This is a genomic window from Blautia sp. DFI.6.71 (genome assembly GCF_020593585.1).
In the GTDB taxonomy this organism is placed as follows: Bacteria; Bacillota; Clostridia; order Lachnospirales; family Lachnospiraceae; genus Blautia_A; species Blautia_A wexlerae.
Window position 1 is genome coordinate 1 of record NZ_JAJDMJ010000013.1, and the last position, 84,100, is coordinate 84,100.

Annotated in this window: 81 protein-coding genes, 3 pseudogenes, 1 riboswitch and 1 other annotated feature; of the genes and pseudogenes, 77 read left to right on the forward strand and 7 right to left on the reverse strand. The window is 40.7% G+C overall.

Annotation, left to right across the window (positions count from 1 at the left end; translation table 11 throughout):
- Window positions 1-247 precede the first annotated feature (247 nt).
- The 8 genes and pseudogenes from LJE12_RS07640 to LJE12_RS20570 form a co-directional block, all read left to right on the forward strand.
- Window positions 248-736, forward strand: coding sequence for a DUF2798 domain-containing protein (locus tag LJE12_RS07640; RefSeq protein ID WP_227226566.1), 489 nt, complete (start codon window positions 248-250; stop codon window positions 734-736).
- A gap of 202 nt (window positions 737-938) precedes the next feature.
- Window positions 939-1,937, forward strand: coding sequence for a sulfate ABC transporter substrate-binding protein (locus LJE12_RS07645; RefSeq protein ID WP_227226565.1), 999 nt, complete (start codon window positions 939-941; stop codon window positions 1,935-1,937).
- A 70-nt stretch (window positions 1,938-2,007) separates the two neighbouring features.
- Window positions 2,008-2,844: a sulfate ABC transporter permease subunit CysT gene (gene cysT / locus LJE12_RS07650; RefSeq protein ID WP_227219147.1), complete on the forward strand. Its 837-nt coding sequence runs from the start codon at window positions 2,008-2,010 to the stop codon at window positions 2,842-2,844.
- Window positions 2,844-3,668, forward strand: coding sequence for a sulfate ABC transporter permease subunit CysW (gene cysW, locus LJE12_RS07655; protein WP_025580838.1), 825 nt, complete (start codon window positions 2,844-2,846; stop codon window positions 3,666-3,668). The genes cysT and cysW overlap by 1 nt, the downstream gene beginning before the upstream one ends.
- A gap of 1 nt (window position 3,669) precedes the next feature.
- Window positions 3,670-4,728, forward strand: coding sequence for a sulfate/molybdate ABC transporter ATP-binding protein (locus LJE12_RS07660; RefSeq protein WP_195383121.1), 1,059 nt, complete (start codon window positions 3,670-3,672; stop codon window positions 4,726-4,728).
- Window positions 4,729-4,839: 111 nt separating this feature from the next.
- Window positions 4,840-6,585 carry an adenylyl-sulfate reductase subunit alpha gene (locus LJE12_RS07665; RefSeq protein WP_173720717.1) on the forward strand — a complete coding sequence of 582 codons (1,746 nt, stop codon included), beginning with the start codon at window positions 4,840-4,842 and terminating at the stop codon, window positions 6,583-6,585.
- On the forward strand, window positions 6,582-6,896 hold the full coding sequence (locus LJE12_RS07670; protein WP_055059734.1) for a 4Fe-4S dicluster domain-containing protein: 315 nt from the start codon (window positions 6,582-6,584) through the stop codon (window positions 6,894-6,896). Before LJE12_RS07665 ends, LJE12_RS07670 begins: the two co-directional genes overlap by 4 nt.
- Before the next feature lie 57 nt (window positions 6,897-6,953).
- A pseudogene (locus tag LJE12_RS20570) lies at window positions 6,954-7,040 on the forward strand (DUF6783 domain-containing protein); the annotation flags it as partial.
- Here LJE12_RS20570 and LJE12_RS20575 read toward each other — a convergent pair.
- A pseudogene (locus LJE12_RS20575) lies at window positions 7,008-7,127 on the reverse strand (DUF6783 domain-containing protein); the annotation flags it as partial. The pseudogenes LJE12_RS20570 and LJE12_RS20575 sit on opposite strands and share 33 nt — an antisense overlap.
- Window positions 7,128-7,145: 18 nt before the next feature.
- Between LJE12_RS20575 and cysD the strand changes: the two are divergent.
- The 5 genes from cysD (at window position 7,146) to LJE12_RS07695 (ending at window position 13,223) form a co-directional block, all read left to right on the forward strand.
- Complete coding sequence (cysD, locus tag LJE12_RS07675) at window positions 7,146-8,045, forward strand: sulfate adenylyltransferase subunit CysD (RefSeq protein WP_026649863.1); 900 nt, start codon at window positions 7,146-7,148, stop codon at window positions 8,043-8,045.
- A 1-nt stretch (window position 8,046) separates the two neighbouring features.
- Window positions 8,047-9,687 (forward strand): sulfate adenylyltransferase subunit 1, encoded by a 1,641-nt coding sequence (locus LJE12_RS07680; protein WP_070100657.1) that lies wholly within the window; start codon window positions 8,047-8,049, stop codon window positions 9,685-9,687.
- Between the two features lie 669 nt (window positions 9,688-10,356).
- Complete coding sequence (locus tag LJE12_RS07685; protein ID WP_008705184.1) at window positions 10,357-10,611, forward strand: hypothetical protein; 255 nt, start codon at window positions 10,357-10,359, stop codon at window positions 10,609-10,611.
- Between the two features lie 18 nt (window positions 10,612-10,629).
- Complete coding sequence (locus LJE12_RS07690; protein ID WP_118566383.1) at window positions 10,630-11,481, forward strand: SGNH/GDSL hydrolase family protein; 852 nt, start codon at window positions 10,630-10,632, stop codon at window positions 11,479-11,481.
- Between the two features lie 224 nt (window positions 11,482-11,705).
- A complete protein-coding gene (locus LJE12_RS07695; RefSeq protein ID WP_055053925.1) occupies window positions 11,706-13,223 on the forward strand; it encodes a 4Fe-4S dicluster domain-containing protein in 1,518 nt (505 codons plus the stop codon).
- 268 nt (window positions 13,224-13,491) lie between these two features.
- On the opposite strand, the gene LJE12_RS07700 is transcribed toward LJE12_RS07695, so the two are convergent.
- A complete protein-coding gene (locus LJE12_RS07700; RefSeq protein ID WP_195278122.1) occupies window positions 13,492-14,592 on the reverse strand; it encodes an FAD:protein FMN transferase in 1,101 nt (366 codons plus the stop codon).
- Window positions 14,593-14,782: 190 nt separating this feature from the next.
- On the opposite strand from LJE12_RS07700, the gene LJE12_RS07705 reads away from it, so the two are divergent.
- From LJE12_RS07705 to LJE12_RS07750, 10 genes are all read left to right on the forward strand, one after another.
- The gene (locus LJE12_RS07705; protein WP_008705180.1) at window positions 14,783-14,965 is read left to right on the forward strand and encodes a DUF6472 family protein; all 183 of its coding nucleotides are present in this window, start codon (window positions 14,783-14,785) and stop codon (window positions 14,963-14,965) included.
- 47 nt (window positions 14,966-15,012) lie between these two features.
- A complete protein-coding gene (gene upp / locus LJE12_RS07710; protein WP_055053923.1) occupies window positions 15,013-15,642 on the forward strand; it encodes a uracil phosphoribosyltransferase in 630 nt (209 codons plus the stop codon).
- A 424-nt stretch (window positions 15,643-16,066) separates the two neighbouring features.
- Window positions 16,067-16,209, forward strand: a sequence feature (ribosomal protein L10 leader region).
- Window positions 16,210-16,250: 41 nt separating this feature from the next.
- Entirely contained in the window at window positions 16,251-16,754 is a 504-nt protein-coding gene (gene rplJ, locus LJE12_RS07715) for a 50S ribosomal protein L10 (RefSeq protein ID WP_025580230.1), read from the forward strand.
- Between the two features lie 110 nt (window positions 16,755-16,864).
- Window positions 16,865-17,236, forward strand: coding sequence for a 50S ribosomal protein L7/L12 (gene rplL, locus LJE12_RS07720; RefSeq protein WP_008705176.1), 372 nt, complete (start codon window positions 16,865-16,867; stop codon window positions 17,234-17,236).
- Between the two features lie 87 nt (window positions 17,237-17,323).
- The gene (locus tag LJE12_RS07725) at window positions 17,324-19,414 is read left to right on the forward strand and encodes a right-handed parallel beta-helix repeat-containing protein (protein WP_055059740.1); all 2,091 of its coding nucleotides are present in this window, start codon (window positions 17,324-17,326) and stop codon (window positions 19,412-19,414) included.
- Between the two features lie 209 nt (window positions 19,415-19,623).
- Window positions 19,624-23,484, forward strand: coding sequence for a DNA-directed RNA polymerase subunit beta (rpoB, locus tag LJE12_RS07730; protein ID WP_008705171.1), 3,861 nt, complete (start codon window positions 19,624-19,626; stop codon window positions 23,482-23,484).
- A 17-nt stretch (window positions 23,485-23,501) separates the two neighbouring features.
- Complete coding sequence (gene rpoC, locus LJE12_RS07735) at window positions 23,502-27,248, forward strand: DNA-directed RNA polymerase subunit beta' (RefSeq protein WP_227292140.1); 3,747 nt, start codon at window positions 23,502-23,504, stop codon at window positions 27,246-27,248.
- Between the two features lie 364 nt (window positions 27,249-27,612).
- Window positions 27,613-29,520: a serine/threonine-protein kinase gene (locus LJE12_RS07740; protein WP_227292141.1), complete on the forward strand. Its 1,908-nt coding sequence runs from the start codon at window positions 27,613-27,615 to the stop codon at window positions 29,518-29,520.
- A complete protein-coding gene (locus LJE12_RS07745) occupies window positions 29,501-30,319 on the forward strand; it encodes a PP2C family protein-serine/threonine phosphatase (protein WP_118585943.1) in 819 nt (272 codons plus the stop codon). Before LJE12_RS07740 ends, LJE12_RS07745 begins: the two co-directional genes overlap by 20 nt.
- Before the next feature lie 13 nt (window positions 30,320-30,332).
- Entirely contained in the window at window positions 30,333-31,562 is a 1,230-nt protein-coding gene (locus LJE12_RS07750; RefSeq protein WP_025580222.1) for a hypothetical protein, read from the forward strand.
- Window positions 31,563-31,814: 252 nt separating this feature from the next.
- On the opposite strand, the gene LJE12_RS07755 is transcribed toward LJE12_RS07750, so the two are convergent.
- Both LJE12_RS07755 and LJE12_RS07760 read right to left on the reverse strand, forming a co-directional pair.
- Window positions 31,815-32,915 carry a serine hydrolase gene (locus LJE12_RS07755; RefSeq protein WP_227226562.1) on the reverse strand — a complete coding sequence of 367 codons (1,101 nt, stop codon included), beginning with the start codon at window positions 32,913-32,915 and terminating at the stop codon, window positions 31,815-31,817.
- A gap of 113 nt (window positions 32,916-33,028) precedes the next feature.
- Window positions 33,029-34,042: an N-acetylmuramoyl-L-alanine amidase gene (locus tag LJE12_RS07760; RefSeq protein ID WP_227292142.1), complete on the reverse strand. Its 1,014-nt coding sequence runs from the start codon at window positions 34,040-34,042 to the stop codon at window positions 33,029-33,031.
- A 782-nt stretch (window positions 34,043-34,824) separates the two neighbouring features.
- Here LJE12_RS07760 and rpsL point away from each other — a divergent pair.
- The 4 genes from rpsL to tuf all read left to right on the forward strand — a co-directional run bounded on the left by rpsL (window position 34,825) and on the right by tuf (window position 39,541).
- Window positions 34,825-35,241, forward strand: coding sequence for a 30S ribosomal protein S12 (gene rpsL / locus LJE12_RS07765; protein ID WP_008705161.1), 417 nt, complete (start codon window positions 34,825-34,827; stop codon window positions 35,239-35,241).
- 224 nt (window positions 35,242-35,465) lie between these two features.
- Window positions 35,466-35,936, forward strand: a complete 471-nt coding sequence (rpsG, locus tag LJE12_RS07770) for a 30S ribosomal protein S7 (RefSeq protein ID WP_020993199.1) — start codon at window positions 35,466-35,468, stop codon at window positions 35,934-35,936.
- 17 nt (window positions 35,937-35,953) lie between these two features.
- Window positions 35,954-38,074, forward strand: a complete 2,121-nt coding sequence (gene fusA / locus LJE12_RS07775) for an elongation factor G (RefSeq protein WP_082419248.1) — start codon at window positions 35,954-35,956, stop codon at window positions 38,072-38,074.
- A 273-nt stretch (window positions 38,075-38,347) separates the two neighbouring features.
- Window positions 38,348-39,541: an elongation factor Tu gene (tuf, locus tag LJE12_RS07780; RefSeq protein WP_019163091.1), complete on the forward strand. Its 1,194-nt coding sequence runs from the start codon at window positions 38,348-38,350 to the stop codon at window positions 39,539-39,541.
- 213 nt (window positions 39,542-39,754) lie between these two features.
- Here the strand turns inward: tuf and LJE12_RS07785 are convergent, their stop codons facing one another.
- A complete protein-coding gene (locus LJE12_RS07785) occupies window positions 39,755-40,369 on the reverse strand; it encodes a helix-turn-helix domain-containing protein (RefSeq protein ID WP_227097291.1) in 615 nt (204 codons plus the stop codon).
- 159 nt (window positions 40,370-40,528) lie between these two features.
- On the opposite strand from LJE12_RS07785, the gene LJE12_RS07790 reads away from it, so the two are divergent.
- The 29 genes and pseudogenes from LJE12_RS07790 to LJE12_RS07930 all read left to right on the forward strand — a co-directional run bounded on the left by LJE12_RS07790 (window position 40,529) and on the right by LJE12_RS07930 (window position 63,799).
- Window positions 40,529-40,723 (forward strand): hypothetical protein, encoded by a 195-nt coding sequence (locus LJE12_RS07790; protein ID WP_055053915.1) that lies wholly within the window; start codon window positions 40,529-40,531, stop codon window positions 40,721-40,723.
- A gap of 15 nt (window positions 40,724-40,738) precedes the next feature.
- Window positions 40,739-41,956: a site-specific integrase gene (locus LJE12_RS07795; protein ID WP_227226561.1), complete on the forward strand. Its 1,218-nt coding sequence runs from the start codon at window positions 40,739-40,741 to the stop codon at window positions 41,954-41,956.
- Window positions 41,928-42,929: an AAA family ATPase gene (locus LJE12_RS07800; protein WP_227226560.1), complete on the forward strand. Its 1,002-nt coding sequence runs from the start codon at window positions 41,928-41,930 to the stop codon at window positions 42,927-42,929. Before LJE12_RS07795 ends, LJE12_RS07800 begins: the two co-directional genes overlap by 29 nt.
- A 115-nt stretch (window positions 42,930-43,044) precedes the next feature.
- On the forward strand, window positions 43,045-43,278 hold the full coding sequence (locus LJE12_RS07805; RefSeq protein ID WP_330412578.1) for a complexin-2: 234 nt from the start codon (window positions 43,045-43,047) through the stop codon (window positions 43,276-43,278).
- 150 nt (window positions 43,279-43,428) lie between these two features.
- Window positions 43,429-43,656, forward strand: a complete 228-nt coding sequence (locus LJE12_RS07810) for a DUF5348 domain-containing protein (RefSeq protein WP_119240293.1) — start codon at window positions 43,429-43,431, stop codon at window positions 43,654-43,656.
- 197 nt (window positions 43,657-43,853) lie between these two features.
- On the forward strand, window positions 43,854-45,272 hold the full coding sequence (locus LJE12_RS07815) for a plasmid recombination protein (RefSeq protein ID WP_227226559.1): 1,419 nt from the start codon (window positions 43,854-43,856) through the stop codon (window positions 45,270-45,272).
- A gap of 3 nt (window positions 45,273-45,275) precedes the next feature.
- Complete coding sequence (locus LJE12_RS07820; protein WP_227226558.1) at window positions 45,276-45,650, forward strand: TnpV protein; 375 nt, start codon at window positions 45,276-45,278, stop codon at window positions 45,648-45,650.
- A gap of 241 nt (window positions 45,651-45,891) precedes the next feature.
- Entirely contained in the window at window positions 45,892-46,308 is a 417-nt protein-coding gene (locus tag LJE12_RS07825; protein ID WP_227226557.1) for a YjdF family protein, read from the forward strand.
- A gap of 201 nt (window positions 46,309-46,509) precedes the next feature.
- Window positions 46,510-46,743 carry a hypothetical protein gene (locus LJE12_RS07830; RefSeq protein ID WP_227226556.1) on the forward strand — a complete coding sequence of 78 codons (234 nt, stop codon included), beginning with the start codon at window positions 46,510-46,512 and terminating at the stop codon, window positions 46,741-46,743.
- A 42-nt stretch (window positions 46,744-46,785) separates the two neighbouring features.
- Window positions 46,786-47,025, forward strand: coding sequence for a hypothetical protein (locus LJE12_RS07835; RefSeq protein WP_117659484.1), 240 nt, complete (start codon window positions 46,786-46,788; stop codon window positions 47,023-47,025).
- Complete coding sequence (locus LJE12_RS07840; protein WP_227226555.1) at window positions 47,018-47,386, forward strand: hypothetical protein; 369 nt, start codon at window positions 47,018-47,020, stop codon at window positions 47,384-47,386. Before LJE12_RS07835 ends, LJE12_RS07840 begins: the two co-directional genes overlap by 8 nt.
- Window positions 47,387-47,442: 56 nt before the next feature.
- Entirely contained in the window at window positions 47,443-47,820 is a 378-nt protein-coding gene (locus LJE12_RS07845) for an SdpI family protein (protein ID WP_003864540.1), read from the forward strand.
- Window positions 47,821-47,856: 36 nt separating this feature from the next.
- Entirely contained in the window at window positions 47,857-48,171 is a 315-nt protein-coding gene (locus tag LJE12_RS07850; RefSeq protein ID WP_227226554.1) for a DUF3784 domain-containing protein, read from the forward strand.
- Window positions 48,172-48,321: 150 nt separating this feature from the next.
- A pseudogene (locus tag LJE12_RS07855) lies at window positions 48,322-48,465 on the forward strand (helix-turn-helix domain-containing protein); the annotation flags it as partial.
- A gap of 72 nt (window positions 48,466-48,537) precedes the next feature.
- A complete protein-coding gene (locus tag LJE12_RS07860) occupies window positions 48,538-49,278 on the forward strand; it encodes a putative signal transducing protein (RefSeq protein ID WP_227292144.1) in 741 nt (246 codons plus the stop codon).
- Window positions 49,279-49,664: 386 nt separating this feature from the next.
- The gene (locus tag LJE12_RS07865) at window positions 49,665-50,276 is read left to right on the forward strand and encodes a MerR family transcriptional regulator (protein WP_055058319.1); all 612 of its coding nucleotides are present in this window, start codon (window positions 49,665-49,667) and stop codon (window positions 50,274-50,276) included.
- Window positions 50,277-50,389: 113 nt separating this feature from the next.
- Window positions 50,390-51,145: an ABC transporter ATP-binding protein gene (locus LJE12_RS07870; protein WP_025580143.1), complete on the forward strand. Its 756-nt coding sequence runs from the start codon at window positions 50,390-50,392 to the stop codon at window positions 51,143-51,145.
- Window positions 51,111-52,382 carry a hypothetical protein gene (locus LJE12_RS07875; RefSeq protein ID WP_118572146.1) on the forward strand — a complete coding sequence of 424 codons (1,272 nt, stop codon included), beginning with the start codon at window positions 51,111-51,113 and terminating at the stop codon, window positions 52,380-52,382. The genes LJE12_RS07870 and LJE12_RS07875 overlap by 35 nt, the downstream gene beginning before the upstream one ends.
- A gap of 472 nt (window positions 52,383-52,854) precedes the next feature.
- Complete coding sequence (locus LJE12_RS07880; RefSeq protein WP_025580146.1) at window positions 52,855-53,520, forward strand: energy-coupled thiamine transporter ThiT; 666 nt, start codon at window positions 52,855-52,857, stop codon at window positions 53,518-53,520.
- An 84-nt stretch (window positions 53,521-53,604) separates the two neighbouring features.
- Entirely contained in the window at window positions 53,605-54,066 is a 462-nt protein-coding gene (locus LJE12_RS07885) for an NUDIX hydrolase (protein ID WP_118759269.1), read from the forward strand.
- 84 nt (window positions 54,067-54,150) lie between these two features.
- Complete coding sequence (crcB, locus tag LJE12_RS07890; RefSeq protein ID WP_118759270.1) at window positions 54,151-54,516, forward strand: fluoride efflux transporter CrcB; 366 nt, start codon at window positions 54,151-54,153, stop codon at window positions 54,514-54,516.
- Window positions 54,517-54,524: 8 nt separating this feature from the next.
- Window positions 54,525-54,809, forward strand: a complete 285-nt coding sequence (locus LJE12_RS07895) for a Wadjet anti-phage system protein JetD domain-containing protein (RefSeq protein ID WP_227226552.1) — start codon at window positions 54,525-54,527, stop codon at window positions 54,807-54,809.
- A gap of 507 nt (window positions 54,810-55,316) precedes the next feature.
- Window positions 55,317-56,246 carry a calcium/sodium antiporter gene (locus tag LJE12_RS07900; protein WP_416386356.1) on the forward strand — a complete coding sequence of 310 codons (930 nt, stop codon included), beginning with the start codon at window positions 55,317-55,319 and terminating at the stop codon, window positions 56,244-56,246.
- A gap of 76 nt (window positions 56,247-56,322) precedes the next feature.
- The gene (locus tag LJE12_RS07905; RefSeq protein ID WP_173681735.1) at window positions 56,323-56,943 is read left to right on the forward strand and encodes a DUF3786 domain-containing protein; all 621 of its coding nucleotides are present in this window, start codon (window positions 56,323-56,325) and stop codon (window positions 56,941-56,943) included.
- Window positions 56,944-57,062: 119 nt separating this feature from the next.
- Window positions 57,063-57,395, forward strand: a complete 333-nt coding sequence (locus LJE12_RS07910) for a hypothetical protein (protein ID WP_055153076.1) — start codon at window positions 57,063-57,065, stop codon at window positions 57,393-57,395.
- A 294-nt stretch (window positions 57,396-57,689) separates the two neighbouring features.
- Entirely contained in the window at window positions 57,690-58,313 is a 624-nt protein-coding gene (locus LJE12_RS07915; RefSeq protein WP_025580240.1) for a DUF6088 family protein, read from the forward strand.
- Entirely contained in the window at window positions 58,300-59,214 is a 915-nt protein-coding gene (locus tag LJE12_RS07920; protein WP_055153078.1) for a nucleotidyl transferase AbiEii/AbiGii toxin family protein, read from the forward strand. The genes LJE12_RS07915 and LJE12_RS07920 overlap by 14 nt, the downstream gene beginning before the upstream one ends.
- 230 nt (window positions 59,215-59,444) lie before the next feature.
- A riboswitch (cyclic di-GMP riboswitch) is annotated at window positions 59,445-59,520 on the forward strand.
- 216 nt (window positions 59,521-59,736) lie between these two features.
- Window positions 59,737-61,515 carry an ABC transporter substrate-binding protein gene (locus tag LJE12_RS07925; protein WP_118633792.1) on the forward strand — a complete coding sequence of 593 codons (1,779 nt, stop codon included), beginning with the start codon at window positions 59,737-59,739 and terminating at the stop codon, window positions 61,513-61,515.
- Between the two features lie 13 nt (window positions 61,516-61,528).
- Window positions 61,529-63,799 carry an ATP-binding protein gene (locus LJE12_RS07930; protein ID WP_227226551.1) on the forward strand — a complete coding sequence of 757 codons (2,271 nt, stop codon included), beginning with the start codon at window positions 61,529-61,531 and terminating at the stop codon, window positions 63,797-63,799.
- Here LJE12_RS07930 and LJE12_RS07935 read toward each other — a convergent pair.
- Window positions 63,786-64,004: a hypothetical protein gene (locus tag LJE12_RS07935; RefSeq protein WP_227226550.1), complete on the reverse strand. Its 219-nt coding sequence runs from the start codon at window positions 64,002-64,004 to the stop codon at window positions 63,786-63,788. The genes LJE12_RS07930 and LJE12_RS07935 overlap by 14 nt on opposite strands.
- Window positions 64,005-64,121: 117 nt before the next feature.
- On the opposite strand from LJE12_RS07935, the gene LJE12_RS07940 reads away from it, so the two are divergent.
- From LJE12_RS07940 to LJE12_RS07995, 13 genes are all read left to right on the forward strand, one after another.
- Entirely contained in the window at window positions 64,122-65,054 is a 933-nt protein-coding gene (locus LJE12_RS07940; protein WP_173699808.1) for a MarR family transcriptional regulator, read from the forward strand.
- The gene (locus tag LJE12_RS07945; protein ID WP_119245901.1) at window positions 65,054-65,821 is read left to right on the forward strand and encodes a hypothetical protein; all 768 of its coding nucleotides are present in this window, start codon (window positions 65,054-65,056) and stop codon (window positions 65,819-65,821) included. The genes LJE12_RS07940 and LJE12_RS07945 overlap by 1 nt, the downstream gene beginning before the upstream one ends.
- Before the next feature lie 250 nt (window positions 65,822-66,071).
- A complete protein-coding gene (locus tag LJE12_RS20580; RefSeq protein ID WP_320055398.1) occupies window positions 66,072-66,611 on the forward strand; it encodes an AAA family ATPase in 540 nt (179 codons plus the stop codon).
- Window positions 66,509-67,024, forward strand: coding sequence for a PD-(D/E)XK nuclease domain-containing protein (locus LJE12_RS20265; RefSeq protein WP_319017521.1), 516 nt, complete (start codon window positions 66,509-66,511; stop codon window positions 67,022-67,024). The genes LJE12_RS20580 and LJE12_RS20265 overlap by 103 nt, the downstream gene beginning before the upstream one ends.
- Before the next feature lie 237 nt (window positions 67,025-67,261).
- On the forward strand, window positions 67,262-67,558 hold the full coding sequence (locus tag LJE12_RS07955; RefSeq protein WP_118574699.1) for a lipoprotein: 297 nt from the start codon (window positions 67,262-67,264) through the stop codon (window positions 67,556-67,558).
- A 21-nt stretch (window positions 67,559-67,579) separates the two neighbouring features.
- On the forward strand, window positions 67,580-68,089 hold the full coding sequence (locus tag LJE12_RS07960; protein WP_118574697.1) for an RNA polymerase sigma factor: 510 nt from the start codon (window positions 67,580-67,582) through the stop codon (window positions 68,087-68,089).
- Between the two features lies 1 nt (window position 68,090).
- On the forward strand, window positions 68,091-68,744 hold the full coding sequence (locus LJE12_RS07965; RefSeq protein WP_008705116.1) for a zf-HC2 domain-containing protein: 654 nt from the start codon (window positions 68,091-68,093) through the stop codon (window positions 68,742-68,744).
- Window positions 68,745-68,932: 188 nt separating this feature from the next.
- Window positions 68,933-69,787, forward strand: a complete 855-nt coding sequence (locus LJE12_RS07970; RefSeq protein WP_008705115.1) for a YitT family protein — start codon at window positions 68,933-68,935, stop codon at window positions 69,785-69,787.
- A gap of 90 nt (window positions 69,788-69,877) precedes the next feature.
- Complete coding sequence (locus LJE12_RS07975; RefSeq protein ID WP_062808148.1) at window positions 69,878-71,191, forward strand: Na+/H+ antiporter NhaC family protein; 1,314 nt, start codon at window positions 69,878-69,880, stop codon at window positions 71,189-71,191.
- A gap of 153 nt (window positions 71,192-71,344) precedes the next feature.
- The gene (locus LJE12_RS07980; protein WP_173720797.1) at window positions 71,345-71,986 is read left to right on the forward strand and encodes a MerR family transcriptional regulator; all 642 of its coding nucleotides are present in this window, start codon (window positions 71,345-71,347) and stop codon (window positions 71,984-71,986) included.
- On the forward strand, window positions 71,967-72,284 hold the full coding sequence (locus LJE12_RS07985) for a YbjQ family protein (RefSeq protein WP_019163048.1): 318 nt from the start codon (window positions 71,967-71,969) through the stop codon (window positions 72,282-72,284). Before LJE12_RS07980 ends, LJE12_RS07985 begins: the two co-directional genes overlap by 20 nt.
- Before the next feature lie 88 nt (window positions 72,285-72,372).
- Window positions 72,373-72,708: a hypothetical protein gene (locus LJE12_RS07990; RefSeq protein WP_019163047.1), complete on the forward strand. Its 336-nt coding sequence runs from the start codon at window positions 72,373-72,375 to the stop codon at window positions 72,706-72,708.
- A 57-nt stretch (window positions 72,709-72,765) separates the two neighbouring features.
- Window positions 72,766-73,194 (forward strand): SseB family protein, encoded by a 429-nt coding sequence (locus LJE12_RS07995; protein WP_144137349.1) that lies wholly within the window; start codon window positions 72,766-72,768, stop codon window positions 73,192-73,194.
- Between the two features lie 23 nt (window positions 73,195-73,217).
- On the opposite strand, the gene LJE12_RS08000 is transcribed toward LJE12_RS07995, so the two are convergent.
- Window positions 73,218-74,585, reverse strand: a complete 1,368-nt coding sequence (locus LJE12_RS08000) for an MATE family efflux transporter (RefSeq protein WP_227226549.1) — start codon at window positions 74,583-74,585, stop codon at window positions 73,218-73,220.
- A gap of 358 nt (window positions 74,586-74,943) precedes the next feature.
- Here LJE12_RS08000 and LJE12_RS08005 point away from each other — a divergent pair, with 358 nt between their 5' ends.
- From LJE12_RS08005 to LJE12_RS08040, 8 genes are all read left to right on the forward strand, one after another.
- The gene (locus LJE12_RS08005) at window positions 74,944-75,402 is read left to right on the forward strand and encodes a ferritin-like domain-containing protein (RefSeq protein ID WP_019163044.1); all 459 of its coding nucleotides are present in this window, start codon (window positions 74,944-74,946) and stop codon (window positions 75,400-75,402) included.
- A 213-nt stretch (window positions 75,403-75,615) separates the two neighbouring features.
- On the forward strand, window positions 75,616-76,668 hold the full coding sequence (locus LJE12_RS08010) for a LacI family DNA-binding transcriptional regulator (RefSeq protein ID WP_227226548.1): 1,053 nt from the start codon (window positions 75,616-75,618) through the stop codon (window positions 76,666-76,668).
- 353 nt (window positions 76,669-77,021) lie between these two features.
- The gene (locus LJE12_RS08015; protein ID WP_227226547.1) at window positions 77,022-78,671 is read left to right on the forward strand and encodes a glycoside hydrolase family 32 protein; all 1,650 of its coding nucleotides are present in this window, start codon (window positions 77,022-77,024) and stop codon (window positions 78,669-78,671) included.
- 548 nt (window positions 78,672-79,219) lie between these two features.
- Window positions 79,220-80,536 (forward strand): ABC transporter substrate-binding protein, encoded by a 1,317-nt coding sequence (locus LJE12_RS08020; RefSeq protein WP_227226546.1) that lies wholly within the window; start codon window positions 79,220-79,222, stop codon window positions 80,534-80,536.
- Window positions 80,537-80,613: 77 nt separating this feature from the next.
- Window positions 80,614-81,510, forward strand: coding sequence for a carbohydrate ABC transporter permease (locus LJE12_RS08025; protein ID WP_055154193.1), 897 nt, complete (start codon window positions 80,614-80,616; stop codon window positions 81,508-81,510).
- 13 nt (window positions 81,511-81,523) lie between these two features.
- On the forward strand, window positions 81,524-82,375 hold the full coding sequence (locus LJE12_RS08030; RefSeq protein ID WP_227226545.1) for a carbohydrate ABC transporter permease: 852 nt from the start codon (window positions 81,524-81,526) through the stop codon (window positions 82,373-82,375).
- Window positions 82,376-82,857: 482 nt separating this feature from the next.
- The gene (locus tag LJE12_RS20585; RefSeq protein WP_255610793.1) at window positions 82,858-83,076 is read left to right on the forward strand and encodes a hypothetical protein; all 219 of its coding nucleotides are present in this window, start codon (window positions 82,858-82,860) and stop codon (window positions 83,074-83,076) included.
- Window positions 83,077-83,403: 327 nt separating this feature from the next.
- Window positions 83,404-84,100: transposase (locus LJE12_RS08040; protein ID WP_227292143.1), on the forward strand; the 697-nt coding region annotated here is incomplete at its 3' end.

Consider the following 84,100-nt stretch of genomic DNA (forward strand, 5'->3'; position numbering starts at 1 on the left):
ATTTTGGCATATTCATGCCAAAACACCTCGCGGGACAGTGGTGTGTGAACAGTAACCTTTGTTCCCTGATTCACACTGCAGGTACTGAAAAAATCCTTGACTTTTTTTAAAACAGTCCGTATAATAACCAACGGTAAATTTAAGAAACAGATATTTGGTATTATTGGAAACGGTACATCCTCCTGGATGGTTATGAACAACACAAATCTCTAATTGATGTTATTCATACTATCTAAGGAGGATTTTTATGCCTAAAAACAAGTTTCAGGAAGTTATTTTTACGATTATCATGGTGTTTGTAATGGTTTATGCCATGATCTGCTACAACATTGTACTGAACACAGGGACAATGACAAATGAGACATTTCTGTTAGCTTTTCATGAATTAACATTCATGGGACCGATTGCATTTATTCTTGATTTCTTTATCATCGGTGGTCTTGCAAAGAAGATTGCATTTGGTGTTGTGGATATGAGAAGAGATAATCCGTTCCACCTTGTACTTGCAATCTCAGCAGTATCCGTTGCATTTATGTGTCCATGTATGAGCTTTGCGGCAACTGTGCTGATCAAACATGCATCGGCAAGTCAGATCATTCCCACATGGCTCCAGACAACAGCAATGAACTTTCCGATGGCATTCTTCTGGCAGATCTTTTATGCCGGACCATTCGTAAGATTTATTTTCGGAAAGCTTTTTCCGGAGAAAGAAAAGGCAGCAGCTTCTGCCGAATAAAAAATATGTAATTTTGACTGCAGCATTCTGTATTTCAGGATGCTGCTTTTTTTGTGTTCTTATCTACACAACATAAATTGTACTTATTTTAATACACTATTGACAAATTCTGTCATTTCTTGTAATATCATATAAAACATATCGAATAACTATGAAAAGTAGAGAATGCAAAAAACTACTGGTACCTTAAAGGAGATGAAACATGATCAGAAAATTATTTGCCTTTGGTCTTGCAGTTGTACTGGCACTGATGCCGGTACAGGCTTTTGGAAAAACGGTGTCTATCACTAATGTTTCCTATGATCCTACCAGAGAGATGTTTGAACAGTATAATAAAATATTTGAAGACCACTGGAAGGAGAAGACCGGGGATGATGTGGAAGTGATACAGTCCCATGGTGGTTCAGGGAAACAGGCACTTGAGGTAGCCAATGGTCTGGATGCAGATGTGGTAACCCTGGCACTGGAATATGATATTGAGTCTATTGAAAACGCAGGGCTGATCAAGGCAGGATGGAAAGATAAATTTGACAATGACAGTTCTCCTTATACATCCACTATCGTATTTCTGGTGAAGAAAGGAAATCCCAGGGATATCAAAGACTGGGACGATCTGACGAAAAAAGGAGTGGGAGTAGTAACACCAAATCCGAAAACCTCCGGCGGTGCCAGATGGAACTACATGGCAGCGTGGGCTTACGCAGATAAAAAGTATGGTGGCGATGAAGCGCAGATGAAGGAATTTATTAAGAAACTTTACCGGAATGTGGTGGTTCTTGACTCAGGCGCAAGAGGTGCAACGACCTCTTTCGTGGAGAACGGACAAGGAGATGTGCTGGTTGCGTGGGAAAATGAAGCTTATCTATCCATGCGGGATTATCCGGATGAGTATAAGATTGTTACTCCAAGCGTAAGTATTCTGGCACAGCCTTCTGTGGCGGTGGTAGATGAAGTGGTGGATTACAGAGATACAAGAGATGTGGCAACTGAGTATTTGAATTATCTGTATTCCGACAAAGCACAGGAGATCGCAGCAGAGAATTATTTCCGCCCCACTAATGAGAAAATCCTGAAGAAGCACAGTGATACGTTTGATCTGAATATAAATCTGGCAAATATCAGTGATTATGGCGGATGGGATAAAGTGCAGGAGAAATATTTCACAGATGGCGGAATCTTCGATCAGATTTATGAGAGATAAAGGAAGACAAGATGAAGCAAGAGCATAAGCACAGACAGAATATATGAGGCAGGAGAGGTGGTAATTGATTATGAAAAAAAGAAATAAACCGGTGATTCCAGGGTTTGGGCTCTCCATGGGAATTACCATTTCCATATTGAGTCTGGTAGTTCTGATCCCCCTGGCAAGCCTGGTGGTCTACACAGCGAAGCTGAGTTTTAAAGATTTTATCGAAACCATCACAAGGGCCAGAGTGCTGGCATCCTTTTATACCAGTTTTGTATGTGCTTTTGCAGCAGCAGTAATAAATGGAATTATGGGAACTATTCTTGCGTGGGTGCTTGTGAAATATGATTTTCCGGGCAAGAGACTTATGGATGGGGTGATCGAACTTCCCTTTGCTCTTCCCACAGCGGTAGCAGGTATTGCACTGACATCCCTGACCTCAGATTCAGGAATTGTCGGCAGCTTTTTTGCAGGATTCGGTATCAAGATCGCATACACAAGAATAGGTATTACAGTGGCTATGATATTTGTAGGAATACCGTTCGTTGTGCGAAGTGTACAGCCGGTTCTGGAAAAGATGGATAATTCTTACAGCGAGGCAGCAGGAGTGCTGGGAGCAAAGAAAACAACTATCTTCTGGAAGGTCATTTTTCCGGAACTGAAGCCCGCGATCTTTGCGGGAACCGGACTTGCGTTCGGAAGATGTCTGGGTGAATATGGAAGTGTTGTATTTATCGCAGGAAATAAACCCTATTATACAGAAATCACACCGCTGGTTATTATGTCAGAGCTTCAGGAATTTGATTATTCAAGTGCAACGGCAATCGCACTTGTGATGTTGGCAGTTTCATTTTTTATTCTGTTCCTTAACAGTATGATACAGCAGAGAAATGCAAGAATTTTAAGAGGAGGAAATGCCTGATGGACAACAATGAAAAGACTTCGGAGAAAATTACAAAATGTCTGCTTGTCGGGATCAGTGTTCTGTTTCTGGCAGTCATGCTCCTTCTTCCTCTGATCACTGTGATCACAGAAGCATTGCGGAGCGGATGGAAGGTCTATGCAGCTGCAGTGACAGATGAGTACACCATCAAAGCACTTCTTCTTACAGTGAAGGCAACACTCTTTGCAGTTGTTTTTAACACTGTTTTTGGTGTTTTTGCAGCCTGGGCACTGACGAAGTTTCAGTTCAGGGGTAAAAAGCTTCTCACTACCCTGATCGATCTTCCGGTTACTATTTCCCCTGTTATTGCAGGTTTGATCTTTCTTCTGATTTTCGGACGACAGAGTCCTGTTTACTTTTTTCTCATGAAGTTAGGGATGAAAGTTGTATTCTCTGTACCGGGAATCATTATTGCAACTGTATTTGTAACCTTTCCTTTTATTTCCAGAGAACTGATTCCGGTTCTGGAAGCAGAAGGAAGCGATGAGGAGGAAGCGGCAGCCCTGATGGGAGCAGGTGGATGGACCATTTTCTGGAAGATCACATTCCCTCATATCAAATGGGCATTACTGTATGGAGTTGTGCTCTGTACGGCAAGAGCAATGGGAGAGTTTGGAGCGGTATCTGTACTTTCCGGACATTTAAGAGGAAAGACCAATACACTTCCTCTTCATGTAGAGATTTTGTTTAATGAGTTTCAGTATGTTCCGGCGTTTGCCGTATCTTCGCTGCTTGTGATCATGGCAGTTATCATTCTGGTAGTCAGAAGCCTGATTGAATATAAAGGAAAGAAGGAAGCCTGATATGTATGTAGAGTTAAAAAATATCAATAAGACATATGGTTCTTACCAGGCATCAAGGAATGTGAATTTCGGAATTGAGAAAGGTAAACTGATTGGTCTGCTGGGACCAAGCGGAAGCGGAAAAACAACTATTCTTCGAATGATCGCAGGCCTGGAAACCCCGGACAGCGGAGAGGTCATTATTGATGGAAAAGTGGTAAATGATGTTCCGTCCAGTCAGCGTGGGATTGGATTTGTATTTCAGAATTATGCGTTGTTTCGCTATATGACAGTTTATGACAACGTTGCATTTGGTTTGAAGGTTCAGAAGGCTGATAAGAAGAAAATTGATGCCAGAGTCAGAGAGCTGATCAAACTGGTGGGGCTGGAAGGACTGGAAAAAAGATATCCAAGCCAGTTATCTGGCGGCCAGAGGCAAAGGGTGGCATTTGCCAGAGCCCTTGCTCCAAATCCCCAGGTGCTGCTTCTGGATGAGCCCTTTGCAGCCATTGATGCAAAAATCCGTCAGGAACTGCGAAGCTGGTTAAAAGAGATGATCGGAAAGCTGGGAATTACCAGTATTTTCGTTACTCATGATCAGGATGAGGCCATTGAAGTAGCAGATGAGATTATTATCACTAATGCAGGACGGATCGAACAGAAAGGAACTCCCATAGGGGTTTACAGAAATCCTGAGACAGCTTTTACAGCGTCCTTCTTCGGACAGCCATCTGTGTTGAAAAATGCGGATGATTTCCATACCTTTGCTCAGGCAGAAGGAGCAGACAAGATTATTGTCCGCCCGGAATTTGTAAAAATCTCCAAACTGGATGAGGTGGAGAAGTTCAAAACTTCCGTATCCCGGGGAGTGGTTGAACAGGTTTCTTTCAGGGGAGATAATCTGGAACTTCAGGTGAGAGTCAACAATTCCGTAGTAACTGCCAGAAGAAGCCTGGAGAAAACAGATATCCGGGAAGGTGAGACTGTGAATGTATTCCTTTACAGGATTTTTGCACTGAGAGGTGACAGTGTACAGCTGATCGAAAATGAGGCTGTAAGGGATGACTTTGTAATTATCTGACAACGGTGGCTGCGGCGACTGACGACAATGAAGAAATAAGAAATTCAGAGGCAAGACTGATCGGAAAATCAACTTGTTGGCACACTGGTATGGAGGAAAGGGTAAGAGAGAATGAGAACAGAGAGAATCAGGACAGATGTGCTGATCATCGGCGGCGGTACGGCAGGATGCTTTGCAGCCTATGTGATTGGCCAAAAAAGCGGCAGAAAAGTTCTGATCGCAGAGAAAGCGAATATTAAGCGAAGCGGATGTCTGGCGGCGGGCGTGAATGCATTGAACGCATATATTACAGAAGGCAGAGTGCCGCAGGATTATGTGGATTATGCCAAAAAGGATGCCCATGGAATCGTAAGAGAAGACCTTCTTCTTACCATGTCAGAGAGACTGAATCATGTGACAAAGGTGATGGAAGATCTGGGGCTGGTCATCCTGAAGGACGAAAACGGAAAATATGTTGCCAGAGGAAACCGAAACATCAAGATCAATGGCGAAAATATGAAGCCAATCCTTGCAAAGGCGGCAGCTGAACAGGAGAATGTTACGGTTCTCAATCATGTAAATATTACAGATTATAAAACAGAAAACAAAAAAGTCACAGGCGCAGTTGGATTTAGCGTTAATGAGGATATTTTCTATGACATTGATGCGAAAGCAGTTCTTTGTGCCACAGGTGGTGCAGCGGGACTTTACAGACCGAATAATCCGGGATTTTCCAGACATAAGATGTGGTATTCTCCGTTTAACACAGGTGCAGGATATGCAATGGGACTTCTTTCCGGTGCAGAGATGACAACCTTTGAGATGCGTTTCATTGCATTGAGATGTAAGGACACGATTGCTCCTACAGGAACTATTGCTCAGGGCGTTGGGGCCAGACAGGTCAATGCACATGGTGATATTTATGAAACAAAATATGGTCTGACAACTTCCCAGCGAGTTTACGGTACAGTCATGGAGAACAGAGAAGGAAACGGTCCATGTTATCTCAGAACGGAAGGTATTTCCAAAGAACAGGAGCAGGACCTTTACAAAGCTTACCTGAATATGGCACCGTCCCAGACTCTGAAATGGATGGAAGCCGGAAAAGGACCATCCGAAGAGAATGTAGAGATTGAGGGCACAGAGCCATATATTGTAGGCGGACATACAGCCAGCGGTTACTGGGTAGATAATAACAGAGCTACAACTATTGAAGGTTTATATGCAGCCGGAGACGTAGCAGGAGGATGTCCGCAGAAATATGTAACCGGCGCACTGGCAGAAGGTGAGATCGCAGCAGAGGCGATTTTGGAATATCTGAATGGCAAAGATGATGACCGGATCGCAGCGGAAAATAAGGAAGGGGCTTTAGAGAGTGGCGGAGAACAGGAGCTGTCTCAAACTACAATAGCTAAGAAGGCAGAATACGAATCACATTTGAATGCTTCCCGTTCTTTGATGAATGCAGAGCAGCTTGAGGAAGCCATGCAGAAGATCATGGATCAGTATGCAGGAGGAATCGGTACAGACTACAGATACAGCGGGATGAGTCTTGCAAAGGCAGATGAAAAGATTGCAGCATTGTTGCCAGTAGTTGACACTCTGGCAGCAACAGATACTTATGAACTGATGCAGATTTATGAACTTCGCGAACGACTGATCGTGTGTCAGGCAGTGATCGCACATCTGGCAGCCAGAAAGGAAACCAGATGGCATAGTTTCGGAGAGAATACAGACTACCCGCAGCAGAGCGAAGAGTGGATGAAATATGTAAACTCCCGTATGGAAAACGGCGAGATTAAGATCTTATATCGTGACCTGATCACAAAGGAAAATACAGGTTTGAATACAGCAGAGAAAGGAGCAGGTGAGAGATGAGCATTCGGATTCAAAAAAGTAAATGTACAGGATGTGGCAGATGTATTGAAGCCTGTCCCGGAAATCTGATCAAAAAGGATAAAGAGAACAAAGCCTTTATCCGTCAGGTAAGAGACTGCTGGGGATGTACTTCCTGTATTAAGGAATGCAGGCATGATGCCATCCGCTTTTTCCTTGGAGCTGATGTGGGAGGCAGAGGTGCAAGTATGGTTGTATCAGAGAAACCGGATATTTCCACATGGACAGTGGAGAAGCCGGATGGCACTAAGATCACTATTCAGGTTAATAAGAAAGACGCTAATAAATATTAAACACAAGTATGTACTCTCAGAATCTTTAGAGTGTGTTTGAAAAATGCTTTACGCAAGATGTGCGTCACAATTTGTGGGAGATTTTGTTCGGATGAGGGCGTCGTAGCGGGCTACGACAACCGAATTCGGACAAAATATACCGCAAAGTGGGGCGTGCAGATTGCGGGAATGATTTTTCAGACACGCTCTAGTGTATTTGCTCAAGTACGAAAAGATTCCGAGTATAAACAAACAGAGGAGGATAATGCAATGAGTAACTTATCTCATCTTGATGCGCTTGAGGCAGAGGCGATTTATATTATGCGAGAAGTAGCAGCCGAGTGTGAAAAGCCGGTTATGCTCTATTCTATAGGAAAGGACAGCTCCGTTATGCTCCATCTGGCGATGAAGGCATTTTACCCGGAGAAACCTCCATTCCCGTTCCTTCACATTGATACTACATGGAAATTCCATGAGATGATCGAATTCCGCGACAGAATCGCAAAGGAAAACGGAATTGATATGCTGGTTTACACCAATGAAGAGGGTGTAAAGGCAGGAATCAATCCATTTGACAATGGTTCTGCATATACAGATATCATGAAAACACAGGCGTTAAAACAGGCTCTGACCAAATATGGATTTACAGCGGCATTTGGAGGCGGCCGTCGTGATGAGGAGAAATCCAGAGCAAAAGAAAGAATCTTCTCTTTCCGTAATTCAGCTCAGGCATGGGATCCGAAAAACCAGAGACCGGAGATGTGGAAGCTTTATAACACTAAGATCCAGAAGGGCGAGAGTATGCGAGTATTTCCAATTTCCAACTGGACAGAAAAGGATATCTGGCAGTACATTCAGCGTGAAAATATCGAAATTGTACCGTTATATTTTGCGAAAGAAAGACCGGTCATCTACAGAGACGGAAATATCATTATGGTGGATGATGACAGATTAAAACTCCGTCCGGGTGAAAAGATTGAAAACAAAAAAGTCAGATTCCGTACTCTTGGGTGCTATCCGCTTACTGGAGGTATTGAATCTGAAGCAGATACTCTGGATGAGATTATTGATGAGACGTTAAGTGCTGTTTCTTCTGAACGTACCAGCAGGGTGATCGACCACGAGGCAGCAGGCAGCATGGAGAGAAGAAAGAGAGAGGGGTATTTCTAGAATGAAAGGATTATTGAAATTTATTACATGCGGAAGTGTAGATGATGGAAAATCCACTCTGATCGGACATATTCTTTATGATGCAAAGCTTCTCTATGCAGATCAGGAGAAAGCCCTGGAGCTGGATTCCAAAGTAGGAAGCAGAGGCGGTGCCATTGATTATTCGCTTCTTCTGGACGGTCTTATGGCAGAGCGTGAGCAGGGAATCACCATTGATGTTGCATACCGTTATTTTACAACAGATAACAGAAGCTTCATTGTTGCAGATACACCCGGACATGAAGAATATACAAGAAACATGGCAGTGGGTGCGTCCTTTGCAGATCTGGCAGTTATCCTGGTGGATGCTTCACAGGGAGTACTGGTACAGACAAGACGTCATGCAAGAATCTGCGCATTGATGGGAATCCGTTACTTTGTATTTGCAGTAAACAAAATGGATCTTATTGAATATGATGAAAAACGTTTCCGCGACATTGAGAATCAGATCGCAGCACTGATAGAAGAACTGAAACTTGCCAATGTAACTATTATTCCGGTATCTGCCACAGAAGGTGACAACGTTACAACCAAATCTGACAACATGCCATGGTATAAAGGTGAGGCGCTTCTTTCCCATCTGGAAACCGTAGACATTAAGGAAGATACAGAGAAGGGCTTCTATATGCCTGTACAGAGAGTCTGCAGACCAAACCATGAGTTTCGCGGATTCCAGGGACAGATTGAGAATGGTGCCATCAGGGCAGGCGACCTTGTGACTACTCTTCCCAGTAAAGAAGAAGCTCATGTAAAGAGTATTCTTGTTGGCGATAAAGAAGTTCAGGAAGCTGTACAGGGACAGCCTGTTACCATCCAGCTTGACAGAGAAGTAGATGTTTCCCGCGGATGTGTACTTGCCATTGATTCCGGCGCAGTTCTTACAGACTCTGTGGAAGCAGATATCCTCTGGATGGATGACAATGCTCTTACGGATGGCAAGAACTTCTTTGTAAAAATCGGTACAAAGATGATCCCCGGCCTGGTTACAAAGATCAATTATTCTGTGGATGTTAATACAGGTGAAAAGAAAAGCGCATATATCTTAAAGAAAAATGAGATTGCTTCCTGTACTCTGGAATTCTCAGAGAAGATCGTTGTAGACGAATTTGACAGGCACAGAACACTGGGTGAGCTGATTCTGATAGATCGTGTCACAAATATGACTTCTGCCTGCGGTGTTGTGAGAAAAACCTTTGTTTCTCAGGATAGATCCCAGATCGGAAAAGTGGACGAGCAGGTTCGTGCAGGACTGAAAGGTCAGACACCGGTAGTAGTGGAATTCCCGATCGGTAAAGAAGGAATCACTCTTGATTTTGCAGAGCAGGTAGAAAAGGGACTGACTGTACTTGGAAAACATACCTATCTGTATCATCCGGCAGCGAGTGAAAACTATGCAGAAACTGTCCGCCATCTTAAGGCAGCAGGTCTGATCGTACTTCTTGTTCTTGATGAAAATACAGCAAAAGACGAGACATTAAAGACTCTGGATGGTTTCTATGCGAACTGGCAGATTGACGGAATTACTGTGAAAGATGCGATTGATTTCGTGAAAAAGAAATCTGCATTTACAGTGCAGAGTGTACAAGATGGAAATTATATCTGATTATAACAGGGCTATAAATCGCCGCAGAGACAAAGAAAGTCTCTGCGGTATTTTGTTTTCTTGACAAGTGTCGTTACAGCGGATTATACTTATTCTCAAATATTCAGAATCCATAATAATACAGACAGGAAAGATAACAGAAATATGCAAACGAACAATGAAAGTAAACAAAACCAAAAAAAGAGATGATGCTTGGAACTTTGTTTGTAATTGCTACGATAATCATCCTGGCGATACCAACGAAGAAAAGACAGAAATAAAGATGAGTGAATATCGATCAGAATGTAGAATGGGCAATTGGTTACTGTTCACACACCATTATCCCGCGAGGTGTTTTGGCATGAATATGCCAAAATCCCGAGACATACAAGCCAAAATTCCATTGCCACAGGCAATCTGAAATGAATTTTGGCTAAGTTACTGTAAACGGAGTGAACAGTAACGGCAATTGTGAAGTGGCATTCAGATTACATATTATGTAGCAGAGTATGATATAATTCATTTTGTATAATGGCGTCAGGATTAAGAGCATATGTAGAGCTGTGTAGTGAAGCGGATTGCGAATATCTGTTTGACTTTTGATGGGTGTACACGAGAACATTTTTTTACAGTGAAAGTTATCTGTATTATATTACAGAGGGTACTGTACAGATAATCAGGAGGTATTTTATGCGTTTGGAAAAAGTACAGGAAGCGTTAAAAACAAAGAAAATTCATTATGAATATACAGAGGAAAACGGATGCGGAAGCATCGACTTTATGTTTCGCGGTCTGAGATTCCATATATGGGAATATGAAGATCGTGTCTGGGGAGCGGAGACAAACGTGTTCGAAGCAGGCAGAAGCCAGGATATTGAGGGAGATTACGAGGAAATTATTTCCGGAGAAATCCTCTCATGGCCGGATATGCTGCCTGGGATGTAAGTATTACTGCAGAAGGGAATGATATTTACGAAAAAATATAGAACCGGACAAATTGTATTAACTGCATGTATTGTAGCTGTCTGTATGTTTTCAAATGTCCATGGGACAGAAGCGGCAGGTCCGCCAGCACCGAAAACTCTGACAGTTACACCGACAGAAAAACCGAAATCAACAGCAAAGTCAAAGTCTGCGTCAACATCAAAGTCCAAATCAACACCGAAATCTAAATCGGCACTAACACAAAAACCTGAAGCAACACCAATACCTGCATCTACTCCAACACCAGAGCAGGAAGCTGAGACAGATAAACAGAATCCGGCAGATCAGGGAACTTTAAGCAAGCCAGATCATCCGGATACTATCTCCGCAGATAAACTGGTATTTATCGGAGATTCCAGAACAGAGGGATTGAGGGATGCGGTAAATGATGACAGCATTTGGTCCTGTCTTTCTTCTATGGGATATGACTGGATGGTATCTACAGGAGTGCCTCAGGTAGAAGATCAGATTGAGGACAATACAGCGGTTATTATTCTGATGGGTGTTAATGACTTGTATCATGTTAATGACTACATCAGCTATATTAATTCCAAAGCTGCCGAATGGGGAAACAGGGGAGCGCAGACTTATTTTGTGTCTGTAGGTCCGGTGCAGAATGATCCCTATTGCAGTAATGCGGAGATTGAAAGCTTCAATGCGGCAATGCAGGCAAATCTGAGTGGGGTTACCTACATAGACGTATATTCCCATCTGGTATCTGAGGGATTTTCCACCGTAGACGGAACCCACTATCCGGACAGTGTGTCTGTAGATATTTATAATTATATTCTGGATCATCTGGAGGAACAGAGGAGTGGAATCTGGGGATGATTTTTCAGTTTATGAAATTGTGATGCTGTATTGAGTTCGATGGAGTTTGGTGATATGATTGCAGAGGAAGAAACGGAATAGAGCGGAAATTCGTTTTTTTATATAAAAGCTGAAAACCTGGCAGGAGGAAATAATGGGTGGCTGTTTTGCAGCAGAGCCAAAAATGTAAATGATAATTGCCCAATGACTGGACAGTTATCAAAATCCAAAATCAGGAGGAAAGAATGAGAGGACTGTATTCATCCAAAACAGAAATCAGACACAAAATTTTTACGGAAATTGCGAGGATGGCATATGAAGGCCAGTCTCCGGAGATGCTGGAAGAGCTTCCCTACAAGATTGTACCCGGTGAAATTGCGACTTATCGTGACAGTATTTTTCTGGAAAGAGCGGTAGTTGGTGAGAGACTTCGCGTTGCAATGGGGATGTCACTGAGAAAGGTTACAGAGCATGCGCCAATCTCCAAAGGTGTGGAGGCCAGCGTTATTGAGGAAAAGTATTATGAACCGCCGCTTATCAATGTGATCAAGTTTGCCTGTAATTCCTGCCCTGAGAAAAGGGTAATGATTACAGAGGGCTGTCAGGGCTGTCTGGAGCATCCCTGTGTGGAGGTCTGTCCAAAGAAAGCAGTACATATGGAAGGCGGCAGATCACATATTGATGAAGATGCCTGCATCAAATGCGGAAAGTGTCTGGAAGCCTGTCCGTATAATGCAATCATCAAACAGGAACGTCCCTGTTCAAAGGCCTGCGGCATGAATGCCATTGGTTCTGACGAATACGGAAGAGCAGAGATTGACCAGGACAAATGTGTATCCTGCGGCCAGTGTCTGGTGAGTTGTCCGTTCAGCGCTATTGTAGACAAAGGACAGATTTTCCAGACTGTTATGGCATTAAAAAGTGAAACACCGGTGTATGCAATCGTGGCGCCTGCCATTGCAGGTCAGTTCCCAGGTATGGAGAATAATAAGATACGGGGTGCATTTCAGGCACTTGGCTTTACAGATGTAAGAGAGGTTGCCGTCGGTGCAGATCTGTGCACAGTGGAGGAGGCAAAGGACTTTTTGGAGGAAGTTCCTGAGAAACTTCCGTTTATGGCTACATCCTGTTGTCCGTCCTGGTCTATGATGGCTAAGAAATTATTCCCGGAACAGGCGAAATGTATCTCCATGGCACTGACACCTATGGTTCTTACTGCCAGACTGATCAAGCAGAAGGAACCGAATTGTAAGATAGTTTTCGTAGGTCCCTGTGCAGCCAAGAAGCTGGAAGCCAGCCGTAAGAGTATCCGCAGCTATGTGGATTTTGTGCTGACCTTTGAGGAAGTGGCAGGAATGTTTGATGCCAAAGGCGTGGACTGGAAAGATATTCCGGAAGGAGAACCACTGTTTCGTGCCAGTGCTGACGGAAGAGGTTTCGCAGTCAGCGGTGGTGTGGCAGAAGCGGTTGTCCATGCGGTGAAGCGTATTGATCCTGATCGGGAAGTAAAGGTAATGAATGCAGAAGGTCTGCAGAACTGTAAGAAGATGCTCCAGATGGCCAAGATTGGTAAATATAATGGATATCTGCTGGAAGGAATGGCATGTCCGGGCGGCTGTGTAGCAGGTGCCGGTACTATCCAGACAGTTAAAAAAGCAGCAGCGGCTCTCGAAAAAATGAAGAAAGAGGCTTCGTTTACAGATGCCTATGACTCCAAATACAGAGCAAGACTGGAAAGTCTGGAGAAATTTGATGTGGAGTGAGATTCTGACTGAATCAGTGAAATCTTATATGGATTGCAAGTGTTTGAATGCAATCAGTATATAGCAGACTAAAAATGAATAATCGTCAGAAGAACTGTCAGGCTGAGTGATAAGTTTAATTGAATCGGATAAGTCCCCTGCGGAGGTTGCGAAAAGCAATAAGCAGGGGACTTTTGTCATCTGTACAAGGTTGACTTAAGTCAAAACACCAGTTAATAATTGTTGATTTATATTTCTGTTTTTTCAATTTAAGTCATCAGAGACAGATTTATTCTGTTTCCGTAACTTTGATTTTTTTCTGGAAATCTCTGGTATAGTGAATCGCATAATCAGAAGTTACGAAAAATGCCTGTACATCGTCCAGAGACTCGGCCAGTTTCATGCCATCCTCCAGACCAAGAGCAAAGCAGGTCGTGCTCAGCGCATCCCCGTCCACAGACTGATCGGAAATAATGGTAACTGCAATCAGCCCGTTATCATAAGGATAGCCGGTTTTAGGATTGAGCAGGTGATGATACAAAGTGCCATCCTGTTCAAAGCATCTCTCATAAATTCCTGAGGAAACCACTGACTTATCCCTGATGTCCATAACAGCAATAGTTTCGCTTCGGTCTGCAAATGGTTTCTGGATCCCGATCTTAAAAGCAGAATTGTCTGTTTTTTCGCCAATACAGAGAACATTTCCGCCAAGATTGATGATCGCACTTTTTACATTCTGAGAAACCAGATAATCCTTCAGGCGGTCTGCGATATAACCCTTGGCAATGGCACCTAGTTCGATTGCAGTATCGTCTGTCTTTAATGTAATCTCATTTTTATCTGTATCAACAGAGATATTGTGATAATTGCATTTGGGCAGTGCTGCCTGGATCAGACTGTCCTTGGGCACTTTTGGATTTTCAGCAGTAAAATTCCACAGAGAAGTCAGCGGTTCAATAGCAATATCAAATGCACCCTCAGATAATACAGAATAATCAAGTCCCTTAGAAACCAGCTCCGCCAGAGAAGCCGACACCTGATAAGTATCCTCTGTTCCCTTCACAGGTGTAAGTTCCCGATGGTTTAACTGATATAATTCACTGTCATCTGCGGTGCGGCTGAATATTTTCTCATACTTGTCACAAAGATTCATGCATTCTGTAAGCAGCTCTCTGTCCTGAGAATCATAGATAGTGACCGTAACTGCAGTATTCAGTTTGATCGCAGTGGCAGAGATGGGATCCTGGGAACCGGCATCCGTATTTTTGACATTTTCCGTTTTTGCCGAACATCCGGAAAAAACAGCCGGACATAATATAAGAGATGCTGCGAGCATTGAAAAAGTACAGCGTGTTATTAATTTTTTTGCAGATATATGATATAATATCATAAATGTAACCTCATAGTTATTTTATGGAATTGCTATAAGCAATAGTTCAGGGAAGAAATATCTTTTGATCCCAACACCATAGTATATCAGAAACAGCAAACTTTGCACAGGTACAAAGGCAACAGAAAAAATCCAAAAGGAGATACCGGATAGAAATGAAATATGCCGGAAACAAAGAGAGGAGTAAATAATGTCCGATGCAGTAAACTGCGAATATTGTGTAAACTACAGTTATGATGATGACTATGAATGCTACACCTGTGAAATAAATCTTGACGAAGATGAAATGGTGAAGTTCATCACCGGAAACTTCAATCAGTGTCCATACTTCAAGATGGGTGACGAATACCGCATTGTACGTAAGCAGATGTAGAATTTATAAAAAGTAACAAATATTCAACTAAGCGAGGAATTAAGATAATGGAAAACGTTTATATTATGAATCATCCGCTGATCCAGCATAAAATATCCATGCTGAGAAACAAAAACACAGGAACAAATGAATTTCGTAAATTAGTAGAAGAGATTGGAATCCTCATGGGATACGAAGCTCTCCGGGATCTTCCTGTAGAAAATGTAGAAGTAGAAACCCCTATTGAAACCTGCATGACACCAATGATCTCAGGAAAGAAGCTGGCGGTTATCCCTGTGCTCCGCGCAGGCCTTGGAATGGTAAACAGTATTCTCACACTTGTGCCATCTGCAAAAGTAGGCCATGTAGGACTCTATCGTGATCCTGTAACCCATGAACCACACGAATACTACTGCAAACTCCCGGAAGCAATTGATGAGCGAATTTCAGTGATCGTAGATCCAATGCTTGCAACCGGTGGCTCCGCAGAAGCAGCCGTTGACTTTGTCAAAAAACAGGGCGGAAAAAACATTAAATTCATGTGCATCATCGCAGCCCCTGAAGGGCTCAAACGTCTCCACGAAGCACATCCGGATGTTCAGATTTACTGTGGACACCTTGATCGTGAGTTAAATGACCACGCCTACATCTGCCCAGGCCTTGGAGATGCCGGAGACCGTATCTTCGGAACAATGTAAGAACAACGTGATTTGTTACTGTTCACTCCGTTCACAGTAACGTAGCCAAAATTCATTCCAGATTGCCTGCGGCAATGGAATTTTGGCATATTCATGCCAAAACACCTCGCGGGACAGTGGTGTGTGAACAGTAACGACAATTTTCCAATTACCAGCGTAAGCAGGATTCTCTTTTGGGGTGAATCTTGCAGGGAGTGTAGTAACTCTTAGGCCTGCGGAATCTGCGTTATGAAAAAAGAAGGCAACTGTCTGAGCCGCAGGCGAGTTTTGCCTTCTTTTTTCATGCACTTAGCAGATTTTGCAGGCCTTAGAGTTCCTGCTCCCGAAACTGAACCCCAAAAGAGAATCCTGCTTACGCGTCCCTTAATGAAAAAATCAACAAAAAACCGAAAAAACCTCTTGACAACTCAAATCTCATATGCTATCTTATACCAGAACGCTGCCGAAGACAGTAGGTGCCGCAAGGCATAAGTTGTAAACGCCTACCGAGGACTAAGTATTCTTTATATTTTTATGTAAGATTACGCAAGCCCTACTGCCAGACAGTAAGGCTTTTTATTTACTCATTTGCAGCGGTATACAAAATCTATAAGGAGGTGTACCATTTCATGGCAAAAGTAGAACTTAAACAACCAATCGTAGACGAAATTATCAACAACGTGAAAGATGCAGAATCTGTAGTACTTGTTAACTACAGCGGTCTTACAGTTGAACAGGATACTGCTTTACGTAAGGAATTAAGAGAAGCTGGTGTTGTATACAAAGTATACAAAAACACAATGATGCATCGTGCATTCGAAGGTACTCAGTGCGAAGAACTTATCCAGCACTTACATGGAACAAACGCTATAGCAATCTCTGCTACAGACGCAACTGCTCCTGCAAGAATCCTTGATAAATTCGCAAAGAAAGCACCGGCTTTAGAATTAGTTGCAGGTATCGTTGAAGGAAACTACAACGATCAGGCAGGTATTCAGGCACTGGCTGGAATCCCGTCCAGAGAAGAACTTCTTGGCAAACTGCTTGGAAGCATCCAGTCTCCGATTACAAACTTCGCTCGTGTGCTTAATCAGATCGCTGAGAAAAACGGCTCTGAAGCAGCAGCTGAATAATTTTTGATGCCAGAGGCATAAAACGAATCTAGTAACTATTCGAAAATCACCATCCACGAGGATGCTGAAGAGTTACCGAATTAAATAATATTATATGGAGGGAATTTAAAATGGCAAAATTAACAACAGAAGAATTTATTGCAGCAATCAAAGAATTATCTGTATTAGAATTAAACGACTTAGTAAAAGCTTGTGAAGAAGAGTTTGGTGTATCCGCAGCAGCAGGTGTTGTAGTAGCAGCAGCTGGAGCAGCAGAAGCAGCAGAAGAGAAAGATGAGTTCGATGTAGAACTTGCAGAAGTTGGACCAAACAAAGTTAAAGTTATCAAAGTTGTTCGTGAAGTAACTGGCTTAGGTCTTAAAGAAGCTAAAGAAATGGTTGACGGAGCTCCTAAGGTTGTTAAAGAAGGCGCATCCAAAGCAGAAGCTGAAGATATCAAAACAAAACTTGAAGCTGAAGGCGCTAAGGTTAACCTTAAATAATTATCTTCCTATTATATATAGAAGATTTGCAAGCAGGAATGCCACTGGTATTCCTGCTTTTTTTACAGAGCCGGAGGATTACAGACTATGATGAAAAGAAAAACGGCAGTCATATTTGGTATCATCATTGCAGCTCAGCTTTGCCTGACTCCATATGCAGGTGTAAAAGTACAGGCGGCTGAACTGGAAGAAGGACAGATGTTTGAAGATTCATCAGAAGATTCAGAGACTTTTGGAGATGTGTCAATACCGGATACGCAGTCGGCAGAGAAAACTGAAGAGAATGAATTTGGGGATGACGACGGTTTCAGTGATGGAGACGTTGAAACTTTTTCTGCGGAGGATGCGGATCAGTCCTGCGAAAATATGCAGGAACTTGTGCTGAATGTGCAGGATGGAGAGGATATTACTGTAAAGTTAAATACACTGCTGGCACAGGCCAGGGACAAGGCAACGGATGAAAAGCAGTGCAAAGTTATCGTGCCGCCCGGAAATTATACACTTACGGGAACTTTGCATATGTACAGCAATATCTATCTATATGCAGAGGGTGCCACGATAACAAAGACTTCACCGCGAAAAGAAATCCTGCTCCGTCTTGGCGATACACAGAAATCTGCAGGCGGATACGAGGGATACCGTAATATAACTATCGATGGCGGAATCTGGGATTCAAATTATGAATGTGTGGAAGACAAGGGAGGACCTGGAGGGTTTGTAGGTTTTAGGATCGGTCATGCTACGAATGTTACAGTGAAGAATGTTACATTTCTCAATAACCTTAAATCGCATTTTCTGGAACTTGCAGGAGTGAAGAATGCGGAAATTACAGGATGTACGTTCAGGGGCTACTGGAAAGAGTTTACAGGCGGCGGACAGGAATGTATCCAGCTTGATGCCTGTATGCCGAGAATTTTCCCAGGATATCTTCCATATGACGGAAGTGTCTGTGAGAACATTGTGATAAAGGATAATACCTTTGAAGATGTATTTGCCGGCATTGGAAGCCACAGCATGATGTTTGATAAACCGTATAAAAATATCACGATCAGTAACAACCGGTTTAATAATCTGAAAAAGAGAGCAATATGGTGCCTGAATTATCAGGATACGGTTGTGACGGGAAATACCATGACAAATGTGGGCGGTGGTGTTTATGTGCGTTCTGTTTATACCAGAAATGCACATACTGTCAGCGGTCAGGAAGTATCTCCGGAGGGAAATCAGTACGCAGAGAATATTCTGATCGCTGATAATCAGATCACAGTTCTGGAACCAACCGTAATAGATGGCAAACAATGGAATGGATATGGAATCTGGATCACAGGCGAGGTATCTCTGGGCTCAGCAGGAGAAACTATTCCTTCTGAAGATGATGATCCTGAGAATACAGCAAATCCGACGACCAATGGAATTCCGGTGGGAAGATATATTATTCGCGGAGTTACAGCCAGAAATAATACGATCAGCGGAAATTGCGACGGAATTAAATTTTCCCTTGCAGAAGACTGTTCATGCAGGGGGAACACAGTCAGACTTTCTGATAGTCATACCTACAACAATGTGGGGATCAGTGTTGCCAAGGGAAGCAATATCAGAGTTTCCTATAACAATCTTTCCGGCGGAAACGGATATGGGATTTATGCAGTCGGAACAGAGGCTTCACAGAAAATCTGCCGGATTTACGGAAATACAGTCTCCGGATTTATGAAAGATGGGATTCTGGCTTCAGGGCTTGCAGCAGGAAGCCGTATTGAACACAACAGAGTCAGTACCAGTGCGGCAAATGGCATACTTGTAAAATGCATTGATAAGAGTGTGGTTGATGGTAATTACAGTTTTAAAAATAAGGCAAGAGGAATTCTTCTGCAGAGATGTGAGTCAGCAATGGTAGCGGATAATTTTGTTTCTGAAAATGCGATCAATGGAATTGAACTCAATATAAGAAGCAATCATTCTTCTGTGCAGGGAAATGTCTGTGGTTCCAATAAAAAATCAGGTCTGCGCATTGCCGGATCAAAGGGGATTTCGGCAGACGGAAATTCCTTCCGCAGCAACAGAGGATATGCGGCGGAATTTATCCGTTCTCATATCAGCAGTTATAAAGGCAATCGTTTTGAAGAAAATGGATATTCAAATCGTATCCACGTAAGAAACAGTAAAATCTCGAAGAAATAGCGTTACTGTTCACGCCGTTCACAGTAACGAAATAGCGACTGCTGCAATTATTTGAAAAAATTAAAAAAATATCAAAAAAGTGATTGACAGGCGCAACTTGCTGTGCTATAGTGAAGAATGCTATATTATGGCAAGATGTGCCTTTATGTCTTTTGACAAAAAGGGTCAAGTTATAATAAATTTAAAGAAAAAACAGGGGTGAAACGTCAATGGAAAAAAACAGAATTCGTTCTGTAAAAACTGGAAAAAGCATGCGTATGAGCTACCAGAGACAAGAAGAAGTCCTGGAAATGCCAAACCTGATCGAAGTCCAGAGGGATTCTTATAAATGGTTTCTTGATGAAGGACTTAGGGAAGTCTTTGATGATATTTCTCCGATCGCGGACTACAGCGGAAAGCTCAGCCTGGAATTCATCGACTTTACATTTGACGAGAAGGATGCGAAATATACTATCGAACAGTGTAAAGAACGTGACGCAACTTACGCCGCACCTTTGAAGGTTCGAGTGAGACTGATTAACAAAGAAACAGAGGAAATCAACGAACACGAGATTTTCATGGGAGATTTACCGATCATGACTGTTACAGGTACCTTTGTCATCAATGGTGCAGAGCGAGTAATTGTCAGCCAGTTAGTACGTTCCCCTGGAATCTATTACGCAATAGCGCATGATAAACTTGGTAAGAGACTGTTCTCCAGTACTGTTATCCCGAACAGAGGTGCATGGCTGGAATATGAGACAGACTCTAATGATGTTTTCTATGTACGTGTTGACAGAACAAGAAAGGTTCCGATCACTGTTCTGATCCGAGCACTTGGTGTAGGAAGCAATGCAGAGATTATTGATCTCTTCGGTGAAGAGCCAAAGATCCTTGCAAGTTTTACAAAGGATACATCCACCAACTATCAGGAAGGTCTTCTTGAATTATACAAGAAAATCCGTCCGGGTGAGCCGCTTGCAGTTGAGAGTGCGGAGAGCCTTATCAATGCAATGTTCTTTGATCCGAGAAGATATGACCTTGCGAAAGTTGGACGTTATAAATTTAACAAGAAGCTCCACCTCAACAGAAGAATCGTTGGTCACAGACTGGCTGAGGATGTTGTTGATGCTTCTACAGGCGAAATCCTGGCAGAAGAAGGAACTGTTGTGACAAAAGAAATGGCAAATACCATCCAGAACAGCGCTGTTCCATATGTATGGATCCTTGGCGAGGAAGACCGCAGAATCAAGGTTCTTTCTAACTTAATGGTTGATATCCGCCACTATCTTCCGGAAATCGAAGATCCAAAGAGCATCGGTGTTACAGAAGCAGTATACTACCCTGTTCTCGAAAACATTCTGGAAGAAAATGATACATTAGAAGACAGGATTGCAGCAATCCACAGAGATATCCATGATCTGATTCCGAAGCATATCACAAAAGAAGACATCTTTGCTTCTATTAACTACAATATGCATCTGGAATATGGCCTTGGCAATGCCGATGATATCGATCACCTTGGCAACCGTCGTATACGTGCGGTAGGTGAGCTGCTTCAGAACCAGTACAGAATCGGTCTTTCCAGACTGGAACGTGTGGTTCGTGAGAGAATGACAACTCAGGATACAGAGAATATTTCTCCACAGTCCCTGATCAATATTAAACCTGTAACTGCAGCAGTGAAAGAGTTCTTCGGTTCTTCCCAGCTGTCACAGTTTATGGATCAGAACAACCCTCTTGGTGAGCTGACACACAAGAGACGTCTTTCCGCCCTGGGACCTGGTGGTCTGTCACGAGACAGAGCCGGATTCGAGGTTCGAGATGTCCATTACTCCCATTACGGAAGAATGTGCCCTGTCGAGACACCTGAAGGTCCTAACATCGGTCTGATCAACTCTCTTGCATCTTATGCAAGAATCAATCAGTACGGATTTATTGAGGCACCATACCGCAAGATCGACAAATCAGATCCTAAGAATCCTCGTGTAACAGATGAGGTTGTATATATGACTGCTGATGAAGAGGATAATTACCATGTAGCACAGGCGAATGAGCCTCTGGACGAAGAAGGATATTTCATTCATAAGAATGTATCCGGTCGTTTCCGTGAAGAGACTCAGGAGTATGAGCGTCATATGTTTGATTACATGGATGTATCTCCTCGTATGGTATTCTCCGTCGCTACTGCCCTGATCCCGTTCCTGCAGAACGACGATGCCAACCGTGCGCTGATGGGATCAAACATGCAGCGTCAGGCTGTGCCGCTTCTGACAACAGAGGCTCCGGTAGTTGGTACTGGTATGGAAGTGAAGACAGCAGTTGACTCCGGTGTCTGCGTAGTTGCAAAGAAATCTGGTACTGTACTTCGTTCCACATCTACAGATATCAGCATTAAGAATGATGATGGTACAAAAGATGATTACCATCTGACTAAATATCTGAGAAGTAACCAGAGTAACTGTTATAACCAGAAACCAATCGTATTCCAGGGTGAGCACGTAGAGGCAGGACAGGTTATCGCAGATGGTCCTTCCACAGCAAACGGAGAACTTGCTCTTGGTAAGAACCCGCTGATCGGATTCATGACATGGGAAGGTTATAACTACGAGGATGCGGTACTCCTCAGTGAAAGACTTGTTATGGACGATGTTTATACATCTGTTCATATTGAAGAATATGAATGCGAAGCCCGTGATACCAAACTGGGACCGGAAGAGATCACACGTGATGTTCCTGGCGTGGGCGACGATGCACTGAAAGATCTGGATGAGCGTGGTATTATCCGCATCGGTGCTGAAGTACGTGCCGGCGATATCCTTGTTGGTAAAGTTACTCCTAAGGGAGAGACAGAGCTTACGGCAGAAGAGAGACTTCTTCGTGCAATCTTTGGTGAGAAAGCACGTGAAGTACGTGATACTTCTCTGAAAGTACCTCACGGTGAATACGGTATTATCGTAGATGCCAAGGTATTTACAAGAGAGAACGGCGATGAGATGTCACCTGGTGTTAACCAGTCCGTACGTATCTACATCGCACAGAAGAGAAAGATTTCCGTTGGTGATAAGATGGCCGGACGTCATGGTAACAAGGGTGTTGTTTCCCGTGTACTTCCTGTTGAAGATATGCCATTCCTTCCGAACGGACGTCCTCTTGATATCGTGCTGAACCCTCTGGGTGTGCCTTCCCGAATGAATATCGGACAGGTCCTGGAGATTCACTTAAGCCTTGCTGCGAAAGCACTTGGATTCAACGTTGCAACTCCTATTTTCCAGGGTGCAAACGAGCATGATATCCAGGATACACTGGAACTTGCAAACGACTATGTAAACACAGAAGACTTTGAAGAGTTCCGCGAGAAATACAAAGACATTTTAGCACCGGATGTAATGCAGTATCTGGATGAGAACAAAGCCCACAGAGCACTGTGGAAGGGTGTTCCGATTTCCAGAGACGGTAAAGTGCGTCTGCGTGACGGCCGTACAGGAGAGTATTTCGACAGTCCTGTAACAATTGGTCACATGCATTATCTGAAACTGCACCATCTGGTTGATGATAAGATCCATGCACGTTCTACAGGTCCTTACTCTCTGGTAACACAGCAGCCACTGGGTGGTAAAGCACAGTTCGGTGGACAGCGTTTTGGTGAGATGGAGGTTTGGGCACTGGAAGCATACGGTGCATCCTACACACTGCAGGAAATCCTGACAGTAAAATCCGATGATGTTGTTGGACGTGTTAAGACATACGAAGCAATCATCAAGGGTGACAATATTCCTGAGCCGGGTATTCCGGAATCCTTCAAGGTTCTCTTAAAAGAACTTCAGTCTCTTGGTCTGGATGTGAAGGTACTCAAGGATGACAATACAGAAGTACATCTTCTTGAATCTGTAGATTACGGTGACACAGACCTTCGTTCTGTCATCGAGGGAGATTCCAGAAGACATCATGACAGAGAAGAAGACTACGGCAAACATGGCTATACAAAGCAGGAGTTTGACGGAGAAGAACTCGTTGACATTGACGAGGATGAAGATGAGGATGACTTCATTGAGCTGGATGAGGCTCTTGAAGACAATGACGAAGAGTAAGAAAGGGGAAAGAATACATGGCAGAAACAACTAACGCCAATGAAACATATCAGCCAATGACTTTCGATGCCATCAAAATCGGACTGGCGTCCCCTGAGAAAATCAGAGAGTGGTCAAGAGGCGAGGTTTTAAAACCTGAGACCATCAACTACCGTACCTTAAAGCCGGAGAAAGACGGACTTTTCTGTGAAAGAATCTTTGGACCGAGCAAGGACTGGGAGTGCCACTGTGGAAAGTACAAAAAGATTCGCTATAAAGGTGTTGTCTGCGACAGATGTGGTGTAGAAGTTACCAAATCCTCTGTACGTAGAGAGCGTATGGGACATATCGAGCTGGCTGCTCCGGTATCCCACATCTGGTATTTCAAAGGAATTCCGTCCCGTATGGGACTGATCCTTGACATTTCTCCGAGAACTCTGGAGAAAGTTCTTTACTTTGCTAACTATATCGTACTGGATCCGGCTAATTCCGGACTCCAGTACAAACAGGTACTTACAGAGAGAGAATATCAGGATGCACGTGAGGCTTATGGATATGATTTCCGTGTAGGTATGGGTGCAGAATCCATCAAAGAGCTTCTTGAGGCAATTGATCTTGAGAAAGATTCTGTTGAACTGAAAAAAGAATTAAAAGATGCTACAGGCCAGAAACGTGCCAGAATCATCAAACGTCTGGAAGTTGTAGAATCCTTCCGCGAGTCAGGAAACCGTCCTGAGTGGATGATCATGACAGTGATTCCTGTAATCCCGCCGGATCTTCGTCCTATGGTTCAGCTGGATGGCGGACGTTTTGCTACATCTGACTTAAATGATCTTTACAGAAGAATCATCAACCGTAACAACCGTCTGAAGAGACTTCTGGAATTAGGTGCACCGGATATTATCGTTCGTAACGAGAAACGTATGCTTCAGGAAGCTGTTGATGCCCTGATCGACAACGGTCGTCGCGGACGTCCTGTAACAGGTCCTGGAAACAGAGCCCTGAAATCCCTTTCTGATATGCTGAAAGGTAAATCCGGACGTTTCCGTCAGAACCTTCTCGGTAAACGAGTTGACTATTCCGGACGTTCCGTTATCGTTGTAGGACCGGAACTTAAGATTTATCAGTGTGGTCTTCCGAAAGAGATGGCCATTGAGCTGTTCAAACCTTTCGTTATGAAAGAGCTTGTTGCCAACGGAACTTCACACAACATTAAGAACGCCAAGAAAATGGTTGAGAAGCTGGAGCCTGCTGTATGGGATGTTCTGGAGGATGTTATCAAAGAACATCCGGTTATGCTGAACCGAGCACCTACACTGCATCGTCTTGGTATCCAGGCATTCGAACCGATCCTTGTAGAAGGTAAAGCGATCAAACTGCATCCGCTGGTTTGTACCGCATTCAACGCTGACTTCGATGGTGACCAGATGGCCGTACATCTTCCGCTTTCACAGGAAGCACAGGCAGAGTGCCGTTTCCTTCTGTTATCACCGAACAACCTGCTGAAACCTTCTGATGGTGGTCCTGTAGCCGTTCCTTCACAGGATATGGTACTTGGTATCTACTATCTGACTCAGGAAAGACCTGGAAACAAGGGTGAAGGCAAGTTCTTCAAGAGCGTAAACGAAGCAATCCTTGCTTATGAGAATAAAGTAATCACACTGCAGTCCAGAATCCATGTTCGCTGCAGCAAGACAATGCCGGACGGATCCGTTCTGACCGGTACAGTAGAATCTACACTTGGACGTTTCCTGTTTAACGAAATCCTTCCACAGGATCTTGGTTTCGTAGACAGAAGTGTTCCGGGAAATGAACTTCTTCTTGAGGTTGACTTCCTGGTAGCCAAGAAACAGCTGAAACAGATTCTTGAAAAAGTTATCAATACTCACGGTGCTACAAAGACTGCTGAGGTTCTTGATGCGATCAAAGCTACAGGTTACAAATATTCCACACGTGCAGCCATGACTGTTGCCATTGCCGATATGACAGTTCCGCCTCAGAAACCGGAAATGATCAAACAGGCTCAGGATACTGTAGACCTTATCACAAAGAACTATAAACGTGGTCTTATCACCGAGGAAGAGCGTTACAAAGAAGTTGTTGATACATGGAAGAAGACTGACGATGAGCTTACACATGCTCTGCTGACAGGTCTTGATAAATACAACAACATCTTCATGATGGCTGACTCCGGTGCCCGTGGTTCCGATAAACAGATCAAACAGCTTGCAGGTATGCGAGGGCTGATGGCCGATACAACCGGTCACACCATCGAGCTGCCTATCAAGTCAAACTTCCGTGAAGGTCTTGACGTACTGGAATACTTCATGTCTGCACATGGAGCACGTAAAGGTATGTCCGATACAGCTCTTCGTACAGCCGATTCAGGTTACCTGACAAGACGTATGGTTGACGTTTCTCAGGATCTGATCGTACGTGAGACAGACTGCTGTGAAAACAGAGATGAGATCTCAGGTATGTATGTAGAATCTTTTGTAGATGGTAAAGAAGAGATCGAAGGACTTCAGGAGCGTATCACAGGTCGTTTCTCCTGTGAGACAATTAAGAATAAAGATGGCGAAGTTATCGTAAAAGCCAACCATATGATCACACCGAAACGTGCTGCCCGCATCATGAAAGAAGGCGTGGACAACCAGACAGGCGGATCTATCGAGAAAGTTAAGATCCGTACAATCCTTACATGTAAATGTAAAGTTGGTATCTGTGCGAAATGTTACGGTGCGAACCTTGCAACCGGCGAGCCGGTACAGGTTGGTGAATCTGTCGGTATCATCGCTGCTCAGTCTATCGGTGAGCCAGGTACACAGCTTACCATGCGTACTTTCCACAGTGGTGGTGTTGCCGGTGGAGATATCACACAGGGTCTTCCTCGTGTCGAGGAGCTTTTTGAGGCAAGAAAGCCGAAAGGTCTTGCCATCATCACAGAGATTCCTGGTGTTGCTGTTATCAATGACACTAAGAAGAAACGTGAAGTTATCGTTACAGATCAGGAAACAGGTGAATCCAAGACTTACCTTATTCCATACGGATCCCGTATCAAGATCACAGACGGACAGATCCTTGAAGCAGGTGATGAACTTACAGAAGGTAGCGTAAATCCGCATGATATCCTGAGAATTAAGGGTGTACGTGCAGTTCAGGATTATATGATCCGTGAAGTACAGCGTGTATATCGTCTCCAGGGTGTTGAGATCAGCGATAAGCATATCGAAGTTATCGTTCGTCAGATGTTGAAGAAAATCCGTATCGAAGATAACGGAGATACAGAATTCCTTCCTGGAACACTGGTTGACTTCCTTGAATACGAGGACGTTAACGAGCAGATGGAAAAAGAAGGCAAACAGCCTGCAGATGGAAAACAGGTTATGCTTGGTATTACCAAGGCATCTCTTGCTACAAACTCCTTCCTGTCAGCCGCTTCCTTCCAGGAAACAACTAAAGTCCTGACTGAAGCTGCTATCAAGGGTAAAGTTGACCCGCTGATCGGTCTGAAAGAGAACGTAATCATCGGTAAACTGATTCCTGCAGGTACCGGTATGAAACGCTACAGAGATGTAAGACTCAACAGCACAATGCCTGAACCGGAAGTAAAGGTTGAAGATATAGCCGAAGAACTTACGGAAGATGAAGAAATCAAAGATGATGAGATGATCACAATGGATGAAGAACTTCCGGAAGACGAAGAATTCGATGTTGAAGAATCTGATGAGGACGAAGCTGATGATATGGCTGAGGATGCAGACGATACAGAAGACAATGAATAATTCAGCGGATGTTTTTATCCGGATTGATTTGAAGTAAATTATAAGAGAACTATCTATGTCGGTAATTTTGCCGGCAGGATAGTTCTCTTTTTTGTTTGGTCCGCTTCCAGAATATTCCATAGGCGAAAAAAGAGAAAAGTACAAAGAAATTGTTTTTTGTGTTATAATACCAATACATTATGAGCAGGTGATAAATTGCGATATTTTTACATTGTTGTTGGTCGCTGTAGTTGCTGTTGCCTGTTTTTCATAATGTATTGTAATAATCTGAAGAAAAAAGAAACTGGCAGAAGTCAGGAATCTGCCAGATTCGTTTAATTATAGAGAGATAATGAATAAAACAGAACAGAAGGGGAGGTGCAATATGGATAAAGAACTTCCGGTTTCAGCATGGCCGGAATGGAAAATCATAGAGAAAATCGGCGAAGGCTCTTTTGGAAAGGTGTATAAGGCACAGAGAACAGAACGTGGAAAATCTTTCTATTCTGCTATCAAGATCATCAATATACCCGGAAGCCAGAGCGAGTTGAACAGCGTACGTTCTGAAACAGGGGATGAGCAGTCCACAAGACAGTATTTTCAGAATCTGGTTGAGGAATGTATTCAGGAAATCAGTACCATGGAATACTTTCGAGGAAACTCTTACATTGTCTCTGTAGAAGATTTTAAGGTTATGGAATATCTGGATGTCATTGGATGGGAGATTTCCATAAGGATGGAATATCTGACAAGTTTTATGGATTACTGTGCGGAAAAGCAGCTTACTGAGAAAGAGGTAATAAAGCTGGGAATGGATTTGAGTAAGGCACTGGAATATTGCCGGAAACTTAAGATCATTCACAGGGATATCAAGCCGGAGAATATTTTTGTATCCAGATTTGGCGATTTTAAGCTTGGAGATTTCGGAATTGCACGTGAACTTGAGCGAACCATGAGCGGATTTTCCAAGAAAGGTACTTACTCTTATATGGCGCCTGAGATGTATAAAGGTGAGAAATATGACAGCAGGGTAGATATTTATTCTCTTGGGATTGTGCTGTACAGGCTGATGAATCATAACAGACTGCCATTTATGAGTCTGGAAAAACAGTTTATCACTTACAGGGATAAGGAAAATGCATTAAATAAGCGTGTTGCAGGAGAGCAGATGAGTGCACCTGTGGATGCAGGAACACAGTTTGCCCGTATTATCATGAAGGCCTGTGCTTATGATCCTGCACAGAGATATCAGACACCGGAGGAGCTTTATAGTGTGCTGGATGATCTGAAAAATGGAAGATCTGGCAGAATCCGGCAGTTACAAAACGGTGTTCAGAAAGCAGGAACGGATAAAACAGAATCATATAGTGCAATTGCACAGAACGGCAGAGCAGCACAGAATGTTACATCAGATGCCGAAAATGTACGAAAAAGTACAGTGCAGAATACGTCAGTACAGAATACCCGGGGAAATAAAAAAACATCAGATTTTCAGAATGCTGCAAAAAGAAAACGTGCTGTAAACAATGTTTCTGAGAGCAACTTTACAGATAAAGAAACAATGTCAGTTGTAGCAGAACAGAAAATACAGCCACAGGAAACGCCATCAGAAACAGTTGCGATAAGATCTGCGCGTGCTGTGGAAGCCAGAAAGCGAAGACGCAGGAAGAAACAGCTGCTGCGCAGGGCATTGCTTGCAATTGTGGCAGGTACAGCGATACTTATGATGGCCGCAGTCTATTACAGAGTAAGTACAGATCATGCTCGGGAAGGACAGGAGGATAATCCGATCGCAATTCTGGATGATGAGAAATACAGCTCCACAAAATCCGGATCCAAAGATTTCTCCAAAGCTCTGGATACGATCAAGGAGCAGGCAACAACTATCACAGATAATCTGAACAGTTACGACTGGGTTGGAACAGAAGGAACTGTTCTGCGATATCTGAGAAGGGTAAAGACTACTCAGCAGGCAGATGGAAATCTGGATATTGAGAGTGAATGCATGAAAGCTCTGGTCTATCCGGCAGAATCCGGAGATGGAGTTTATGAAGAATATTTCTACTGGGGAGAGAAGTTATTCTTTGCATATATCTGGTATGATGAAACTTCAGAATATTATTATTATAACGACGGCGAACTGATAAGATGGATCGATTCCAATGGAAAATGTCACGATAACGAAAAAGATAATGAGGAATTCGTGAAACGTGGCGAGAAATACTGGAACAATTCATTGAAAGCATTGAAGGGAGAAGGAACAAAGACAGATAATGGCAATGTATCAGATTGAATGTGCATATACCTGCCATACAGGAAATATCCGGGCAAATAATGAAGATAATTTCTGGTGTTTTGGGGAATCTCTTCCGGTGAACAATGAAGGAACAAAGGGTATCTGCTCAAAGATTATTTCGGGTAACAGAGCACCGGCAATGGCGGTATTTGACGGTATGGGAGGAGAAAGCTGCGGCGAGATTGCAGCCTTTCTTGCATCAGAAGAATTTGGAAAATTTTATAATGCGAATAAAAGAATGCTGAGGGATATGCCGGAAGATTTTATAGACGATGTATGTGAGAAGATGAATCAGGCAGTATGCAGATATGGAACAGAGCATCATATTTGGAGCATGGGAAGCACAATGGCGATGCTCCTCTTTACACCAGAGTCTATGTTTGCCTGCAATCTTGGGGACAGCAGGATTTATTTTATGGATGGCGGTAAGCTTCAGCAGATTTCCACAGACCATGTTTTTGGTGGTACGGCAGTTGGGAAAGCCCCGTTAACCCAGTATCTTGGACTTCCTGAAGAGCTGCAGAGACTGGAACCTTCTGTGACAGAAATCGAGCATAAGGAGGGATACAGATATCTTCTGTGTTCAGATGGAGTAACAGATATGCTTTCGGACAGTGAGATAGAGGCGATTCTGTCACAGGATATGGAAATCCCGGAGATTGTAAATGATCTTCTTAAAAATGCTCTCCAAAAAGGTGGGAGAGATAATGTGACGATCGTGCTCTGTGAAGTACAGAAGCTGGATACAGTCCGCAGAATGAAAGAATGGATGAAAAATCTGAAAGATAAAAAATGAGAGGTGGGGCAGCATGAAGAACCGTATGCAGGATCTGGATTTTGAACAGAATGTTGCGTTTGATAAAGTACAGGAGTATGAATTTACCAGAAGGGCGGCACAGAGATTTCGGCAGGTGGTAAGCCTGGACAGTTTTGAAGACGAAGATGCGGATGTTATTTTCCACTATTTATATAAAGAGATGGAACTGGTGTCCTTTGGCGACCATCTGAAGAGATATATTTATGAAAGGGCGGAGCTGGAAGAACCCTTCTCGGAGGTTCCACAGGAAGTGTATAAGGAGATTGTAGTAGATTCCTTTAAGGAAACCTATACGCCCAAATCTATGAATCCTACCTCTACCAAGTTGTCGGCACTGGTGAATAACTGGCTGAATCAGGCATCTGTAAAAAGAGAAACTGTTTTTCTTCTGGGGTTTGGGTTGAAAATGACCACAGAGGATGTGTCGGATTTCCTGACAAGAGTACTGAAAGAACAGGATTTTGATTTTTACAATCCGGACGAGGTGATCTACTGGTATTGTTACAGTACGCAGCAGGGTTATCATAAAGCAGAGGAATTGAAGAAAAAATATGAGATACTCGCTCCTGTGGAAGTGGAAAATACTCAGGTTTTATACGGAAGCAACCTGTGCCTTGATACGGAGGAGAAACTGATCGATTATCTTGCCCGACTGAAATCAAAAAGAGTAGATCCCATATCTGAGAAAAGTCAGGCATTTCAGGAGTTTACAAAGCTTTTATATCATGCGAAGCAGATTATTGCCGGATTGTATCAGCATGATGAAGAGGAAAAAGGTGGGGATAAGGTGTGGACAGCAGAAAGAATTACACCTTCTGATGTGGAAAAAGTAATCTGCAGCGGAATCCCCATCAACAAAATGGGCAATCTGAAGAAAATGTCTGCCTCCATTCTGGCAAAGCATTTCAGCCAGAAGCGTTTCAGTAGGCAGAGGATTACAAATATTTTAAGCCACAAACTCCCGGTGGAGCGCTTTGACCTGATCACACTGGAATTCTTTATCGTATCCCAGGAAATGGAGGATGATGATCCTTTTAACAGATACAAGCATTTTCTGGATGAGATTCAGGATATTCTGCTTCGATGTGGAATGGGAGAGATATACATAGTAAATCCATACGAATGTTTCCTTCTCATGTGCCTTCTCACAGACTGTCCGCTGGCAGTATTTTCGGAGATATGGGAGAAGTCCTATGAAGAGGGGGAAGCTGAAGAGGCATAATGGTATAAACAATTGTACAGCCGGTGCCGGATATGGCACGAAAGGCTGTGGAACTTTTATTAAAGAAAATAAAAGGGGAAGAGATTGAGACATTGACGATTCTTCCTGTTGAATTTGCAGAAGGAGGCACAACCCGTTAAGGGACGTGCCTCCTTCTTTTAACCAAATCAAGTAAGTCCCCTGCGGAGGTTGCGAATATCTGTCTGATTTATGACAATTATCTGGATAGACTGTAGATTCAGAAGAGTGTGTTTATTCATTATAATATCCGTAGATAGCACGTGCATCTGCAGCAATGGTGCTTTGGGCTGCACCGGTATCAGTAAGATCCTGTGACATAAAGCATACTACAAGGTCGATTCCTTTGGCTGTATCATAGATGATCGCTGCATCATTTTCTACAGTGTCAAGTTCGCCGGTCTTATTGGCAGTACCGACGCCTTCTGGAAGTTGTGCAGGGATCTTGTTCTTACGCTGCTGCATTTTTAAGTGATAATACATTGCATCTGCGTTTGGAAGAGTAGAAGCGGGAAGGGTTCCATTGACAGTCTGGTATATCTGCTTTAAAAAGGTTCCACAGTCTTTGACGGATGTATAGTTGTCGCCATTTTCTTTACCTGCGAGAAGCAGGCGGTTCATCTGGGTGCTGGTGAAACCATGTTCCTGGCAGAAGCCATTTACTTTTGCCATGCCTGCAGAGTCATCGCCGTTTCCAAGCCAGTTTACCAGAGTGTTGGCAGCATCATTATCACTGACAGTGATCATGGCTGAAATATTACTGTCAATTTCGTCTCCGTTGTGAGACTGGGAGAGGGTATCGTAGTTTTCGTATACAGCTCCCATAATATACAGTTTGATCAGGCTTGCTGCCTGCATGGGAGTATCGTTGATCATGCCTTCAGAATCTTTCGGCAGGTTGCAGACATAGACGGACCAGGTTCCGTTATCAGCCGGCAGCAGGGACTGTACCTGTTTCAGGAGATTGTCCATGCTGGAATCAGTGTTGTCGGTAAATGTGTTGTTGGAGGAAGGGGAAAGTGTTCCGTTCTGCTGTTCGGATTCTGAAGAGGGTTCAGCGGATTCTGACTGTGCAGGAGATGTTTCTCCGGTGGCCGCCTTGACAGAACTTTCCTGTTCTCTTAATTCATCTAACTGATTTGCCTGACTGATAAGGGTATTTGCATCAGTGGAAATTTCCTCTACGGTTTTGGAGAGTGTCTGTACTTTTTGCTGTAGTGTGACGAGATGGTTCAGTGATAAAAATGAAACAGCTGCCAGTGCAATCACTGCAACAGTCAGTATGCCGATCACTATATAGAGAAAAATAGGTTTTTCATTTGGCTTTTTATTCATTGCGGTTTTCCTTTCGTAATTATTATTGTAATCAGGATTGCGGGAACTGCGAAGCTGCGTAGCAATCCGCAGATATCAAGTCAGGGGCAAAATGCTTTTTGACACTTACATCATCATGATGCAAAGTAGCTGTCAATGCCATTTGCGATTCCCTGTACCATTGTTTTCTGGAATTCTGCGTCATTCATTTTCAGATCGTCATTCTGGCTTGTCATAAATCCCATTTCAAGGATCGTAACAGGAACAGTGCTCCAGTTAATTCCTGTCATCGTGTCAGTGTACTGGATTCCAAGGTTCTGAAAACCTGTTGCAGCACAGTAGGAATCGATGATGCACCGGGATAATCGATCAGACTGTTCAAACAGTTGTGGGATATAAGGATTATTCTGGGAGGGTGACATGGTCAGTGCCCCTGATGCAGTATGGGAATCATCGCCGTTTGCATGGATGCGGACATAGATCTCTGCGCCCTGTGAAGCAGCATATTGTGCGCGTTCCATGTTGCTGATGGCTGTTTCATTGTCTGTTCGTGTCATGACTACCTGATAGCCTCTCTGTTCCAGTTCATCCTTTAGTTGAAGAGAGACCTCCAGATTGAGCTGGTATTCGGGAACACCGCTGTAGGTTCCCTGAGTGCCGCTGGTACATTTTGCTTTCATTTCAGAAGAACCGGGACCGTTGGGCTCCGGGGCACTCATATCTACGGACTCACTCTGATGCCCTGGATCGATTCCTATTATATGTCCGTCTGTTTCGGCATCGGAGGAGAAAACGCCGGCACTGGAATCAGAAGAGGCGCTGGTGCTGTTCTGGCTGAATACAGAAGGCTTTGATGAAGCTTCTTCCGGGATTTCAGCTTTTTCTTTTGTTTTCTTCTGTGTGGCTGTCTGTTGTTTTTGTTTCATGCGATTGATATTTGACTGGACTGTGTCTATGGCGGTAGTGTACTTGTTTACTGCCTGTTTGACTTCGTCGTGTTTTGCAGTGATCTGTTCGGAGATTGTATCGACTTCTTTTTCAGTGGTGAGGATCTGGTGCAGTGTGGTCCTGTTAAAGAAGATCAGGGCTATGATGCACAGGAGTCCTGTCAGAAACAGAAGGATGCTGATCATGCTGGGTTTCTTCATATATTATAGTGTCCTTTCCTGAGTTTATAGAATGTTATAGTGTGTCTGCAAGTTGATTTGCCTGCTTTGGTTGTTATTATAATAAAAGGGAGGGGGAAATGCAATTGTTAGTGAAGGGGACGCGCCGGATAATATTTATTTTGTGTGCGGTTTCGGACGCTAAGAGATATTATAGCAGTTCTAGTAAATAATGCATCTTAATCCAGCCCATCAGAGTGTGAAATCCTGCGTCAGATATCTTTGCCGTGCGTTAGCACGCCTGCAGATATCTTCCTTGTCTTTCGCACTCTGCTGAACTGTCTTAAATGCATTATTTACTAGGACTGCTATAAATCTGCAGAAATCTGCTAAAAGCATGAGCAGCCCTCTCAAACTCGCTACGTTGCAAACTTCGCTCAAACACGTGAGACGGTCTGCTCATAACGCAGATTTCTGCAGATTAAGTATCTCTAAGCATCCTGCAAATGCACACAAAATAAATATTATCCGGCGCTGGGATTCGCAGTGGGGAAGTGGCAGTAAAGTGGTTGGAGGGGAGCATATTGTCAGATAAGTTTAATGTGGTGATGTGGTGTATGAAGAAAGGATTTTTTGGTTATGATAAAAATATGAAAAAATACTGTAAAATTCAGGAGAAATGCCTTGACAGTGTGAGTTTTACGGGATATAATGAGCAAGCGTGCAAAAGGAACGTTTAATTTTTTTGTGCGTAATTACACGAATAGCAACCGCAAGGCCCCATAGAAAAATCTATGGAGAAATAAATCGGGAGGTGAAATGGAATGCCAACATTCAACCAGTTAGTAAGAAAAGGACGCCAGACATCTGTAAAGAAATCTACAGCTCCGGCTCTCCAGAAAACATTCAACTCTTTAAGAAAGAAAGCAGTTGAACAGTCTGCACCACAGAAACGTGGCGTTTGTACAGCAGTTAAGACTGCAACTCCTAAGAAGCCTAACTCAGCTCTTAGAAAAATCGCCAGAGTTCGTCTTTCCAACGGAATCGAAGTAACAAGCTACATCCCAGGAGAAGGTCACAACCTTCAGGAGCATAGCGTTGTTCTTATCCGTGGTGGAAGGGTTAAGGACTTACCTGGTACAAGATACCACATCATCAGAGGTACTCTTGATACTGCAGGTGTTGCTAACAGAAAACAGGCCCGTTCTAAATACGGCGCTAAGAGACCGAAAAAGAAATAATTCTAAAAAGGTTTCATAAGAATTTTAAGAGCTGATCCTATTGTTTGGGACAGCAGGAATTAATCAATCGAAAATTCACGGAAGACTAGAACTATGAATTTGTACGGTATTCCATATACCCTGCCGGTTGCGGGTTAAATATAGGACCTTACCAGTGCGAACATGCAATAGTTATCTGCGTGAGTACCGATGATTTAATCACAATGATTAAGGAGGGAAGTAACGTGCCACGTAAAGGACATACTCAGAAAAGAGACGTTCTGGCAGATCCAATGTACAACAATAAAGTGGTTACCAAACTTATCAATAACATCATGTTAGACGGTAAGAAAGGTGTAGCACAGAAAATTGTTTACGGTGCATTCGCCAGAATCGAAGAAAAAGCTGGTAAACCAGCACTTGAAGTTTTCGAAGAGGCTATGAACAACATCATGCCACTTCTTGAAGTAAAAGCTAGACGTATCGGTGGTGCTACTTATCAGGTTCCGATCGAGGTAAGAGCAGACAGACGTCAGGCACTGGCTCTTCGCTGGTTAACAATGTTCTCTCGTAAAAGAGGCGAGAAAACAATGGAAGAAAGACTTGCAAATGAGCTTTTAGATGCAATGAACAACACAGGTGCATCCGTTAAGAGAAAAGAAGACATGCACAAGATGGCTGAGGCAAATAAAGCATTTGCTCACTATCGCTTCTAATATAGGAGGAAAATCCATTGGCTAAAGAGGGAAGAGAATATCCATTAGAGCGTACCAGAAATATTGGTATTATGGCTCATATCGATGCGGGTAAAACAACTCTTACAGAACGTATCCTGTATTATACAGGTGTCAACTATAAGATTGGTGATACTCATGAAGGTACTGCTACCATGGACTGGATGGAACAGGAGCAGGAGAGAGGTATCACAATCACTTCAGCGGCTACAACATGTCACTGGACTCTGGAAGAGAACTGCAAACCGAAGCCAGGTGCTCTGGAACATCGTATCAACATCATTGATACCCCAGGTCACGTTGACTTCACAGTAGAAGTTGAGCGTTCTCTTCGTGTACTTGACGGTGCTGTCGGCGTTTTCTGTGCTAAGGGTGGTGTTGAACCGCAGTCTGAAAACGTATGGCGTCAGGCCGACACTTACAATGTACCACGTATGGCATTCATCAACAAGATGGATATCCTTGGTGCAAACTTCTACGGTGCAGTAGAGCAGATCAAGACTCGTCTTGGTAAAAACGCAATCTGCTTACAGCTGCCAATCGGAAAAGAAGATGATTTCAAAGGAATCATTGACTTATTCGAAATGAAAGCTTACATCTACAACGATGAAAAAGGTGATGACATCTCCATCGTTGATATTCCTGAAGACATGAAGGAAGATGCTGAGCTTTATCATACAGAGCTTATTGAGAAAATTTGTGAGCTTGATGACGACTTAATGATGGAATATCTTGAAGGTGAAGAACCAACTGTTGAGAGACTGAAAGCAACATTAAGAAAAGCGACATGCGAGTGTACAGCTGTTCCGGTTTGCTGTGGTTCTGCTTACAGAAACAAAGGTGTTCAGAAGCTTCTTGATGCTATCCTTGAGTATATGCCGGCTCCTACAGACATTCCTCCAATCCAGGGAACTGATCTGGACGGTAATGAAGTAGTGAGACATTCTTCTGATGAAGAACCATTCTCAGCTCTGGCATTTAAGATCATGACAGACCCATTCGTTGGTAAACTTGCATATTTCCGTGTATACTCCGGTACAATGAATTCCGGTTCTTATGTACTTAACGCTACTAAGGACAAGAAAGAACGTGTTGGACGTATCCTTCAGATGCATGCTAACAAACGTATGGAACTTGATAAAGTATATTCCGGTGATATCGCTGCAGCGATCGGATTTAAATTCACAACAACTGGTGATACAATCTGTGACGAGCAGCATCCGGTAATCCTGGAGTCCATGGAATTCCCAGAACCAGTTATCGAGCTGGCTATCGAGCCTAAGACTAAAGCTGGACAGGGTAAACTTGGTGAAGCTCTTGCAAAACTTGCAGAAGAAGACCCGACATTCCGTGCACATACAGATCAGGAAACAGGACAGACCATTATCGCTGGTATGGGTGAGCTTCATCTGGATATCATCGTTGACCGTCTCCTTCGTGAATTCAAGGTAGAGGCTAACGTAGGTGCTCCTCAGGTTGCTTACAAAGAAACAATCACCAAACCTGTTGATGTAGACAGCAAGTATGCAAAACAGTCCGGTGGTCGTGGACAGTATGGTCACTGTAAAGTTAAATTCCAGCCTATGGATGCCAACGGAGAAGAACTGTACAAGTTCGAATCTACAGTTGTTGGTGGTGCTATTCCGAAGGAATACATCCCTGCAGTTGGCGAAGGTATCGAAGAGGCTATGAAAGCCGGTATCCTTGGAGGATTCCCGGTAGTCGGCGTATATGCTAACGTATATGATGGTTCTTACCATGAAGTCGACTCTTCTGAAATGGCATTCCACATTGCAGGTTCTCTTGCATTCAAGGATGCTATGCAGAAAGCAGCTCCTGTACTTCTTGAGCCGATCATGAAGGTAGAGGTTACAACACCTGAAGATTACATGGGTGATGTAATCGGTGATATCAACTCCCGTCGTGGACGTATCGAGGGTATGGAAGATATCGGCGGTGGTAAGATGATCCGCGGATATGTACCGCTTTCCGAAATGTTCGGATATGCTACAGACCTTCGTTCCAGAACACAGGGACGTGGTAACTACTCTATGTTCTTTGAGAAATATGAGCAGGTTCCGAAGTCTGTACAGGAAAAAATCCTTTCTAAGAAAGACTGATAATTATTGATCATCTGCAGTCTGCCGGTATTTAAAGCCGGCAGGGTGTAGGAGATATAAAGTTACTGTTCACTATGTTCTCAGTAATGTGTGAACTGTAATGATACAACAATTGATAATAATACACTGTTTATAGTGTGAAACTTATCAAATTGTATAAAATGCTTGCAAATATTCCGGTTATGCAATATAATCAAGGATAGCAAGTTTAAAACCGAAAAAGGCGCTCTATAATAATATAAGAGCCAAATGTTTTAAGGAGGACGTTTTAAAATGGCAAAAGCTAAGTTTGAGAGAACAAAACCGCATTGTAACATTGGTACCATCGGACACGTTGACCATGGTAAAACAACTTTAACAGCAGCTATCACAAAAGTTCTGTCTGAAAGAGTTGCTGGTAACACAGCTACAGATTTCGCTAATATCGATAAAGCTCCGGAAGAAAGAGAACGTGGTATCACAATTTCTACAGCACACGTTGAGTATGAAACAGAGCATAGACACTATGCACACGTTGACTGCCCAGGCCATGCTGACTACGTTAAGAACATGATCACAGGTGCAGCTCAGATGGATGGTGCTATCCTCGTTGTTGCTGCTACAGATGGTGTTATGGCTCAGACTAAAGAGCACATCCTTCTTTCCCGTCAGGTAGGTGTTCCTTACATCGTTGTATTCATGAACAAATGTGATATGGTTGATGATGAAGAACTTCTTGAACTGGTAGAAATGGAAATCCGTGAACTCTTAAGCGAGTATGACTTCCCAGGAGATGACATCCCGGTTATCCGTGGATCAGCTCTTAAAGCTCTTGAAGATCCGAGCAGCGAGTGGGGAGACAAGATCATGGAACTTATGGATGCTGTTGACAGCTACATTCCAGACCCACAGCGTGACACAGATAAACCATTCGTAATGCCTGTAGAGGATGTATTCTCTATCACAGGTCGTGGTACAGTTGCTACTGGTAGAGTAGAGGCTGGTGTACTTCACGTATCTGACGAAGTTGAAATCGTTGGTATCAAAGAAGAAACACGTAAAGTTGTTGTAACTGGTATCGAAATGTTCCGTAAACTTCTTGATGAAGCTCAGGCTGGTGATAACATCGGTGCACTTCTTCGTGGTGTTCAGAGAAACGAAATCGAGCGTGGACAGGTTCTGGCTAAACCAGGAACACTTACATGCCATACAAAATTCACAGCTCAGGTTTACGTTCTGACAAAAGATGAAGGTGGACGTCATACTCCATTCTTCAACAACTATCGTCCACAGTTCTACTTCAGAACAACAGACGTAACAGGTGTTTGCAACCTTCCAGAAGGAACAGAAATGTGCATGCCTGGAGATAACATCGAAATGACAATCGAACTGATCCACCCAATCGCTATGGCTCAGGGTCTTACTTTCGCTATCCGTGAAGGTGGACGTACTGTAGGATCAGGACGTGTTGCTACAGTTATCGAATAATTTTAGCATAACATCTTAAATTTTATATATTGAGTACCGCAAGGTACATTGTGTCCAAACGTAAGATACCCCGGAACCGCAAGGTTTCCGGGGTTTTTCTGTTGAACAGAAGATTAAAATAAGGCTGTAAAGAATAGCGAATAAATTAAAAACAGGCAGGTATGGGAAGAAAATGAAAACCTTCGCATATCTGCCTGTGATACTGTTATGATACTATTTCTGTTCGTTATTGGAAAATTTCTGTGTTAAAAGTTCATCTCGTTTACGGATTCGTGTCTCAAAATCCAGTTCTTCAATTTCTTTATGGGTGACAGGTTTGGAAGTGTAGTATTCCAACGTCTGCTTTTTCCACATATCAAACATATCTTTACCTGTGAAATAAGATTCCAGGCTTTCTCTGTTCTCCTGCAGATCGGCAAGAAAATTACACATATCTGCATTTAAAGAGTGTTCCGGATCATTTCCATAAAAGCGAAGTCCGGCATACCATTTCTGTGTTTCTGTTTCTATATCACCGGGAAATTTATTATTTATATCCAGTTCATACCGGAGTTCATTGGATTCATTCATCTGCAATAAAACCCAAATAATATCGCTGAGAGTAGAAATCTGTACTTTATTTTCAGATAATCCAAATAACCAGTCCAGTGAGACATGAAATTTCTGAGCAATAGTCAATAACACATCATTGGAGGGAGTAACCACACCATTTTCATAACTGGATAAAGTTGACTGACGTATACCAATAGCTGCGGAAAAGTTTTTCTGATTCATCTTCAGATCAGTTCGTAGCTCTTTTATTTTTTCTGAAATAGATGATTCCTGCATATTAGCCACCTCCTTAAAAGCTAAGAACAGTATATCACAAATGATAAAAATCAACAATATAGAAAAATATCATTCATACAGATAAAAATTATTGATAATGATTATTTAAAATGATATAGTATCAGTGAAAATGATAATTATAGACAAGGAGGAAATGATATGCAGAGACAGAACTATATGATTACAGCGGAAGAAGTTGCAGAGAGCATGGGGATTTCACTTGGATATGCTTACAAGCTGCTTCGCAAACTGAACAAAGAGCTTGCAGATCAGGGATATGTGACCGTTGCGGGCAAGATACCGAGAGCATTCTGGGAAAAGAAATTTTATGGATATTCCCAGATTGCAATGTAAAGGGGGTGAGAAAGTATGGCAGCATACAAAGATGAAGAAAGAGGAACCTGGTATGTCTCATTTTATTATGAGGACTGGACAGGAGCCAAAAAGCGAAAAGTAAAAAGAGGATTCCGCACTAAGAAAGAAGCATTAAATTTTGAAGCGGAGTATAAAAGAACAGCGAAAGCAGACATGGATATGACAATGGGAGAGTTTGTAGAAGTCTATTTCCGGGATAAGTCCCAGTCATTGAAGGACAGGAGTATCAAGAACAAAAGAGATACGATGAATGCTCAACTGTTACCCTATTTTAAGGACAGACCAATGAATAGTATCACACCAGCAGAGATTATCCAGTGGCAGAATACGATTATTGAAAAAGGATATTCAGATGATTATCTGAAAACAATACAGAATCAGATGACGGCATTGTTCAATCATGCGAAGAATATCTACAATCTGGCAGATAATCCCTGTGACAAGGTAAAACGCATGGGAAAGACTTCGAAAAAGAAAATGAAGTTTTGGACAATTGAAGAATATCGACAGTTTATGACCGGAATAGAACTGGGAAGCAAATATTATGTGCTGTTTGAATTATTATTCTGGACAGGAGCGAGAGAAGGCGAAGCACTCAGCATTACACCTGCTGATATTGATTTTGAAAGGAATCTACTTCATATCAATAAAACTTACTATCGTATGTATGGAGAAGACGTCATTACGTCTCCGAAAACGGAAGAATCGAACCGTACAATATCTATACCGGAATTTCTGAAAAAAGAGATTCGGGACTATATTAGCAGACTGTATGAGTTGCCCGAAGATGAACGAATTTTTCCAATGGTTCATGAAGCGGTACAGCATAAGTTAAAACAGGTGGTTCAAAAGACCGGAGTAAAAAAGATAAGAGTACACGACATTCGTCACAGTCATGCGGCATTTCTGATTAATAAGGGAGTGCAACCATTGATGATTAAAGAAAGGTTTGGACATACGGACATTCGCATTACATTGAATACTTATGGGCACTTATATCCAGATCAGCAGAAAGTGGTGGCAGATATGCTGGATGATGAAAATATAAAAAGCTCCGGAAGTACGAACAACCGGAGCAATGTGACAAATGGGGACGAATCCACAAATGTCAACCCTAGACAAGTTGATTATAGCAGGAATTCTTCCAGAGAACAACAGATAATTGGCGAGAATAGTTTGGAAAATGGAGGAATTTATGGAACAGAGAAATGAGAATAAAACAGAATTGAAAATGATAAAGATGTCAGATGTCCAGTCCCAGACAGTGGACTGGCTCTGGTATCCATTTATCCCTTATGGAAAATTAACGATTATTCAGGGAGATCCGGGTGATGGAAAAACTACGTTGGTATTAAATATTGCAGCGAGATTGTCTAAAGGGGAAGGACTGGATAATGATATGAAAGTAACAGAACCAGTAAATATTATTTATCAGACAGCAGAAGATGGACTGGCAGATACAGTAAAACCCAGACTGGAGCTGGCAGAAGCGGGCTGTGAAAGAATCATGGTTATAGATGAAACAGAAAAATCACTTTCCATGATTGATGAAAGACTGGAAACTGCTATCAAACAGACTGGTGCGAGAGTGCTTATTTTAGATCCGATTCAGGCATACCTTGGAGGAACAATGGATATGAACCGGGCAAATGAAGCAAGGGATATGACGAAAAGATTGAGCTTGCTGGCAGAAAAATACAAATGTGCAATTTTATTAATCGGACATATGAATAAAGCTGGTGGAAATAAAGCTGCATATAGAGGAATGGGTTCGATTGATTTTTTTGCAGTAGCCAGAAGCGTATTACTGGTAGGAAGAATAGAGGGAGAACCGGATTTAAGAGCAGTGGTTCAGATTAAAAATAATCTGGCTGCATTTGGGCATTCCAAAGCATTTCGCCTGACAGAAACAGGATTTGAGTGGATAGGTGACTATGAAATCACAGCAGATGAGGTGCTTGGTGGAATTGCCCCAAAGGTAAATAAACTGGAACAGGTAAAGAAGATGCTGAGGGAACTGGCAGAAACATCAACTTCTGTGCAAAGCAGTGAAATCTTTGATATGGCAGAAGATTTGAATATTTCTAAAAGAACACTGGAAAATGCAAAAAAGGAACTTGGAATTAAGGCAAGACGAATCGGTAATTCATGGTATTGGGATTTAGATAAAGTTAAGCCGGAATAAATTAAGGGTGCAACATTGCAGAGTATATAGAAAATGCGGAATTAAAATGCAAGGTTGCAATCTGTAAAGACATTGCAGTGTTGCGTCCTTACATAAATTGTAAGAAGGTGAGAACTTGAAAAACGTTATGATTCCAGAGGAGTTATTTGGAAAGATTATAAAATATCATTTACTGGATCAGGAACAGGAAGCAGATGATATAAGAAAAGGTTTGGAGAAAAAGCTGGATGCAATGGTAAATCGTGAGGTATACAGTAAATCCAAAACTGCACCAACAGAAGAAGAACGGGAAAAGTTCCGGCAGGAGTATCTGGACAGAAAAGGAATGCAAGAGAGCTTTCGATGGTAACAGTTCTTATTGACTATCTTTTTACAGGAGCGTGTCACGCACCTGTGAGAAGTAAACAAGGAGAAAGTTGGTAAGGTGCAGACGGAAAACTATGGCTGGAATGTGAGATTACTGTAAATTTGATAGTTGTGAAGAAGGGAGAAAGATACAATGAAACAGGGAAGATTAGGATATAACAGCAGTAATGACAGATATGGATTGTTGGCATCAGACTTATGGATTGATACGGGATTTCACTGTGGCGAAGGTCTGGAAGTTCTGGTTGATGATAAGTGGGTACGGACAAGAATGGAGATGAATCTGGCAAGAGAATGGTATCTGGTGGGGACACCGTACTGTGGCGATCTGGAATATGTACAGGCAAGAATACCGGAATAATTTGATTGGATAGCCCCCGGCATGGCGCAAGGGTACTTTTGATGGACGGTACGGCTGTCGAAAGTGCTTTTGCGTTACTTTTGACAAAAGTAACAAAACCGCCGTATCCGGCGAAAATTTCTTAATATCGCCATGATTGGCGTAAATAAAAATTATGTGCTATCTGGCACTTGCTCAGAAAAGAGGTGAGAAACATTATGATAAAACGAACAATTAGCGGTATGATAGGGAAAGGTTCTTTGGCCCATAACAGGAGAGAGTTTTTCGCAGAGAATGTAGAACCGGACAGAGTACAATTAAATATTTGTTACCAGAATGAAAATCTGAAGGAAGTCTATAAAGAGTTATTTGATGATGCTGTTGGGAGATACAACATCGGAAAAAGAAAAGATCGGCAGATTACAAATTACTATGAAAAAATTCGGCAGGGAAAACAAGAGAAGTTGTTCCACGAAGTGATTTTTCAAATTGGAAATCGAGAAGATATGGCTGTCGGAACAGTAGAAGGAGATATGGCTGTAAAAGTGCTGGATGAATATGTAAAGGACTTCCAGAAACGGAATCCAACGCTACGGGTATTTGGGTGTTATCTACATCAGGATGAGTCTACTCCACATTTACATATTGATTTTATTCCTTATGTGACTGACTGGAAAGGAAAAGGAATGGACACTAGAGTTTCGTTGAAACAGGCATTAAAAAGTCTTGGATTTCAAGGTGGAAATAAGCATGATACAGAGTTGAACCAGTGGATGAACCATGAAAAAAAGGTCCTGGCAGAGATTGCAAAACAGCATGGCATTGAATGGGAACAGAAAGGTACTCATGAGGAACATTTGGATGTTTATAACTTCAAGAAGAAAGAGCGAAAAAAGGAAGTACAGGAGTTGGAGCAGGAGAAAGAGTATCTAACTGCAGAAAACGAAGAACTGACAGCACAAATTGCGGAATTCAGAGCAGATATCCAGATTTTAAAAGACGATAAGGAACAGGCAATCAGGGAGAAACAAGAAGCAGAACAAAGGGCAGAGGACGCAGAAAAAGAAGTAAAAAGTCTGGAAGAGCGTCGAGATGTGCTGCAGCCGATTATGGATAATGCCAGTAAAGAAATAAAAGAATATGGAATGATTAAGACGTTTTTACCGGAGGCAGGAACATTTGAACGTGCAGTACCTTACAGAGAAAATAAAATCAAGCCATTGTTTATCAAGATGAAGAATCAGATTGCTGCATTAGCTGGAAAGGTTGTAGAACTTAACAAAACGATAGAAAGCTGGAAAAACAAATATCAAAAATCTACGGAGAAATGTGATGATATCCAAACGCAGTTAGATGATGTGCGTAAAGAAAATGGGGAATTATTAAATGATAATCAACGTTTACAAGAGATTTCGGACAGATATGACAGAGTGGTGCGTATTTTGGGATCAGAAACTGTAGAGGATGTGGTGCAGCAGGATATTAAAGAACAAAGGACACTGGAAGAAAAACGGCGAATGGAGCAAATGCCAAAGGGAAGCGTTCTGAAACAGTTGGAATGGGCGACTCAAAAGAGTCAGATTGAAAACCAACAACGTAAGAAAAATAGAACAAAATACAAAGGATTGGAGATTTAGACTATGAAAAAACAGATTTATGATGCGAAAAATGGAATGAGTTATATGTTGCATGGAGATTACTATTTGCCGGATCTGGTTTTGAACGAAGAAGAACCGACATATGGAAAATATGGAATGTTACGAAAGCAGTTCTTAAAAGAACACAGATCAGCAAGGTATCAGTATTTGTTATTGACTGGAAAGCTGAATGAACATCTGAATCAGACTAATCAGGAAGCTAGAGAACAGGTGGAAACGCTTATGGAACAGATGACAGAAAAACAGGGTGTAACTGAAGAATTAAAGGCACAGGATCAGATGGAGTGGGTCAGGCTGATGAATAATATAAAAGCTAGTGCAGAAGAAATTGTATTGAAAAACATGATATATGTGTGATTGCGAGGGGGATAAGATCGCTTTTTTACATTTTTGTATATTAGAATAGAACTTTAGAAAGCACTATGGTAAAATAAAGTGAAGGTAAATTGAAAGTTATCAAAACAAAGATAAAAACGCAACGTGCATCTTTGATGTGCCAGAGCCGGTAGGTAGCCCGGCCGTCCTATATAAATAGGGTAAGTAACCTGCCCCTCCGGGTTGTCCATTCTTTGTTCAATAAATTTTAGGAGGGATTTTTATGGACAAAGTAAATGGAAGATTGACGGTATATTTTGAAGAACCATTTTGGGTAGGCATATTTGAGCATATTGAAGATGGTAAATTATCTGTGGCAAAGGTAATATTTGGCGTAGAACCAAAAGATTATGAAGTGCAGGAATATGTTCAAAAATACTATTTCGGTTTGAAATTCAGTCCAGCTGTTGAAGCTATTGTAAAGGATATAAAAAGAAATCCGAAACGGATGCAGCGTGTAGCAAGAAAACAGATACTGGAAACTGGCATTGGCACAAAATCGCAACAGGCGTTGAAATTACAACAGGAACAGAACAAGCAGGAGCGTAAAGAAAAAAAACGAAAGAAAAAAGAGGCGGAAGAACAGCGAATGTTTGAACTAAAACAGCGAAAGAAAAGAGAAAAGCATAAGGGACATTAAAAGTTCTTTGGGCTTTTTCTCAAATCGGGATTGTTTTAATATGTCTTAGATGCAGAAGGTGAACAAAAAATTGCTTATACTGTGAGAGGTTCACAGTATGTGGCATGGCAGAGTAAAATTTTTAGCTACGAATTTACATATTGTTCTTTTGAGTAGCAGAAAATTTATATATTAATGTGTTCACTAAGGAGGATGTAGAGGATGATGTATAATAATTTTTCTATAGTCGATTATCAGAAATCTGAGGATGAAAATAAAGCTATTCAAAAACTGGCTGAACATAGAGATATTAAGTTGATGGTTAAAGAGATTGGCGAGAAATATGGAATAGATATTCAATCTACAGAAGGAAATTCACATTTGGGTGATTTTATCTATCCCAAGGAAGATGAACAAAAGTTAATTTCTATTCTGGATAGGTGTTTAAAAGATTAGCGCAGATAATAAATATTAGCAGATGATTGGAGGGAGCCGAGAATGGCTGAAAAAGGTTATGGAGAAATTAAAGCAAGAGCAAAAATTTTTCCAAGTGATATTGATAAATTCAGCGAGCAAGGGGTTAGCATAGCTTTAGTCCAAGCTAAAGCTTCTCCAAAAACGAAGCAAAGGGCTGAAGCAAAAGGAATAAAACTTTACGATGACCTTTCACCCGAAAAAGTTAAAGAAGTTCGTGAAAAAGTGAAAAAAAGGAAAACTGGAGGTAACAACAATGCTTGATATTACATTTTACAAAAAGCAAAATAATGATAATTTTGTTCCTTGTACAATAGAATTGTGCGATGAAGATTACAAAAAACTAATTGCTTCAAATTTTGCAAAAAGATTTCAATCTAAAAAACAATGCTTAATAGTGGAAGAAGAAGAATATTCTATCGATGCGGTGTATTGTGATGCTCTTGTTTTGGAGGAAGCTAAAGAAATTTGTAATAGATTACTGTTTGAAGAACTTGAGAAAGTACAAAATTACTGCAGTAGAATTGAAGGAGAAACTATAAACAAAAGCAAGTTGAACTTTATGTTTGTGCTTAGAGACGTGCTAAGTAATCTCGGCGAATGTCAATATTTTTCATACGTTTGAAATAAAGGTGTTTTGCACAAACGCACAATCGGAAGTTGTAGTAAAGGAGGTTTACAATGGGGTTTTGGATTTTTATGTTGATTATGGATTTGCTTCTTCCATTTACGATGATTGGTTTTGGAAGATATTTTATGAAAAAGGCTCCAAAGGAAATAAATTCAGTATTTGGATATCGGACTTCGATGTCTATGAAGAACAAAGACACATGGGAATTTGCTCATAAATATTGTGGTAAAGTCTGGTATGTCTGTGGAATGGTTATGTTGCCGATAACAGTAATATTCATGCTTTTAGTGATTGGAAAAAATGAAGATTGTGTTGGGAGTATAGGAGGGATTATCTGTGGTGTTCAACTTATTCCTTTAATTGGGTCTATTCTCCCAACAGAAATAGCATTAAAAAAGAATTTTGATAAGAATGGAACAAGACGATAAATTCAAGTTGTGGAATCGACTGAAAGGAAGCATTATATGTTCTATATTGTTTTTGACTTTGCGATGGCAGTGATTATGCTTTTATTTGGAATATGGTTTTATAGGTCAAAAGGACAAGCATCTAAATTCTTGTCTGGTTATAATATGAAATCAGCGGAAGAACGAAAGAAATATGATGAAAATGCTATGTGTAAGGTATATGGGAAAAGAATGATGTTTATGTCGACTCCTTTTATTGCTGGAATGATAATAGATATTTGGTATATAGGAATCGGTTGTTTAATAGCATGGGTGATATGGTTTGTTATGTTTATTCTGCTGCTTATGGATAGACATAAAAGAGAAGGTTAATTTATAGAGAAATAGAATGCTTTTGGGGTGAAAATACCGTTTATTTGTTTTAGACATACGATGTCCGGTTGAAAATTAGCGGATTCTCGTTTTATGTCGTGGTAATTTTGTCACATATTGGTAAGCTGTAAGTGGAAGAGAGGTAGAGACATGGACACAAAAAAGATTGGAGCTTTTTTAAAGCAATGTCGTAAAGAAAAGAATCTTACACAAGAGCAGCTTGCTGAAAAGTTTGGAGTATCTGCAAGAACAGTTTCCAGATGGGAAACAGGAATAAATATGCCAGATCTCAGTATACTTGTTCAACTTGCTGAGTATTACGATGTTGAGATGAGAGAGCTCCTGGATGGAGAAAGGAGCCAGACTATGAATAAAGAGATGAAAGAAACATTGGACAAAGTTGCGGTGTATGAAGAATGGGTGAAACAAAAAGCATTAAAGGCTGGAAATCTTGCATTTGCATCAATGTTTGTGATTAGTGTGTTAGCGATTATTATTCAGATGTTATTAACGGTGGATATTCGTTTGGTTTTAGGAGAGACAGCAACTGCTTTGGTAGGAGGAATCCTGTACGCCTCTATTATGGTGTACAATGGAATATGGGATAAATGTTTGCCAAAAAGTGCTACTATATGGAGAGATTTTCTCACCAGTGTGATATGTGCAGGAATTTTTACAGTCATCTATGGTGTATGCTTATTCAGAATGGGAGCTACAGAAACACAGATAACACGGTTAGCATTGGGATTTCTGATTGGTATTACTATTATGGCATTTATTATTCTTAGGCTCTTGGCATTTATTAATCGAAAAAGAAACCAGAATTCGTCAAATGTTCAGGAGAAAAAGGAAACTTCCCTATCTAAGGTAGAATGGACAAAAATTTATAATGCACAGAATATAGTAGAGACAGAACAACTTGTAGAAATGTTAAAGCAAAATGGAATAGTAGCTTTTTCACAGGAAGCAGGTGCGAATGTTGCAATGCATGGGGCACCTGGATTTGGAATATATGGTGTGGATATATTCGTGAAAACCGATGATGCAGAGAAGGCAGTACAGCTGATTAAGGAGATTAATAACCAAGAGAATGAAGAAAATTTTTGACATTTTCACACATGCGTGCTAATATGATTATAGATAAAGAGTGCTACCGATAGACGGTTAGTCCGATATATGTTTTGACAAAAATTGCCGCTTAGTTTACCAGACCAGGGCGGCTATTTTTGTGGTTTATTATTATCCTTGCCAAAGGTATATCCAAGACCAAAGCAGGTTAAGCCGAAGCTCACTACTGCTATAAAATCAACAATACTCATGGCTTAGCCCTCCTTTCCAGTGGATTCTCTTTCGAGTTTCTATGTAATCAGAGGGTCACAGTCCCTCTGTTGAAGGACTAACCGCCTACCGTTATGATAGCACCCATGATGTAAATTATAGCAGTCAGGGACATTGTATGCAATAAAAAAATACGAAACATAAAAGAGGCTGTAATGAAGATAAAAGATGTTGAAAAACGAACTGGAATTACAAGTTATAATATCAGATTTTATGAGAAAGAAAATTTATTAATTCCGAAAAGAAATCCTGTAAATGGATATCGTGAATATACAGAGGAAGATATTCTTTTGTTAAATCGTATAAAAATGTTAAGGATGTTAGATATTCCGGTTTCAGATATTAGAAAAATTTTATATGAAAAGGAAGCATTAACCAGTGTTTTAAATACACATTTGCTTAAAATTAAAGAAGAAGAAAATAGACTTAGGCAGAATTATTTTTTATGCGAAGAGTTGATAAAAATGGATATGAGTGTGACTGATTTATCAGAAGAGATGTTAGATAAAATGGTATCTGGAAAAGAGGAATATATTTACCAATTGGAGAGAATAAAACGGCAGGACAGGATACAAAAAATTTTCGATACTTCTAAATTAATTGTTTGTATTGTAGGGGGAGTAATTGCAGTCATTATGTGCGTGCAATTATATTTGAAATTATGTAATACATATATGAGTGCTCCGTTTAAAGTAATAACTCTTATTTTGAGTTTGATTTTGGTGGTTTCAATATTACGGATTATAGTGTGTAATGAAACAAAATAAGAATGTGAAGATATTTTTGAGAAAAAGAGGACAAATAGAAAATGTTCTCTTTTTTTCTTGACCTTAAACTTCCTCTAAGGTGTATATATAAGAAAAACAGGGAGGCGAGAGATATGTATGTAAATGTAGAAAACGTAAATTTTGCTTATGATAAGAAGCCAATATTACATGATATTAATTTTGGAATGAATAAGGGAGAGATAACAGGCTTAATTGGTCCTAATGGCGCAGGAAAATCAACAATGCTAAAACTCATGATAAAAAAAATGAAACCTAATAATGGTAAAATTATTATTGGTGATAATGATATATTTTCTATTAAAAGAGAGAATAATCCTGTGACGTTCATTCCAGATATTCCAGTGTACTATGAAGAGTTGACTGTTTGGGAGCATCTTCAGTTTATTAAAGCACTGTACCCTGAGAACTCAGTGACAGTTGATTCATTAATTCGAGAATTTAATCTTAATCAGCACCTTAACAAAATTCCATCAGCACTTTCAAAAGGAACGTTGCAGAAACTTATGATTGCACTTGCATTGTTGCGGCAATACGATGTGCTGCTGGCAGATGAACCGTTTAATGGGTTGGATCCAGCACAAACATATAAATTCAAAAATACTTTAAAAAATTTGAAGAAACAAGATAAAACGATACTCATATCTACACATTTACTAAGTTTGGCTGAAGATTTTTGTGACAGATATATTTTTTTATATGATGGAAGAATAGTCGAACAAGGAACAAAGACAGAAATATTACAAAAGCAGCAGATGAATAAGGAAACTTCGTTGGAACAAATATATATGTCCTTAATTGGTGAGGGAGAGCATTATGCAGGAGTACAGAAAACTGTTATGTGTGAATAAGATTAGAGAAACTAAAAGATTAATAGAAAATATGCTGATACCTATATTGTCTTTGGTAGTTGCGGCAGCTGTTGTTGGATATCAAATTGTGATTAATTTTTTTCCAATAATTCGGAAAATAAATGCATGTAATCTTCGAATATGTTATCTGGTATTTGGATTTTTGATATTATACTCGTTTGGCGTTTGTTTTATTAATGTTAAACCGGCAATTATAATAAAACCGGCATCATTGTTTTTCATTCAAGAGAAAAGGTTAAGACAAATGATATCAATAAAATATATAGGGTTAACCTTAAAGGACATTATATTTTCAATCATTCTTTCAGCTTGTATTAATGGAATCCATTTGAATAGAAATTTTCTATTTATATTACTCATAATATTTTTGTTATTAAATACAACTAATTTAATGAGATGGAAAATATATCATGCAAATCAAAGAAGAGATATTGGAATATGGCTGTTATTTAGTATAATCTTGGTAATATCGCTTAAATATTTTTTTATATGTATTATTATAGATATAGGAATATGGATGTATATGCTAGTTTATGATTTTGGTGTTCTGGAAATAAATGCTTTAAAGTATGAAGATGAGATGCAATTTTTGGAAAAAGTACGTATTGCTCAAAATTTTAATAATACTGTATTGTTAGATCAATATGCAAAAGAAAAAATGGTGAGATATTTACAGAGAAAAAATAAAGTATCCAATTTTTTATACTACTTTCCATTGATATGGAAAGCTCAAATATCCATTTATAGATTAGGCAAAAATTGGATAATAATGGGAATGATTTTGTTTACGATATGTCTAGGAATTTATAAAATGCCTTTTTATTGGACGCTGCCATTTTTACAGCAAGAAGAAATACGTTATATGTTGTTGTTAGGCAGTATATTTGCCGTTTTTCGATTGACTTTACGGAGTATGGTTCAACAGTTGGATAGTATTCTTGAAAAAGCCACAGATGGTCTATTTATTCCTATATCGGAAAATCGAATTGTGAAACAGTTTATGGTGATACCAATTACAATTGTTTGTGGCGAAGGAATTATAATGGCTTTTGTTGTAAACAGCAGTATAGCGCAAATACTGTTAGGGTGTGCAATACTTATATGTGCGACAGTCCTGAATCTCTGGCTAGAAGTGAAATATAAAAATTTTCTGGTGAAAAAGGATTTTATTTTAAGTATTGCTGTTTTCTTAGGAGCATTGATACTTACCAAATAGATAAGAGATATTATAGTGAGAAATGAAGTCGCTGTGATACCATTTTGATACTAAAAAATGCAGAGAATAGAAATATAGCCTGGAAAATCCACAACACAAGAAAATATGGACACGGAAATCACAGAAAATAATGGAATTTTAAGAACCTCACAAACGTGAAGGTGGACGTACTGTAGGATCAGGACGTGTTGCTACAGTTATCGAATAATTTTAGCATAACATCTTAATTATATATATTGGGTACCGCAAGGTACATTGTGTCCAAACGTAAGATACCCCGGAATCGTAAGGTTTCCGGGGTTTTTCTGTTGTGTAAAAAGTTTAAAATAAGGCTGTAAAGAATAGCGAATAAATTGAAAACGTAAGCGACGAATAATTGACGAAGAATGATAAAATCCTTATAATAAATTAGTATCTGAACAACAGATAAAATCAATTAAACAAAAATCAATAACAAGAGGGAGGTCATTTCATGTTTGGTTTTATGGTAACTGCTGATGGCGGACTTACAACTGCCGGATATGTGATTACAGTTATTGCCGGAATCATTTTGTTTTTCCTGGCGATTTATTTTGCAGGGAAGAATTCAGACAAGAAAAAGCTTACCACAAGACAACTGGTATTCTGTGCCGTAGCTATTGCACTTGCTTTTATTACGTCTTATCTGAAAATCTTCAAACTGCCGTGGGGAGGAAGCGTCACTCTTTGCAGTATGCTTTTTATTGTTCTGATTGCAAACTGGTATGGGGTCGGAACAGGTATTATGGCCGGGTTTGCTTACGGAATCCTGCAGTTTATCCAGGAGCCTTATATACTTTCATTTTTTCAGGTGTGCTGTGATTACATACTTGCATTTGCGGCACTTGGACTGGCAGGATTATTTGCAAAACAGAGTCATGGACTTCTGAAAGGATACATAATAGCTGTAATTGCCAGAGGAGCTTTTCATTCTCTGGGCGGTTATCTTTATTGGATGAGCTATATGCCGGACAATTTCCCGAAATCTCTGACAGCCGTATATCCGATCTTATACAATTACAGCTATCTGCTGGCAGAGGGCATTATCACAGTAATCATCATTTCAGTACCTGCGGTGTCGAAGGCACTGACCCAGGTAAAGCGTGCCGCACTGCAGTAGTTTGTTTTGTCTGGCAACAGGGATGTGTCGTTGCCCGGTACTCAGAACATTTGGTATGGTAATTTTGTTTAGGGAAGTGTAAGAATGACAATAACGACTTTATGCTATATAGAAAATAATGGCAAATATCTGATGCTTCACAGGATAAAAAAGCACAATGACATAAATGAGGGAAAGTGGATTGGAGTCGGCGGACATGCAGAGGGTCAGGAATCCCCTGAGGAATGTCTTTTGCGTGAAGTGAAAGAAGAAACAGGATTAACACTGACATCATATAAACTTCGAGGTCTGGTTACATTTATAAGCGATAAATGTGAACCGGAGCTCATGTGTGTGTTTACAGCCAACGAATATATTGGTGAATTAACAGAATGCAATGAAGGAGAACTTTACTGGATAGATAAAGCTATTGTGCCGACACTTCCCACATGGGAAGGTGACAGAGTTTTTCTGGATTTGCTTCTTTCAGGAGATGAGCGATTTTTTTCTTTAAAATTGCAGTATGAAGGGGAAAAACTCGTAGATAAACAAGTAAATTTATATTAACCGAATAAACTGCGAAGCAGTTATTCGGTATAGAGCCGCATAGCGAAGCGGATGATTTTATCCGCTTGATTTTGGAGAGATAAAATGATGAATTGTTTGGCAGTAGGGCTGGGTGGTTTTGCAGGAGCAGTATTGCGGTACTTGATCGGGCTGATTCCCACAGGGAAAACCATGATTTTTCCGGCAAAAACCTTTTGTATCAATGTGATTGGATGTATTGTGATCGGAGCAATCACAGTACTGGTGGCGAAATTGTCTGTTCCGCCAAGGATGATTTTGTTTCTGAAGGTGGGAGTCTGCGGTGGATTTACCACATTCTCAACCTTTGCACTGGAATCTTCGGATTTGATCCGGGATGGACATATGGGAATAGCTCTGTGTTATGTATTACTTAGTGTGTTGGTAGGTGTGCTGGCGATTTTTGCAGTGGAATATCTTACTGTAAGATAAGCTGCTTCTTGATTCTGGAAAATAAAGATCCTTTTTTCAGTATGCGCAATTACCTGCTGAATGGACATACGGAAATTTTTGGTGCAGGAAAGGGCATTATCCGTTCTTTTCAGGATTTTGATCTGTGTGCGGAACCCTATATGAAACATCCGAAGAATACAATTTATTATTTCGGGGATCTGGATTATGAGGGTATCGGTATATACGAAAATCTGGCAGAAAAATTTCGCAGCAGATGGAAAATCCTTCCTTTTGTGCCGGCATATCAGGCTATGCTTGGAAAAGCAGAATAGATAACTGAACTTCCGGAGACAAAGGAGCATCAGAACAGAAATATCAGTACACAATTTTTCTCCAGTTTTGATGAAATAATGTTCAAAAAAATGGAAGCTGTTCTGAAAAAGGACAGATATATACCCCAGAAAATTTTAAATACTGCAGATTTCTGATGCAGATTCTGACACAGGGAGGTGGCTTCTTTGCTGCTGAGAACGGAGTGAACAGTAACCGGCTTCTTTATATTATGGAGAATCTTATGATAAAAAATAATTGATTTTTAAGAGCCAGTTTGTTAGAATATATCTGTAAAAAGGGAGTAGCTTGCCGAGTAGATTCGGTTCACTTCTTCGTCAGGACAGTTATTGAAACATATAACTCGGAAAGTGATGAAATTGCGAGACTTTTACTGTGAATGCAGTAGGAGTCTCTTTTTTTATACCTACTGCAAAATAAATGTATTCCCGGAATCTTTTTATATTTGATTTTGTGAGTACGTAATAAAAGAAAGAGAGGTAGAAATGATGTTTTTACAGGTTATTATTTTGCTGGCAGGTTTTTTGTTTCTGGTGAAAGGTGCAGACTGGTTTGTGGAGGGTGCAGCCAGTATTGCGAAAAAGCTGGGAATTCCACAGTTGATCATCGGATTAACCATTGTAGCAATGGGAACCAGCATGCCGGAGGCAGCAGTCAGTATTACTGCTGCAATAAATAAGAATGCAGGTATTACCATTGGAAATGTAGTCGGAAGTAATATCCTGAATATTCTGATTATCCTGGGAATCACAGCAGTAATTACGAATGTAGCGATTCAAAAATCCACGCTTCTTTACGAAATTCCGTTTATGACAGTGATAACAATTGTTTTGCTGATCTTTGGAATCACAGGTTCAGAGGTGACTTTTATTGAAGGTGTGATTTTCTGGATCCTGTTTCTGATATATCTGGGATATCTGTTTGTGATGGCAAAGAAAGGGAACGATCAGGAAGAAGCAGAAGCAAAGGATAATCCGATATGGAAATGTATGCTCCTGATGGTGATCGGTGGAATTCTGGTCGTAAAGGGCAGTGATTTTGCAGTCAGCGGAGCAACGGAGATTGCCCGTTATTTTGGCATGAGTGAGAGATTTATCGGGCTGACAATTGTTGCACTGGGAACATCTCTTCCGGAACTTGTCACATCAGTAACAGCTGCCAGAAGAGGAAATACAGGAATTGCCATTGGAAATATAGTCGGAAGCAATATTTTTAATATTTTGTTTGTTATCGGTACAACAGCTCTCATCTGTACTGTGCCGTTTGAGAGCAAATTTATTATTGATACTGTAATTGCAGTTCTGTGTGGAGCAATACTCTGGATTGGTACATTCAGACATAAAGAATTAAGAAAACCCTGTGGTGTGGTTATGCTGTTGTGTTATGTCGCATATTTCCTGTATTTATGTCTGGTATAACGAATAATTGCTTTTCGCAACCTCCGCAGGGGACTTACTTGATTCGATTAAAATAAGAAATGGAATAAAGTATATTATGGATAATTATGAAAAACAGGTATATATAGGAAGAGAGTTGTTTTTAAAATATGATCAGGATAAGCTGATAAAGAAATATGGTTTGAAACACGATGAAGAATATCTGTATTTGAAATATATTGGAACAGAATATCGGATCAATCGCAGAAACGGTGCTATTGAATATGCCACAGGCGAAGAATGGACGGACTGCAGAGAATATACAGTTGTTATGACAATCTATGATTTTCTCTGCTGTTCCGGGCAGGAGATACTGCCTCCTCTTACCGGGCAGTGGCAGCCTGTGGGCAGGTTTGTAACTGCCGGGAGCAGTCCGTCAACAGATCCTTTTGTGGAAAAGTATGCAAGAGCATTTTCCGGCAAAGTGGAAGAGTTAAAGCAGGCCTGTATCTGTCTGGGAGGAAAGCAGACGAAACGTCTGGCAGGGGCAGATCTGACATTTGAAATGCCTGTTCTTCCGGAGTTCTCTGTGTTGCTTCAGTTCTGGGATGGGGATGAAGAATTCCCGCCAAAGATCTTACTGTTGTGGGATAAAGTATCGTTATCATACCTTCATTTTGAGACGACCTATTATCTTCAGGGAGATCTTCTGAAGGCTATACTGCAGATAATCGGCTGAATACACTGTAGCCGATCCTTCGGAGGGAATATCCGATTACATGGAAAGAGGTTTCCAGAAACTCAGGCGGAGAAGGATTTCTGTCTGCATTTGTAATCCTGTCCAGTCTTCTGTATTATATGAGACGGGATGATACAGACATTTTTGCAGATAAAAATGAGGGAAAGGTTCTGATCATGGACAATCCGTTTGCGCAGACCAATGCCTCCCATCTGCTGATCCCACTGATGGATATGGCAAAAAAGAGCAACACACAGCTTATCTGTCTTACCGGTCTGGGCGGAGAGTCCATCTATAATCGTTTTGACAATATATATGTGCTGAATCTGATCGCTGCAAGTCTGAGAGGCGGTACGCAGTATCTGAAAGCTGAACATAAAAGAGGGAAAGAACCGGATGAACTTGTCACTGCAAGAATTGAAGTGGGGGATCAGATGGAGCTGTTGTTTTAAGAAAAATTACAGCAATCATTCTGTGTGTCATATTATTATCGTTGCAGGTTGTGATTGCGAGTGCTGAAGATATAAGAAAGAATATTACGGTATCACATGAGCCGGTCTGTGTGATGCCGTATTTTTATTTGTCCAGAGAAAAGAATGAAAGATTCTTTTATGTTTTATTTTGCTCTGGATACACTAACAATAGCTATCAAAATAACATTGACAGAGCCTAAGAATAAGAATAGAATATAATTAACAAAAATAACTTAACTGGTTACAAATATTTAGATAGAAGGAGAGAGGTTTATGCTATATGAATTTTTGAAAAACAATTATAAGGAAGCAGAGCCTATATTCTTTTCTGATATAGTGATTAAGGGAATTACAAAATCTGCAGTAAACCAGCAGTTAAAAAAGTTATGCAATGAAGGAAAACTGCAGAAATATGAGAACGGCATTTATTATTTGCCTAAGAAATCACGATTAAAAACAAGTGTAGGTGTAAATGCAGATACGGTTGCCAGATACAAATATGTTTCCAGAGGTGGGAAAGTAGATGGCTTCTATTCGGGAAATACATTTGCCAATCAGTTGGGAATTTCAACGCAGGTTCCCAATAAAGTTGAGATTGTCAGCAACAATATGGCTGCAAAAGTAAGAGAAGTTCCAATTGGAAAGAGAACATTCATTGTAAGAAAGCCAGTGGTTCCGGTAAATGAAGAAAATGTTTATGTGCTGCAGTTACTTGACTTATTAAAGAATCTGGATGTGTATCTGGATGAAAGCTATGATGTGGCTCATGATAAAGTATCTCAATTTGTGCGGATACATGGCATCACAAAAAAAGACGTGGATAGTTATATAAGAGAGTTTCCGATTGCAATATTTAAATATTATTATGAATTGAGGTTGGATGATGTATTTGCATAAAGATGATAAGGAATTGTTGAGGGATATTATTGTAACGGTATCAGAGCGAACGGGCATAGATGAAAGTATCGTGGAAAAAGATTATTATGTGACAATGATATTAAAAGAACTTGTACAGAGAAATCCTAATGTGGTGTTTAAGGGTGGAACATCCCTTTCCAAGGCTTATCATGCTATAGACCGTTTTTCAGAGGATATTGATATTACATTTGAAGAACATTTGGGAGAAGCCAGAAGAAAGAAAATCAAATATCAGTTATTACAACCAATTAGCGAAGATTTAGACTTAGCAATTGATAATTGGAAGTTTATTGAAAGCGATAAGGACTATAATCACTATGATTTCTTATATGATTCAGTTTGCTCAGAAGATAAAAGAGGTCTGCGACCATATGTGAAGCTGGAGACAGCATTGATGTCGTATTCTTATCCAACAGAAGAAAAGGAAATTACAAGTATAATATTTGATTGTCTCGCAACAGAAGAAGCGGAGATTTTGAGAGACTATGGGTTAGAACCATTTAAGATGAAGACACAGGCACTATCCAGAACAATTATAGATAAAATTTTTGCTGTGTGTGATTATTATATGGTAGGAAGAGCAACGAGAAATTCCAGACACTTATATGATATCTTTAAGCTGAAAAATTATATTTCAATGGATGATGATTTCAAAAGGCTCTTTGCAGATGTTAGAAAGCACAGATCAGGCATGGATATTAAAATAACCCCGTCTGCCAGGGAGGATGTTGATCTGCTGGCTGTAGCAGAAAAACTCATAAGAGAAGATTTTTATGCTGATGATTATGCTGATTCAACTATGAAATTGATTTCTGACAATATTTCCTATGAAACGGTAAAGCTGAATTACATTGATTTGGTTAGAAGTATATTACGATAAGAGAAAATTTTCTCTCGAATTCTGTTGAGAATAATGCAATTTCAAGTCAATTAATCATAATAAACGGGGGAACCGCTAAACAAAAGTTTTTCAGGTTATAGGAGAACAGTTCGAATATATAATCGGCTGTTCTTTTTTTAGCGTTAAAGCGGCGAGGTTTTTCTTGTGTACAGTGGAATGTAGGAGTATAATGAAATCAATATTTTGCATAAATTTACAATCTGTAATAGAACGACGATCGGCAAAGCAGATGAAAGTCTGTGACGCAAAGCTACAGGGCCTGTAAAATGGCAGCCAGTTGCATGAAATGATGTGCGCTGTCTGTGAGACGGTATTTTTTTATGTTATAGGAAATTACTCCGTAATGTTCCTATAACATAAAAAAGCCCTCCGGGCAGGATCGCACTGCGACGGAGGGGAATTATGTCGCTGAAGCGACCCTTCGCAGGCGAAGAATCCTGCAGCAGGGATGTTATTTCATAAACGGAACCATAATGATTTTATCGGAGAAGAGAGAAAAATATGAAAATCAAAAAAGTACAAAGTGCATGTCTTATTTTGGCATGTATAGCGGCAACAGGACTTATAGGGTGTGGGAAAACAGATGAAACACCAAAGAAGCACGAAGCAATTACTTTTATGGCTCCTTATCTGGAAGTGGACAATTTCATAGAAGAAGTGCATAAAACATATCCAGAGATTGAGCTTGAAGTAGTCCCGTACAGCGGAGCAAATACAACAACCTGTCTGCAGAACATGTTAGAGGCAGATGATCTTCCGGACATCTGCACACAGACTTTTTATAAGCCAGATGTGGTGGATGTCAGTGATAAGATGATTGATCTCTCAGGATACGATTTTACAGATAATTATGTGGAATCACGTCTGAAAGATGTATCCGATGAGGGTGCACTTTATATGCTTCCATCTTTGTACAACTGTTATGGAATCACCTATAATAAAACACTGCTTGAGAAGCATGGCTGGAAGCTGCCAACATCTTTTACAGAGCTTGAAGAACTTGCAGACAAGGCAAAAGAAGCAGGAGTTACGTTATGTATGGCACAGATTCAGTATCCTGGTTCAGCCTTCCAGTATATATGTAATATTGCGGATGCGGGATTCCTTGGTACTATGTCTGGAAAGCAGTGGCAGAAAGATTACCTGTCAGGAAAGGCAAATGTCAGTGACACGGAAGGCATGATGGACAGCATGGAATATATCCAGAAATGGAAAAATCTCGGTATGCTTGACTGCAGCAACAGTGATCCGGTAGATGATAGTAAAACAAGAGAAGCTTTTATAAAGGGAAATTCACTGTTTCTATTGGGACCACAGAATGGCATTATGGAATCAGAAGATACAACGGACAAATTTGGTCTGATGCCATACCTGTCTGAAGATGGAAGCAAGAATGTATTTATTTTAAATGTAAACCGTTTTTATGGATTGAATAAAAAGCTGGAGAATGATCCTGAGAAACTTGAAGATGCATTAAAAGTCATGAAGGTGCTGTCTACGGTAGAAGGAACCAGTGCCCTGTATCCGGACAGTACATTAAAAGCAGGACTGCTTCCTTTCAAAGATGCAAAGGCAGATGACACCTTCTATGCAGATATTTCGGATTTTATCAATGCAGGGAATACGACACCGTTTATTTATTCCGGATGGGAAAATACGATTGTAAATACCGGAACCAAAATGCAGGAATTCATGCAGGATAAGGCATCAATAAAGGATGTGGCAGATCAGCTGGATGAAGATCAGGACAGCGTGGTAAATAATCAGCCGGAAGTGATCACAACAGCTACAGAGGAAATTTCACAGGAAAGCTGTGCAAAGCTGGTGGGCAGATGCTTTGCCGAGGCAACCGGAAGTGACGTTGCTCTTATATCCCTTGGAACATGGATCAGTGGAAATGGTACGAACCAGAACAATGATGGTGTGAGCGGAAAACTGTATGCAAAGAATATTACAGACTATGATGTATGTATCATTCTTCCGACTGGCTGGTCACAGACGATTAAAACAATCAGGCTGACAGGAAAACAGATTCAGGCATTGTATGAAGAAGGTTATGATGCAGTTGGTACAGGCAAGAATTATCCATATATGTTGGTAAATCCTGAAGATATGGAACTGGAGGATGGAAAGACTTATCAGGTTGCAATTTCCGGAATCAGTGAAAAACTGGCATCGGAAACGGAAGTGACAGATAGTGGTATTGTAGGTATGGATGCGGCAAAAGAGTTTTTTGGGCAATTTAAGACTTTAAGTGAAGCAGACGCTGAATGGAAATAAGCGGAGGGGAAGGATGCATAAGGCAAAGAATTACCGGAACTTAATATTGGGTTGTTGTATGACTGGTATAGCGATGTTTCTTGCATTCTTTTTCCTGTATCATAGTTATATCCAGGATATTATCTATGAAGAACGATTAAACCAGATGGAAGAGATTACCCGTCAGATGTTTCAAAATCTGGAGGATGTGATTGATTCAAACTGGGACCGGGTAACGGAAGAATGTAATTATCTGAGAGATGCAAACGTACAGACTACAGATGAACTCTGCAGACATATGAAAAAGAAATATGAATTATCAGCATATGCAGATCATAAGATCACGTTGATGGCAGTGGATTCAGAAGGTGGATATTATACAGAATCCGGAAAAAGAGGACTTTTCCGGGATCTGGACTATTTTGAAGAAAGTCCTGAAAAGATCAGTTTTGTTTTTGATTCCATGACGGATAATCAGTCAGAGATGGTATTTCTGAATCGTCTGCCGGAGCCCATACATCTTCAAAACGGAGAAAAGAAAACTTCAATTCTCTATTTTGGAATTGCCCAGGACATGGAACAGTTGAATCCATATTTTAACTGCGAAGCTTATAACGGAAACAACAGTGTGTATGTACTGGATGATAATGGATCTAAACTGTTCAACAGCAATCAGGTGGAACTGATCAAGGGCCATAATGTATTTTCTGTTTTACAGAATATGAAGTATCTTCACAATTCTTCCTTTGAGAAAACAAAGGCGGAACTGGAAGAAAAAGGCTGCAGTTATTCTAATGCAGTTCTGGACGGAACAGAATATTTTTACGGATTAAAAAGAATGGAAAATGCCGAATGGACACTTATCTTTCTGGTTCCGGCGGAGTATGTTGCTACGAATACATTAAAACTTGTCAATTTTATTATGGTATTTATCGTTATCTTTACGGTTATCGTAGCTGCCTGTGTTATGATGGGGATTTTCTTTGTTATGTACAGAAATCAGCAGGAAGCAATCCGTTTGGAACGGGAAAATAATGCCAAGCTGGAAACAGTGAATACAAAACTGCGTCAGGCTAAACAGGCGGCAGAGGATGCTTTTCAGGTGGCACAGGAGGCGAACAGATCAAAGAGCAGTTTTCTTGCCAATATGTCTCATGATATACGTACCCCTATGAATGCGATCGTTGGTATTACGTCTTTGATCAGACATGATGCCGGTGATAAAGGCAAGGTAATAGAGTATGCGGATAAAATTGACACTTCATCACAGCATCTGTTAGGGATCCTTAATGAAGTTCTGGATATGAGTAAGATTGAAGCAGGAAAAACTGTCTTCAAGTATTCTGATTTTTCTATTCCGGATTTTATACAGGAGCTTGATACTATATTTCGTTCTCAGATATATGAAAAGAAGCAGACTCTTACAATTACAAAAGAAAACATCCGGCATGAGTGGGTGAATGGGGATCAGGTTCATCTGATGCAGATTTTCAGCAATCTGCTGTCTAATGCAATAAAATATACACAGGAAGGCGGAGAAATTCAGCTTCTGGCAGAGGAATGTGAATCAAATTCATCTGTTTATGCAAAGTATCGTTTTTTAGTCTGCGATAATGGTATGGGAATGTCGGCAGATTTCAAGGACAGGATTTTTGATGCCTTTACCCGTGCAGAAAATTCCCTGACAAATAAGATACAGGGAACCGGTCTTGGAATGGCGATTACCAAAAATCTGGTTGATTCCATGGGCGGAACCATTGATGTGGAAAGTGAACCGGGACAGGGTAGCTGTTTTGAGGTTTTTATGGATCTGAAAATCGCAGAAGAAAGATCTGTTTCTCCGGCTTCACAGGCAGAAACAGAAGAGCAGGATGGCAATATCCTGAAAGGAATGAGATTCCTATGTGCAGAGGACAATGAGCTGAATGCGGAGATTCTGACGGAACTGTTAAAGATTGAGGGCGCGGAGTGTACGATCTGTGAAAATGGTAAAAGGGTCCTGGAGACATTTGAACAGTCTGTCCCGGGTGACTATGATATGATCCTGATGGATGTGCAGATGCCTGTCATGAACGGCTATGAGGCAACGAAGGCAATCCGCAGAAGCTCCCATGAGCTGGCAAAGACAATTCCGATTATTGCCATGACCGCCAATGCATTCTCAGAGGATATTCAGCATTCTCTGGCGGCTGGTATGAATGCCCATATTTCAAAACCGGTTGATATGAAGACGCTGGAAAAGACAATAAGAAGCATAAAATCCGGCGGCGGGGGGGGTACCGAAACGCAGGTCATTGCTCAGTAACCATTAAATAATAAACCCATACTTGCTGTTTTGGATCAGGTGCTTGGAACATCATATGAGTTACATGAGTGAGGAAAAGTGGATCGCAGCTTAAAATACGAATCGTCAGTTTTGGGGAGATAAGAAATTTATCTCCCTGTTTTTCTAATGTATGCTCGGAATCTTTTTGTATTCGATTATGCACATCTATAACATCTATACTCATATCAAATTCCTGATAAGTGGAAACCTTTATTGAAAATTAATAATAACTCAAAAACTTGACTTTTAACATACATTAAGTTAAAATGAAATAAAATAAGTTAAAAGGAGAATGAAAAATATGCTAACAAGCGTATTCGGGATTTCTATAAGATATGAAGCATGGAATCGACAGGAGTCTTTGCCTGTTTATATTGCAGGAAGTTATGATTTTTACACAGCATATATTGGAAATAAACGTTGTATAATTCTGATTCCAACAGAAGAGCTTGCAACACTTCCGGCACTGAAAAAGCAAATTACAAAAATACAGCAGATAGATAATGTGCCAGTTGTATTTGGACTTGCAGCAATATCAAATTATCGAAGAAAAAATTTTATAGAAAATAATATACCGTTTATTACTGACAAGCAGGTCTTTCTTCCTTTTATCGGAGCAATGCTCACAGATGAGAAAGAGCCCCTAAAGCAAATTGAAAAATTCGTTTACTCTACACAGCAGCTATTTTTGGTTTATCTGTACAGTAAGAAAAAACGATTGTATATTTCAGAGGCTGGAAAAGTACTTCCATTTACAGCGATGACATTGACCAGAGCAGTAAGGCAGTTGGAAGCGACGGACTTGTTTTTGGTGGCGAAAGACGGTGTCAATAAGTTTGTTGAGTCAAAATATAACCGATATGAATTATTTGAAAAGGTAAAAGTATATTTGTCTACTCCTGTTCGCAGAACTGGATATATAGATAAGACACAAGTTACAGAGAATATGGTTTTTGCAGGGGAAACAGCACTTTCTGAGAGAACAATGTTAAATCCAGGTCGAGTAGTCACTTATGCGATTAGTGAGAAAGATTATGATAAAACATTGTTGACAGAAGAATTGATAGATCCGGATAAGCAGGTTAGACTTGAACTATGGGCATACAACCCGAAACAATTTTCAGAAGATAACAGTGCGGATGATATTTCGGTTGTTTTATCCCTTGGAGATACAAACGATGAGAGGATTGAAGAAGCTGTAGACGAATTACAGGAAAGAAGGTTGCAGGAGTAATGGTCAACGGATTTACAAAATTTAAGGAAAAATTTCAGAGCTTTGAAAATCAATATGTCATTATCGGTGGGACCGCTTGTGATTTGATTATGGAAAATGAAGAATTACCGTTTCGTGCCACAAAAGATATAGATATTGTATTGATTGTTGAATCCATAACAGCAGAGTTTGGAAGACGGTTTTGGGAGTATGTTAAAGAAGCAGGATATGAACACTTGAATAAAAGTACCGGAAAGGCACAGTTTTACCGTTTTACATCTCCGAAAAGTAAAGAATATCCATATATGATAGAGATATTTTCCAGAAATCCAGATTTTATTATATTGGAAGAGGATGCCATTCTTACCCCGCTTCCAATAGATGATGAAATCTCCAGTTTGTCAGCAATCCTTCTGAACGAAGCATATTATGAATTGCTTAAAACCGGACAGCAGATGGTTGATGGCATTCCGGTATTGAGTCCAACGTGCTTGATACCATTTAAGGCAAAAGCGTGGCTGGATTTGACAGAACGTAAGTTGAATGGAGAGCAGGTTGACAGCAAAAATATAAAGAAACATAAAAACGATGTATTTCGCCTGGCTCAGTTAATTACAGCCAATACAAGGCAGTTTCTCAGTCCGGAAATATCAGAGGATATGAAAAAATTCTTATCTGAAATAGCTGATGAAACAGTGGATTTCAAGTCTCTGGGCATAAGAGGAACAGATAAACGAAAAATGACAGATCTGTTGTACCAGTGTTACGGCTTAAAGGAGAGTACGTAATAAACGAGTTATGTGGTTTGATATTTACTACAATTTAGTGCACATCTATAACTTCTATACCCATATCGGGTAATTTATCAGAAACATGTAATTATGCAATATAGAAATAGAATTCCCAAAAGAATTATGATAGAATAAAATCAGTATTGATGATTCACAGAGTAAAAAGCATAATGACATAAAATTGTTGGTGTTTATGAGCAAGTAGCGAAGCGGATGATTTTATCCGCCTGACTTATGAGGTGACAGTATGGGGATATATCTGAACAGTATTTCATCCTATTCTTTATACAAAAGCGAATATACCAGACCTTATTTTGTAGATAAATCCAACCTGTTGAAGGAATTGATTCCACTGGCAGAGCAGGGAAATACACATATATGTATTACCCGCCCCAGGCAATTTGGAAAAACTGTCATGGCAAACATGATTGGAGCATTTTTCAGTAAAGGTGTTGAAAGCAGTGATGTTTTTGACAGGCTTCAGATTCCAGCAGATAAAGATTACAGAAAACATTTGAATCAGCATAATGTAATTTACATTGATTTCAGCAAAATGCCGGGAAATTGTAAATCCTATATGGAATACATTACACGTATTGAGGAACGTTTAAAAAGGGATCTTCTGAAAGTATATTCTGAAATAGAAATATATCCGGAAGAGTTTATATTCCTAATAAGGAACTTATGGACAAATTTGATGAAATGCTCCAGAAAGAAGCTTCTTTGGGATATGTGTACAGACTGGCAAAAGAATCCGAACGCATGCTTAAGGCAACACTTGAAATAGATACTTCTATTATGGAAGAAATACTGGAATATGCTCATAATACGGAGACGCCGATACTTTCTTATAATAATGAAGTGGAGTTATCTTCTATTGTAAATCTGGTGTATCTTTGTGTGAGAGACAGCTACCGGGTGGAGAGAGAGGACAAGGCAGGACTTGGATTTGTGGACTTTATTTTTTATCCTGAAAATCCGGCAGATACAGGCATTATTCTGGAATTAAAGGTAGACCATACTGCAGATGAAGCTGTTCAGCAGATCATAGATAAAAAATATAGTTTACGCTTTTCGGGAAAAGCAGGAGAAAAGGCAAAATACACAGGAGAAATCCTTGCAGTAGGAATTGGATATAACAAGAAGACAAAGAAACATCAGTGCAGGGTGATTACTTTACGGAAGGACACGTTATATTAATTCTTGTATAAGGTGGAAAATAGAGGATATAAGCGGCTGTATAGAAATTTTATACAGCTGTTTGTTATGTTAGCGGAGAATCCTGCAAGCAGGATTCTTTCTTGTGTATAAGTTTGGTGAACTTTTTTTCATCATTTATGGTTATATAAATTTTCCTGTAACGTTTCTTCTGTCTGTGACTTAGTTATATAGAAAGACATCAGATAAAATAATGATACAGCAGACAGGAGGATTATCATGAAACGATATTTAGGAATATTCATTCTGACAATTATGGTTGGTTTATCAGGTTGTGCATCTGATACAGACAGTGATACTCAGGTGAGCAGCCGTGCATATTCAATGCAGATACAACAAAATCAGAACCGTGTTCAGACATTCAATGGAAGAAGACAGATCAGGTCGTCAGATGGATCTATGTGGACACCGCCGGCAGGGTCATATCAGGATAAAGATGGTTATATTCTGGATAAGGATGGCACCACGATCGGCCAGACCGGACCATTAAAAATCCCGAAAGATGCAGTAGGATAATAAAAAATACAAGGAGCAGGAATGGAGAAATCAGAAATCGAAACGATCTACCGGAAGTATTTCCATGATGTCTTTCTCTATATCCGGGCACTTTCCGAAAATGAAAGTCTGGCAGAGGAAATCACCCAGGAAACATTCCTGAAGGCAATGAATAATATTGAGAAATTTGACGGCAGGAAGGATATCCGCGCATGGCTATTTGTAATTGCGAAGAATACATATTTCCGCTATTGCAGGCGAAATAAAATCTATGTGGTTGAAGAATTTTCAGAAATAATGCAGGATTCCATGCAGGATACATCCCCGGCCGTACTGGATCAGATCGTGCAGGATGAGACAGTTCGGAATCTCAAACGCTATGCAGAACTGATACCGGAACCCTACAGGGAAGTATTTCACCTGCGGATATACGGTGAGCTCTCCTTTGAGCAGATTGGAAAATGCTATCAGAAAAGTGCAGGGTGGGCAAGAGTAACCTGCCACCGTGCACGCCAGATGATAAGAGCACAGATGAGTCAGGAGGAAAAGTAACATGGAAAAAATAAACTGCAACGTGATCCAGGATATTCTGCCATTATACATTGATGATGTGGTAAGTGATGACACAAAAGAACTTGTAGAAGAACACCTGCAAAACTGCGAAATCTGCCAGCGGGTATACCATGAGACAAAGACAGACCTTGAAAATGATATGAAGGTTTCAGTGCAGACAAAAGAAAGCAGCAATGAAGCAAATGACCTGAAGAATTTCAGGAAATTTTTAAAGAAAAAAAAGACAAAAACAATCCTGCTTTCCATAGCAGCAACCATAGTTTGCTTTGTGGCAGTGTTTACCTTTATGAATAAACATGTCATATATATCAACTACAAAGATGCCGGGATAACTATTATTGAGGATAATAAAGATGAAGTAACATATAGAATGAATATAAAAGGAAATTATCGCTGGAAAACATCTTTGGACAGAGAAACAGGTGTAATGACTATCCATTTTGAACAGAGCTTGTGGGAAAAATATGTAAGCTGTATTTTTTATCCATATGATAATCTTCATGAGATTCTGAAAAAAGATGAGATAAAAGAAGTGTATGTAGATAAGGATGGAACTACAACAACAATCTGGGAAGCTCCGGAGGAAGAACAGAAAGCTTATTTATCTGAAGAACATACAGAGCCGTTAGGATAAAATATTAGAGTATTTTTCAAACACGCTCTAAAATATGAAAGCGAATTTTAAAGCAGTCCTATAGGTTATAAGGATTTATAAAGGGGTTGTCATGGAAGGCAGCCTCTTTTTGTAATTGCTGATGGACATTCTCTTCCCATATGTTACAATAGAACAAGAATATGGAAAGAAAGACAGGAAACCTAACTATGAAAAAACAACTAAATTATGCAGATATCATAAAGGAAGCGCTGATCCTGACAGGTGCAGTAGCAATCATTGCGGCAGCAGTTTATTTCTTCCTGGTGCCGAGCCATACCTCTGTAAGCAGTATCTCCGGTCTTGGTATCGTGTTATCAAACTTTGTACCTTTATCATTGTCTGCAATCACCATGATTTTGAATGTGGTACTTCTGATCATTGGCTTCATCACCTGCGGACGCGAATTTGGCGTAAAAACGGTTTACACCAGCATCGTTTTGCCTTTATTTCTCGGATTATTTGAGAAAGTATTTCCGGATTTTGGCTCTATGACCAACAGTCAGGAGCTGGATGTGCTGTGCTATATCCTGGTAGTCAGTGTAGGACTGAGCATTCTTTTTAACAGAAATGCATCCTCCGGTGGTCTGGATATTGTGGCAAAGATTATGAACAAATATCTCCACATGGAACTGGGAAAAGCAATGTCTCTTTCCGGTATGTGTGTGGCTCTTTCCGCAGCGCTTGTATATGATAAGAAAACAGTGGTGCTGAGTATTCTGGGAACATACTTTAATGGAATGGTTCTGGATCACTTTATCTTTGACCATAATATTAAACGTCGTGTCTGTGTCATCACTCAGAAAGAGGAAGAACTGCGTAAATTCATTATCGAAGATCTGCACAGCGGAGCGACGATCTATGAAGCGACAGGTGCCTATAATATGAAGAAACGCAATGAGATCATCACGATCGTAGACAAAACAGAATATCAGAAGCTGATGGCTTATATCAATCATGAAGATCCAAAGGCTTTTGTGACGGTTTACAATGTATCGGATATGCGCTATCAGCCAAAACTGTAAGAAATATTATGGCAGGAAAGCTGTGGGTATGCTAAAATAGCAGAGTGATTATATAACCATAAAGAGATTATGGTAGAAAGAGGATGAAAGATGAAAAAAGGAAAAGGAATTGCCCTGCTTCCCATTGGTGTATTTCTTGTATTATACCTTGGACTGGGCATTTTGTTTGAGTATGTGATGGAAATCCCCATGGGATTTTATAATGTGCCTATTGTAGTAGCATTTCTTGCTGCAATCCTGGTTGCCTGTCTGCAGAACAGAGCACTGGATTTTGATAAAAAACTGGAGATCATGGCACAGGGAGTTGGGGACAAAAATATCATCACCATGCTTCTGATCTTTCTTGCAGCCGGATCTTTTGTAGGAGTTGTGGGAAGAAGCAGTGCTGAGAGTGTTGCATATTGTATGCTGAGTCTGATACCTGCCAGATTTTCAGTGTCTGTGCTGTTTATAGTTGCCTGTTTTGTGTCTGTGGCTATGGGAACCTCTGTGGGAACCATTACCCTTCTGACACCGATTGCAGCAGCAGTTTCCACAGCATCAGGATTTGATCTGGCATTTTGTGTGGCTTCTGTTATGGGAGGAGCCATGTTTGGGGACAATCTTTCTTTTATTTCAGATACGACGATTGCTGCATGTAATGGTCAGGGATGTGAGATGAAAGACAAATTCAGGGAGAACTTCTGGATTGCTCTTCCGGCAGCCGTTGCCACACTGATCTTAATCCTGATCCTGTCATTTCAGACAGAAATCCAGGGCCGTGTGATCCAGCCCTATCATCTGACACAGGTAATACCGTATGTGCTGGTATTGATCGGAGGAATTGTTGGGATCAATGTGTTTGTGGTATTGCTGACAGGAATCGTATCCGGAGCATTTATTATGCTGATCGGAGGACATACCGCACCTGTAGAGATCCTGAAAAATATGGGATCCGGTGTATCTGGAATGTTTGAGACCTGTATGGTGGCGATTCTGGTAGCTGCCATGTGTGCGCTGATACGTGAGTATGGTGGATTCGATGCACTTCTTGGCTGGATCCATAAAATTTTCCGCGGAAAGAAAGGCGGACAGCTTGGAATGGGACTTCTGGTAGGAACTATGGATATTGCCACTGCCAATAATACAGTGGCGATCGTAATGGCTAACCCTATCGCAAAGGAAATGGCAGAGGAGTATGGGATTACACCGAGAAAGACAGCTTCCATACTGGATACTTTTTCCTGTGTTTTCCAGGGAGTGATTCCATATGGTGCACAGATGCTGGTTGCAATCTCAGCAGTGAACGAACTGGGCGGTGAGATTTCTGCATTTCAGATTATGCCGAAATTGTTTTATCCCATGTTATTGCTGTTCAGTTCTCTGATTACAATCATGAGAGGCTCAGACCGTACAGGAGCTTAAAAGATTCCCCCTGCCGGAAGCTATATTTTTTTCAATTTCTTTCAAAAAATACTTGACCTTTCTCCTTGTGGAAGCAGTATAAAGGAAGCACAGACAGGGCAGTAGAGCAGCAGGTCAGCTATATCTGCTGTCAGGAAAGCAAGAGGTAGCAGTATGAAGATCAAACAGGTGGAAGAGCTGGTAGGCATCACCAGAAAGAATATCCGTTTTTATGAAGAGCAGGGTCTCCTGAATGTGGAGCGTGCAGAGAACGGATACCGGGAATATCATACGGCAGATATTGCCAGACTTCAGGAAATCAAATTATTCCGGAAGATGGATATTTCCATAGAAGAGATGAGAGCTCTTTTTGAAAAGAGGAAAAGCCTGCAGGTCTGTCTGGAACAGCACCTGGGAGAACTGGAACGCCGCAGTGAGGGCCTTGTGAAAATGCAGGAAATGTGCCAGCGCCTGATCGCAGAGCATCAGTCTCTGGATACCTTGAATGCCGAGAACTGTCTGGAAGAAATCGAGCAGATGGAGAAAGAGGGTGCAAGGTTTATGGATATAAAGAAAACAGATATCCGTAAGAAAAGAAGGACAGGAGCGATCATTGGAGCAGTAGTTATGATCTTGCTTATGGGATTTACCATAGGGCTTATGCTGTGGGCAAATACACAAGATCCCATACCGACCGGACTGCTGATATTTCTGATCGCCATACCGGTTGTGATCATCGGAGGAATTCTGGCAGCACTTGCAGGACGCATGAAAGAGATTGAAGGAGGAGAAGAGGATGAAGCTTCTAAGTATTGAATATATTCCGGGTGTAGAGTTTGAGGCATTGGGAATTGTAAAGGGAACAGTTGTACAGACAAAAAATGTAGGAAAAGATTTCATGGCAGGGATGAAGACTCTGGTAGGCGGAGAGATCACAGGCTATACGGAAATGCTCAATGAGGCAAGACAGATTGCCACCAAGCGTATGGTAGATGAAGCCAAAGAGATGAATGCGGATGCTGTGATCGGTGTGAAATACGGTTCCTCCCAGGTAATGTCAGGGGCAGCAGAAGTGATTGCATATGGAACTGCTGTGAAATATAAACAGGATTAAAAATTAAGAACAAGAGCAGAGAACGCATAAAGAGATCTTAAGTAAAGCAGAAAATCCGTAATGAAGGCTGGGAAAGGAAATTCAACATATGAAGATTGAAGGAAATCAGAAGGAATTAGACGCAATGGCTGAGTTTCATAAAGGAAACCGTGCAGAGGGTCTGCGTCTGCAGGAGGAATTCGCGGCAGAATTTCGTGAAGAATATAAGGAGAAGGATCACTGTTCCTGCCAGAAGGCCTGTCGTTATCACGGAAACTGCAAGGAATGTGTGGCAATCCACAGAGCACACCAGGAACATGTTCCGAACTGTATGCGGCCTCTGCTCAATAAGAAGCTGAAACTGTTATCAGAGCTGACAGAACATACACTGGCAAATGAGATAGAGGCACCGCATGAGATCCTGAGAAAGCCATCAAAAAGCTGAAAAATTTAGAAAATACACTGGAAATAAAACGATGAAAGGCATAAAAGAGATATTAATATGAGCGATAATAAGAATGTAAATCAGGATAAAGGTCTTCAGGGAAATGAAAAAATAGAGCAGGCGATCGCTGCTCTGCAGCAGGAAGCCACTCAGGAAATGCTGGCACATACACTGACTGTAATCCGTAGACGAATGAGAGAAAACGGCCAGTTTATCCTTTCAGTAGAACCGCCCACAGGAGACAACCAGCTCCGGATCGGCACAGTGAAAACTGGAGATGGAAAAGTCTGGTGGGCGGCATTTACAAGCTTTGAGGAAGAACTGAAAGGCGGCGGAAGCGTACAATCCACTTTTCTGACAGACATAGATCAGCTTTTTCATTCAGCATTACAGGTAAATGAGATTGAGGGAATCATCCTCAACCCATGGAACCGCACAATCATGTTGGATAAGAACCTGATTAATATCATATTGGGAAATGTGTGAAGCTATGTAAAGGACTTTTCTGCTTATCGGGAGTTTCCCATTTTGTTCAATTCAGGCAAGATTGTAACCAACATGGTAATAAAACACAGAGAACCACCGATCACATTGGATACCGGTTCTGCCATAAACACGCCATCTGTGCCCATGTGTAATCCATAGGGCAGGAAATAAGTCAGCGGAACCACGATAAATACTTTACGAAGCAGGGAGAAAAAAATCGCCTGCTTTTTTTTATTTAATGATTTAAACACTGTCTGACCAATATACTGCAGATCCATAAAAATAAAGGCTGCGAAGTAAAGCTTCAGTGCAGGAACTGCATCCTTTAATAGCAGTTTGTCTGAACTGAAGATCCCGATCAGAAATTCAGGGGCAATGAGAATAACGCTCCACATGATACCTGTATAAATCAGAACCATAATGATCAGAACAACCCCTGCTTTCTTTACCCTGTCAGGACGTCTGGCTCCGTAATTGTAGCTGAGAACAGGAGAGGTTCCCTCATTGATCGCATGGATAGGCGTCTCCACCATCTGGCGAACACTGGATATAATAGTCATGACAGAGATATAAATATCACCGCCTGTCACGGAAAGAACATTATTGCAGCAGATACTTACCAGGCTGTTAGTCAGCTGCATGATAAATCCGGCAGACCCCAGACTGATGATATCCCTGGCATGTCTGGTGCACTCAGAAATCTCATTTATATGAATCCATCTTACCTTCAATTCTGATTTTCCATGAAGAAAATAAAATACAAGCAAGGCAGAGAGAATCTGAGAGATGACAGTAGCAATCGCTGCACCCTTAATCCCTATATCCAGAACAAAAATAAAAATCGGATCAAGAATAATATTTGCCACTGCACCGACTGTTACTGACAGCATACCGATAATGGCATATCCCTGTGCATTGATAAAAGGATTCATTCCTGTTGCTATCATGGAAGGGAGAGTACCCAGAAGGTAAATCATCAGATAGGGATACGCATAAACCAGAGCATCATCTGAGGCACCAAACAGAGTCAGTAAGGGGCGGGCAAAAAGAAATCCGATCAGCATCAGCACAGCAGCACTTCCACATAACATGGTGAAAGCAGTATTCATGATCATGTCAGCAGTCCTGGAATCTCCTTTTCCGCGGTTGATAGAGAAAATTGGTGCACCTCCGGAACCAAAGAGATTACTGAAAGCAGTAATGATCATGATGATCGGAAAGCATAAGCCCACAGCGCCAAGTGCAGTTGTTCCTATATCATGGATCCTGGCGATATAGATACGGTCCACAATGTTGTATAAAAGATTCAATATCTGCGCTACCAGCATGGGAAGCGCAGCGCTTAATATATTGTTGGTCACAGTTCCGTTTTCAAAATCAATTCGTTTCATTATAAATCTTCCTAAGTTTAAAACTTTTATCGTGCATATAAGTATATCATAAAGTAAACAGAAATTCACTCTGATACAGTGGTGTTGGAACAAAATAGTTATTGTTCATTCCGTTCACAGTAACGTAGCCAAAATTCATTCCAGATTGCCTGCGGCAATGGAATTTTGGCTTGTATGTCTCGGGATTTTGGCATATTCATGCCAAAACACCTCGCGGGACAGTGGCATGTGAACAGTAACACAAAATATTCTCTGAAATTGTCATAAGTCATGATATAAAGAATAAAAAAGCATTTTTTATCCATACTATTTTCATGTAACAAAATACAGTATTTCTTAAAAAAGGAGACAACAGACTATGATTTTAAAAGAAAAGGAACGTTCAGTAATCGAAGATCTTCAGACACAAGAGAAAAGCTGTGTGGAAAAGTATGGAAAATACGCAGAACAGGCCAGAGACCCGGAGCTTAAAAATCTTTTCCGGAATATCCAGCAGGAAGAACAGAAGCATTATGAGTCTTTGTCAATGATTCTTTCCGGAAGTGTGCCTGAATGTAACTGTAATGACAGATCAGGCAAAGACTATCAGCCAAAAGCAGTCTATACAGCCATGAGTTCACCGGAAGACAAACAACACGATGCGTTTCTTGCAACAGACTGTATTGGTACAGAGAAGCTGGTGTCAGGAACATACAATGATGATGTATTTGCCTTTGGCGACAGTGGTGTACGCAAGCTGTTGGCTGATATACAGATTGAGGAGCAGAATCATGCGGAGATGCTGTATAAGTATAAAACTGTGAATGGAATGGCATAAAAGTCAGAAAAACAGGCAGTCTGTGCAGGATTGCCTGGATACATAACTGGAACATGTTCCAGTTTGACGAAAGAAAGGGCCACTTTTCGGCAACTTATTAATTGTAAGAACAAATGCACAGTGCTATACTTATCTTATTAAAATTTATTCCAGATTGCCTGCAGCAATGGAATTTTGGTATATGCATGTCAAAACACCTTGCAGGACAGGCATATGAACAGTAACTATTATGTGACTGTGAAAAGTAATAACAGAACAGGAAAAGTAAGTATGGCGAGTATAAGAGATGTAGCGCGCAGAGCAGGCGTAGGGGTGGGAACCGTTTCCAGAGTTATAAATGGAAATGGGTATGTATCAGCTGATACAAAAAAGAAAATTGAAAAAGCAATTGAAGAATTAGAGTATACACCAAATGAACTGGCGAGAAATCTGTTTCGTAATAAAACAGGAATTGTAGGAATACTGGTGCCGGATGTAGATCATCCGTTTTTTTCAAGTTATGTGAGACAGACAGAGGCAGCTTTGTATGAATTGGGGTATAAGACTCTGATTTCAAGTACTATAGGAGTCAGCAACAGAGAAGAAGAATTTCTGGATATGCTGGATCGAAATATGGTAGATGGCATTATTGCCGGCTCTCATACACTGGAAGGAGAGAAATACCTGAAAAGAAAACATGCTATCATCTCCTTTGACAGAGATTTCGGACCGGAAATCCCGATGATCGGGTCGGATCATGTAACCGGCGGTAGACTGGCAGCGGAGGTTTTGATTCGGAATAAATGTAAAAAAGTACTAAATATATTCGGTGTGTCGCCAAATATTGTGGCAAATGATAAACATACAGTACTGAAAAAAACTCTGGAAAAACAAGGAATTGAAGTGGTAGATCTGATTCTGGAGTGGAACAGGTTTGGCCATGAGGATTACTGGGAAAGTGCCAGAAAGGTAATGGAAACTTTTGATGGAATCGATGGTGTGTTTGGAACTGATCAGCCTGTGCTCAATATTATGCATCTGGCACTGAAAGCAGGAATAAAGATACCGGAAGAGTTAAAAATCGTAACATATGATGGAACGGATATATCCAGACTGGTTTATCCGGAAGCTACCAGCATCAGGCAAAATATAAAGATGCTTGCAGAACTCAGTGCTAATTCTGTAGTTGATCTGATAGAAAACCGAAGACCTGTACCGAATAAGCAGATCATCCCTGTAGAATTGTATCAGGGACAGACAACTTATCCTGTAGATACGGTCATATAGACTATTATTTGACCGTTTATGGAGTGTTGTATAAAAAAGAAGGGATTTGAGTATCAATAAAAATACACAAAGATCTCTTCTTTTTTTTGTCTAATTTAGGGAAAAAGCAATACTATATTGACAAAATCTAATTTACATCATATACTTTATACAAATGGAACGGGTACCACATATAAAGTATCAATAACTTATGCTTTATTATGTTTCGGATAGTATTTCATAAAGTCTTCATAATACATGATAAGCTCTGCAGACAGGGGCTTTTTTATTTTAATGTATATGGAACGGGTACCATATCTATTATTTACGAGGATTACTATAAATATGACAAATATCAGAAAGGGGATTTACGTATGTACACAGGGAATTATGAATGTCTGGAATTATTTGTAAAATCGGATGAAGGCAAAAAAGGCAGTGTGCTCCTGAAAAACGTAAAAGAAAGCACAACAGAGACAAAAGAACTGAAACATATCTATGGAAATTGGATCAAATTTCCGGTAAGCAGAAATACAGAATATGAAATCTCAACACAGGACTGCACAATAACATTTGCTTATTTAAGTGAATGTGAAAACATTATGGAAAATGGAATCTGTGTGCTGGATACTACAGATAATTATAAAGAGATGAATAAAGAAGAGTTCCTTCGTTTTATAGATACTCCATACAGAGAACAGTATCATTTTTCACCGGTTGTGAACTGGAATAATGATCCGAACGGACTTTGTTGGTTTAAGGGTTATTATCACCTTTTCTATCAGCTGAATCCTTTTGGACAGGAGTGGAATAATATGTACTGGGGACATGCAGCAAGCAAGGATCTGATGCACTGGACACATCTTCCGGTTGCGTTAGAGCCTCAGGAAGAAATCCTGGATAATCTTGCAATCAAAGGTGGTGCTTTCTCCGGAAGCGCACTTCCGATGGGAGACGAGGTATACTTCTATCTCACAAGACATATCGGACCTCAGGATGACGGATGGGACACTGTTCAGTATCAGACAATGACAAAGAGTAGTGATATGATCCATTTTGAGCCGGAAAAAGAGATTATCAGGGAGAAACCGGAAGGTACTAACTATGATTTCCGCGATCCGAAAGCAATTAAGATCGGTGAGAAGTATTATATTGTATTAGGTGCATGCGTAGATGGAAAAGGAACATTTCTTCTGTACGAATCTGAAGATGCAGAGAACTGGAAATACAGATGTCCTCTGATTACAGAGGAAACAAAGATCAGAACCATTGAGTGTCCGGACTTTTTCCCATTGGATGATAAATATGTAGCTATGGGCGCATGGATGAGCCATTATGATGAATACGGAAGATTCCAGCAGTGCAGATATTATGTGGGAGACTGGAACGGTGATGCAATGGATGTCCATACACAGCAGTGGGTGGATTTTGGAAGCAACTGCTATGCAGCGCAGAGCTTTCAGCATGAAGACCGTAGGATCCTGATTGGTTGGATCAGTGATTTCTATGGAGAGCATATTGCTACAGAGCCGGGAGCTTATGGAAGCATGACTCTGCCAAGAGAGCTCCATGTGAAGAATGAACATGTATATACAAAACCTGTAGAGGAAGTTTATACTCTTCTGGGTGATACAGTATATGAAGGCACAGGCAGTGAGATTAAAGTCGGCTCCATTTCAGATAACAGATATTATGCATCTGTATCATTTGAAGAAACAGGAGATTTCAACATTCTTCTTGGTCAGGATGGGGATAAATCCATCGGTCTGACTGCAGAAGGGGGAAAAGTATTCTTCAAAATGACAGGTGTGAAGAGCGATAAGGTACAGTTTGTTTCTTCTGTGGAGAAATGCAGAAATGCAGAAATTTTTGTAGACGGAAGAACAATTGAGGTATATTTAAATGATGGAGAAGATGCAGGAACCAGACTGTTTTACAATAGCAGCAGCCAGGGAATCTTCTGTCTGAACAGTGATAAAGAAGCGCAGGTTAAAATCTGTGAAATGAAATCCATCTGGAAATAAATCCGCAGAATACAGATATTTGGCTAAGTTACTGAGAACGGAGTGAACAGTAACGATATTTGCTTAAAGCAATGTGCCATATATCTGCCGGCAGTAAAAAAATGGTAACGGTTCCATAAAAATGAAAAAATAAATAGAAAGAAGAGGGGGAAAATTGAGAATTCTATTTTCCCTCTCTCTTTTTTGGAAACATATAAAAAATAACGGAATATAGGAAATTTAATATAAATATAGCAAAGAAAAAACCCAGATATGATTGTGAAAAATATATAAAAACAGATAACTTATATTGTGAAAATATACGAATTGATGCAAAAACAGGATTTTTAAGTTAAAATATATTGACAAATAAGGCAAGAGAGATTATGATAAAACCATCATATGAAACGGGTTCCACAAAAGGACTAATAAAGCTTTTAACCACAGCAAAATAGCTGTGGTTAAAAAAGGAAATACATGGAACGGGTTTCATAAAAATAACATTTCCCGAACGAGATTAAGGAGATGTAACATCAACAACCAATACATTTTATCAGGAGGAAAGAAACATGAAAAAAAGAATGAGCGTAATTCTGGCACTCACAATGGCGGCAACTACAATGTTCAGTGCAGTACCGGCAATGGCAAAAGATGGTGATGTAGTAAACATTACAATCTGGAGCCCGACAGACAGAGAACAGGTAGAGGCATGGTGGACTGAGAAGATTGCAGAGTGGAATGAAGCAAACCCGAATATCCAGGTTTCACGTGAAGCAATCGACCGTTCCGATTCCTACGCATATGACAACAAGATTGCTACAGCAGTAACATCCAATGACCTTCCGGATATCTTCTATGTAGACGGACCGCAGGTTTCCTACTATGCAGCAAACGGAATCAGCATTCCGCTGAATGATTATTTTACAGAGGATGATCTTTCTGATTTCGTTCCTTCATCCATTGCCCAGAATACCTATGACGGACAGTTATATGCAATCGGAGCAACAGAATCTTCCGTAGCATTCTATTACAATAAAGATTACCTCAAAGAGTGCGGTGTTGATACAGATGACCTTGATTCCCGTACATTAGACAACCCGATCACATGGGATGAGATGGCAGAGATCGCTGAAAAGTGTACAACAGATAATTATGTGGGAACACACATTATCATGGATCATGGTGAAGGTCTTCCATATGCATTAGAGCCAATGTATATCTCTGAAGGAAAAGACTACATCAGCGAGGATGGTAAGGAAGCTGACGGATATGTAAACAGCGAAGAAGCAGTAAAAACAACTTCTTACCTTGCAGATCTTATTGCAAAAGGATATGCAAACATTGAGCCGATCACAGATGAGTTCTTAAACGGTGCATGTGCAACAATGCTTGGTGGTTCATGGGAAGTTGCAACTCTGGAAGCAAATGCAGATTTTGACTGGGGTGTAACATACTATCCGGTATCTGAAACAGGTACAGCAGTTTCTCCTTGTGGTGACTGGGCAGCAGCAGTAAGCAAGGACTGTGAGAATCCGGATGCAGCAGGAGAATTCCTTCAGTGGCTGATGAACAGCGAAAATGTAGCAACTTATGCAGATGCAATCGCAAAACCTGCAACACGTAACTCTGCTTATGATGAAGAAGCAATGGCTGATTACAAAGAAGGAGCACGTGCACTTATGGTTGAACAGCTGAACAACACAGCAGTTCCGCGTCCAAGAACACCTTCCTATGCAACATTCTCTTCTGCATATGCTGAAGCAATGACAAATATCCTCTCTGATGCAGCTACAAACGGAGAAGTTGATGATGATTATATCCAGTCTGAACTTGATACAGTAGCAGAAACATTCACAGAAGATTACGAAACATACTACGCTGAATAATCAGGATAGAAACCTGGCCGCATCGCTTCTGCGGTGCGGTGCGGCCGTTTTAAGTTTGTTAAAAGGGGGAAAGGATTATGGCTAAGACGAAGCTGACAGGCAGAAAACGTGACGAGAGAATCACTGCATATGCATTTACTGCTCCGGCAGTTATCCTTCTGATCGCATTTCTGGTTGTACCGATGATCTATACCGTTTACTATTCCGGATTTAAATATCAGATTATGAGACCGGATGCCATAAAGATGATTGGTATTGAAAACTATCAGAAACTGTTCCAGGATAAAAACTTCTGGATGGCTCTGAAAAATACTGTATATTTCACAGTAGTTGTTGTACCTGTACAGTGTATACTGGCACTTGGACTGGCGCTTCTGGTTTCAAAGAAATTCCGCGGAGTCGCAATATTCAGAACAATGTATTTTAGTCCACAGTTAACCTCCATGGTTGTTATCTCTGTTCTGTGGTCAGTACTTTACAATGCAAATCCAAACACTGGTCTTATTAATTCTCTGCTGGTATCACTGGGAATGGATCCTATTAATTTCCTGAGCAATGAGCATACAGCCATGAACTCCATTATCTTCATGTCTGCATGGCAGGGCGCAGGTTATCAGATGATGATTTTCCTGGCAGGTCTTCAGGGAATTCCGAAAGATCAGTATGAGGCAGCATCTGTAGATGGTGCAAACAAATGGAATCAGTTCCTGTTTATCACACTTCCGGGACTGAAAGGAACTATAAAATATGTTATTATGATCACTATGATCCAGGCAATGAAGCTGTTCACACAGCCATATATCATGACACAGGGCGGACCAAAGAACTCCACCAAAACTCTGGTATATTACATTTATACACAGGGCTTCCAGAAAGGTAACTTTGGTTATGCCTGCTCAATCGCAACTGTATTCTTCGTTATTGTTGTGGCAATGTCACTGTTAATGAAGAAAGTAACTACTGCAACTGATTAAGGAGGACAGGAAAATGAAAAAATCATCAATGAAATTTTCTGCGGCTTTTTCCAAATTTATGTTTTATTTTGGAAATATTGTCATAGGTATTATCTTTGTTTCTCCTCTGATCTGGATGATTTCCGCGTCTCTGAAACCGGAATCTCAGATTTTTGCAAATATGAACTCACTGAAAACATTCTTTCCGGTATCGGCTTCTTTTAATAACTATGTAGAAGTATTTGCCAGAATGAATCTTCCTCAGGTATTTAAGAACACCTTGCTTTACATTGCACTCATCCTGGTTCTTGATCTGCTTGTAAACTCCATGTGTGGTTATGCGCTTGCGAAATTTGAGTTCAAAGGAAAGGGCGCAATCATGAACCTGGTAGTAGCTCTGATGGTACTTCCGATGGAAGCAATCATGCTTCCGTTATATATTGAAATGTCACAGCTTGGCTGGGTAAATACACTTGTAGCACTGGTAATTCCTTTTGTGGCAAAATGTTTCTCCATCTATATGTTCCGTCAGTTTTTCTGTGATATTCCGGATGATCTGATCGAGGCGGCTGCAATTGACGGATGTCGTCCGGCAGGAACTTTCTTCAAGATTGTTATGCCGATTTCCAAGACTGTATATGCAACTGTATTTATCCTTGATTTCGTCGCTCACTGGAATGACTTTATGTGGCCATTCCTGGTTATGACCGGTGAAGACAAGCGTACGATCCAGCTCGCAGTTCAGTCCTTCTTCGGAACACAGCCTGTACATTATAGTGCAATCATGGCAGCACTGGTAATCTCTGCAATCCCGATGATCATCATGTTCATCTTCATGCAGAAATATTATGTAGAAGGTATTGCATCTTCCGGTATTAAAGGCTAAGTCAATATATAAAGCCCTACAATGCGCCTGGATGGCGTTTTGTAGGGCTTTTTTATGTTAGAAGAATTATGTCGCTGAAGCGACCCGTCGCAGGCGGAGAATCAAGTAGTCTCCTGATGTAATTGCGAATATTCGCCTGACGTATGAAAACACTTGGCTTTAAGATAAAATATGTCAAAATTTCTTATTGAAACTAAAAATAGGAATGTTATGATAATGAAGGAATTCTGTTGAAATTGATATTTGTATTTCAATGGAGATTCAATCAAATCAATAGCAAAGCAGATAATTTTATCAGCTGGAATTGTTATAGAAATATAGAGAATGGGAGTAAAGAGAAATGACCACATCTATGATAAAAGGGAATCCGCTGAAACTGATGCTGCAGTTTGCGCTTCCTTTATTATTAGGAAATTTGCTGCAACAGACCTATAATATTTATTGACGTTGCGATCGTAGGACAGATCTTTGGCGCAAAAGCGCTGGCAAGTGTAGGAGCCAGCAGCAGTATTCAGTTTCTGGTACTGGGATTCTGCATGGGAAGCTGTACAGGGTTTGGTGTTCCTGTAGCTAAATATTTTGGCGCAGAGAAAATAGAAAAAATGCGGGATTATATCTTTAACAACCGTAGCAAGAATTCCCTCACCTCTATAGGGACGCCACTGAAAAACTATTTTTATACACATTATATAGTAGATTAAAACAAATAAAAACACTTTATATTGTACTGCTTTATGCAAAATAAAGACTTTTTCAGTGGCGTCCTATAGGTGAGGGGATGAATTGCACATTCGAGCATGTCTGCTCAAATTCATAAAAAATCACAAAAACACTTGTTCTGATACAATAAATATATTATAATAGAAAAGAAGAACAATATGCTCTTTAATTTTCATTCAGTGTTTTTGGCTGATCATGGTTATGAAATATAGCAGAAAGATGCTAGACGATAAGATGTCAGAGAGAGCAAAAGAAATCTTGAAATATAGTACCTGTTGAAACAATCCATCAGTATATAGAGAGTCAGGGTGAGAAAGATAAATCGGGCAGTAAAAATAAGGATCTATCCAAATAAAGAACAGATAACCCAGATAGAGAAAACAATCGGCTGTAGCCGCTTTCTCTATAACCGGATGCTTGCGGATAAGATCCGTTATTATCAGGAAGAAAAAAAGATGCTGAAAAATACGCCGGCCGGATATAAAAAAGAATATCCATGGCTGAAAGAAGTGGATTCTCTTGCGCTGGCGAATGTACAGTTAAATCTGGAAGGGGCTTTCCGGAAATTTTTCCGGGAACCGGGAGTGGGATTTCCGCATTATAAATCAAAAAAACATTCGCGGAAATCCTATACAACGAATATGGTAAATGGGAATATCTGTCTGCAGGACAGGTTCCTGAAGCTGCCAAAGATGCAGCCGGTAAAAATAAAACTCCACCGTATGATCCCGGAGGGATGGAAGCTGAAATCAGTGACTGTGAGCAGGGAACCGTCCGGGAAATATTTTGCCAGCCTGCTGTTCGATTGTGAAAACCAAACAGCGGAGAAAAGACAGGCGGAAAAATTTCTGGGGATCGATTATGCCATGCATGGGATGTGTGTATTTTCCACCGGTGAAAGGGCCGGATATCCCATGTTTTACCGGAATGCGGAGAAAAAACTTGCCCGGGAACAGAGAAAGCTTTCCAGATGTGAAAAGGGCAGCCGTAACTATCAGAAACAGA

Bases quoted from the DNA above. Each gene is read 5' to 3' on its own strand.
- LJE12_RS07640 (WP_227226566.1), top strand. From the start codon at position 248: ATGCCTAAAAACAAGTTTCAGGAAGTTATTTTTACGATTATCATGGTG.
- LJE12_RS07645 (WP_227226565.1), top strand. From the start codon at position 939: ATGATCAGAAAATTATTTGCCTTTGGTCTTGCAGTTGTACTGGCACTG.
- cysT (WP_227219147.1), top strand. From the start codon at position 2,008: ATGAAAAAAAGAAATAAACCGGTGATTCCAGGGTTTGGGCTCTCCATG.
- cysW (WP_025580838.1), top strand. From the start codon at position 2,844: ATGGACAACAATGAAAAGACTTCGGAGAAAATTACAAAATGTCTGCTT.
- LJE12_RS07660 (WP_195383121.1), top strand. From the start codon at position 3,670: ATGTATGTAGAGTTAAAAAATATCAATAAGACATATGGTTCTTACCAG.
- LJE12_RS07665 (WP_173720717.1), top strand. From the start codon at position 4,840: ATGAGAACAGAGAGAATCAGGACAGATGTGCTGATCATCGGCGGCGGT.
- LJE12_RS07670 (WP_055059734.1), top strand. From the start codon at position 6,582: ATGAGCATTCGGATTCAAAAAAGTAAATGTACAGGATGTGGCAGATGT.
- cysD (WP_026649863.1), top strand. From the start codon at position 7,146: ATGAGTAACTTATCTCATCTTGATGCGCTTGAGGCAGAGGCGATTTAT.
- LJE12_RS07680 (WP_070100657.1), top strand. From the start codon at position 8,047: ATGAAAGGATTATTGAAATTTATTACATGCGGAAGTGTAGATGATGGA.
- LJE12_RS07685 (WP_008705184.1), top strand. From the start codon at position 10,357: ATGCGTTTGGAAAAAGTACAGGAAGCGTTAAAAACAAAGAAAATTCAT.
- LJE12_RS07690 (WP_118566383.1), top strand. From the start codon at position 10,630: ATGATATTTACGAAAAAATATAGAACCGGACAAATTGTATTAACTGCA.
- LJE12_RS07695 (WP_055053925.1), top strand. From the start codon at position 11,706: ATGAGAGGACTGTATTCATCCAAAACAGAAATCAGACACAAAATTTTT.
- LJE12_RS07700 (WP_195278122.1), bottom strand. From the start codon at position 14,592: ATGATATTATATCATATATCTGCAAAAAAATTAATAACACGCTGTACT.
- LJE12_RS07705 (WP_008705180.1), top strand. From the start codon at position 14,783: ATGTCCGATGCAGTAAACTGCGAATATTGTGTAAACTACAGTTATGAT.
- upp (WP_055053923.1), top strand. From the start codon at position 15,013: ATGGAAAACGTTTATATTATGAATCATCCGCTGATCCAGCATAAAATA.
- rplJ (WP_025580230.1), top strand. From the start codon at position 16,251: ATGGCAAAAGTAGAACTTAAACAACCAATCGTAGACGAAATTATCAAC.
- rplL (WP_008705176.1), top strand. From the start codon at position 16,865: ATGGCAAAATTAACAACAGAAGAATTTATTGCAGCAATCAAAGAATTA.
- LJE12_RS07725 (WP_055059740.1), top strand. From the start codon at position 17,324: ATGATGAAAAGAAAAACGGCAGTCATATTTGGTATCATCATTGCAGCT.
- rpoB (WP_008705171.1), top strand. From the start codon at position 19,624: ATGGAAAAAAACAGAATTCGTTCTGTAAAAACTGGAAAAAGCATGCGT.
- rpoC (WP_227292140.1), top strand. From the start codon at position 23,502: ATGGCAGAAACAACTAACGCCAATGAAACATATCAGCCAATGACTTTC.
- LJE12_RS07740 (WP_227292141.1), top strand. From the start codon at position 27,613: ATGGATAAAGAACTTCCGGTTTCAGCATGGCCGGAATGGAAAATCATA.
- LJE12_RS07745 (WP_118585943.1), top strand. From the start codon at position 29,501: ATGGCAATGTATCAGATTGAATGTGCATATACCTGCCATACAGGAAAT.
- LJE12_RS07750 (WP_025580222.1), top strand. From the start codon at position 30,333: ATGAAGAACCGTATGCAGGATCTGGATTTTGAACAGAATGTTGCGTTT.
- LJE12_RS07755 (WP_227226562.1), bottom strand. From the start codon at position 32,915: ATGAATAAAAAGCCAAATGAAAAACCTATTTTTCTCTATATAGTGATC.
- LJE12_RS07760 (WP_227292142.1), bottom strand. From the start codon at position 34,042: ATGAAGAAACCCAGCATGATCAGCATCCTTCTGTTTCTGACAGGACTC.
- rpsL (WP_008705161.1), top strand. From the start codon at position 34,825: ATGCCAACATTCAACCAGTTAGTAAGAAAAGGACGCCAGACATCTGTA.
- tuf (WP_019163091.1), top strand. From the start codon at position 38,348: ATGGCAAAAGCTAAGTTTGAGAGAACAAAACCGCATTGTAACATTGGT.
- LJE12_RS07785 (WP_227097291.1), bottom strand. From the start codon at position 40,369: ATGCAGGAATCATCTATTTCAGAAAAAATAAAAGAGCTACGAACTGAT.
- LJE12_RS07790 (WP_055053915.1), top strand. From the start codon at position 40,529: ATGCAGAGACAGAACTATATGATTACAGCGGAAGAAGTTGCAGAGAGC.
- LJE12_RS07795 (WP_227226561.1), top strand. From the start codon at position 40,739: ATGGCAGCATACAAAGATGAAGAAAGAGGAACCTGGTATGTCTCATTT.
- LJE12_RS07800 (WP_227226560.1), top strand. From the start codon at position 41,928: ATGGAGGAATTTATGGAACAGAGAAATGAGAATAAAACAGAATTGAAA.
- LJE12_RS07810 (WP_119240293.1), top strand. From the start codon at position 43,429: ATGAAACAGGGAAGATTAGGATATAACAGCAGTAATGACAGATATGGA.
- LJE12_RS07815 (WP_227226559.1), top strand. From the start codon at position 43,854: ATGATAAAACGAACAATTAGCGGTATGATAGGGAAAGGTTCTTTGGCC.
- LJE12_RS07820 (WP_227226558.1), top strand. From the start codon at position 45,276: ATGAAAAAACAGATTTATGATGCGAAAAATGGAATGAGTTATATGTTG.
- LJE12_RS07825 (WP_227226557.1), top strand. From the start codon at position 45,892: ATGGACAAAGTAAATGGAAGATTGACGGTATATTTTGAAGAACCATTT.
- LJE12_RS07830 (WP_227226556.1), top strand. From the start codon at position 46,510: ATGATGTATAATAATTTTTCTATAGTCGATTATCAGAAATCTGAGGAT.
- LJE12_RS07835 (WP_117659484.1), top strand. From the start codon at position 46,786: ATGGCTGAAAAAGGTTATGGAGAAATTAAAGCAAGAGCAAAAATTTTT.
- LJE12_RS07840 (WP_227226555.1), top strand. From the start codon at position 47,018: ATGCTTGATATTACATTTTACAAAAAGCAAAATAATGATAATTTTGTT.
- LJE12_RS07845 (WP_003864540.1), top strand. From the start codon at position 47,443: ATGGGGTTTTGGATTTTTATGTTGATTATGGATTTGCTTCTTCCATTT.
- LJE12_RS07850 (WP_227226554.1), top strand. From the start codon at position 47,857: ATGTTCTATATTGTTTTTGACTTTGCGATGGCAGTGATTATGCTTTTA.
- LJE12_RS07860 (WP_227292144.1), top strand. From the start codon at position 48,538: ATGAATAAAGAGATGAAAGAAACATTGGACAAAGTTGCGGTGTATGAA.
- LJE12_RS07865 (WP_055058319.1), top strand. From the start codon at position 49,665: ATGAAGATAAAAGATGTTGAAAAACGAACTGGAATTACAAGTTATAAT.
- LJE12_RS07870 (WP_025580143.1), top strand. From the start codon at position 50,390: ATGTATGTAAATGTAGAAAACGTAAATTTTGCTTATGATAAGAAGCCA.
- LJE12_RS07875 (WP_118572146.1), top strand. From the start codon at position 51,111: ATGCAGGAGTACAGAAAACTGTTATGTGTGAATAAGATTAGAGAAACT.
- LJE12_RS07880 (WP_025580146.1), top strand. From the start codon at position 52,855: ATGTTTGGTTTTATGGTAACTGCTGATGGCGGACTTACAACTGCCGGA.
- LJE12_RS07885 (WP_118759269.1), top strand. From the start codon at position 53,605: ATGACAATAACGACTTTATGCTATATAGAAAATAATGGCAAATATCTG.
- crcB (WP_118759270.1), top strand. From the start codon at position 54,151: ATGATGAATTGTTTGGCAGTAGGGCTGGGTGGTTTTGCAGGAGCAGTA.
- LJE12_RS07900 (WP_416386356.1), top strand. From the start codon at position 55,317: ATGTTTTTACAGGTTATTATTTTGCTGGCAGGTTTTTTGTTTCTGGTG.
- LJE12_RS07905 (WP_173681735.1), top strand. From the start codon at position 56,323: ATGGATAATTATGAAAAACAGGTATATATAGGAAGAGAGTTGTTTTTA.
- LJE12_RS07910 (WP_055153076.1), top strand. From the start codon at position 57,063: ATGAGACGGGATGATACAGACATTTTTGCAGATAAAAATGAGGGAAAG.
- LJE12_RS07915 (WP_025580240.1), top strand. From the start codon at position 57,690: ATGCTATATGAATTTTTGAAAAACAATTATAAGGAAGCAGAGCCTATA.
- LJE12_RS07920 (WP_055153078.1), top strand. From the start codon at position 58,300: ATGTATTTGCATAAAGATGATAAGGAATTGTTGAGGGATATTATTGTA.
- LJE12_RS07925 (WP_118633792.1), top strand. From the start codon at position 59,737: ATGAAAATCAAAAAAGTACAAAGTGCATGTCTTATTTTGGCATGTATA.
- LJE12_RS07930 (WP_227226551.1), top strand. From the start codon at position 61,529: ATGCATAAGGCAAAGAATTACCGGAACTTAATATTGGGTTGTTGTATG.
- LJE12_RS07935 (WP_227226550.1), bottom strand. From the start codon at position 64,004: ATGAGTATAGATGTTATAGATGTGCATAATCGAATACAAAAAGATTCC.
- LJE12_RS07940 (WP_173699808.1), top strand. From the start codon at position 64,122: ATGCTAACAAGCGTATTCGGGATTTCTATAAGATATGAAGCATGGAAT.
- LJE12_RS07945 (WP_119245901.1), top strand. From the start codon at position 65,054: ATGGTCAACGGATTTACAAAATTTAAGGAAAAATTTCAGAGCTTTGAA.
- LJE12_RS20580 (WP_320055398.1), top strand. From the start codon at position 66,072: ATGGGGATATATCTGAACAGTATTTCATCCTATTCTTTATACAAAAGC.
- LJE12_RS20265 (WP_319017521.1), top strand. From the start codon at position 66,509: ATGGACAAATTTGATGAAATGCTCCAGAAAGAAGCTTCTTTGGGATAT.
- LJE12_RS07955 (WP_118574699.1), top strand. From the start codon at position 67,262: ATGAAACGATATTTAGGAATATTCATTCTGACAATTATGGTTGGTTTA.
- LJE12_RS07960 (WP_118574697.1), top strand. From the start codon at position 67,580: ATGGAGAAATCAGAAATCGAAACGATCTACCGGAAGTATTTCCATGAT.
- LJE12_RS07965 (WP_008705116.1), top strand. From the start codon at position 68,091: ATGGAAAAAATAAACTGCAACGTGATCCAGGATATTCTGCCATTATAC.
- LJE12_RS07970 (WP_008705115.1), top strand. From the start codon at position 68,933: ATGAAAAAACAACTAAATTATGCAGATATCATAAAGGAAGCGCTGATC.
- LJE12_RS07975 (WP_062808148.1), top strand. From the start codon at position 69,878: ATGAAAAAAGGAAAAGGAATTGCCCTGCTTCCCATTGGTGTATTTCTT.
- LJE12_RS07980 (WP_173720797.1), top strand. From the start codon at position 71,345: ATGAAGATCAAACAGGTGGAAGAGCTGGTAGGCATCACCAGAAAGAAT.
- LJE12_RS07985 (WP_019163048.1), top strand. From the start codon at position 71,967: ATGAAGCTTCTAAGTATTGAATATATTCCGGGTGTAGAGTTTGAGGCA.
- LJE12_RS07990 (WP_019163047.1), top strand. From the start codon at position 72,373: ATGAAGATTGAAGGAAATCAGAAGGAATTAGACGCAATGGCTGAGTTT.
- LJE12_RS07995 (WP_144137349.1), top strand. From the start codon at position 72,766: ATGAGCGATAATAAGAATGTAAATCAGGATAAAGGTCTTCAGGGAAAT.
- LJE12_RS08000 (WP_227226549.1), bottom strand. From the start codon at position 74,585: ATGAAACGAATTGATTTTGAAAACGGAACTGTGACCAACAATATATTA.
- LJE12_RS08005 (WP_019163044.1), top strand. From the start codon at position 74,944: ATGATTTTAAAAGAAAAGGAACGTTCAGTAATCGAAGATCTTCAGACA.
- LJE12_RS08010 (WP_227226548.1), top strand. From the start codon at position 75,616: ATGAACAGTAACTATTATGTGACTGTGAAAAGTAATAACAGAACAGGA.
- LJE12_RS08015 (WP_227226547.1), top strand. From the start codon at position 77,022: ATGTACACAGGGAATTATGAATGTCTGGAATTATTTGTAAAATCGGAT.
- LJE12_RS08020 (WP_227226546.1), top strand. From the start codon at position 79,220: ATGAAAAAAAGAATGAGCGTAATTCTGGCACTCACAATGGCGGCAACT.
- LJE12_RS08025 (WP_055154193.1), top strand. From the start codon at position 80,614: ATGGCTAAGACGAAGCTGACAGGCAGAAAACGTGACGAGAGAATCACT.
- LJE12_RS08030 (WP_227226545.1), top strand. From the start codon at position 81,524: ATGAAAAAATCATCAATGAAATTTTCTGCGGCTTTTTCCAAATTTATG.